The following is a 115,343-nucleotide window of genomic DNA, read 5'->3' on the forward strand; positions in this document are numbered from 1 at the left end:
TCAGCTCCTGGGATATGGCTCGGACCCAGTTTGGGCTAAAGCAGGGCCAGGAAATATTCATGGCAGGTTGCCACTTGGGGGCGGAAATCGGTCAGGCAAAGGCTTTTGCTCAGGGATGGGCGAACCTGAATAAGTCGTCCGTATATGCTCCCAACGGATTCGTTCGCTATCCAAAAAACTACAAGCCTGGAGATGATATGACGCTCCGTGTCAGTATGGGTGAGAACGGAACCGGAGGTGCAGGTGTATGGCAGAGGTTCTCGCCTGGAGGGACGGGGCCGACGGGCCCCGCCATTCGTTCGATTACGATCAAAGCTGATGGTTCAATATCCTATCAGTTTGCTGAGCCTGAATTGGGGTCCAGAATTCGTAGAATGGAACCGGTGAAGGTTAAGCAATGAAAATTCTTTCGAATTCCGTTGTTTTGTCTTTGCTGCTTGTTGGCTGCGGCAACGGGGAGCCTCAGGAAGAGCGGCTTTCCCGAAATGAGAAACATGATGAAGCGCCAAGTTTGGCCCTTTCCGAGGAAGAATTGGAACGTCAGATTTCGATGGCTGAAAACGGGAATGCAGAGGCCCGTCTAAAGCTCGAATGGCACTACTCGACGCGTGGCGACATGGAGCGGTATCGCTACTGGCTTGAGGAGGGGGTCGCACGAATGGACGTTAGTTCAATGCAGCGATTGGCACTGTTCCTCTCCCTTGAGCAAGGCGGGGGGGACTGTAAGCGCGCAATGCAAATCCTCGAGGAAGGCTTGCGTCTTGATCCGCCGGAGACTACGCGCGAACTGATGGAGATGGATCTTCAGAGATTGCGGCATGAACGGGTCGGGGTTCCACCTTGCGGGGTGGGGCTCTCCAATTAGAGGCAGCAGTTGCGCGAATGCCGATAATAATTCGTTCGGATTCGATGATAGGAACGGGTGGTGCGGAGCGCATTCTGGTTTGAACACGAGGTTATTGGTTGGGCAGGTCTCGATGAAGATCATAATTTCTCTATCTGCTGCCTTACCGATGCTGCTTCTTGCCTCCTGTGTGCAGGACCGCGGTTGTCTTCTTCGGGAGGCCAACCAGGACCACGACAGCTCCTCATCTCAGAAGATCCATGCTGATATGGATGAACTCATACATTCGCGCCCTGTGGATGGGGAGCGGGAAGTGAATGCAGAGTTAGTGGTATCGCAGCTCGAACTCTCTCGGGAGGGGCGGAGAAATAGAAGGATTTTCTATGTATTGACTGATGGTAGCGGGAAACTCTTGACTGCGGGGACTTGTGGTATTGACGAACGCCAGTGTGCCTCGAACATTGTGAAGCGAATGCTCGGGTTCTGTGAAAGGATGTAGATTGCGGGTGCGCCAAGTTTTGGGAGGTATTTCAGTGAGAAATTCCCAAGTGCTTGATCGCTTTGGGTGGCTGGCCGGTATTGTTGTGGCGGCGCTTTGTTTTTTAGGAATTGCCGCCTGTGGCGGAAGAGATGAACGTTTGGATGTGGTCATGAATCATGATTCGGGAAACGCAGCGGCTAATCAATACGAATTGGCGCTCGAGTCAGTTTTCAATTCTTTCGAAAATGTGCCAGAAGCACAAATATGCAGGGTGCATTTAATTGATGTCAGGAGATCATTTGATCAGGATGGAAGCGAAAGGTTAAGGGTATATTTCGTCTTGGTCGATCGTTATGGTGTCGTCAAGTCGGCTGACACCTGTGGGCTTCCTTTGAATGAGTGTGTGACGATTATTGCCGAGAGGTCGAGGGTGGGCTGTCGGAAGGAAAAAGGGCTGGCTTTCCACTGATTCGGGCGGCACTCGCGGTGTTGGTGCGCATGGCCTGTATATAGTGCTGGGCGCTGCCGATGAAGTGGTCATGTACACTTGCACCGATGCGTTGGCTTCACCGGCGGTGATTACCGCTGTCAATGGAAATGTCATCGAGCGTACGGTGTATGAGCTTTCTGGTGAGGTGGTTCGGATGGTCATGGCTGAAGGGGTGATGGGCGAATGGCTATCCCAAGTAGAATGGGAGCACGTTGTCGTCAAACAGTGGCTGACGCGCTATTGATAGAATCACCACCGCAAACGCGGGTGGACACGCGGCCCACGGTGTTCCTTCCTGGGTTTCTCGACAAGTGGCGGGAGTGCTGTGAAATCTACAAGTTCATCTCGATGCCGACGACCAGCGATGGTTCTTCAAGGGTTTGCGCGCACTTCAGTGCTATGTCTTGTATCTGTCGCTGGTTGTTCGCTACATGAAATAGGAAGCGGTCGGCTGGATGACAACTGTCTTTTGGTGGTGGCCGACTATGTAAAGTCGTCGCGGGGGTGGGGTGGGGATGTCTACGACATTGCTCCTGAGGGGACGGTGGCAGGGCTGCGAGGATATGCAGTAATGCATCGCTCGGACGACGGAAAACTGCCGTCCGGGGAGTTGAAATCATTTCATGTCGATTTGGATCCCGAGTGCAAGGCTATTGTTGATGAGCTTGGCTATCAATGATTCCGCGCACTTTTCGGCTGGCAGGAGGAGCTTGGGTTTATGGGTGTGGAGCGAAGAAGGTGAGCGGTATCCCATGGCGCTGGATGGCGACGCAGAGGTGTGGGCGTGAATGTTGATTTCCGGTTTTTCATGGTTATTTTTTTTATTTTCTACGGGGCTGGTTGCAGGCATCAAGAAGGCGGGGGCGAACCGTCTGGAAAGAGCTGTGGGGTCGAGGGCAGCTCCACTTGCCGAGTCAGCTTCCGGGAACTAGCTGCTACGCCCCGGCTATTCGATGGAAAGTTGGTGCGGATGGAGGGCTATCTCGGGGTGAGCCGGGAGCTCTTTGTACTGAGTTCAAGCAAAGAGTTGTTTGAGGCCGGAGTGACTGAGGAGACTCAAGTTCGAATTAGAGGTCCAGTAGATATGCAACAAGGCGTATTTGACGAATACGCGTATTCATGGGTTTCGATAATTGGGGTGTTCAGGACAAGAGAAGCTGACAATTCGACAGGTGATCTGCTGCTTGGCGAAATTCACGCCCCCCTTGAAGTTCGCTCCCTACGAATCCCTGGTCCCGTGCCACGTGCGAAATTTGGAGATGTGCTCGTCAATCTTGAAGATCTGAAGTGAGTGATAGGTTGTGGAAATGACGTCATGTGCTTTCATTTCTGCCTTCTATGGCAGGAAAGCGGGATGATTCAAAGGCGCGCCTAACATGTGATCACATGGTCCCCGTCTTAGGGGTGACACTTGCCAGGAAGGGGCTTCGGAACATTCTCGATCGCTGGTAGAGTCGCAGATGTCACATTACGCCATGGCACTCCTGGGCAGCTCAGTTCTCCTCGTTGCGCGATTGCGTCTGTGTCATTGCGAGCTGATCGATCACGTCGATAGGCTTTGGGGGGTTGCGCCTTGGTTGAAGAATATGAGGTATCGCATTGAGCGCTATCGATGAAAAGAATCTCGTTTTAGCCTGTCTGTGGAGGCTGTTGGAATCCGAGCCTGCTTCCGAGGAACAGGTGTCTGGCTGGTACCAGAGGGCGCAATTTATCAAGAACGTGATTCGGTCAAGTTCGTATGAAATCGGGGTTCCTCACGTGATATGGCACTATCTTGATGATGCCGATATCCGTATTCGCGATCCCCGCTATGCCGAAGCACAAGTGTTGGCCGTTAGGCGGAGTATTGATGAGTGGGCTTGAGTGCACTCAGAGAAGCCATGAGCATTACATGTTGCTGGCCAGATTTCATTGCGGCATCCCTCTCGGATGCTAACCCTCCGGATCTCCCTCTCCTCCGGGAGGACTGGGCAGGGATGGCGTTTGATCGCAACCTGTATGAGGATTTTGCTCCGAACGATGTTTGGGCGGCGTGGCTGAGCGCACTTTCGGAGCACTTTGCAGATATCGCAATGTGCGCGGTTCGATGTTCAGAGTGCTCCGACGGTGGAAGCTCTGTGGAAATTGAGCGAGGGCTGGATAGCCTGCGCTTCTACTGGCTGGAAGATGGGAACTTCATGCGTGATCATTTCTTGTTTTCGCGTGATGGTCGCTGGGTCGTAAAGCTGGATCAGGACGTGACGCTATTTGCGGGAGATGTCACTTTCCTTGCGGATGTTGTCGCGCGACTTGGTGGTGTAGAGCATGTCGAGAAGATGATGCGACGGGACCTGATTGGTACAGCTGAGGACGTAGTTGGCCTCGGTGGGTACGTCAAGGGTCTTCTTGCGCCCTTGAACGCATCGACTCCTCAGCCCGGCTCGGCGCTGAACGAACCGGAACCAAGATTAAAGAGGTGATTAAGGTTGGACTTAAGGAGGAGTAGGTTGCATGTTTGGTGATGATTCCCTGCTTTTTATGAAATATGTGAAAGGGCGGAGCAACGCTGTATACCCGTGGTCGTTGTCAATTGTGGATTGCTATTTTATATGGCTCGCATTTTGCAAGGTCTCTGGCAGTGACCGGCCGCTGCTGTCGAGGATATCTGCGGACGGCGAGCAGATTGAGGATGTTCTCATTGCTGATGCCTACGATATTTACGAGATTGATAGTCGCGCTGAAGGTTTCGAAGTTGTGCTGCGCCACCATTCGTCCGGCTCACTGTGCTATTGGGATATTCATGAGCGTTTTGTTGTAGCTGTTGGTGGTCGTGATTTTCTTGAGGTGGCAAGCCCCTATCCTGGGGACATAGAAAAACATCGCTATGTTGAGGAGATGATGCATAGAGAGGCGTTCGGAATTGATGAGCCGCCTGAAGTGATTTATGCGGCCATCTCCAATCCGTTCTCTTGAAGGAGTGGCTAGCGTCGTTGTTCAGCACTTCAGTTGATCAACTCGCTGTGATAGTTAGGCTCGCCGGGTGAGAGACTAAACACCCGTGGGAGGGTGAACCCTGTCGGGCATCGTGAGAATCTCTGTCGCGCTTCCCGAGCTGATCAGTGCTCGCGAACGGTGCCAGCTTCTCGCTTCAGCTGAGCAGGGTCTAAGTGTGGCGGCTGAGTCATCGAGCGCCGTCGCGTTGTTGATGGCTTTGGAACACTGGCCGGGGCGGCACATCAGTTCGGGAGGTGCAGATTCTTCTCCATGTTCGGAGGCTGCAAGAAATGGCGAACTGCAAGTTGGATGCTGAGCACTCAGCCGCGTGGAGTGGTCGAATCCACTCATGCCTGGCTGCTGTGGTTCTTTCGCTGGGGTTGCAAGGTTGTGATTGGTTGTCGGATCCGGTGATTGTTGGAATGTTGGAAGGGAGGTGATTTATGACGTCAGCTTGGAGGTTGGCGGTGGTGGTAGGCGTAGGATCAATTCCTGTCGGTGAAAGCAGGGTTGTGAAGCCTGAGGTCGCTACTGATTCCTCACTTCTTTTAACTTACTACGAGAGCAGTGTCCGAGTGGTCTGCCATGGGGATGTGTATTTTACGAATAATCTCCACGTCAAGGTTGAGGCGGATGTGGGTGGAGGGGTTTGCCGTATTGCAGAAATTGCGGAATGATTTGATCTGCGGAGCGTGTTTGACGATTTTTATAGCGCGGTGCCAGGGTGAAGAACGATGAAAAGCCTTGTTGAGAGCTTCCCCATTTGGGCTTCCATCATCCTAGGTGCCATGTGGATAAACGCATTTGCGACTCACAGGATGTTGCTGAAAATCGAGCGTGAACGGCCGGAAGTACTTGCTGCAGTCGGAATCATCAAGGTTGATTGGTGGCTTAGGTGCTTGCGCGGTATTGCAGTGCTTGCCCTTACTTCCAAAGGGCAGGCGCTCCATCAGGGGGAGCGGTGGGTGTTGAGGGGCGTCGTGATGATGTACGTCTTCTTGATTGCCTCCGGGGTATCCATGCTTGTTGGCATGTAGGAGACGGTGCCTCAAGGCCGTTGATGGTGGATGGATCGGCATTACGGTGAGATTGCCCGTTCCTGGTGTCACTCGGTGCTTCCCGGTCACGCCTCTGCTTGCTTGCGTCCAGTGCGCAATAAAAAACGCCGCAGTTCCCTGCGGCGTTCTCGTACTTCCCTGATTCTGGCGAATCCTCAGCCCAGCAGCTTCCGCACCTTGGTCAGTGCGGTCATGAACCGCTCGATCTCGGCATGCGTGTTATAGAACGCCAGCGAGGCGCGGCAGGTAGCCGCGACGCCGAAGTACTGCAGCAGCGGGTGTGCGCAGTGCTGGCCCGAGCGCACGGCCACGCCTTCCAGATCCAGAAGGGTGGCCAGATCGTGCGCATGCGCACCATCGATCAGGAACGAGACTACGGCGGCCTTCTCCGGCGCTTCGCCGATGATGCGCAGGCCGTCAACGCGGCGCAGCTCTTCGGTGAAGTGCGCCAGCAGTTCGGCTTCGCGGGCTTCCACGTTCTCCTGGCCAAGCTGCTGCAGGTAGTCGGCAGCCACACCCAGGCCGATGAAACCGGCGATGTTCGGGGTGCCGGCTTCGAACTTGTGCGGGGCATCGTTGAACACGGTGCCGTCGAAGCTGACTTCCTTGATCATCTCGCCGCCACCGAGGAACGGCGGCATCGCATCCAGATGCTCGCGGCGCGCCCACAAGGCGCCGGTGCCGGTCGGGCCGCACATCTTGTGGCCGGTGATCGCATAGAAATCGCAACCGATCGCGGCCACGTCGACCTTGCGATGCGGCACGGCCTGCGAGCCATCGACCACGGTGATGATGCCGCGCTTGCGCGCTTCGCGGCAGATCTCGCGCACCGGGTTGACCGTGCCCAGCACGTTGGAGACGTGGGTGACGGCCAGCAGCTTGACCTCCGGGGTCATCGCCGCGCGCAGCGCATCCAGATCGAGTGCGCCGTCAGGCGTGATCTCGGCTACGCGGATGGTGGCGCCGGTACGCTGCGCGACCAGCTGCCACGGCACGATGTTGGCGTGGTGCTCCATGCGCGTGATCAGGATCACGTCGCCGGCCTTCAGTCGAGGCAGCGCCCACGAGTAGGCCACCAGGTTGATGGCGAAGGTGGTGCCGCTGCACAGCACCAGGTCGCTGGGGCGCACGTTGAGGAAGCGCGCCAGCGTGTTGCGTGCGCCTTCGTAGGCGTCGGTGGCTTCGCTGCCCAGTGCATGCACCGCGCGGCTGACGTTGGCGTTGTAGCGGCGGTAGAACTCGTCCACCGCGCCGATCACCTGCACCGGCTTCTGGCCGGTGTTGGCATTGTCGAAATAGACCAGCGGCTTGCCATGCACTTCACGCATCAGCAGCGGGAAGTCGAGGCGGACGCGGTCCCAGTCGGGGGCGCCGGTGCGTTCTTCGATCGGTCGCGGCGTGGACAGGTTCATGCCACACCTGCCTCGGCCAGCGCCTTGTCCAGGCGGCGTGCCAGCTGCGCACGCAGTGCGTCCGGCAGGATCTTCAACGGCTCGTGGCAGAACGCGGCGCTCAGCAGTGCCTGCGCCTGTGCCTGCGGCAGGCCGCGCGAGCGCAGGTAGAACAGCGCGTTGGCATCGAGCTGGCCGACAGTCGCACCGTGCGCGGCCTTCACTTCATCGGCGTCGATCACCAGCGTTGGCTGGGTGTCGATCTCGGCATCGGCCGACAGCAGCAGGTTCTTGTTGGACAGGTTCGCGTCGGTGCCATCGGCGCCTTCGCGGATCTGGATGCCACCATGGAACACCACGCGGCTGCGGTTGGCGGCGACGCCGCGCCACAGCAGTTCGCAGCTGGTATCGCGCGCGATGTGGTCGATGCCCAGGCGGGTTTCGACGTGGCGGCGGCCATTGCCAAGCAGCACGCCGTTGGCGGTCAGCTGGGCATTGTCGCCTTCGAGGCGCACGTTCAGTTCATGGCGGCTGAGCGCGGCGCCCAGTTCCAGGTCCACGCGGTGGTACTGCGCGTCGCGGGCCAGCACGGCGTCGGTGCGCAGGAAGCTGGTCTGGCGCGCGCTGCCGGCCTGCACGCGGGCGTGCTTGAGCACGGCATCGCGAGCGACGTGGGCATGCAGCACGGTGTTGTCCAGGTGGGCGGAGTCACCCACGCTGAAGCGGTGCTCGACCACGCCCAGGCTGGCGCCGGCACGCAGTTCGATCAGGTGGCGGTGATGCCAGGCCAGGTCGGTGTCGCCGGCGACGCTGGCGAACACCAGCTGCAGCGGCGTTTCGACCTGCACGCCTTCATCCACGCGCAGCACCACGCCTTCATCGGCCAGCGCGGCATTCAGGCGGGCGAAGATCTCCTCGCTGCGCTCGTAGCGGCGGCCAAGGAAACGCACGGCGTCTTCGCCAGCGGCCAGTGCGGCCGACAGTGGCTGTAGCTGCACGCCGGCCGGCAGGGCCTGCACGTCGCTCAGCGCGGCATCCAGACGGCCGTTGACGAACACCAGGCGCGGCGCCGGGATGTCGTCCAGCAGGGCGGCGTCCAGCGCCGGGCCCTGCAGCGGTGCGGCAGCGAATGCACGGCGCTCCAGCTGGCGCAGCGAGGTGTACTTCCAGGCTTCGTTGCGGGCGGCCGGCAGGCCGTCACGCAGGGCCGCATCCAGCACTTCGCGGCGCGCATCGCTGCCGCAGAAGGCCTGGGCCATCGAATCAAGCAGGGCGCTCATCAGACCGCCGCCTCGGGCACGACCCGGTCCTTCAGGAAATCATAGCCGTGCGCTTCCAGTTCCAGTGCCAGCTCCGGGCCGCCACTTTTGACGATGCGGCCATCGGCCAGCACGTGCACCACGTCCGGCTTGATGTAGTCCAGCAGGCGCTGGTAGTGGGTGATGACCAGGAACGAGCGATCAGCAGCGCGCAGTGCGTTGACACCATCGGCCACGCTCTTCAGTGCATCGATGTCCAGGCCCGAGTCGGTTTCGTCCAGGATCGCCAGCTTCGGTTCCAGCACGGCCAGCTGGAAGATCTCGTTGCGCTTCTTCTCGCCACCGGAGAAGCCTTCGTTGACGCCACGGTGCAGCAGTTCGTCCTTCAGGTGCAGCACGGCCAGCTTCTGGCGCACCAGCTTGAGGAACTGCATGGAATCGAGTTCTTCCTCGCCGCGTGCCTTGCGCTGGGCGTTCAGTGCCGCGCGCAGGAAGTAGGTGTTGTTCACGCCCGGGATTTCCACCGGGTACTGGAACGCCAGGAACAGGCCGGCGGCGGCGCGTGCTTCCGGGTCCTGGTCGAGCAGGTCGACGCCGTCGAACTGCACGCTGCCTTCGGTCACTTCGTAGCCGTCGCGGCCGGCCAGGACATTGCCCAGGGTGGACTTGCCGGCGCCGTTCGGGCCCATGATGGCGTGCACCTGGCCCGGCTGGACGTCCAGCGACAGGCCCTTGAGGATTTCCTTGTCGCCGATGCGGGCGTGGAGGTTTTCGATCTTCAGCATGGTGGGGGTTTCCGTGGGGCGGGCCGCGGCCCGCCGGTAAAGAGAATGCGTTTGCGAGGGGCAGGGGCGGGCGGTCAGCCCACCGAACCTTCCAGCGAGACTTCCAGCAGCTTCTTGGCTTCCACCGCGAACTCCATCGGCAGTTCGCGGAACACCTGCTTGCAGAAGCCGTCGACGATCATCGACACCGCGTCTTCCTGACTGATGCCACGGGCGCGGCAGTAGAACAGCTGGTCGTCGGAGATCTTGGAGGTGGTGGCCTCGTGCTCGACGGTGGCGCCCGGGTTCTTCACCTCGATGTAGGGGAAGGTGTGCGCGCCGCACTGCTTGCCGATCAGCAGCGAATCGCACTGGGTGTAGTTGCGCGCGCCATCGGCATTGCGGTCCACACGCACCAGGCCGCGGTAGGTGTTCTGGCCGCGGCCGGCGCTGATGCCCTTGCTGACGATCTTGCTCTTGGTGCGCTTGCCAACGTGGATCATCTTGGTGCCGGTGTCGGCCTGCTGGCGGTGATGGGTCAGCGCCACGGAGTGGAACTCACCGACCGAGTCGTCGCCCAGCAGCACGCAGGACGGGTACTTCCAGGTGATCGCCGAACCGGTCTCGACCTGGGTCCAGGTGACCTTGCTGCGCGCGCCACGGCATTCGGCACGCTTGGTGACGAAGTTGTAGATGCCGCCGACGCCGTTCTCGTCGCCCGGGTACCAGTTCTGCACGGTGGAGTACTTGATCTCCGCGTCTTCCAGCGCGACCAGCTCGACCACTGCGGCGTGCAGCTGGTTCTCGTCGCGCATCGGCGCGGTGCAGCCTTCCAGGTAGGACACGTAGGCCTTGTCCTCGCACACGATCAGGGTACGCTCGAACTGGCCGGTGTGGCCGGCGTTGATGCGGAAGTAGGTGCTCAGCTCCATCGGGCAGCGCACGCCCTTGGGAATGAACACGAAGCTGCCATCGGAGAACACCGCCGAGTTGAGCGCGGCGAAGTAGTTGTCACCCACCGGCACCACGGTGCCCAGGTACTGGCGCACCAGCTCCGGGTGTTCCTTGATGGCCTCGGACATCGAGCAGAAGATGATGCCCTTCTCGGCCAGTTCCTTGCGGAAGGTGGTACCGACGGACACCGAGTCGAACACCGCATCCACCGCCACGCCGGCCAGCTTGGCGCGCTCGTGCAGCGGCACGCCCAGCTTGTCGTAGGTGTCCAGAAGCTCCTTGGGCACGTCATCCAGCGAGGCGTACTTCGGGCCCTTCGGCGCGGAGTAGTAGCTGAGCGCCTGCAGGTCGATCGGGGCGATCTCCAGCTTGGCCCAGTCCGGCATCGGCATGGTCAGGAAGTGGCGGTAGGCGTCCAGGCGCCACTGCGTCATCCACTCCGGCTCTTCCTTCTTGGCCGACAGGGCACGGATGGTGTCCTCGTCCAGGCCCGGCGGCAGGGAGTCCGATTCGATCTCGGTGATGAAGCCGGCCGAATACTTGCGGCCGAGCTGCTCGTGGATCTCGCGGTTGGGGGTGTCGTCGTGGGCGACGTTTTCGATGGTTTCGGTGGCCATGGGGGGCTGCCTACGGATCAGGAGACGACGTCGACAGCGATGGTGCGGCGCTGTTCGTCATCGGCAAGGGGGAGAGGGGGCAGGATCTGGGCGAGGGTGACATCGCGCAGGGCCTCGGAGACCACGTCGTTGATCAGCCGCCAGCTGCTGCGCGCGCCGCACTTGGGCGCCATGCCGCACTGGTGGTGGTCGTGGCTGCATTCGGTCAGGGCCAGCGGCCCTTCCATCGCTTCGACCACTTCGAACAGCGAGATCTCGATGGCCGGGCGGGTCAGCCGGTAGCCGCCACGCACGCCACGCAGGCCTTCCACCAGGCCGGCCTGGGCCAGCGGCTTGAGTACCTTGCTGACGGTGGGCGGCTCCAGACCGGTGAATTCGGCCAGCTCGGTGGCACTGAGCACCTCGCCCGGACGGGCGGCGAGCACGGTCAGTACGACGGTGGCGTAATCGGTGAGTTTGGTGACGCGCAACATGGGGATGCGAGTGGTTCTTAAAGCGGACTGAAATTGTACGCTTTTCTTCGCCGCCATCCAACCCGGGCATTCAGCCGGCGCTGGGGCCGGGACGGGAGAACACACCGGGGCCGTTGCCAGGGCGCAATGCTGCGCCAACGGGGTGATTTTCGCAATCACCCGGAATGGGCGAGAATCAACGTTCCTTTCGCTGCAGACTTCCCTTGCCGATGCCCAAGAAGATCCAAGCCCGCAAGTCCGCCATCCACGGCAACGGTGTGTTTTCCGTGGCCCCGATCAAGCAGGGCGAGCGCGTGATCCAGTACAAGGGCCTGCTGCGCAGCCACGGCGACGTTGATGCCGATGACAGCGGCGACGTTGAAAGTGGCCATACCTTCCTGTTCACCCTCAATGACGACTGGGTGATCGATGCCAACTACAAGGGCAACGACGCGCGCTGGATCAACCACAGCTGCGACCCGAACTGCGAGGCAGTGATCGAGGAAGACGAGGACGGCGACAGCCGTGGCGACAAGGTGTTCATCGAGGCGCTGCGCGATATCAAGGCCGGTGAGGAACTGACCTACAACTACGGCATCACCCTGGCCGAGCGTCATACCGCCAAGCTGAAGAAGATCTGGGAGTGCCGCTGCGGCTCGCCCAAGTGCACCGGCACCATGCTGCAGCCCAAGCGCTGACCGGTACCGGGGACTGCCGGCCACTGGCCGGCACTACCCGGGGGCTCTCCACCTGCCGTGCACGGCAGGGTCACCGCCGTGCAAGGGCCGTTCTTCCATTCTGTCGGCTCCCCCAACCGGAGTGCACCCATGGCAGAGCGATTGAAGGGCAAGCAGATTGCCATCCTGGCCACCCACGGCTTCGAACAGTCCGAATTGACCGAACCCAAGCGGCTGCTGGAAGCCGAGGGCGCGCGCGTCAGCGTGGTGTCGCCCGCAAAGGAGGCGACGATCAAGGGCTGGAAGGAGAAGAACTGGGGCGACGCCGTCGCGGTGGACATTCCGCTGGATGAAGCGGATCCGGCACGCTTCGATGCCTTGGTCCTGCCCGGAGGCGTCATCAATCCGGACACGCTGCGTACCGACGAGGTTGTACTCGGCTTCATCCGGGCAGTGGATGAAGCCGGCAAGCCTGTGGCGGCCATCTGCCACGGCCCGTGGTTGCTGATCAACAGCGGCCTTGCTGAGGGGCGCGACGTGACGTCCTGGCCGTCCCTGCAGCAGGATCTGGTCAACGCAGGTGCGAAATGGCGCGATACCGCGGTTGTGATCGATGGAAACCTGATCACCAGCCGCAAGCCGGACGACATTCCCGCCTTCAGTGAGGCGGTGGCCAAGGCACTTGCCGCCTGATGCGCTACGGGTAGTGCCGGCCAGCGGCCGGCACTACCTCATTTACCCAGCACGCCTGCCGGCACCAGGTTGCCCAGGTTCTGGTTGAAGGTGACCACCAGCTTGCCGTTCTTCACCTGTGCCGACTGCACCTGCAGTGCGCCGAGCAGGCCGGCCACGGCCGGGTCCAGCTTGTAGATCGGTTCGCGCTGGGCGTAGTCGCTCAGCCAGGCATTGAGCAGGCCGCGGGTGCGCGAATCGAGGCGACCGCCCTGGTTGGCCGGGGTGAAGTCATCCACGCTCGGCTGCTGCAGGTGGAAGCCCTGGGTCTGCGCGTCGTAGCGCAGGCCGCTGCTGAGCTTCACCGTTCCCAGCTTGGACGGGTTGCCACCGGCGGTGGCCAGTGCGACGTCCATGCCCAGGTTCAAGCGTTCGCCGGCCGGAAGGCTCAGCTGCGGATGGCTCATGGTCAGGGCGATCAGGCCCCCCAGGGCGTCCTGGGTGCGCGGGAAGCTGCCATCGAGGTACTGCTGCACGTCGCTGGCACCGACCGACAGTTCGCGGCCGGAAATGGAAGGGGCGGCCTGGGCGCCGATCGCAGCAGCGATCAGCACGGTGGAGGCCGCGAGGCGGGTCATCAGGGAACGCAGGCGCATGGCGGTGACCGGTGAATGCGGAATGGATGGACCAAAGAGTAGCCTTGCCGGCTGAATCGCGCGTGCATGCCGCTGCAACGGTTCAGTCCAGCGATGGCCGCAGTTGCGCCGACTGGATCTGCCAGGCGCGGCCATCGCTGCTGGGCTGCACGCGGTACCAGCCGCCGAAGCGGAAAGTGCCCTCAGCGGTCACCGCGCGGATCTGCACCGGAACCTCCAGCAGCTGCGGTGGCTGGTGACCGTCGCGCGCGACCGGCAGTTCGCTGGTCAGGCGCAGGCTGCGCACGTCCGTGAGCTGGCGCAATGCGGCATCGTCGGCGCGTCGTGCATCGCTGGGCGGGAAGGTCCATGCGGCGTCGATGGCCTTGCGATCGCGATTGAGCAGGGCCATGACATAGGCATTGAGCATTCCCGCCGGCAGCTCGGCCTCGGCCGCGACGGCGGCAAACAGGGGATCGACATCGATGGCCTGCACGGCCGCTGCATCGCCTTCTGCGGCGGCCTGTGGCTTCGCGCGGGCAGCCGCCTCGGTCGTGGCCGGCGGAGCGGCATCCGCAGGATGAGGTTGCGATGGCGGCCGGGAACAGGCCAGCAGCACCAGCGGTGCGATCAGTATCAGGAACCTGCGCATGTCTGCCTCCTCCCCGAGGCGAACGGAAGGAGGCAGTGTATCGGCTGTGCCGCGATCAGCGGGAGGAGGGCAGCTGTTCCAGTGCATCCAGCGCCGGCAGCACCTGCGCGGCGATGGCGGCCAGGGCATGGCCTTCGGTTTCGGCGTGGCGCTGCACGATGTCGCGCAGCAGCTGGGTGGCGATCACCAGGGTCGCGCGCTCGTCGCCGCTGATGCCTGCGGTGCGCGGCGCCGCTTCCAGCAGGCGCATCAGGTCGCGGCTGGCGCGATGTTCCAGTTCGATGGTGCAGCGCCCGGTGCACTGCAACCCGTCCTTTTCGATGGGGGTCACCGAGATCCGGTAGCGGGTGGAGGGGCTGGCCATGAGGGGACGCTCGCCGTAGCTGTGGAGGATGTGCCCACCTTAGGCAAGGCCGTGCCCGGCGGCGATGGCCGGGGCTGCACGCAGTGTTCCACCCGGTACGTTCCGGGGCCGCAACGCACCACGCCCAGCCAATGGCGACGGGCCTGTACGCGCATTCCCGGGGATGCGGCAACGCTGTGTTGCGGGCTGTGGTTGGTACAAAAAAAACGGGACGGCCAGAGCCGTCCCGTCGGAATCCGCGTTGGGGCGCGCGCTTACAGCGCGGCGTCCTTCAGCTTCTTCAGCGGACGCACCTTCAGCTTGGTGGTGGCCGGCTTGGCAGCGAACCACTGCTCTTCCTTGGTGAACGGGTTGATGCCCTTGCGCTTCGGCTTGGCCGGCACATTGACGGTGGTGATCTTCAGCAGGCCCGGCAGGGTGAACGAGCCAGCGCCCTTCTTGTGCACCGAGGAGGCGACGGCGCTTTCCAGCGAGGCCAGCACAGCGCGGACGTCCTTGGCGATGACGCCGGAGGCTTCAGCGATGTGTGCAACCAGGCCGGACTTGGTCAGCACTTCCTTGATCGGCTTCGGAGCGGCCGGCTTGGCGGCTGCCTTCGTCGCGACTTTCTTCACTGCCTTCTTCGGGGCAGCCTTCTTAGCGGTCTTTGCCATGGTTTCCTGTTCCGTGAACGGTTGGTTGTTTGGTCGGCGCCGAACCCCGTCGGCAAGCGCAATGTAGGGCAACTCTCGGGCGCCGCCAATAGCCCGAAGCGCGGAAAGTGCATGTTTTTTCATATCCAGGCCGATTCAGTACATGGCCGGCAGTGGGGGATGGGGGTGTGGCAGCGCACGCCATGGCCGGCGCCCGCCCATCGTCGGAATGCGCGAAACCACTGAAAACAAGAGGGAAATGCGTTTCCGGTTGGCGAGGAAGTGTCCACGCGCCGGGTTCGGAAGACGACCTCCAGCGTGCGGCGGAGCGACGCAGGGCTAACGCCTCCCGTGCGAGGGTGACCGTTCATCACCGTCACGCAGGAGCAGCACATGGGAATCTCGCGACACGCCACCGCGCACTGGGAAGGCGATCTGAAGTCGGGCAAGGGGCAGTTGAGCACGCCGCAGAGTGGCCTGCTGGACAAGACCCGCTACGGCTTCAACAGCCGTTTCGGCGACGAAAAGGGCACCAATCCGGAAGAGCTGATCGCTGCCGCGCACGCCGGTTGTTTCACCATGGCGCTGTCGGCCAAGCTCGGCGAAGCCGGCTTTACCCCGACCTCGCTGGATACCGAGGCCAAGGTCGATCTGTCGCTGGAAGGCGGCCCGCAGCTGTCGCAGATCCGGCTGAAGGTGAAGGCGGTGGTGCCGGGTATCGACGCGACGCAGTTCCGTGCGATTGCCGATGACGCCAAGCAGAACTGCCCGGTGTCCAAGGCACTGAGCGCCGTGCCGATCAGCCTGGAAGCCGAGCTGGGCTGAGCCGGCGCATCTGTAGAGCCGAGCCCATGCTCGGCTTCTGCAGCTCCCGTGATCTGGCCGAAGAGCAGCCGAGCATGGGCTCGGCTCTACAGTGTCCCTTTACCAATCGATGGTGCCGGTGATGACGGTCTGCACCTGGCCGCCCGACCAGACCTCGCCGTCCTCGTCGACCAGCAGCGTCAGGCGCGCATCGTGGCCGACTTCGCGGCCCTGGCTGACTTCGAACGGTGCACGGCCACGCGGCAGGGCGCCGCGCAGGTCCAGCCACGCGGCCAGCACCGCATTGGCCGCACCCGAGGCGGCGTCCTCGAAGCGGCGTCCATTGCCGACGAAGGCACGTACGGCCAGGTCGAAACCCTCGCTGCCATCGCTGAAGGCATAGGCGAACACGCCCATGCTGTCGGTGGATTCAGCCAGTGCGGCTACCGCATCCCAGTCCGGCTGCAGCGCGCGCAATGCGGCCTCGTCGGCCACCTGCACGACCCACCAGCTACGCCCGCCCTGCATGCGTGCCGGCGGCAGCGAGCCCAATGGCCAGTCCTTCAGTGCGGCCTGCAGGCGCGGATCGGTGGCCTCGGCAGTTTCGGCCAGCTGCGCGCGCGGGGTACGGATGGCGATGCGCTGCTGCGTACCCTCACCGCTGACGCGCAGCGGCAGGGCGCCGGCAATGCCGTCCTGCACCAGCACGCCATCGATCGGTGTGGCCAGGCCCGCCTGCAGCACTGCATGCGCGGTCCCGACGCTGGGGTGGCCGGCGAACGGAACCTCCTTCTGCGGGCTGAACATGCGCAATCGATAGCTGGCGCCCGGCACCTGCGGCGGGAACACGAAGGTGGTTTCGGGCAGGCGCGTCCAGCGTGCGATGGCCTGCATGCTGGCATCGTCCAGGCCCTCGGCATCGAGTACCACGGCCAGCGGATTGCCAGCGCCGGCGCGCGGGGAGAACACATCCAGCTGCAGGAAACGGCGGGTGGTCATAGGGGGCAAACTCCGTAAAACGAGAGGGGATACGGTTGCGCCGGGCCATGCCCGGCGACCGTGCGCGGCGCTACCAATGGATGCTGCCGTCGATCACGCACTGCACCTGGCCGCCGATCCACACCGTGCCCTGCGCGTCGACCTGCACCTGCACGCGGCCATCGCGGCCCACTTCTCGGCCCTGGCTGGCCACGTAGCGGCCCTCGCGGCCGGGCAGGGCATCGCGCTGCCGCAGCCAGGCGCCGATCAGCGCATTGGCGCTGCCGGTCACCGGGTCCTCGGGCACGCTGGGCGCATCAGCAGGGCAGAACGCGCGCACCACGCGGCTGTGGTCGCTGCCGATCTCGTCGGCGAACACCGCCACGCCAGTGGCATCGGTGGTGAGACTCCAGGCGGCCAGCGCGGCCATGTCCGGCACCAGTCCGCGCACGGCGGCGGCGTCGCGCAGCGGCAGCAGCCACCAGCGTGCACCGTTGTCCCACAGTTCGGGCACGTGCCCGTTGGCCGCCAGCGCCAGCAGCGTCTCCGGCGCGGCGTCCACCCTCGTGTCCAGTTGCCGTGCCGGTGGGCTGGCCAGCTGGATCTGCAGTGCCTCGGCCGGACCGCTCACCCGTACCGGCAGCAACCCCGCCGCGCATTGCTGCAGCAGGGCGCCGTCGCGCGGTTGCGCCAAGCCACAGCTCACCGCGGCCCAGGCGGCGCCGACGCTGGGGTGGCCGGCGAAGGCCAGCTCGCGGGTCGGGGTGAAGATGCGGATGTGGTAGCCGGCACCCGGCGCGCTGGGGCGCAGGAAGAACACCGTCTCGGACAGATTCAGCCAGGCGGCCAGGGCCTGCATCTGGCGGCTGGAGAGCCCGTCGGCGTCCAGGATGGCGCCCAGTGGGTTGCCGGTGCCGGGGCGGGGGGCGAAGACATCGAGCTGCAGGTAACGGAGGACGGCCATCTACGGGGATATTGCGCTTAGAATCAAAGGTTCCGCCCCCGAGGGCGGCTTCCCCACATTCTACATAGCCAATCCATGTCAGCTTCCCCCCTTGTCGATCGTTGGATCGTACTGAAGTTCGGCGGCACCTCGGTGTCGCGTCGTCATCGCTGGGACACGATCGGGAAGCTGGCGAAAAAACGTGCGGAAGAGACCGGCTCGCGCGTGCTGGTCGTGGTGTCGGCGCTGTCCGGGGTCACCAACGAACTGACCGCGATCGCCGATGGCGCGCCGGACAGCCGTGATCGCGTGGCCGCGCTGGTCGAGCGCCACGAGGGCTTCCTGGTTGAACTGGGCCTGGGCCGCGAAGTACTGGCCGAGCGCCTGGCGGCGCTGCAGGGCCTGCTCGACGACGCGCGTGCGGCCACCCGTCCACTGGACTGGCAGGCCGACGTGCTGGGCCAGGGCGAGCTGTTGTCCTCCACCTTGGGCGCGGCCTACCTGCACGCCTCGGGCCTGGACATGGGCTGGATGGATGCCCGCCAGTGGCTGGATGCGATGCCGCCGCAGCCGAACCAGAGCGACTGGTCGCAGCGCCTGTCGGTGAACTGCCAATGGCGTGCCGATGCGGACTGGATGCAGCGCTTCCGCGCGCAGCCGACCCGCCTGCTGATCACCCAGGGCTTCATCTCGCGGCATGCCGATGGCGGCACCGCCATCCTCGGCCGTGGTGGCTCGGATACCTCGGCGGCGTACTTCGGTGCGCTGCTCGGCGCCAGCCGCGTGGAGATCTGGACCGACGTGCCGGGCATGTTCAGCGCCAATCCGAAGGACGTGCCGGACGCGCGCCTGCTGACCCGCCTGGACTATTACGAAGCACAGGAAATCGCCACCACTGGCGCCAAGGTGCTGCACCCGCGCTCGATCAAGCCGTGCCGCGATGCCGGCGTGCCGATGGCCATCCTCGACACCGAGCGCCCGGAACTGCCGGGCACCAGCATCGACGGCAGCGCCGCGCCGGTGCCGGGGGTAAAGGCGATCAGCCGCCGCAACGGCATCGTGCTGGTGTCGATGGAAGGCATCGGCATGTGGCAGCAGGTCGGCTTCCTGGCCGATGTGTTCAACCTGTTCAAGAAGCACGGGCTGTCGGTGGACCTGATCGGTTCGGCCGAAACCAACGTCACCGTGTCGCTGGACCCGTCCGAGAACCTGGTCAACACCGATGTGCTGGCCGCGCTGTCGGCCGACCTTTCGCAGATCTGCAAGGTGAAGGTGATCGTGCCGTGCGCCGCCATCACCCTGGTCGGCCGTGGCATGCGCTCGCTGCTGCACAAGCTGTCGGACGTGTGGGCCACCTTCGGCCGCGAGCGCGTGCACATGATCTCGCAGTCGTCCAACGACCTGAACCTGACCTTCGTCATCGACGAGGCCGATGCCGATGGCCTGCTGCCGATCCTGCACGCCGAGCTGATCGACAGTGGTGCGATGCCGGTGGAAGAGACCGAGGTGTTCGGCCCCCGCTGGCGCGAGATCGCCGGCACGGTGCGCCCGCGGGGTACGCCGTGGTGGCGTGGCCAGCGCGCGCACCTGCTGCAGCTGGCCGACGCCGGTACGCCGCGCTACGTCTACCACCTGCCAACGGTGCGCGCCCGTGCCCGCGCGCTGGCCGCGATCAAGCCGATCGACCAGCGCTACTACGCGATCAAGGCCAACAGCCACCCGGCCATCCTGCAGCTGCTGGAAGCCGAGGGCTTTGGCCTGGAGTGCGTGTCGCACGGCGAGCTGAAGCACGTGTTCCAGCACCTGCCGGAACTGTCGCCCAAGCGCGTGTTGTTCACTCCCAGCTTCTGCCCGCGCAGCGAGTATGAAGCCGCATTCGCGCTCGGCGTGACCGTCACCGTGGACAACGTGGAAGCGCTGCAGCGCTGGCCGGACCTGTTCCGTAACCGCGAGCTGTGGCTGCGCGTCGACCTGGGCCGTGGCGAAGGCCACCATGCCAAGGTGCGTACCGGCGGCAAGGATTCCAAGTTCGGCTTGCCGATCGCCCGCGTCGACGAATTCGTGCGCGCGGCCACCGACCTGGGCAGCCGCGTGGTCGGCCTGCACGCGCACCTTGGCAGCGGCGTGGAGACTGCCCAGCACTGGCGCCTGATGTGCGATGAGCTGGCCGGTTTTGCCCGTCGCATCGGCAGCGTGCAGACCATCGACATCGGCGGCGGCCTGCCGATTCCGTATTCCGCCGAGGACGAGCCATTCGACCTGGATGCGTGGGCCGAGGGCCTGGCCGAGGTCAAGGCGCTGCATCCGGCATTCCGCCTGGCGATCGAGCCGGGCCGCTACCTGGTGGCCGAATCGGGCGTGCTGCTGACCCACGCCACCCAGGTGGTGGAGAAGGACGGCGTGCGCCGTGTCGGCCTGGATGCCGGCATGAACGCGCTGATGCGCCCGGCGCTGTACGACGCCTGGCACGACATCGAGAACCTCAGCCGGCAGGGGGGGTATGCCGAAGCGGCGTTCGATGTGGTCGGGCCGATCTGTGAATCCAGCGATGTGTTCGGCAAGCGCCGCAAGCTGCCGGTGTCCACTGCGCCGGACGACGTGATGCTGATCGCCGATGCCGGTGCCTACGGCTATGTGATGGCCAACACCTACAACCAGCGGATGCTGCCGCGCGAAGACGTGATCGAATGACCACCGCGCGCGCCCTGCACCCGCCCACCGACACGCCCCGCGCCTTCGCGCGGGCCCGTGCCTGACCGGATACACCATGACTGCTTTCGACAAACACCAGGTTTCCCGCTTCCGCTTCGTCCGCTGCGACTTCGCAGCGGATACCGGCGTGGCCCGGCTGGTCTACGCCTTCGACGACGGCCCGGAGATGGTGGAAACCATCACCGTGCCCGGCGCCCCGTTCGTGCTGGACGAGGCGCGCACCGCCGCCGTGCAGCGTGCGCTGCAGCTGCTGCACCTGATCGCCGGCGTCAGCTACTACAAGGCCGGCGTACCGGATACGGTCAGCATCGACAGTTACAGCATCGATGCCGATACCGCCGCACTGGTGGAGACCATTTACCTCAATGGCCTGGGCGAATTCGCCTACCGCAACGGCCTGAACCTGCGCGGCCGCTTCCGGTTGCCGGTGCAGGGCGAGGCCGTGCAGGCGCCGGCGCTGGGCCTGCGGCCGCACGCGCTGGTGGCCATCGGCGGCGGCAAGGATTCGCTGGTCAGCATCGAAGCGCTGCGCCGTGCCGGCGTGGACGAGACGGTGACCTGGATCGGTGGCTCGCAGCTGATCCGTGCGTGCGCCGAGCGCACCGGCCTGCCGACATTGAACCTGGGCCGCACGCTGGCACCGGAACTGTTCGAGCTCAACCGCCAGGGCGCCTGGAACGGCCATATCCCGGTGACGGTGGTGAACTCGGCAATCATGGTGCTGGCCGCCCTGCTGCACGGCGTGGACCAGGTCGTGTTCTCCAACGAGCGTTCGGCCAGCTACGGCAGCCAGATTCCGGGCACCGGCGAAGTGAACCACCAGTGGTCCAAGGGCTGGGCCTGCGAGCAGGCGTTCGGCAGCCATGTGCGGAAGTACGTGGCGGCGGATCTGCAGTACTACTCGCTGCTGCGACCGATGTCCGAGCTGGCGGTGGCCCGCCAGTTCGCCAAGACTGATTTCTACGACGCGCACTTCTCCAGCTGCAACCGCAATTTCCACATCCTCGGCGAGCGCCCGGTGAACCGCTGGTGTGGCGTCTGCCCGAAGTGCCATTTCGTGTTCCTGGCGCTGGCCCCGTTCATGCCCAAGACGCGCCTGGTGCGCATCTTCGGCCGCAACCTGCTGGACGATGCCGAGCAGGCCGGTGGCTTCGATGCGCTGCTGGAATTCCAGGACCACAAGCCGTTCGAGTGCGTGGGTGAAGGCCGCGAATCGCGTGCGGCGATGGCGACGCTGGCGCAGCGCCCGGAGTGGAAGGAAGACGTGCTGGTGAAGCGCTTCTGCAACGAGATCCAGCCGCAGCTGGATGCCGCCGAACTGGAACTGACGCCGCTGCTGCAGCTGCAGGGCGAGCACCGCGTTCCGGCTGCGCTGTGGGAACGGGTCCGTGAAGATTTCGAAGCTTGAGGGAAAGCACGTTGCGCTGTGGGGCTGGGGCCGTGAGGGCCGCGCCGCGTTTGCGGTGCTGCGTGAGCGCCTGCCCACGCTGCCGCTGAGCCTGTTCTGCCCGGCGGCCGAAGTCGAGACCGCGCGTGCGGAAACGCAGGGCGCCCTGGACGTGCGTGGCGAGCCTTCCGTTGAAGCGCTGGCGGCGTTCGACGTGGTGATCAAATCGCCCGGCATCAGTCCCTATCAGCCGATCGCGCTGGCGGCGGCAGCGCAGGGCACCACCTTCATCGGCGGCACCGCGCTGTGGTTTGCCGAACACGCGGCCGACGACGGCATCGTGCACGACACCGTGTGCGTGACCGGTACCAAGGGCAAGAGCACCACCACCGCCTTGGTCGCGCACCTGCTGCGTGCCGCCGGCCATCGCACCGGCCTGGTCGGCAACATCGGCCTGCCGCTGCTGGAAGTGCTGGATCCGCAGCCGGCACCCGAGTATTGGGCGGTGGAACTGTCCAGTTACCAGACCGGTGAAGTGGCGCGCAGTGGCGCTCATCCGCAGGTGGCGGTGGTACTGAACCTGTTCCCCGAACACCTGGACTGGCACGGCAGCGAACAACGTTACATCGAAGACAAGCTGCGGCTGGTGACTGAAGCTGCGCCGCGCATCGCCGTGCTCAATGCCGCCGATCCGCATCTGGCCGCGCTGTCGTTGCCCGACAGTGAGGTGGTCTGGTTCAACCAGCCGCAGGGGTGGCACATGCGCGCTGACATCGTGCATCGCGGCGAACAGGCGGTGTTCGATACCCGCAACACGCCGCTGCCGGGCCGCCACAACCGCGGCAACCTGTGCGCGGTGCTGGCTGCACTGGAAGCGCTGGGCCTGGACGCGGTGGCGCTGGCACCGGCGGTGCAGGATTTCCGCCCGCTGCCGAACCGCCTGCAGCGGATTGGCGTGGCCGATGGCCTGACCTACGTCAACGATTCGATCAGCACCACGCCGCATGCCAGCCTGGCCGCGCTGGAATGCTTCGCCGGGCAGCGCATCGCGCTGCTGGTGGGCGGGCATGACCGCGGCCTGGACTGGACCGATTTCATGCAGCACATGGCGCACGACGTGCCGCCGGTGGAGATTGTGACCATGGGCAGCAACGGCCCGCGCATCCACGCGATGCTGCAGCCGCTGGCCGATGCCGGTCGCTTCGGCCTGCACGCCGCCGGCGACCTGCCCGAGGCGATGGCGCTTGCACGCGCGGCGCTGGGTGCGCAGGGCGGGGTGGTGCTGCTGTCGCCGGGCGCGCCCAGTTTTGGTGCCTACCGCGATTACGTGGCGCGTGGTCGCCATTTCGCCGAACTGGCCGGATTCGACCCGGACAGCATCAGCGCGATTCCGGGGTTGGGCATCGCCTGAGGGTAGTTCCGGCCGCTGGCCGGCAACCCAGCGGGGAATTCATCCACCCATGGCGTGGATCTACTGGTCTTCGTCGATGAACGCGTAATCGCCATCGATCAGCTGCTGCAGGTACGCATCGAAGCTCGGTGCGATCACCGCGTAGCTGTCCGGATCGTGCAGGTAGCGCACCACCTGGCCGACGGTGCCGCCCGGTGCCGGATCGAAATCCAGATACAGCATCGAGGTGCCACCGTTGTTCATGCAGTGCGAGAAACACAGCCGGCGGCTCATCGGCAGATCCGCATCGATGCCCTCGCCGAGAATCTCCGGTTCGTCATCCAGCCACTCTTCGTAGATGGAACGGATGCTGTCGTCCCACCGCTGCTGGTCCTCGAAGATCTGCGCGACCGATCGCAGGTAGTACGGATAGCCGCCGTCCTCGACATCCGAGCCGAGCATCAGCACGCAGACCTTGCCCGCGGGGTACTCCCGGTAGTGGGTGCCATCCACGCGCGACAGCAGCTCCACCAGGCTGCCCGGCACCTGCGGCCACTGCACACGCAGGCGCTGCAGGTCTTCGGCGCTGGCGCCCTGGACATGTGCCCACTGCGGGGCATCCTCGGCAGGCAAACGCGGGATCAGGCCAGACAGAAAGCGATCAACAAGATTCATGCGAAAAAAGGCGACGGAGGGGATTAAGTCGTATCCAACCACACCTGCGTCACGCCGCCAATGCAGAATGCGACGCGGGAGGGGCGATTACGGCTTAATCCCCTCCGTCCCCTTTTTCTTGCGGAGCAGGCGCATGAATCGTTGGCGATGCGGTGTGGCGATGATCCTGGGGCTGGCGGCGATGCCGGCGTGGGCGGCGATGAAGACGCAGCCGGTGGAATGGAAACACCAGGGCACGACCTTCAGTGGCGTGCTGGTCTATGACGACGGCGAGCATGACAAGCGCCCTGGCCTGGTGATGGTGCCGAACTGGAAGGGCGTGAACGAATCGGCCATCGAGAAGGCCAAGCAGCTGGCCGGTGACGACTACGTGGTGCTGGTGGCCGATGTCTACGGCAAGGGTGTGCGGCCGAAGACCGATGCCGAGGCCGGGCCGGTGGCGACCAAGCTGCGCAACGACCGGCCGTTGCTGCGTGCCCGCGCGCTGGAGGCGGTGAACGTGCTCAAGGCGCAGGCCGGCAACGTGCCGCTGGATGCCAGCCGGATCGGCGCGGTGGGCTTCTGTTTTGGCGGCACCACGGTGCTGGAGCTGGCCCGGGCCGGTGCGCCGCTGGCCGGTGTGGTGAGCCTCCACGGTGGATTGGGCTCGCCGTTGCCGGCGCAGGCCGGTGGCAGCCATCCGTCGGTGCTGGTGCTCAATGGCGCCGACGACAAGAGCGTGACCGCCGAGGACATCGCCGGTTTCCAGAAGGAAATGAACGCGGCCAAGGTCGATTGGGAGTTCACCAACTACAGTGGTGCGGTGCACTGCTTTGCCGAGCGCGATGCCAACAGTCCGCCGGGCTGCCAGTACAACGAACGGGCGGCCAAACGCGCATGGAAGGCGCTGGATGAGTTCTTCGAGGAGCGGTTCCGGTAAACAAAGGCGTGCCGACCAAGGTTGGCACCCACCGATGTTCCAGTGCCGACCAAGGTTGGCACCCACCGATGTTCCAGTGCCGACCAATGGTCGGCATCCACCCACAGCCACGGTAGGTGCCGACCGTTGGTCGGCACACCTCAACCGATCAATGCGAGCGCTGCACCGCGTAGCGGGCCAGGCCGCGCAGGGCGGCGACCGCGTCGTTGTCGCCCAGGCCATCGAGCGCGCGCTCGGCGGCTTCGGCGTATTCCTCCGCACGCGCGCGGCTGTACTCCAGGCCGCCGGTGGCGCGGATCGCGGCCAGCACTTCCGGCATCGCCGAGGCATCGCCGTCCTGCACGATGGTGCGCAGGCGCTCACGGGTGGCGTCGTCGGAATGGGCCATCGCGTGGATCAGCGGCAGCGTCGCCTTGCCTTCGGCCAGATCATCGCCCAGGTTCTTGCCCAGCTCGTCGGCGTTGGCCGAGTAGTCCAGCACGTCGTCGGCGATCTGGAACGCGTAGCCCAGGTGCATGCCGTAGTCGAACAGGGCCTGTTGCTTGGCTTCGTCCACGCCACTGGCCAGCGCGCCCAGGCGGGTGCCGGCGGCGAACAGCACCGCGGTCTTGCGCTCGATCACGCGGAGGTACGCGGCTTCGTCGGTATCGGGGTTGTGCACGTGCAGCAGCTGCAACACCTCACCCTCAGCGATGCGGTTGGTGGCATCGGCCAGGATCTGCATCACCGACATGCGCTCCAGTTCGACCATCAGCTGGAAGCTGCGCGAGTACAGGAAGTCGCCGACCAGCACGCTCGGTGCATTGCCCCAGAGCGCGTTGGCGGTGCTGCGGCCACGGCGCAGGCTGGATTCGTCCACCACGTCGTCGTGCAGCAGGGTGGAGGTGTGGATGAACTCGATGATTGCCGCCAGCTGGTGGTGATCCGGGCCGGCCTGGCCGACCGCATGGCCGGCCAGCATGACCAGCATCGGGCGCAGGCGCTTGCCGCCGGCGGAAATGATGTGATCGGCGATCTGGTTGATCAGCACGACGTCCGAGGACAGCCGGCGCCGGATCAGGGCGTCGACGGCGGCCATGTCGGCCGCAGCAAGCGACTGGATCTGGGGCAGGCCCAGGGCGGGACGGGTGTCTTCGGTGATGGTCATGCGATCAGGCTTTCAGGCTCGCCGTTGATTATAGGCGTTGCCCGTGAACTCCGGGCGCAAACCGGACTGGCACGCCGCTGCGGCGCGGTCACGCCAGCGGCCAGCGTGAATACGTATGCAGGCTGCGCCATGCCCCGGAGGCCACCGCTAAGCTTGCCGGAACAGGATTTCGGCCCGCTTCCGGTGGGCCCTGCATGCCCGGAGGGGGGCTGTCGATGTCGCACTATCCATGGTGGCGCGGAGCCGTCATCTACCAGATCTACCCGCGCAGCTACCTCGATGCCAACGGCGACGGGGTGGGTGACCTGCCGGGCATCATCGAGCGGCTGGACCACATCGCCGCGCTGGGCGTGGACGCGATCTGGATTTCGCCGTTCTTCAAGTCCCCCATGGCCGACTTCGGCTACGACATCGCCGACTACCGCGACGTCGACCCGCTGTTCGGCAGCCTGGACGACTTCGACCGGCTGCTGGCCAAGGCCCACGGCCTGGGCCTGAAGGTGATGATCGACCAGGTGCTGAGCCATACCTCGATCGAGCACGCCTGGTTCCGCGAGAGCCGCCAGGACCGCAGCAATCCGAAGGCGGACTGGTACGTGTGGGCCGACCCGCGCGAGGACGGCACCCCGCCCAACAACTGGCTGTCGCTGTTCGGCGGCGGCGCCTGGCAGTGGGAGCCGCGCCGTGAGCAGTACTACCTGCACAACTTCCTGGTCGACCAGCCGGACCTGAACTTCCACCACCCGGACGTGCAGCAGGCCACCCTGGACAACGTGCGCTTCTGGCTGGACCGCGGCGTGGACGGCTTCCGCCTGGACGCCATCAATTTCTGCTTCCACGACGCGCAGCTGCGCGACAACCCGCCAAAGCCCGCCGACAAGCGCGTGGGCCGCGGCTTCAGCCCGGACAACCCGTACGCGTACCAGTACCACTACTACAACAACACCCAGCCGGAGAACCTGCCCTTCCTGGAGCGCCTGCGCGCGCTGCTGGACGAGTACCCGGGCGCGGTGAGCCTGGGCGAGATCTCCTCGGAGGACTCGCTGGCCACCACCGCCGAGTACACCCGGGACGGCCGCCTGCACATGGGCTACAGCTTCGAGCTGCTGGTGGACGACTACAGCGCGGCCTACATCCGCGACACGGTCTCCCGCCTGGAAGCAGCGATGACCGAAGGCTGGCCATGCTGGGCGGTTTCGAATCACGACGTGGAGCGGGCGGTCAGCCGTTGGGGCGGGCACCCGGCCGACCCGCGGCTGGCGCGGATGCTGGTGGCGCTGCTGTGCTCGCTGCGCGGCTCGGTGTGCCTGTACCAGGGCGAGGAGCTGGGCCTGGCCGAGGCCGAGGTGCCGTTCGAGGCCCTGCAGGACCCCTACGGCATCACCTTCTGGCCGAACTTCAAGGGCCGTGATGGCTGCCGCACGCCGATGCCGTGGACCGATGCGCCGCTGGCCGGTTTCACTTCCGGCCAGCCGTGGCTGCCGATCCCGGCCGAGCACCGCGCCGCGGCCGTGGCGGTGCAGGAGCGCGACCCGGACTCGGTCCTGGCCGCGTTCCGGGGGTTCCTGGCCTGGCGGCATAGCCAGCCGGCGCTCCTGCATGGCAGCATCCGGTTCATCGAAAGCGCCGAGCCAGTGCTGCTGTTCGAGCGTATGCTTGCAGATGAAACCCTCCTGCTGGCCTTCAACCTGTCGGCCGAGGCGGTGAGCCATCCGCTGCCGCCGGGCAACTGGCAGCAGGTGACGGTACCGGGCCCGGATGCGGGCACGGTGCAGGGCAATGAACTCCAGCTGCCGCCGCGCGCGGTGTATTGCGCCCGACGCAGCTGACCGTTTTCTCCGGTGGCGGTACTTGCGGGGACGGGGCCGAAGCGCCCCGTCCCTTTTTTGTGGGTGGGCCTGGCCGACCAACGGCCGGCATCCGCGCAGAAGAAAACCCGCTGCCTGCGCAGCGGGTTTCCGGTCCTGCTCCCCATGTGTTGCCGGCCAGCGGCCGGCACTACCCGGTCGTGATCAGAACTTGTAGTTCACGCCCAGCATGTAGGTGCGGCCCCACTCGATGTACTCCAGCGGGCGGTCCTTGCTGCCGGCATAGGTGCGGTACGGTTCGTTGGTCAGGTTGCTGCCCTGCAGCAGCAGGGTCAGCCCGCGCAGGCTGCTGCTGTCGCTGAAGGTGTAGCTGACCTGTGCATCGGTCACGTTCTCGCCTACCACGTAACGCAGCGTGCGGTTGCCGTTGAAGTTGCCGATCTCACCAATGAAGTCCGAGCGGCGGCGCTGGCTCACGCGTGCTTCAAAGCCACTGCGCTCGTAGTAGGCGGTGAAGTTGTAGACACGCTTGGACAAGCCGGGAAGGCTGATCGGGTCACTGCCCACGCTGGAGGCGCTTTCCGGATCCAGGATGGTGATGTCGCTCTTGTTGAAGGTCGCGCTGGCCTGCACGCCGAAGCCACGCAGGCTGTCGGTCAGCATCTCCAGCGGGAACGACCCGGTCAGTTCCAGCCCCTTCAACGTGCCGCCCTTGCCGTTCTGCGGCGTGGAGAAGGTGCCGGTGGTCAGCACCGGTGCGGTCATGCCCGGTGGCGGCACGTAGTTGCCCAGCAGGCCGCTGAAGTCGTAGTTGTCCACCGACTGCGTGTAGACGTAGCTTTTCAGGTCCTTGTAGAAGATCGCCGCTGCGACGTAGGCCTTCTCGCCGAAGTACTTCTCATAGGACAGATCCAGCGCGGTCGCGCGCCACGGATCCAGCAGCGGATTGCCGCCGCTGCCACCGGGGCGACCGTTGTTGGTATCCACACCGAATTCCAGGCCGGCACGCATCTGGTCCACGCGCGGGCGCGCGACCTGCTTGGCGGCGGCGAAGCGCAGCGTCTGCTGGTGCGGGAACATGAACACCAGGTTCAAGCTCGGCAGCCAATCCTTGTAGGTCTTGCCGGCAGAGAAGGGCTGGATGTTGCTGCCCACCGGCTGCGAGCTGTCCCAGTAGCGCGAATCCGAGCTCTGGTCGGTGTGCTGCATCTGCACGCCGATATTGCCGCGCACGCCGACCACGCCGATGTCGGTGTTGATGTTCAGGCGTGCCCACGCGGTGGTGATCTTCTCCTCGACCGTCCACGACTTGGGAATCAGGTAGTCCAGGTTGTCGACCGGGTTGAAGGTCATGTAGCGGCCCACTGCTGCCGGCACGTTCCACGACGGGATGTAGCCGATGCCGGCGAAGCCGAGGTTGACCGGGCGGTACTGCAGGTCCGGGGCGATGGTGGATTCGCCTTGGGCGCCGAGCAGGATGTTGCCTTCGGCCTGGGCCTTCTGCTTGCGACGGTCGGCATAGTTCACGCCCACGTCCACATCCGAGAACCAGCTGGACATGGCTTCGGGAACCGGCAGCGTCGCCGCCAGCTTTGCGCCCTTCAAACGGTCTTCGACCTCCGGCACCTTGCCGTAGCCGGAACCATAGATCGTATTGGTCAGGAACAGGCTGTCCGGATTGGAATAGTCACGCCCCGGCGTGATCTGCGAGAAGCTGTTGTTGTTCACCACCAGGCCGATCGTGTCGAACTGCGGGCGCGGCACCAGCTGCAGGTTGTTTTCCAGGTTGATCTCGCGGCGGGTCGCCTTCGAGTAGTTCAGGTCGGCGACCAGCTTCACGCCGCCGACGTTGAACTCGTTGTTCCAGCCGAACGCGTCGATCTTGTCCTTGCGCTTGTTGTACATGCCGCGGACCAGCGGGTACGCATTGCTGATCGTGCCACCGGTGAAGCTGCCATCGGCATTGCGGCCGACATTGCTGAACACCGGCAGGATCGCGTTGGGATTGTTGCTGTCCTCGCCATTGCCACTGAGGCTCAGCTCGAACTGGTTGGCGGTGTCGATCTGCTCGGCTTCGGTGTGGAATGCGTCGAAGGTGCTGGTCCAGCTGTTGCTCGGGCGGAACTGGATCGTCGCCATCACGCCGTCGCGCTTGTTGTTGCCGGTACGGCGCAGTGCCTTGATGCCATCGGTGAAGTAGGTGCCTGGCGCGATTCCGCGACGCTCGCCCTTGTCGGTGTGCTCGGTGGTCCAGGGCTCGTAGAGGCCGACCTGGTTCTCCTGGATCGGCATGTCGCTGTGCGCGTAACCGATGGCGATGCCCAGGGTGTTGTCGAAGAACTGGTCGATGTAGCTGGCACTGAAACGATTGCCGTACGGATCGATGTTGGCGGCGCGGCCCAGGGAGCTCTTCTGGTAGCGGCCGCTGACCGCGATCACGCGCTCGCCGAAGCTGAGCGGGCGTGCGGTCTGCATGTCGATGGTGCCCGACAGGCCCTGGCCGACCAGGGCCGCGTCCGGGGTCTTGTAGACGGTCACGCCGTTGACCAACTCGGACGGGTACTGGTCGAACTCGACACCGCGGTTGTCGCCGGTGCTGACCACTTCACGGCCATTGAGCAGGGTGGTGGCGAAGTCGGGTGACAGGCCGCGCACGCTGATCACCTGCGCACGGCCGGCAACGCGCTGGGCGGCCAGGCCGGGCAGGCGCGAAATGGACTCGGCGATGCTGACGTCGGGCAGCTTGCCGATGTCTTCGGCGGAAATCGCCTCGACCACCGAGGTGGCGTCCTGCTTGATTGCGATCGCGTTTTCGATGCCGCGGCGGATGCCGGTGACCTGCACCGTATCCAGGTTGGTGGCGGCGGTGGCGGCCGGCGTGGTGGTGCTCTGCGTGGACTGTGCCGACGCCAGCGTCGGCGCCAGGACAACGGCCAGCGCGATGCTCAGCGCGCTGCGCTTGTGGTTCAACATTTTCCCCTCCCAGGCAATGTTGCAGATCGATTCGTGAACGTCCCGGAGTGACCGTGGACGTGCGACGCGGTGGCCGCTGTCGTCGCCGCTATGGTAGGCAGCGCGTTCTTCGCGGGAATCACCCTGCATACGTATTCAATGCCGTTTGCAGGGGTGTAATCGCTTTCAGGTGCATCGTTCTGTAGAGCCGAGCCCATGCTCGGCTGCGTTCCGGTGCTGCGCACCGCCGCCCGAGCGTGGTCTCGGGCGCTACAGCGGCGCGCAGGCAGGAAGACGTTCAACGGATAGGCGTGAAGCGAATGGCCTGCCCACCGCCCGGTGCCAGTACCAGCGTCACTGCATCGGCACTGGTCACCTCGCGGGTTTCGCGTGCGAACGCGAACGGGTTGCTGCGGAAATCAGCGCCCTCGCCATCGCGGTAGATCTCGGCGCGATAGCGCACGCCGGGTTCCAGGAAGCCCAGCGACACCGGCAGCACGCGGCCGTGTTCATCGGTGATGCTGCCGAGGAACCAGTCGCGGCTGTTGCGGTCGCGGCGCACGATCGTCACGTAGTCGCCCACCTCGCCATCGAGCACGCGGCTCTGCTCCCAGTCCACCGCCACGTCTTCGATGAAGCGGAACGCCTCGCGATGCTGCAGGTAGTGCTCGGGCAGGTCGGCGGCCATCTGGATCGGGCTGTACAGCACCACGTACAGGGCCAGCTGGCGCGCCAGCGTGCTGGGAATGGCCTGGCCGTGGCGGCCCTTCAGGCTGAGGATGCCGGGGGTGTAATCCATCGGCCCGGCCAGCATCCGGGTGAACACCAGGTTGACCTCGTGCTCCGGCGGGTTCGGCGGCTGGCCCCAGGCGTTGTACTCCATGCCGCGTGCGCCTTCGCGCGAGATCCAATTGGGGTAGGTGCGGCGCAGGCCGGTGTCCTTGATCGGCTCATGCGGGTTCACCGACAGGTGCCGGCGCGCGGCCTCCTGCACCACCTTCAGGTGATGGCGGGCCATGAACTGCCCGTCGTGCCACTCGCGCCAGAGCGAGCCGCCAGCCGGATTTCGCCGGTCGACCTGGCCATCGTCGCAGACGTAGCCGGTCTTGAACTGGTCCACCCCCAGCCGTGCGTACAGGTCCAGCGCGGCGCCCAACTGATCCTGGTAGTGCTCGATGGCACAGCCGGTTTCGTGGTGGCCGATCAGGTGCACGCCCTTTTTCAGGCCATACGCCGACAGCGCTTCGATATCGAAATCGGGCGTGGCGCGGGTGAAATCAAAGTTGTAGCCATTACCCACCCACATGCCGTCCCAGCCCGGATTCCAGCCTTCCACCAGCACGCCGCGGAAGCCGTGCGCAGCAGCGAAGTCGATCACCTTCTTCGTCTTGGCGGTGGTGGCCGCATGCTTCGGCCCGGTCGCCCAGCTCTCGTTGTCCAGGTGCATCGACCACCACACCCCGAGGTACTTGGCGGGCTTCACCCAGCTCACGTCGCCCAGCGCATTGGGTTCGTTGAGGTTGAGGATCAGGTCCGATTCGATCAGGCCACCCGCGCGGTCAGCAACCTGCAGCGTGCGCCAGGGTGTGGCGAAGGGGAGGGCACGGCGCACCTTCCAGCCTTCGGCCGAGGGCGAGAGCTGCGCGCGCAGGCGCTGGCCCTCGGTGCGGCGCAGCCACATGCCGGCGTAGTCCACCAGCGCAGCCTCGTGGATCGCCACGTGCAGGCCATCGCGGCTGCGCAGGGTCATCGGCGTATGCACCTGCGGCACTTCGCGCAGCGGGGTACGCTGGTACAGGTACTCGTAATGGATCGGTTCGCCGGCGGGAATCCACCAGGCGGTCGATTCGGGCGCGATGGCGAACTCGGTCAGCTCGTCATCGATGATCGCCTCGCGCAGGTTCGGTTGCTCAGGGAACACATAGCGGAAGCCGAGGCCGTCGTCGTAGACGCGGAACACCACATCCAGCCGTCGCTTGCTGCCGGTGGTTTCGGCCAGCTGCACGGTCAGCTCGTTGAAGTGGTTGCGGGTGAGCCGGCGCTCGCCCCACGGCTGCTCCCAACTGTCGTCGACGCTGCGCCGCTGCTGGCCGAGCAGGGCGAAATCGCGGTCCAGGCGGCCATCGCGCAGGGCGAAGCCGAGCTTCGAATCCTCCACCACGGGCTCGCCGAAACGCTCGACGCGGTAGCGGGCGGTCCCGCCGTCCAGCACCAGGCTGACCTTCAGCACCTTGCCGGGTGATTCGACGCTGGCGACCTGTGGCGCGGCCTGTGCCAGCGTGGCCACTCCCAACAGGGCCAGGCCGAACAGGTGCGCGAACAGCGCGCGTACAACCGTGTGTGGCATCGGCATTTCCCCTCCCAAGGCGCCGTTGGCAGACCCGGACCATAAGCCAGCGCAGCAGGCGCGCTACCGCGTGGCGCCATGAATACGTATGCAGCTGGACGCAGCCGACAGCCCCGCGTCTACCATGGGGCCAAGGCACCTTGAGGGAGGGGCCGCGCCCGCCCGCCGGCAACGACGGTGCGGACCTACAACGCGTGCAGAGAGGGAGGGAGGCCGACGGGCGCAAGCCGGTCCGCCGCTTCGATGCTGAAGATCATTTGCCTGACCGCTGCCCTGGGGGCAGCGCTGGGATCGACCGCGCAGGCGGCCGACCTGCAATTCGACGGCCGCCATGCGCGTGCCGAAGCCGCTGCCAACGGCAGCTTCGTACTGCATGCGCCGAAAGGTGAGGTGCGTATCGCGCCCATGCCGATGCGCAGCCAGACCGGTAGCGTGATGTTCGACGCGTTGTTCGCGCTGGCCCAGCAGGAGATGGACCAGGACCGTGTGGACGCGATTCGCGATCCCGCGTTCGACGAAGGCCGGCCGGTGCCGTGCGAGTGCTTCCAGACCGGCGCGCGCTGGCCCTATGTGTGGACCCGCGATGTCAGCTTCGCCGCCGATCTGGCGTTGGCGCGGCTGGACCCGCAGCGCACCCGGCAGTCGCTGCAGTTCAAGCTGTCGGCGGCGCGCGACGGGCACACGCCCGGCCTGTTCGTGGCGCAGGACACCGGGTCCGGCGGCAGCTGGCCGATCAGCAGCGACCGCGTGGTGTGGTTCCTGGCCGCGCGCCACCTGCTGGATGATCCGGCGTTTGCCGATCAGGTCTGGCAGGCGCTGCAGGGCACGCTGGCACAGGACCGCGCGATGGTGTTCGACGCGCAGGTGGGCCTGTACCGCGGCGAGACCTCGTTCCTGGACTGGCGCGAGCAGACCTATCCGGACTGGACCCGCGAGGACGTGCGCTTCATCGGTGATTCCTACGCGCTGTCCACCAACGTGCTGCACTACCAGGCGCTGCGCCTGGCCGAACGCCTGGCCGGCAAGCGCGGCGATGCCCGCGCGGACGAGTACAAGGCGTGGGCCGATGCGTTGGCGCAGCAGGTCGATGCGCGCTTCTGGCGGGAGGACATGGGCCAGTACATGAGCTACATCGGCGAAGCGGCGCACCCGGTGCCGTACGCCAAGGTCGATCTGCTGGGCCTGTCGCTGGGTATCCTGGCCGACGTGCTGCCGACCGGGCGTGCGCGCCGTGCGCTGGCGGCGTACCCGATCGGGCCGGCCGGCAGTCCGGTGGTCTGGCCGCAGGAAGGGCAGCAGCCGATCTATCACAACCGCGCCATCTGGCCGTTCGTCAGCGCCTATTCGCTGCGCGCGGCGCGCCAGCTGGATGATGTCCCGCGCATTGCCGCCGAGATCCGTTCGCTGATGCGCGGCGCCGCGCTGGCCGGTTCCAACATGGAAAACTACGAGCTTGTCAGCCAGGCCGTGCATGTGGACGAAGGCGCGCTGAGCGGGCCGGTGGTCAATTCCGAGCGCCAGCTGTGGTCGGTGGCCGGCTATCTGGCCATGGTCACCGAAGGCGTGTTCGGCGTGCAGGACGATGGCCGCGTGCAGCCCAAGCTGCCGGCCGTGCTGGTGCCAGAACTGTTCGGCACGCATCCCCGTATCACGTTGGAAGCCAACGGCAAGCGCTATGTGCTGGAGCGCCCGCAGAACGTGGGCGATGGCCTGCTGGTGGCCGGCAGAACCACCACGCGTGGCAGCACCACGACGGTGCAGCTGGTCGCCGCCCCGGCAGCAACCGGTTTCGCTGCCACGACTGCGGATGCCAACGCGCGTGCGCCGGCAACACCGGCGGCGCCGCAGGCCCTGCGCAAGGGCGCGGGCTGGAACGTTGCGGTGGCAGCCGATCAGGTGCTGTGGAAGGACGGCAAGGCGGTCACCGACAGCAACGGCGTGGCGCGCATCAGCGACGATGGCCTGCAGCATTGCCTCAGCCTGACCCGGCGCGAAGGCACGTTGGAATCGCTGCACAGCCCGATGCTCTGCGTCGGTCCGCAGCAGGTGCTGAAGGGCGAGGATCGCTGGCAGTTCACCTCGGCCAAGGCCGGGCAGGTGCGCCTGCGCCTGCAGTACCGCAACCCGAACGGGCCGATCAACACCGGCGTCACGGCTGCGGTCAAGCAGCTGGCACTGCAGTGCCCGGGCCAGCCATTGCAGCGGCATACGGTTGCGATGCCGCACAGCGTGGCCGTGCAGGACTCGACCTCGGCAACGTTCGCTGTGCCCAAGGGGCCGTGCACGGTCGCGCTTGAAGAAGGCTTCAACATGAGCGCGCTGCAGCATTTCGCGCACTACACCGGCGGAAAGGGCGGGCGCGACGGCGTGCTCAACCAGGCGCAGGTGCAAGCGTTGAAGGTGACGCAGGTGGCGGCGGAAGAGGACGCACGATGAATCGTCCCGCCAAGCCACAACTGTCGTTCTGGCAGATCTGGAACATGTGTTTCGGCTTCCTCGGCATCCAGTTCGGATTCGCCCTGCAGAACGCCAACGCCAGCCGCATCTTCGAGACGCTGGGCGCGGACATCGACGCGGTACCTGGATTGTGGATCGCCGCGCCGCTGACCGGCCTGCTGGTGCAGCCGGTGATCGGTTACCTGTCCGACCGCACCTGGACCCGCTGGGGGCGCCGTCGTCCATACTTCATGATCGGTGCGGTGCTGACCACGCTGGCCCTGCTGGTCATGCCGAATTCGCCGACGCTGTGGATCGCCGCCGGTACGCTGTGGGTGCTGGATGCCTCGATCAACGTATCGATGGAGCCGTTCCGCGCCTTCGTCGGCGACCAGCTGGCGCCACGCCAGCGCCCCACCGGCTATGCCATGCAGAGCTTCTTCATCGGCGTGGGCGCCATCGTCGCCAGCTTCCTGCCGTTCATCCTGGCCCACTTCGGCGTCGCCAATACGGCCGCCGCAGGTGAAGTGCCGGACACCGTGCGCTATGCGTTCTACTTCGGCGCGGTGGTGCTGCTGGCGGCGATCACCTGGACGGTGGTCAGCACCCGCGAATATTCACCGGCGGAGCTGGCCGGGTTCGATGATGCCGAGCCGCCGGCACATCACGCAGCGGCGACGATCAGCGGTCCGGCGCCCTGGGCGCAGGTGGCCGTATGGCTGGGGCTGGGCGTGCTGCTGGCGCTGCTGATCGCGTGGCGGCAGGGCGACCGGATGCTTTACGTGCTGGCCGGCCTGTGTGCCGGCTACGGCCTGCTGCTGGCCGTGGCCCGCGCGCTGCCTGGCACGCATATGCTGGCCGCCATCGTGGGCGACCTGCGGGCGATGCCGGTCACGATGCGGCGGCTGGCCTGGGTGCAGTTCTTCTCGTGGTTCGCGCTGTTCGCAATGTGGATCTACACCACTGCGGCGGTGGCCGGTGTCCACTTCGGTTCGGACGACCCGAAGACGGCGGCCTACAACGAAGGCGCCAACTGGGTGGGCGTACTGTTTGGCGCCTATAACGGTTTCGCCGCGTTGGCGGCGGTGCTGATTCCACTCATGGTGCGTGCGATCGGCCTGCGCTGGAGCCACCTGCTCAACCTGTGGCTGGGCGGTGCCGGGCTGGTCTCGCTGATGTTCATCCGCGACCCGCACTGGCTGCTGCTGTCGATGGTCGGCGTCGGCTTCGCCTGGGCGTCCATTCTTTCGCTGCCTTATGCACTGCTGTCCGACAGCGTGCCGGCGTCGAAGATGGGTGTGTACATGGGCATCTTCAATTTCTTCATCGTGATCCCGCAGCTGGTCGCGGCCAGCGCGCTCGGCTTCGCCCTGCGTACGTTGCTGGGTGGCCAGCCGATGCATGTACTGGTGCTGGGCGGCTGCAGCCTGTTCGTCGCCGGTCTGTGCGTGCTGTGGGTTCCGTCCCGTCCGGAGGTGGTGTGATGCGTGCTGCGTTGGCTGTTGCTGTTTCCCTGGTGCTGGCCGGCCACGCGGCGGCCGCGCCGCGCCCGGACTATGTGGGCACCACCGAGCCGTTCGCCAGCGATGCGGTGTACTTCGTGGTCACCGACCGCTTCGTCAACGGTGACCCGTCCAACGACCATCGTGACCAGGGTGGCAAGCACCGCACCTTCGATATTCCGGTGCCGTGCCCGGACAAGGTGGACGGCAATATCGGCTACCTCGGCGGTGACTTCCGTGGCGTGCTCGACAATGCGCAGTACATCCGCAACCTGGGTTTCGGCGCGGTGTGGATCACGCCGATCGTGGATAACCCCGACGAAGCTTTCACCGGCAGCAAGCCGATCAGCTGCACCAGCACGCTGACCGACCGCGGCAAGACCGGCTACCACGGGTACTGGGGCATCAACTTCTACAAACTCGATGAGCACCTGCCCAGCAGGGACCTGGACTTCGCCGGACTGACCAAGGGCCTGCACGGTGCTGGCTTGAAGGTCGTACTGGATATCGTGGGCAACCACGGCTCGCCGGCCTGGACCATGCCGACGCGGCAGCCGCAGTTCGGCCAGATCTTCGACAAGGACGGAACGCTGATTGCCGACCACCAGAACCTGCCGCCGCAGAAGCTGGATCCGAAGCACAACCCGCTGCACGCGTTCTACAACAACATCGGTCCGGTCGACGGCAAGGACGGTTCGATCTTCGACGGCAATCTGGCCGAGCTGTCCGACTTCAACCAGGACAATCCGGCGGTGATGGACTACCTGGTCGGCGCCTACCTGCAGTGGGCCGCGCAGGGCGTGGACGCGTTGCGCATCGACACCATCGGCTGGCTGCCGCACCCGTGGTGGCATGAATTCGTCAAGCGCATCCGCGCCGAGCATCCGGGCATGTTCATGTTTGGCGAAGCCTTCGACTACAACGCGGCGACCATTGCCGAGCACACCTGGCCGGCCAACGCCAATGTCAGCGTGCTCGATTTCCCGCTGCGCGGTGCACTGGAACAGACCTTCGGCACCGCCGGCAAGGGCTTTGAAACGCTGGCCGAGCCGCTGCACCTGAGCGGTGGTCCGTACGCCAACCCGTACGAGCTGATGAGCTTCTACGACAACCACGACATGCCGCGGCTGCAGGCCAACGACAGCGGCTTCATCGATGCGCACAACTGGCTGTTCACCGCGCGCGGCATTCCGGTGGTCTATTACGGCTCGGAGATCGGTTTCATGCGTGGCCGCGCCGAGCATGCCGGCAACCGCGCCTACTTCGGCCAGCCACGTGTGGATGCTGCGCCGAAGAGCCCCATCTACGCGCCGCTGCAGCGCATCGCCAAGCTGCGTGAAGCCACCCCGGCGCTGCAGCGCGGCCTGCAGGTGAACGAGCGCCTGCAGGGTGATGAGGCGGTGTTCTTCCGTGTGCTGCAGCAGGGCGAGGTGGCGCAGACCGCGCTGGTGCTGCTGAACAAGGGCGACCGCGCCAGGACGTTCACCGTGGCGCGTTACGTCCAGGCTGGCCGCTGGCGTGATGCGCTGGACGGCGGTTCGTTGCAGGTGGATGCCTCCCTGGAGGCCGAAGTACCCGCGCATGGCGTGAAGGTGTACGTGCTGGATGCCGCCGTGCAGCAGCCTGCGCTGCAGGCCGAGCTGGACAAGGCGATGGCCGACCAGCAGGCTCGGGACCAGCGTCTGGGACGGTGAGGGCGCCGCCGGGCATGGCCCGGCGCTACCGCTCTGGTGGGTGCCAACCTCGGTTGGCACGCTCTTCGAGCAGTCGAGCAGGCTCGACCCTACAATAGGCCCCCCTCACGCCCTGCCGTACCGCCATGACCGACCTCGCCCCGCATACCCCGATCGAAACCCTGCTGAAGGCGGCGATGGACGGGGCGGTGCCGATCCGCGCCTTCATGGAGGCCTTCGTCGCTTCCGAGGTAGTGCTGCTGACCGGCAGCCTGGTCACGCCCGACGGCAGCGGCTTCGACCCGCTGCTGTTCGACAAGCAGGGCATCCTGCACGTGGCCGTGTTCACCGATCCATCGCGGGTGGGCATCTACAGCCAGCAGGCCCAACACCAGATCCGCTGGTTGATGCTGGACGTTCTGCGCCGCGTGCCGGGGGGCTACGGCGTGGTGATCAACCCAGGCACTCCGCTGGGCTTCGAGATCTCGCCCAGCGGCGTCGGCGAGATCCTGAAGGACTTCGCCCAAGGCTGATTGTCCTGTAGAGCCGAGCCCATGCTCGGCTGCCGTTCGCGCAATGCCGGATCAGTCGAGCACGGCCCGACCCTACAGAACGCTTCCCTTCGGGTGCCGTACGTGATCCCCTTTGGTTGACACCAGGATCGAGGCTCTGCCATGGAATTGAGGGAACTACCTGCCGGCTCACCAGCACGATCACGCCATTCCCGCTCCGCACTGATCTTCCTGATCTCAGCGATCGTTGCCGCGCTGGTGTCCATGCCCCTGCTGCGCGCGGTAGGCATGGTGCTGTGGCCGGTGTTCGTCATTGCCTGGCTGATCAACCTGGGCGCGGCCTGGCATCTGGCCCAGTGGGCGCGCCAGCAGGGCCGTTCGGCGTGGGCGTTCGGGTTGCCGGCAGCGTTCGGCACCGTCGCCTCGATCGTGGTCTATGTGCTGCTGGCATTGTTGGGGCCGAAGGCCGCGGTGCACTGAGTTTTCGCGGCTGCCGTGGACAATGTGCCGAGCATGGCTCGGCACTACAGCAGGGCCAAGCCAAACAGAAAGGCCGAGCCAAGCCCGCACGTGTTGCGTGGAGCGCCGGCGCACAGGCCGGCGCCACGTTGCCTCACATCGTCACCTTGCGCCGGTTGTCGTCGCTCACCCGGTCGATCAGCTTGTTATACGGATCGAAGCCCGCTTCATCCGGCTTTTCATCCACGGTCACCGTGATCTTCGGATCGGCGCTGGTGATGTGATGACGCTGCAGGTACAGCACTATCTGGTCGCGTTCCTTGCCTGAAGGCCCGTTGGCGAACACGCCGATCTCGATCCAGTCATCCATCTTCCCGTCGCTTTCCTGGCCCTTGCCGTCGGCATATTGCTTGGCAGCATGCAGGTCCAGGGTCACGTCGTAGCGGCCGTCATCGCGCTGGCGGGCGCTGGCGACCATCACCCGGTTGTCGTAGAAACTGATCTTCTCGAACAGGTCGGTAACCAGCGGCTGGCGGTCGGCCGGGGTCTCGGCGCGGATGTAGGCCAGCAATTCGCGCGAGGTGGTGTAGGGCGGTTGCTGGTAACCCTTGTCCTGCAGGAAACGCTTCAATGCCCGGTTAAGCGCCTGCTCGCCGATCTCCTCGCGCAGCCGGTAGAACACCAGCGAACCCTTCTGGTAGTGGATGTACTGCTGGTTCTCCACACGTTCCAGCGGCTGTTCCTCGATGGCCTCGCCACCACGCCCGGACAGGTAGCCGTCCAGTTCGCGCTTGAGGAACTGGCGCATGTGCTGGCGGCCGTACTCCTGCTCCATCACCATCAGTGCCGAATACTGCGACAGCGATTCGGACAGCACCGTCGCGCCCTGCACGTTGGCACCGATTACCTGGTGCGCCCACCACTGGTGTGCGATCTCGTGCGCGGTCACATAGAACACGTAGTCCACCTTGTCCGGGTCACGCAGGTCGGCGATGAAACCGATGGCCTCGGAGTAGGGGATGGTGTTGGCGAACGACTGCGCGAAGCGCGCATAGCCCGGGAACTCGATGATGCGTACCTGGCGGTGCTGGTACGGGGTGAAGTTCGCTTCGTAGTAGGCCAGCGACTTCTGCACCGCCTCGATCATCCGGTCCACGTTGTAGCCGTGCGCCGGGTCGAAGTAGACCTCGATCGGGATGTCCTTGTACTTTGCCTTGCGCACCTCCCAGCGCGCCGACAGATAGGCGTAGAAGTTCAGCATCGGCCGGTCCATGGCATAGCTGAAGCAGCGCCGGCCATTGACCGTGCTCTCATGCTGCAGATAGCCAGGGGCCAGCGCCACCTGGTCTGGTGCCGTGCAGATCGTGGTGCGGAAGTCGAGCCAGTCGGCGTCGTTGGAGATGTACGTGTTGGCACGCGCGGCTTCGTCTTCCAGCTTGGGCATGCGCCGCGGCTCACCCAGGTCGCGCTTGCGGCGTTCGTTGCGATCGCTGATCTCCGCGCCCTCGTTGTAGCCGAACGACGGCAGTACGCGGCTGTTGAAGAATGTGCCGTTGCCCACGATGTTGCTCGGTGCCTGGCCGGCGGTGATGCCATTGGGTTTCTGCACCACCCGGAAATGGACACGGCGGCTTTCGCCCGGTTGCAGAGGCTTGTCCAGCCGGTAGATGCGATACCCCAGGTCCTTGTCATGGAAGGCCATCGTCTGTCCGCCAAGATCGGCGGCTACCAGCTGTTTGTCATCACCCATCGAGACATGCAGTTCCGGAATCGGCTGCGCGTGGAGATTGCGGATCGTCCAATTCGCATCGATCACCATCGACTGCGATTCCGGGAACAGGTCCACGCGGTTGTCCACGGCGACAATGCGTGGTTGCGGCAGGTTGCGGTACTTCGACAGCTCGCGCTCGTAGCGGGCCTGCAGGTCCAGCTGCTGGTCGGGCGAGACGAACTCGTTGCGGATGTTGGTGCTCCAGTACAGCCAGCCGCCCACGGCGACAAAGGCCAGGGCGGCCACTGCGGCGAAGGCACCGGTCGGGCCACGCAGGCGGCGGCCGGCCAGGGCCAGGCGCTGGCGCAGGCCCTGGCTGACACCCCGTACCCAGAAGGCCGACGCCAGGCACATCAAGGTCAGCAGGAACAGGGCCCAGTAGCCCTGGAATGCCAGCTGCCCGGTCAGGAAGTGGCCGTAGCCGTTCATGTCCGAATAGGGTGCGTTGGGCCAGCTGCCGAAGTTGTACAGGTTCTGCGTGTAGTCGAGCATGCCCAGCACACCCTGACCGATCATCACCACGATCAGCAATGCGTAACCGACGAACTTGTTGTTGGTGAGCACCTGCAGCACCAGCGCCAGGCCCCCCATGAGGATGTAGACCACCGAATCCAGCGCCAGGCTGCGCAGGTACAGCAGCGGCTCCAGATGCGTGTAGCCCTTGGCCAGCTGCACGCCCATCGCCGCCAGCGCGCCGGCGGCCTGGAAACAGACGATCACGGCCAGCAGTGCGGTGAACTTGGCCAGCAGCGGCACCCAGTTCGGCACCGGCATGGCATCGGTCACTTCATTGATGCGCGCGCTGCGTTCCTTCCAGACCAGCTCACCGGCGAAGAACAGCACGATGATCACCAGCAGCCAGCTGAAGGCCCCCTGCAGGCCCATGATCATCTGCGAGGTGACCGGCCAGATCGAGGTGCCGTACAGGGTCTGCCGGAACAGCGCGCTGGGCAGGAAGTTGGCCAGGCCCAGTACCAGCAGCACGATGAACGGCACGCTGCGCAGGACGCCACGCGTATCGAAGCGGACCTGGCGCAGGAACTGCTGCCACGCGGTGGTGGCGGTGAACGCCGGTACCACGCGCGGCAGTGTCGCGCGGCTGGGGCGGATGCCGGTGGCATCGGCAACCGGTTGCGCCTGCCTGCGGCCCCAGCGCCGACGGCCACTGCCGCTGCGCTCGGTGCGGAACAGCGCGAAGGTAGCGGCGAACAGCGCCGCCGCCACAGCCAGCCACAGGACACGGTTGGCCAGCAGATAACCGGCCAGCTCGGGAATCCCGTTGTTGCGCTCGGCGGTGGACCAGTAGCGGATCGTGCGGCCCAGTGCGCGCATGCCCAGCGGTTCGCTCAGCACCGCGATCCACGTGTTGTCGATGTCGCGCAGCAAGGCCGCGCTTGCGCCATACAGCACCAGGTAGGCCACCAGGCCGATGTAGACCCACAGGATCGAGCGGGTCAGCGCCGCCAGCAGCGACAGCAGCGCGGTGGTGAACAACAGGTTGGGAATGACGATGACTGCGAACGTCCACGCATAGCCCTGCCAGCTGATCGGGCCCATGCGTTCGGGATCGACCCACGGCATGAATGGTGCCAGCCATAGGCCGAACGCGATCAGCACGTAGACCAGCAGGCCTGCCGCCAGGGCGGCGGCGATGCGCCCGGCCAGATAGTCGCGGCGTTTCACCGGGCTGGCGAAGATCAGCTCGGCGGTGCCCAGTTCGAAGTCACGCAACAGCGCGTTGCTGACGAACAGCGCGGTGACCAGCATGCCGAGCAGGGTGAAGATGCCCAGCATCTGTGCGATCACGGTGGGCGCGTTGCTGTGCACGTTGCCGGCGCCACCGCCAATCTGCACCGCGTCGCTGGACGCGGCGGCGAAGGCAAGCAGGGCGAACAGCCCGGCCAGCAGCCACAGCAGCGGGGAGCGCAGCTGCTCGCGCAGCTCGAAGCGGAAGAAGTTGAAGATCATGGCGTGCTCCGCTCAGGCTGCCGCGCGGGCACGGGCCTGCAGGCGCAGGCGCTGGAAGTACACGTCCTCGAGGTCGGGAGCCACGGCCGCGAAGCCGTCGCCGGGGTCGTTGGCGCTGTGCACGTGGATCACCGGGCGGCCACCGACCAGGCGGGTGGACAGCACCACGTAGCGTGCTTCATGGTCGGCCAGTTCCGACGGATCGACCTGCTTGCGCCAGACCTGGTGCTGCAACGCGTCGATGGCCTCGGTAGGCCGGCCGGTCAGCAGCACCTGGCCCTTGTTCATGATCGCCATCGTCGGGCACAGATCGGTCACGTCCTCGACGATATGGGTGGACAGGATGACTGCCACGTTCTCGCCGATGGCCGCCAGCAGGTTGAGGAAGCGGTTGCGTTCCTCCGGATCGAGGCCGGCAGTGGGCTCGTCGACGATCACCAGCCGCGGGTCACCCAGCAGCGCCTGGGCGATACCGAAGCGCTGGCGCATGCCGCCGGAGTAGGTGCCGAGCTTGCGCTTGCGCGCGTCCCACAGGTTCACCTGCTGCAGCAGTCCATCGACCACCTCGCGGCGCTGCGCGCGTTGGGTCAGGCCCTTGAGCACCGCGAAATGTTCCAGCAGGTCCAGCGCGCTGACTTTCGGGTACACGCCGAAATCCTGCGGCAGGTAGCCCAGCCGGCGGCGCACCGCGTCCTTGTCGCGCAGTACGTCGATCGGCGCCTCGCCTGGAATGGTGAGGGTGGCCGTGCCGCTGTCGGCTTCCTGCAGGGTGGACAGCGTGCGCATCAGCGACGACTTGCCGGCGCCGTTCGGACCGAGCAGGCCGAACATGCCGCGCGGGATGTCCAGGGTGACGTTGTTGAGGGCATGCACGCCGTTGGCGTAAGTCTTGGACAGCGAATCGATCTTCAGCATGCGACGTACACCTTTCCATGGGCGATGTCTGCGCGTTATCCGCGCATCGGCTTCCGTGCGCATCCGCCGTTGGTCATGGGGGGAGAATTCCGCCGTCGCACGTTGAGGCGTGGCGGGAGGTCTGGTGGCGCTTACCGGCGCAGCGACGATTCCCGCACCACCAGCTTCACCGGGATGCTCTGGCTCTCCACCGGTTGCCGGCCGATCAGCGTCAGCAGGCGCTCTACCAGCAGCTGGCCGGCCTGCTTGGTGTCCTGCTGCACCGTGGTCAGCGCCGGGGATACCGAGGCCGCCAGCGGGATGTCGTCGAAACCGGTCACCGCCACGTCCTGCGGCACCCGTAGCCCGGCCTCGCGCAGGGCGCGCATCGCACCGATGGCGATCAGGTCGCTGGCGGCGCAGATCGCATCGATCGGTTCGCCGCGCGCCAGCAGCGCCTGGCAGGCCTCCTGGCCGGAAGCCTCGGTGGTGATCGCATCGTGCTGCAGCGCCGGTTCGGCGGCCAGGCCGTGGTCCTGCAGGGCCGCGACATGGCCGCGGTAGCGCTCCTGGAATTCGGGGTAATGGCTGGAGGCATGGCCGAGGAAGGCGATGCGGCGGCAGCCTTGCTGCAGCAGGTGGGTGGTGATGTCATGCCCGCCCTGGAAGTTGTCGCTGCCGATCGACACGCCGGGCTGGCCGGGCAGGGCGGCGCCCCAGCGCACGAAGTGCGTGCCCTGTTCGACCAGCCGCTGCAGGCGGTCGCGCGATTCGTGGTAGTCGCCGTAGCCGAGCAGGATGATGCCGTCGGCCTTGTTGCTGTCCTCGTAATCGGCCTGCCAGTCGGTGGACAGTTGCTGGAACGAGACCAGCAGGTCCTGCCCGTGCAGCGCGCAGGCGCGGGTGATCGAGCCCAGCATCGAATGGAAGAACGGGTTGATCAGCGAATCGTCGTTGGTCGGGTCCTCGAAGAACAGCAGGGCCAGGGTGCCGGCGTTGCGCAGGCGCAGGCTGGAGGCGTTCTTGTCGACCTTGTAGTTCAGCTCGCGGGCGATGCGCAGGATGCGCTCGCGGGTCTCGGCATTGACCATCGGGCTGCCCCGCAGGGCCCGCGACACGGTGGGCTGGGAGACCCCGGCCAGGTGGGCGATGTCCAGGGAGGTGGCTTTGCCTTTGATCGTCATGGGAACGGATAGGGAACGTGCAGCGATCATGATGCCATGAGGCTGGCCCTCCGCTTGCAGGTGCGCTCCTGTCTGGATGAACGGGATTGATGTTAAAAAATGTGACCAATTTGTCACTTTGACCTGATTTGCACAAAAGCGCATTCAGCAGATGGACAGCTGCCATGGCATGGCCCTAGAGTCCGCGCACCAGGGGACAACAAGGCAGTTGACGTGGGCAGTAACGGATCAGGGATCGATCTGCAGGAGTCGCTGTGCTTGGACGATGGAGGCGCGCTGGCGTGCTTCGTCGCCCTGTTGGGGTTTCTGGATCGGCCTGCCGACCCCGACCAGCTCCGGCACCAGCTGGGCCACCCCGAGGGCCGTATCGATACACAGGATCTGTTGCGGCTGGCCAAGCGGATGGACGTCAAAGCACGCGTGGTACAGGCTCGGGTTACCGCGCTGCGCGACCATCCGCTGCCCGCCATCGCCTGCCTGGCCGACGGGCGCTACACGCTCGTACTCAAGGCCGACGCCGAGAACGTGTTGTGCTTCGACGCTGCGGCCGACGGGTGCCCGGTCACGCTGTCGCTTGGCGAGTTCTCGCAGGAGTTCGATGGCCGCCTGTTGCTGATGACCACGCGTGAAAGCGTGGCTGGCGCCGCGAGGCGCTTCGATGTCGGTTGGTTCATTCCTGCCTTGGTGAAGTATCGCCGCCTGCTGCGTGACGTGCTGGTAGCCTCGTTCTTCCTGCAGTTGATGGCACTCATCACGCCGCTGTTCTTCCAGGTGGTGATCGACAAGGTACTGGTGCACAAAGGCATCACCACGCTGGAAGTGCTTGCCCTCGGCCTGCTGGTGGTTTCGGTGTTCGAAGTGCTGATGGGCGGGCTGCGTACCTACCTGTTCTCGCACACCACCAGCCGCGTTGATGCCGAACTTGGCTCGAAGCTCTTCTCCCACCTCACGCATCTGCCATTGGCCTATTTCCAGGCGCGCCGGGTGGGTGATTCGGTGGCGCGCGTACGCGAACTGGAGACCATCCGCGAGTTCCTCACCTCCTCAGCGCAGACGGTGGTGCTGGATCTGTTCTTTGCCATCGTGTTCCTGGCCGTGATGTGGCTGTACAGCCCCGCATTGCTGCTGATCGTGCTGATCACGCTGCCGCTGTACGCGGTGGTGGTCATGGTGGTCGGGCCGATGCTGCGGCGTCGGCTGGATGAGAAGTTCGTGCGCGGCGCCGAAAACCAGTCGTTCCTGGTCGAAGCAGTGACCGGTGTGGAGACCATCAAGGCGCTGGCGGTCGAGCCGCAGGCGCAGAACCGCTGGGACAAGCAGCTGGCGGGCTACATCCAGGCCAGCTTCCGCGCCAGCATGCTGGCCAACTGGGGCTCGCAGGCGGTGCAGCTGATCCACAAGCTGGCCACGGTGGCGCTGCTGTTCTTCGGCGCGCGGCTGGTGATCGACGGCAAGCTGACCGTGGGCGAACTGGTGGCGTTCAACATGCTTGCCGGGCAGGTTGCCGGGCCGGTGCTGCGCCTGGCGCAGCTGGCCCAGGACTTCCAGCAGGCGCGCATCGCCGTGGAGCGGCTGGGCGACATCCTCAACTCGCCTACCGAACCGGCCAGCTCACCCTCGCGTGCCAGCCTGCCGGCAGTGGATGGCCGCATCGCGCTGGAGCATGTGTCGTTCCGCTATCGCCCCGAAGGCCAGGAAGTGTTGTCGTCAGTCAGTCTGGAGATTGCTCCGGGTGAGATCCTCGGCGTGGTCGGTCCCTCGGGGTCTGGCAAGTCGACCCTGACCAAGCTGATCCAGCGCCTGCACACCCCGGAGCGTGGCCGTGTGCTGGTGGATGGTGTCGATCTGTCCATGGTGGACCCGGCGTGGCTGCGGCGGCAGGTGGGTGTGGTACTGCAGGAAAACCTGCTGTTCAACCGCAGCGTGCGCGAGAACATCGCCATGGCAGACCCGGCGATGCCGATGAGCCGAGTGGTGGAAGTGGCCAAGCTGGCCGGCGCACACGATTTCATCCTGGAGCTGCCCGAGGCCTACGACACACGCATCGACGAGCGTGGTGGCAATCTCTCCGGCGGCCAACGGCAGCGCCTGGCGATCGCGCGTGCATTGGCGATCGATCCGAAGATCCTGATCTTCGACGAGGCGACCTCGGCGCTGGATGCGGAGAGCGAGGAAGTCATCCAGGACAACCTCAAGCGGATGTCCGCCGGCCGCACCGTGATCATCATCGCGCATCGTCTGTCGGCGGTACGCCAGGCCAACCGCATCGTGACCCTCGAACGTGGCCGCATCACCGAGACCGGCACGCACGAGGATCTGCTGCGCGCGGGAGGCCGTTACTCACTGCTCTACACCAAACAGATGGGCCTGCCCGCCGTGGCCGCCCCGTTGAACTGACCACCGCGCGCCCAGCCAAGGACAGCACGCATGTTGAAAGGACTGAGGCATCATTTGGGCATCCTGCGCGAGAGCCTGCGCGCGGAGCGTGCGCAGCAGGACCCACGCAGTTCGGCCGCGCCGGACTTCCTGCCGGCGGCGCTGGAGATCCTGGAAAAGCCCCCGAACCCGATCGGCCGTACCGTTCTCTGGCTGCTGATCGCCTTTCTGGCCATTGCATTGATCTGGTCGTGCCTTGGCCGCCTGGACATGGTCGCCGTGGCCGAAGGCAAGGTGATTCCGCGTGGCAATGTGAAGGTGATCCAGGCTGCGGACCAGGGCGTGGTCCGTGCAATCCATGTGGTCGAAGGGCAGTCAGTGAAGGCCGGCACACCGCTGCTCGAACTGGATCCGACGGTCAGCCATGCCGAAGTCGAGCAGGCGCGCCAGGCGTTGCTGACCGCGCAGATCGATGTGGCACGGGCGCAGGCCGTGGTTGACCACGTTGCCGGCCGGGCCGGTCGCTTCATCGCACCGGAGGGGGCACCTGACAGTATTGTTGCCGTCCAGCAGGCACTCGTCGCCGCCAAGCAGCGCGAGTTCGATTCCACCGTGGGCGGCTTGCAGCAGGAGCGCAGCCAGCGCGATGGCGAGCACGGCATGATCCTGGCCGAGATCGCCAAGCTGGAAGAGCAGCTGCCGCTGGCTACCGACCAGTTGAACAAGCTGGAGGAGCTGAGCCGCGACAACTACGTGCCGCGACTGCAGGTGGCCGAAGTGAAAGAGCGTGTTGTCGGCATGCGCCAGGACCTGGCTATTCGCCGTGAAGAGCAGCGCAAAGCGACCGCCGCGCAACTGGCGGCCAGCCAGCAGATGAGCAAGAGCCGCAGCGAGTTCGCACGTGAAGCACTGGATGCGCTGACTGAGGCGGAAGCGGCGCGCGCACTGCGTGGCGAAGAATTGAAGAAGGCCCATGACAAGGCTGGGCACACGGTATTGCGCGCACCCGTGAATGGCGTCGTGCAGCAACTACAGGTGCACACCATCGGTGGTGTGGTGAAGCCGGCCGATGCGCTGATGGTGCTGGTGCCGCATGACGGCGAGCTGGTGGTCGATGCGATGCTACCCAATCGCGATGCCGGCTTCGTCCGGGAAGGGCAGCCGGTGGAGGTGAAGCTGGAGGCCTATCCGTTCACCCGCTACGGCGTGGTGGATGGCGTGGTCGAGACTGTGGGCCGCGATGCGGTACAGACCGAGAAGGAAGGGTTGCGCTATCCGGCCCGCGTGCGCCTGCTGCAGCCCTGGATCGAAGTGGATGGCCGGCGTCGCGCGCTGGCGCCGGGCCTTGCCGCAACGGCGGAAATCAAGACCGGTGATCGCCGCATCATTGAATACCTGCTGTCGCCGCTGTCCAGGCGCGTGCAGGAAGCGGGGAGGGAGCGATGAACCTGGTCAAAGGCTTGAGGCAGATGTTCACTCGGGAAGCGGGCGGCTTCCTGCTTGGAATGATCCTGATCGTGCCTGCCAATGCCATGGCCGCCGAGATCACCAAGCGCAAGCCGGCACCCTCTGGAGATATCAGTGCCGACCTTCTCTCCCAGCGGATTGTCAGCCTGCTGTCCGAGCAGCGGGCAGTACCCGGATTCAAGGGGATCTCGAGCTCGAGCTGGAATCGTCTTTCCGCTCGCCCCATGGCGCCCTCGCCTTACCGCACTGGTGTGTTGCGGATAGACGCCAAGGTTCGCGAAGGCTGGAACTACTGGATTGAATCCAGAGAGCGCCCCAATGGCGGGAACGTCGTTGCGTTCTACGTAGTGGGGGAGCAAGGCCGCCGGGTACCAGGGTACTGCACCTTCTCTTTCGCGGAGTTTGCCGATCGGCTGAGAAGAAACGGCTTTGATCACACGCGTCCCCAGGTGCCGCCAGGCTCTCCTCGCATACATTTTTTTTCTCGACCACATCTGCCCGTGGTCGTGATCACTTACGTCCCCACTGGATCCGTCAGCGGCGAATCCTGTGTGGAGAGCATCCAGGTCGAACCATCGGAGCAGGGAAATGGCTGAATTCAATTCGCAGTTGAAGTCGATTCTCGATATTCTCAGGGCGCGAGGTGGCGAATCGCTGCGCGCCGCGAATCTGATTCAGAGAGCACTGGAGGGCTCCCCGCAGCTCATCCTGCAGTTCAATCGCGCGGCGCTTCAAGGGAAGCTGAAGGCGATTGAACTTCTTCCGGAGAGTGCCAGCGAGGGCGGGCATCTCGACGACGGGGTCATGCGGCTGTCAAGGAACGCGCTTTCCAGAGGCGTTGGCACGGCAGTGATGGACAACCTGAGATCCACGCTAGGTCATGAGATCGGGCATGGCTTGTTCAGTGGTGCTGTCGATGCTGCTTCCGGGAATTTCTCGAATGTAGTGATCAATCTGTCGCAGTTCCGTGATTCGGATCGCAACTACACCATAGCGATCAAGAACTATGTGCTTGCAGCACGTGCCAACGAGGCCGTCGCAACAATCAACGGGTGGAATGCCGTCCGCAATGAAATGGTTGCCAGCAATGGGGGCAAGCCAATTGATCGCCAGGCGCTGTTGGAACGCATGTACTTTGTGCGCCCGGACTGCGTAACAAGGTTGCCCAGCGGGCTTTACGAAACTGCCCCCGGGATCGTGCTTGATCAGAATCTCGTTCTGCAACAGACAGCGGCCAACATCGAAGCGGTGGCCGTATGCTACTTCGATGATCCACGTTCAAAGCTCGGCCCGAACGCCAATCTGAGCTATCACGAGTACTACACGCTCGGAGCGATCAACAGGATTCTGTATTACGAATCCGAGTATCGCCGCATCTTGGGGGCCGGAAAGCCCAATGCGCTGACCATCGATTTTGCAGCACTCGGAGTGGACAGAGCAAAGCTGGAGGCATCGGGCTTCTATTTCACCGGGAACAGTGAAACCCTGGGAATCTCGGATGGTCCGAACAACTGGACGACCATCACGCGCAAGGGCTCAGCGACACCCGGCTGGAACTCCCCGTATGCATTGAGTTGGCTGTTCAATGCCGACGATGGGCTCTTGCAGAAGATTGCCTTGGCGGGTGGGCTCGGCGGAGCCATCGGCGGCGCCGTTTCTTCGGCACTGCGTATCAAGGATCCTGCATGGCGGGTGCTGAGTTCCACCATCCTGACAACCGTCGGTGAGAATCTGGCAGAGGCCATCCAAGCCGGCGGTGTGTCTGTAACGCTTCCGTCGGGAGTGGTCCAGAACGTCCTTGACGACCTTCCGGAAGAGTTCCAGGCCAACCTGCGCAGTGCAGGTGTGGGTGCGATCTCCTCCTACCTGGCCGCAGAGCTGATCAGCTCGCTTGGTATTGAAGGAACGCTTGGCGAACTGGGGCAAACCGTCGCGTCGGCGGCGATCGCGCAGATCATCCAGAACGCGGCAGCGATTTCCAATGGCGCGAACATCAGCCTGTTCAATGGCATCAAATCCGCCCAGCTGTTCAATGCGGTGGGGGCTTATGTCGGCGCGCGCATCGGTGCCAGCCTGGTAGAGTTCGATACCATCGGTGGCCAGATCGGTGCGCAGGTGGGATCGGCCATTGGTGCTTATGTCGGTGCATCTGCGGCGACGACATGGGCTGCAGCGGGCAGTAAAGTGGGTGGGGCGGCATACGGCGCGATCGGTGCGGCAGTCGGCGCATTGGTCGGCTACATCCTGGGAGGACTGATCGGCTCGTTCTTCTCAAGTGGAAAGCCGCGGTCGTGGGCCACGGTCAGCTGGGAAGAGACATCGGAGAGTTTCGTCATCAGCGGAGTGCGGTCACGCTCCGGTGGCTCCAAGGCCGGTGCGAAGATCCTCGCCAGTGCCGTGGCGGAGAATCTCAATGCTGTGCTGAAATTGTCCGGAAGCCGGGTAGCCTCTGGTAGCTCTGTCGATGGGGGCACCTTTGGCGCGTATGGAAAGGAGTATCGATACTGGTCGGCGGCTCCCGTCGCGTTCTCCAGCGCGGAAGAGCTGATCGGATACGGATCGGCACTGGCACTGACCAATCTTGCCGGGAAGATGATCGGCGGCGACATCCATATCAAGCGCGCCCTCGTGCAACACCTGGGGATGCTGCCGTCTTCGCGTGAGTTCAACGTGACGTCTCTGGTCGGGGATCTTGCGATGGCGGCCGACTACGGGCGCTATCTGATGGACCCCTTCCAGATCAACGCGCTCATTGCCGGCGCTCCGGAAAGCGGACTGGCAGCACAATGGGCTATCACATTTGCGCGTGCCACAGAACTTGGGTTGAACAAGCGTGCATCGACTGACTGGGTAGGCGGATTTGCGGCATGGATGGATCAGTTGCCCGATGGGGAGCTGAATGGCGTAGGCCTGAATGCGGCGAACGTCGTTGCATCGCTTGACAGTTCGAGTGGACGGAAGTTCCTGTTCATGGGATGGAGCGGCGAGGAGCTCCTCTCTATTGGCGACACCATCGTCACCGCAGACAAGGATCGCATCCTCGGTGGCACCGGCAACGATAGCATCATCGTCAATGGTGCAACGCTGTCCAGCACCACTGGCCTGCTGATCAACGGCAAGGCCGCCCCGGCCACCCATCGCATCGGCATCGCTGCGGTCATCGATGCCGGTGCCGGCGACGATCTGGTCCGTGGCGGGGATCTCGGCAACGATCTGCTCGGCGGCAGTGGGAACGACACCCTTGTGGGTGGCCTGCTCGATGACTGGCTGTTTGGCGGTGACGGCAACGATGTGCTGTTCGCCGGCAATGTCACCAATGTGAACTTCGCCATCGGTGATGCCAGCGCACAGGCGTTGGCGATCGCTGCGCGTGGTGGCAATGGCAACTACCTCGACGGCGGTGCCGGCGACGATCGCCTGTATGGCGGCACCGGTTCGGACTGGCTGGAAGGCGGCGCTGGCAACGACCTGCTGGCGGGTGGCGAGGGTGGCGACATCATCGCCGGTGGCGCCGGCGATGATCGGGGGGGCAATGGCGAAGCGCGCCTGTTCGGTGGGGGCGGCGCGGACCAGTACCTGTTCCGGCTCGGTGACGGCCGCGATGTGGTCTACGACGAAGAGGGGGCGGGGGCCATCCGCGGCAGCGGCGACAGCTTGAATGACCGCCTCGCGAAGATCGCCAATGGACAGCTGGCGCGCAACTGGGCTGGTGGCGGCGATTACGAGGTCAACGGCTCGGTGAAGGGGGGGGAGGACGCGATCGTGTTCGGCACCGGCCTGTCGCTGCAGAACATCCAGATGCGTCGCTCCTCGGCCAGCGGTGCCGGCAACGACCTGATCATTGCCCTGGTCAGCTATGACGCCGCCGGCAACGCGATCCTCACCGGCGACGAGCTGACCATCAAGGACTGGTTCGAATCTTCGCATCGCGTGGAGTGGCTGCGGTTTGCCGATGGCGAGGACATCCGCATCGGCGATATGACCTCGTACATCATCGGCACCGGTGGCTCGGATGTGATCCTGGGTACCTACGGTGCGGACTTCCTGTATGGCGGGGCTGGCAACGACGAGATCCGCGGCCTGGCCGGCAATGACTTCGGCAATGGTGGCTCGGGCGACGATTTCGTTGCTGGCGATGGCGACCAGGACTGGGTGATGGGCGGCTCCGGCAACGATCAGGTGCTGGGCGGCGCGGGCAACGACACGGTGTTTGGCGATGATGGCAATGACCGTGTGTATGGTGGTACGGGTTCGGACCTCGTGGTCGGCGGCCGTGGCAACGACGAAGTGGTGGGCGGTGAAGGCGATGACGTCTTCCGCTACCAGCGCGGCGATGGCGACGACATTGTCATGGACGACTATGTCGACAACTGGGATCTGGTCTGGGAGAAGGGCGCCTACGTCAACGGCTATGTGCGTAATGCCGATGGCACCGTCAGCAAGGACGGCGTGGTCTATTTCGACGGTTCCACCTGGATCAGCCACAACGACTGGAACGACGAGGCGCAGGTGCTGCGCCGGCACAAGGGCGCGCTCAATGGCCTGATAGCGCGCAACGCGGGTGTTGATTCGCTGGAATTTGGCGTTGGCATCGATATCCAGGATGTGATGTTGCAGCGCGATGGCAATGACCTGCGCCTGGTGATCGGTCGCGATGGTGAGAAGGAGCGCCTCTCGGCGTCCAGTGACCGGATCACTATCAGGGACTGGTACGCACTCGGCGGATCGATCGAGAACATGGTGTTTGCCGCGACCGGCCGCCATGCGCTCACCGACATGACCCTGCTTGGGGGTGGCGATGGCAACGACACGATCGTCGGTACGGCTGGCAAGGACTGGTTGACCGGCAACGGTGGCGATGACGTTATCGACGGCGGTGCGGGCAACGACCTGCTGATGGGCAATGAGGGCGACGATACGCTGCGTGGCAGTGCGGGTGACGACATCCTGTACGGCGGCCAGGGTGACGATCTGTTGCACGGCGGTGCCGGCGCGGACACCCTGTTCGGTGGCGGTGGCGTGGACATCGCCTCTTACGCGGGAAGTGCGGCGGTGCGCGTTTACCTGGAAGGCACGTTCGCCAATACCGGCGACGCCAAGGGCGATGCCTACAGCAGCATCGAAGGCATCGAGGGCGGCGCCGGCGCCGACCGCCTCGGCGGCAGCATAGGCGCAGATGTGCTGCGTGGTGGCGGTGGCGCGGATGCGTTGTACGGCGGTGAGGGCGACGATGCCTATGAGTACAACATCGGCGACGGTAGTGATGTCATCTATGAAGGCGCATTCTATCTTGATGAGGTGATGTCCAGCTCAGGGACGTTGGGATCAGCCTACACGGCGTCTTGGGAGTATCTGGGCATTGGCGAGACAACGGTGGGCAACAAGCATCAGTATCGGTTGACGGTCAAGGAGATCGGATCCGGCACTGTTGTCTACCAGAGCGTGGACAAGGTGGACTTCCTGTTTGACGCCCCAGTGGCGAACGCGCCAGCCTCCACCACGTGGCCATCGGCGCAGGGGCAGTTCCGTTCGTCGACCTGGCGAAACGGGCCAAATGGGCAACAGATCGTACGCGAAGTGTTCCAGGCCATCGACGGGGGCCAGGATACGCTGGTACTGGGAGCAGGGCTCAGCCTCTCCAATCTTCGGTTGGCGCTGAGCGGGACGACGCTCCAGGTGGATGTCTTCGCCGCACAGAACGGTACGATCAAGCTCGCCAATCACACGAATGCCCAACGTCGCGTCGAGTTCATGCAGTTGAAGGACGGACTGGTGCTGGATCTGCGCCAGTTCCGCCAGCTTTCCCAAGGCGGTAGCGCGAGTGACGATGTATTGTTCGGGTCCGATGGCGCGGACACGCTTACGGGTCTTGCAGGTCACGACGTGCTGGCGGGTGGAGATGGCAATGACACGCTGCGGGGCGGCGACGGCGACGACACGCTGGAGGGCGGTGCCGGTGCCGATATCCTCGACGGTGGCAGCGACCGCATCAGCCTCGGCCAGGCGGCGGTGGCGGGTGAAGCCTATGGCGATACGGTCCGCTATGTGACGTCCACCGCGTCGCTGGTGCTGGATTTGGCCGCGGGCACGCTGTCGGGCGGGCATGCCGATGGCGATACCCTGGTCGCAGTCAACGGCGTCAGCACGCTGGAGAACGTGGTGGGCAGCGACGGCTTCGCCGATACCATCAGTGGTGATTCGCGGGCCAATCGCCTGATCGGGCTGGGCGGCAACGACTGGCTGGATGGGCGTGGGGGCGATGACGTGCTCATCGGTGGTGATGGCAACGACACCCTGATGGGCGGCGACGGCAACGATGCGTTGTCCGGCGATGCCGGCGATGACCGACTTGAAGGTGGCGCGGGCAACGATGTGTTGGCCGGTGGCGCGGGTGCTGACGACCTTTACGGTGGGCTGGGCGACGACCAGATCAGCGGCGATGTAGGCAACGACAAGGCCTGGGGCGGCGAAGGCAATGACACCCTGGGGGGGCAGGATGGAGACGACCAGCTCTACGGCGAAGCCGGCAACGATACTCTGGTGGGTGGCGCGGGCGACGACCTGCTGGACGGCGGGACCGGCAACGACACCCTGGCCGGTGAGGCCGGTAACGACCTGCTGCGGGGCGGTGATGGCAATGACACCTACCTGTTCGATCGGGAGGGCGGCAACGACCGGATCGAAGACGCACTGGGCGTCAATCGCATCGTGCTGCAGAACGTGGCCAACCACGAGGTCTGGCTGCAGAAGGTGGGCAACGATCTGCTGGTCAGCGTGATCGGAGGCAGCACCCGGATCACCATCGCGGGCTACTACACCGGCTCCAGTCGGATCACCGAGATCGCGACCGGTGCGGGCTCGCTTTTCCTCGCCCACGCCGAGCCACTGCTCGCGGCAATGGCGGCAGAGTCGGCGTCCGTGCCGGCCGGGATGTCCTCCAGCTTGCAGGGCCTGCTCGGCACCTACTGGCAGAACTCGAACAAGCCGGCACCACTGGTCGAGACGCAGTACCTGGCCACCGATGAGGACGTGCCGCTCAGTGGCAGCGTCAATGCCGTCGACCATGATGGGAACATCACCGGGTACACGGTGATCACCGCACCCGGTATGGGGGCCGTCACGCTCAATGCGGCCACCGGCGCCTGGGTCTACACGCCGGCTGCGGACCGCCACGGCAATGACCGTTTCGTGGTCCGGGTGACCGATGCGGACGGCAATACCGCCGACCAGATCGTCGATCTGGTGGTGCGCTCGGTCAACGACGCGCCCAGCGACATCCTCGCACCCGGCCCGCTGGCCGTGGACGAGAACGCCGCCAACAACCTGTCGCTGGGCCGCTTCGGTCATATCGATCGCGACGGCGCGGAAGATACGGCCACCTTCACCCTGATCAATGATGGCGGCGGGCGCTTCAAGCTCACGGCCGATGGCACGCTCAGCGTTCGTGACGGCACCAAGCTGGACTATGAGACCGCCACCGCGCACACCATCCGGGTACGCGTGACCGACAGTGCCGGCGCGTGGTTCGAGAAGGACTTCAAGATCGACGTCCGCAATGTCAACGAGGCACCGTTCACGCCGACGCGGCCACCGAACACCGCACCCGTACTGGCCGGTGAAAAGACGGGCGCCGGTACGGTGGTAGGCACCTTCGTGATCGGGGACCCCGACAAGACCACGCCGACCCTGCAACTTGTATCCAACCCGGGCGGTCTGCTGGAGGTGGTGGGTAACCAGGTACGCGTGCGTGCGGGCGTTGCAATCGACTTCGAGGCGCTGGCCGCCGCCCAAGGCGCGACCTTGGTCGATCTGGATGGCGACGGCATCAAGGAGGTGCTGCTGACCGCCAGCGTGAGGGCGTACGACGGCAGCCTGGCATCTGCTTCGACGCTCAGCTTCACCTATGCCATCGAAGACGAGAACGAAGCGCCGACGGCAGTGATGTTCGCGGCCACCACCACCAGCTTCAGCGAAACCGATCGCGTTCCCACCGGTACCGCGCTGCCGGCGATCCTGCTCGGCACGCTGTCGGCCACCGACCCAGACACCACGGCCGGCAGTGATTTCGCCACGATGGTGTACAGCGTGTCCGACAGCCGCTTCGAGATCATCAACGGCAACCAGCTACGCCTGAAGGCGGGTGCGATCGTTGACTATGAGGCGGGCAGCAACGTCACCGTGACGGTCACCGCGACCGATCGCGGCGGCGCCGGGTTGAGCGTCAGCAAGCAGCTGGTCTTCACCGTGGTCAACCGCGATGACTACCTGTACGGCACTGCCGCTGGCGAAACGCTGGTCGGCCAGGCCAACCGGGATGTGATCCAGGGGCTCGGTGGCAATGACATCATCAACGGCGGCGGTGGCAACGACGACCTGTACGGTGGCGATGGCGATGACAATCTGCGCGGTGAGGCTGGCGACGACAAACTGTGGGGCGAGCTGGGTCGCGACACGCTGTACGGTGGCGCAGGCGTCGACGAACTGCGTGGCGGTGATGGCGATGACAACCTGTATGGCGAAGACGGTGATGATCGTCTGTACGGCGACGCCGGCAATGACATCCTCGATGGCGGTGCCGGCAATGACCTGCTGGAAGGGGGCATCGGCAATGACACGCTGCGCGGTGGCGTCGGCAACGACATCCTGCGCGGTGGTGATGGCGACGATATCCTCGATGGCGGTGCCGGTGCCGACACCCTGTCCGGGGGCGTCGGTGTCGATACGCTGACCTACGCCTCGGCGACGGCGGGCATCGTGCTGAACCTGGCTACCGGAGCACATGGTGGCGCGGCCGCTGGCGATGTGCTGGAAGATGCGTTCGAGCGGGTGATCGGCAGTGGGTTCGACGACGTCATCACTGGTGGCGCGGGGGATGATTACATCGAGGGTGGCGCAGGCAACGACAAGCTCTATGGCGGTGCTGGCAACGACACGCTGTATGGCGGTGATGGTGACGACCTGCTCGATGCGCAGGCCGGCAATGACACCCTGTATGGTGGCGCCGGTAACGACATCCTGATTGGTGGCGATGATAGCGACGTCTACTTGATCGACCGCAACTCCGGTGCCGACGAAATCCGCAACTACGACTCCAGTGGCGACGATATCGACGTCATCGGCTATCGCGACATCAGCCGCAATGACCTGTGGTTCAGCCGTACCGGCGATGACCTGGTGATCTCGGTGATCGGCACCAGCGTGGTGACCACGATCAAGGGCTGGTACACGACCACCAATGCCAATGATCGCGCCAACTACAAGATTGATTTCTTCCTGGCCGGCGAGCACGCCAGCAGCACGATCAATGCAGAGGCACTGGTCGCGCTGATGGCCGGTCGCACCAAGCCGGCCACGGTGGCGGCCTATCAGGCATTGCATGCCGACGGCACGTTCGAGAACCAGTGGCGGCACTACTGGGATGGCAACGGCCTGCCGTCGATCAGCATCGTGCCGGATCAGTCGATCAACGAGGATGGGCAGGTCGCCCTGCAGTTCACCGTCGGTGATGACCTGACCCCGGCATCCGGGGTCACCGTACGTGCCGTGGCGGTGGATGCCACTGACCTCACGACGGTGGTGGCCTGGATGAATACTCCGAGCATCACTGCGGGGGCCAACGGCGAGCGTACGGTGACGCTGGTGCCGAAGGGCAACGCCAGCGGACGCGTTGCGATCAAGCTGATCGCAACCGATGCCGGTGGGCTGGTGACCGAGCGCGTGTTCTTCATGAATGTGGCGCCGGTAGTGGACGCGCCGGTGATTACCCGTGCCGTGCAGGTCGGCAAGACGCTTGATGGCGGAACGCTGACGCTGGACGTGCAGGCTGCCCTCACCGACACCGACGGGTCGGAAACGCTGGAGATCCGAATCTCGAACCTGCCGACCGGGCTGACCCTGAACAAGGGCACGAACCTGGGCAACGGCGTGTGGTCGCTGACGCCGGCGCAGCTGGCCGGTCTGGCGCTGGTCGGTCCGGCCACGTGGTCGGCCGACCTGACCGGCACTGCGGCGCTGACGGTGACCGCCATCGCCAAGGAGACCGCGACGGGCAAGACCAGCAGCAAGACGCAGACCCTGTCGGTCACCATCAATGCGCGTCCGACCGACATCACCGTGGACCGTGCGCTGAGCACAGTCGAGTCGACCTCGGATGCACCGGTGGCCAATGGCACCGTGCTGGGCAACTTCGCACGGGTGGATGCGGACAATGACAGCTTCACCTTCAGCCTGACCAACAACGCAGGCGGGCGCTTTGCGATTTCCGCGGCCGGCGTGCTGACGGTGGCCAATGCCAGCCTGCTCGACTACGAGGCCAACACCTCGCACCAGATCGTGGTGCGGGTGACCGACTCGGGAGGGTTGACCCGCGACAAGACGTTCACCGTGGCGGTGACCAACGTTGATGAGGCGCCGGCTACGCCGACCGTCTCCAGCCAACCGGTGGCAATCGCCGCCGAGAATGCGGCGCTGGGCGGCGTTGTGATCGCCAACCTTGCCTCCAGTGGCGGCAATGGCAGCTACAGCTATGTGCTGGAGGGCGACGCGCGCGGCTGGTTCACCCTGGTCGGCAACCAGCTGAAGTTCCGTGATGGCCTGGCCCTGGATTTCGAAGCGCTGAAGGCTGCTGGAATGGCCGTGAGTGACGCTGATGGCGATGGCCGCCAGGAGGTGGTGTACTCGGTGTCGGTGAAGGCTGTGTCGGGTGGGTTGACCTCGGCGGGGGCGCGCACCATCACCGTGCGCCTTGAAGACGTCAACGATACGCCGCATGGCATCACCGTTGATCGCACGCTGAGCATCGCGGAAAACACTGCCAACGGCGCCGAGGTCGGTAAGTTCAGTGGCCAGGACCAGGACGTGACCGACGGCCTGACCTTCACCCTGGTCAACAATGCTGGCGGCCGCTTTGCCATCACCGCGGCTGGTGTACTGAGCGTCGCCAATGGTGGGCTACTGGACTACGAGGCCGCCACTTCGCATGCAATCACGGTGAGGGTGACCGACACCCACGGCGCGACCCGCGACCAGGTGTTCCAAGTGGGCGTGTCCAACGTCAACGAAGCGCCACGAACGCCTGACGTCGTGCAGCACGTGGCGCTCACCTCCGAGAACACCGGCGTGTCCGGGCAGGTGGTGGCCACGCTGTCCTCGTCTGATCCGGACGGGACCGCGCCCTCGTACCAGATCATCAACGATCCGTTTGCCTGGTTCGCCATTTCCGGCAACCAGCTCAAGTACAACGTCAGCAGCTTCGATTTCGAAGCGGTTGCACCGTACCTGCAGCTGATCGACGGCGACGGCGATGGCCAGCTGGAGGCGTACTACAACGTCACCGTTCGTGCGACGGATGGAGCGCTGGTGTCGGGCAATCGCGAGATCACGGTACGCATCGAAGACGTCAACGAGGCACCGACGACCTGGGGCCAGAGCCTGACGCTGGCCGAATCGGCGCCGGGGGCGGGGCAGACCGTGTTCCAGTTCACCAACTGGTCCGACCCGGACAGCCAGTGGTACAACCGCGACCACCGGTTTGCCATCACCGGTGGTGCCAGCAACCTGTTCGGCATCAACGCCACCACGGGTCAGATCGCGCTGCACGGGCAGCTGGATTATGAGACCGCGCAGAGCCACCAGATCCAGGTGACGGTCACCGATCGTGGTGGCCTTTCCAGCAGCACCTGGGTGACGATCAATGTGCAGAACGTCAATGAGCGGCCGACGGTCGTCCAGACGCAGGACAGCAACTACGTGTACGTGCTCTGGGGAAGTGACCAGGAGGACATCTTCAGCCGTCTGGTGATCACCAGCGCGGTGGAACTGGTGAGTACTACTGGCCAGTACTGGGACACCTATACCAACGAGACATCGTTCTTTGACTATGGGACCACGGCGAAGGCCATTTCCGGTGATGGTTTCCTGAACGGTTACTACTACAACGGCACGCTTGCCACGCGGATCGTGAATCGTGGAAACCGGCGTCAGGTGAACGACGGAAACTGGGGCGATCCGCGCGGAAGCGGCGCGGGCTACTACCAGGAGACCTACTACGACACCTACTATGAAATCGTCATCCAGAGCGTGGACAGCGCTGGCCTCTGGAGTGATCCGCTGAAGTTTGTCGTCAACGAGTTCGGCGCTCGCCTCGGCCCTGTGGTTCTCGATCTGGACGGCGACGGCGTGGAGACCGTGGGCTGGGCACAGAGCGCCACGCGCTTTGACATGGACGGTGATGGCGTGCGTGATCTGACCGGTTGGGTCGGGCCGCACGACGGTCTACTGGTGCTCGACCGCAATCGCAACGGCACGATCGATTCCGGCGCCGAGATCTCGTTCACGGCCGATCTTGCAGGCGCCCATTCCGACCTTGAGGGACTGGCCGCCTACGACAGCAACGGCGACCGCCGCCTGGATGCCAATGACGCCCGCTTCAGGGAGTTCCAGGTCTGGCGCGATGCCAACCGCGATGGCATCAGCCAGGCGGGTGAGCTGCTGACGTTGCAGCAGGCCGGCGTGGCGTCGATCAACCTTGATGCGCGCCGTACCGGGCAGATGCCGGGTACGTCGGTGGACAACACCACCTATGCCAACGGTCAGTACATCCGTATCGATGGCACCCAGGCGGCCCTGTCGGACATGTTCTTCGCTTTCGGCGAGCGCAATCAGGAGGGCGACGATGACGGCCTGAACCTGAATGCTGGCTCCGGAAAGGGCGGGCGTGACCTGGGTAGCGGTGATGCCGCCTCCGGACGCGTCAACCGCCGTGGCGGGGATCCACGCTTCACGCCTGCAACTGACCTGCCGCAGGCCCCGGTGGCACAAGCCGTGACGGAACTGGGGGATCATTTCGGTGGCGTTGAGCCCACCGCCGCCGAGCGGATGCAGCAATCGGCTCGGTCGGAACAGCGTGCCCCCATCGATGAAAGCATTCCGTCCGGCCCGACAACACAGCGCTCCGCCTTGCATGACAATCTGGCGCTGGCACAGAAGAAGCGGTTCCAGATGATCGAAGCGATGTCCACGTTCGACGCTCAGCCCTATGCCCAGGGCATCAGCACGGCGGCGCGCGATCCGGCCGCCATGGAACTGTTGACCGCCATTCCCGACTATAGGATTTCCCGTTCATGATCACGTCCACGACCGCCACCGCCGCCTCCGACGGGGCGCCGCGCACCGTTGCCGAGGCCCTCGGCCAGATCGTCTGGCTGCTTTCACAGTCGCCGCTGCACCGTGAGATGCAGTTGAAGGACCTCGAATGGTCATTCATGCCGCCGCTGCTGAAGGAGCAGTTCCGGGTGTTCCGTTTCGGCACACTACCGCCGCTGCCGGGCATGCAGGAAGCCGGTGCGGCCTTCGCCGGGGTGACCCAGCAGGCACTGGAACAGTTGCCGCTTGGCGTTGCAATCTGGGCCAGTCTTTCAGAGGAGGCCGAGCGCAAGCTGGAAGTCGGCGAGCGGCTGGAACTGGACGACTGGAACAGCGGCGATCGCCTGTGGCTGATCGAGTTCATCACCCCCTTCGCCCAGCCCGGCAACGGCCTGGCCGAGGCCATGCTGGGCGATCTGCTGACCGGGCCGTTCGCGGGGCGCAGCCTGTCCATGCACCGGACCGATCCGGCCACCGGCCGGCGTGACAAGGTGACCCTGGGCGGCGTGCCGTCGCAGGCGGCCTGATCCGGTAAGGGTAAACGCCCGCCCCGGCCGCCATGCTGGCGGTCGGGGGAGTAGAGGCAAGCCCGGTGGGCCGGGGCGCGATGATAGAATGCCGGGTTTCTGGCAGTGCCCACCATGGGCGGCCGGGTATCGGCAACTCCGGCTGTGTGCTATGACAGGCACCAGCCCCCGGACAATGGAATCACTTACCTATGGCGCGCGGCATCAACAAAGTCATCCTGGTCGGCAACCTCGGCAACGACCCGGACGTGAAGTACACCCAGAGCGGCATGGCGATCACCCGCATCAGCCTGGCCACCACCAGCGTCCGCAAGGACAAGGATGGCAACCAGCAGGAACGTACCGAATGGCACCGCGTGGTGTTCTTTGGCAAGCTCGGCGAGATCGCCGGCGAGTACCTGCGCAAGGGCAGCTCGGTCTACGTCGAAGGCAGCCTGCGCTACGACAAGTACACCGGCCAGGACGGCGTTGAGAAGTACTCCACCGACATCGTTGCAGATGAAATGCAGATGCTGGGCGGCCGCGGTGAAGGCGGCGGCGGTGGCGGTGGTGGCAACTACGGCGGCGATCGCCCGCAGCGTCAGCAGGCGCCGCGCCAGGAGTACGGTGGCGGTGGCCAGCGTGGCGGCCAGGGCGGTGGCTATGGCAACCAGGGCGGCAACCAGGGCGGCGGTTACGGCAACCAGGGTGGCAACCAGCGCCCGCAGCCGCAGCAGGCTCCGCCGATGGACGACTTCGCTGACGACGATATTCCGTTCTAAGCGCACCTTCGGTGCATCCCGACAAGGGCTCCTGGCATGCCTGCCTGGGGCCCTTGTCGTTTTTGAGGCCCTGCCGGGATCCTGTTGTCCGACGGCCGCCGATGCAGACGTTCCTCGATGTTGTCACCGATTGCCGAACACGCCCTGGTCCAGCAGGCAATCAATGAACGCCCCCAGCAGGGCGGGGCGATGCCGCCTGTTCGGGTAGTAGAGAAAAAGCCCGGGGCGCGAGACCGACCAATCCGCCAGTACCCGCACCAGCAATCCCTGGGCCAGCAGTTCCCCCACGCGATCCTGCTCGAAGTGATAGGCGATTCCAAGGCCGGCCAGTGCCGCCGCAATCCCGACGTCAGCGTGATTGGTGACGACAGGACCGTCCACGGCGACCTCCAGGTGGCGACCTCGCTTCTTGAACTCCCATCGGTACTGCCTGCCGTCACTCTGCAGCCGCCAGTTGATGCAGGCATGGTCCTGCAGTTCCGTTGGAGATCGCGGCGTTCCACGGCGTGCGACGTAATCCGGTGACGCCACGGCGACCATGTTCAGGTCGGGAGTGAGGCGGATGGCCACCATGTCCTTCTCGAGCTGCCCGCCCACGCGGATGCCTGCATCAAACCGCCCACTGACGATGTCGCTGAGCGCGTCGTCGACCACGATGTCGACAACGACATCAGGGTAGGCCTGGTGGAAGCGGGCAAGCCGCGGGGCAATCAGTGTTCTCGCGGCGATGCCCAGCGTATTGATGCGCAGCGTCCCATTCACCCGCCCGGTCGCCTCGCGGGTTTCAGCGACCGCTACGGCCAACTCCTCGAACAGCGGCGCTATGCGCGCGTACAGTCGCCCGCCACTTGCTGATGGCGCGACGCTTCGGGTCGTGCGATTGAGCAGGCGGGTGCCGAGGCGGCCTTCCAGTTGGCGGATGGTCTGGCTCAGCGCCGAGGGCGATACCCCCAGATGTTCCGCAGCCCGCGCGAAGCTCTGGCGTTCCACCACCGCCACGAAAGCCTTCAGTTCAGTGAACTCGGATCCGCGCATTAGGTAGACTTTTCGACATAACCCATTCGGATTATAGGGCATTCACTTAACTGGCCTGCGTGCACATCCTGAGCGCCTCACCACTGCAGGAGCCCAGCAATGAATGCACTGACCCTCCCAGAGCCCATTGCCGCGTACTTCGCGGCCGAGCATGACCCCGAAGCCCTCGGGCGTTGCTTCACCACCCAGGCGATCCTCAAGGACGACGGGCACACGCTCACCGGCGTCAACGCGATCAAGGCCTTCCTGGCCGAGGCATCGGCCAAGTACCGTGCTACCAGCGTGCCATGCGCCATCGCGCGGCAGGAACACTGTCACGTTGTCCGCGCCACTGTCAGCGGCAATTTTCCAGGCAGCCCGATCCTGCTGACCTACCGTTTCGAACTGCAACGAGGCCTGATTGCAGCGCTGGAGATCACTGCATGAGCTTCGATCTTCAACTCGGTGGCCTGCGGGCCGTGGTAACCGGCGGCACGTTGGGTGTGGGGGCTGCGGTGGTCAGGACCCTGGCCGAGGCCGGGGCCCGGGTGATGACGTCTGCGCGCAGCTTGCCGGCACGGCCGGTCGAAGGGGTCGCGTACGTGGCAGCCGATCTGTCGACGGCCGAGGGCACCCGCATCTTCGCCCAGGCCGTTCTGCAGGCGTGGGACGGTGCCGACATCCTGATCAATGTGCTTGGGGGATCAAAGACACCAGGCGGCGGCTTCGCGGCGATCAGTGATGCGCATTGGTTTGCCGAGCTGAACCTCAATCTGATGCCGGCGGTTCGTCTGGATCGCGCCTTGCTGCCGGCCATGCTCGCGCAGCGCGCTGGCGTGATCATCCATGTCAGTTCGATCCAGCGCATGCTGCCTCTGCCGGAGTCCACCACCGCGTACGCCGCGGCCAAAGCGGCACTTACGACGTACAGCAAGTCGCTTTCAAGAGAGGTCACCGCCAAGGGCGTGCGCGTGCTGAGCGTTGCGCCGGGCTGGATCGAGACAGAGGCTTCCCGGGAATTTGCAGAACGGATCGCGGCAGAAGCAGGAACCGATTATGAAGGGGGCAAGAGGCTGGTCATGGACTGGCTTGGGGGGATCCCGGTGGGGCGCCCCGCGGCACCGCAGGAGGTGGCCGATCTGATCACGTTCCTGGCGTCTCCCCGGTCTGCCTCGATTTCCGGAACGGAGTATCGGATCGACGGCGGCACGGTCTCGACCCTGTAGCCAACAGGCGTCGTCCCGCTGCCACCGCCCAGAAAGAAAGCCCCGCTCATGCGGGGCTTTCCTTTGTCCGCGATTCCTGCGGAGTTGTGCCCCGCAGCATCAGCTTTCGTGCACCGCGACTTGCAAACAGACAATTTCCTCCCCTATGGTGCAATCGATTGCATTGCAGTGAATCGTTGCGTTTGATACCGGTTGGGAGGCCGGCAGGTGGATGTCCGTCCATTCGATCAGACCGGCCCCGCCGACGGGGCTCACGCGGCGCGATGCGCTGCGCATCGCAGTTGCCGGCAGCATTGGCCTGGGGGCCGCGACAATCGCGGGCACGCTGCCCGCATCCGCCGCCACCGCGCCGCTCAAAGGCAACCTGAAGCACTCCGTCGCCCGCTGGACCTTCCCGCAGCTGTCCGTCACCCAGCTCTGCGCGACGGTGAAGGACATCGGCTTCGCCGCGATCGACCTGGTCGGCCCGGAAGACTGGCCGACGTTGAAGGCCCATGGTGTGTACAGCTCGATGTGCAACGGCGCGGAGCTGGGCCTGACCAAGGGCTTTGCCGGGCGCCAGTTCCATGACCAGTTGGTGGAGCGCTACACGCGGCACATCGATCTGGTCGCCGATGCCGGCTATCGAAACCTCATCTGCTTTTCCGGCAACCGCAACCGCATGGACCCCGCCGAAGGCATGGCCAATGCCGAAGCTGGCCTCAAGCGCATCCTCGGGCATGCCGAGAAGCGCGGCGTGGTGCTGGTGATGGAGCTGCTCAACTCCAGGGTCGATCACCACGACTACCTGTGTGACCACTCTGCCTGGGGCGTGGAGCTGTGCCAGCGGCTCGGCTCGGACAACTTCGGCCTGCTCTACGACATCTACCACATGCAGATCATGGAAGGCGACATCATCGCCACCATTGGAAAACACCACGCCTGCTTCAAGCATTACCACACCGCAGGCGTGCCAGGCCGGAACGAGATCGGAGACCAGCAGGAGCTCCACTATCCGGCCATCTGTCGCGCGATCCGCGACACCGGTTTCAAGGGGTATCTGGCGCAGGAGTTCACGCCTGCAGCGCCCGATCCCGTTGCCTCATTGCGCGAGGCGATCCGCCTCTGCGACGTCTGAAACGATATCCACCCAGGTGAGAAACCCATGGCAGATAATCACTACGACGCCATTGTTGTTGGCTCGGGAATCAGTGGCGGTTGGGCGGCGAAGGAGCTGACCGAAAAGGGCCTGAAGGTCCTGATGCTGGAACGTGGCCGTAACATCGAGCACGTCAAGGACTACGTCAACGCGATGAAGGAGGCGTGGGACTTCCCGCACCGCAATCGGCCAACGCAGGCGATGAAGGCCGACTTCCCGGTGCTGATGCGCGATTACGGCCTGGCCGAAAATCTGGAAGGAATGTGGGCCAACGAACAGGACTCGCCCTACATCGAGACCAAACGTTTCGACTGGTTCCGTGGCTACCACGTCGGCGGCCGCTCGCTGCTGTGGGGGCGGCAGAGTTATCGCTTCTCCGATCTGGATTTCGAGGCGAACCTCAAGGATGGGATCGCTGCTGACTGGCCGATCCGCTACGCCGACATCGCGCCGTGGTACGACCATGTGGAGAAGTTCGCCGGCATCGCCGGCACGCGCGAAGGACTGGACGTGCTGCCGGACGGTGAGTTCCTGCCGCCGGTTCCCTTGAACATCGTCGAGAAGGATGTGGCCGCGCGTATCAAGAAGGCCTTCGGCGGAACGCGCCATATGATCCACTCGCGCACTGCAAACATCACCCAGCCGATGCCCGAGCAGGGGCGCGTCAACTGCCAGTACCGCAACAAGTGCATCCTGGGCTGTCCCTTCGGTGCCTACTTCTCGACCCAGGCGGCGACGCTGCCAGCGGCGATGAAGACCGGCAACCTGACCTTGCGTCCGTTCTCGATCGTCAAGGAAGTGCTCTATGACAAGGATCGCAAGCGTGCGCGTGGCGTGGAGGTCATCGACGCCGAAACCGGCCAGACCTACCAGTACACCGCCAAGGTGATCTTCCTCAATGCGTCGTCGTTCAACTCGACGTGGCTGCTGATGAATTCGGCGACCGATGTATGGGACGGCGGGCTGGGCTCTTCGTCCGGTGAGTTGGGGCACAACGTGATGGATCATCATTTCGGTGCGGGTGCCTCGGGCCGGGTCGAGGGCTACGAAGACAAGTACTACTTCGGCCGCCGTCCCTGCGGTTTCTACATTCCGCGCTTCCGCAACGTCGCAGCCGACAAGCGTGGCTACCTGCGCGGGTTCGGCTACCAGGGCGGTGCCAGCCGAAACGGCTGGTCGCGCGAGATCGCCGAGCTGAACATCGGCGCCGACCTGAAGGAAGCGCTGACCGTGCCGGGTGACTGGCGCATCGGCATGACCGGGTTCGGTGAAATGCTGCCGCACCACGACAATACAATCCGCCTGGACCACGACCGCAAGGACAAGTGGGGGCTGCCGGTGCTGGCGATGGACGTTGCCATGCGTGCCAACGAACTGGCGATGCGCAAGGACATGGCCGCCGATGCTGCCGAGATGCTGGAGGCGGCCGGCGTCAAGGACGTGAAGATGCACGACAACGACTATGCCCCGGGCAAGGGCATCCACGAGATGGGGACCGCGCGCATGGGACGTGATCGCAAGAGCTCGGTGCTGAACCAGCACAACCAGGTCTGGGATGCTCCCAACGTCTATGTGACCGACGGTGCCTGCATGACCTCCAGCGCCTGCGTGAATCCCTCGCTGACCTACATGGCGCTGACCGTGCGCGCGGCCGACCACGCGGTACGCGAACTGAAAGCGGGGAACCTCTGATGGATCGTCGCGAACTGCTGAAGATGATCGTCGCCGCCACCGGCGCGGCCATGGTTGGATTGCCTGCGCTTGTGCAGGGGCAGGCACCGGCGGGCGCCACGAAGATCCATTTCTCCGATGCCGATGTCGGCACGCTGGACGAGATCGCCGAGACCATCCTGCCGCGGACCCGGACACCTGGCGCGAAGGACGCCGGTGCCGGGTTGTTCATGGCGACATTCGTCAGCGATTGCTACACCGCCCGGCAGCAGGCGGCGTTTCGCGCCGGCCTGGCCGACATCGACAAACGCGCAGGTGGCCGCTTCGTATCGCTCACACCGGAAGCCCGCACCGGGTTGCTGCGAACGCTGGACGCTGAAGCGAAGGCACGCCCTGCCGACGTGACCGAGACCGGCACACCAGAAGAGGGCGAGGCGATGCCGCACTACTTCACGATGCTCAAGCAGTTGGCCATCTTCGGCTTCTTCACCTCCAAGGTCGGCGCGACAGGGGTGCTGCAGTACGTCGCGGTGCCGGGTCGTTACGACGGCGACCTTGCCTATGTTCCCGGCACGCCGGCGTGGGGAACCAGCTGATGGACGATATTCTGATGATCCGCTCTCTGTTGATGGCCACCGGCCTGCTGGCCGCAGTACCTGCCTACGCGCAGAACGGTGCCGACGCTGCGCGTGACCCGAAGAAGACCGAGGTGTGGACGCCGGTGCCTGCAGTCGTGGAAACGCCCGCGGGCAAAGCGCCGTCCGACGCCATCGTGCTGTTCGATGGCAAGGACGCCTCGGCGTGGGAGGCAGAGCAGGGCGGGCGCGTGCCCTGGACCGTCGCCGATGGCGCGATGACCGTGGTGCCGGGCAGCAAAGGCATCCGCACCCGACAGCGCTTCTGCGATGTCCAGCTGCATGTCGAATGGCGTACCCCCACCGAGACGAAGGGCTTCGACGGCCAGAACCGCGGCAACAGCGGTATCTTCCTGCAGGAACTGTATGAACTGCAGGTGCTCGACAGTTACAACAACCCGACGTATGCCAACGGCCAGGCGGGTTCGATCTACAAGCAGGCCATGCCACGGGTGAACGCCTCGCGTGCACCGGGCCAGTGGCAGATTTACGACATCATCTGGAAGGCGCCGCGGTTCTCGCAGGGCGGCGGCCTGACGTCGCCCGCGCGCATCACCGTGCTGCATAACGGCGTGCTGGTCCAGGACGACACCGTGCTGGCAGGCAAGACCGAGTACATCGGTGCGCCTTCGTACGCGCCCCATGCGTGCGCGCCGCTCTATCTGCAGGAGCATGACGCCAAGGTCAGCTACCGCAACATCTGGGTGCGCGAACTGTAGCGCCCACCCGCTATTTCGCCAGGTAGCTGGCGATGTCATCGATTTCCTGTTGCGACAGTTGCGGGAAGGGCGGCATCAATCCGCCGCCCTTCCTGATCTTGTCCTTGATCTGCGCGGGCTGCAGTCGTTTGCTGATGTCGGTGAGCGCGGGAAACGCGCCCGGCATGCCAGCGCGATCGGCACCGTGGCAGGCCGTGCAGTTTGCGCTGTAGAGCTTCGCACCGGCCGCAGGATCGTCCTTGCACCAGGCCGTGGTCGCAAGCATCGCGCCGCACAGGACCGCGGTCAGGGTGAAGCTCAATTTCAGGCGAGTGTTCAAGCGAGGCTCCTTCGCATCAGCGCGGTGCGCGAGCAGGTTGGTCGATGGCCAGGTGTTCACGCAGGTAGTCCGCGCCGGTCTGGATGACCTTGGCCGGGTTGCGCGGCTGGTCGTGCTCGATGATGTACCAGTGCACGCCCGCGGCGGCCGCGGCTGGCAGGATCGCGTTCCAGTCCAGTACGCCCTGGCCGACGGCGGCGAATCCGCCTTCGTCTTCAGCCTGGCCCTTGGGTGCATTGTCCTTGGCGTGCACCGCGAACACGCGATCACGGAATTTTCCCAGCATCACGGCCGGGTCCAGGCCCGCACGTGCGACCCAGGCCAGGTCCAGCTCGGTCTGCAGGTCGGGGCCGGCCGCTGCGAACAGCAGCTCCAGTCCGGTGCTGCCATCGAAGTCGACCAGCTCGAAGTCGTGGTTGTGATAGGCCAGGCGCATGCCCTTGGCTCGTACCTGTTTCGCGATCCTGCCCAGCTCCTGGCCCAGTGCGGTCCAGCCCGCGGCGTCTGTCGGCCGATCCTTCGCATCCAGGTACGGCACCACCAGCGTGGTGTTGCCGATCGACCGGTTGAACGTCACCACGCCGTCCAGATCATTGCGCAGCTCGGCCAGCGGCACATGCGACGAAACCGCCTTGATCGAATACCGGTCCAGCAGCCGCTTGAGCTCCGCAGCGCTGGCGTTCTGCGTGCCGACCGTCTCCACTGCGTGCACACCGGCGTCGTGGACGATCTTCAGCTGCTGGTCGAGCGACCCGGCGTTGCGCAGGGTATACATCTGCACCGCGATCGGTTTCTGCGTGCTGGCGGCTTCGTCCGCGAAAGCGGGCAGGGTGGCGAACAGCAGGATGAGACTTGCACTTCTACGGAAAAGAGCTTTCATCAACAGATCCTCCCGGGATTCAACCGATGGTGGTCCAGGCACGCGACCTGGCCGATGCAATGACACGGTCAACGATCTGCGCCGAGCGCAGGCCGTCCTCGAAGGTCGGCAGGCCCTGCGGCCGCTCGCCTTCAATGGCGCGATAGGTGTCGGCGACAAACGCCTCGAAACACTGGGCGTAGCCCTGTGCATGCCCGGCCGGCAGCACGGAAAGGCGGCGCTGATCGTCACTGCCGGCACCGGGGCCGCGTACGAAGATCTTCTCGCGCTGGTCGGGCAGGCCGATCCACAGTCGTTCGGCATCCTCCTGGTTGAAGGCCACACTGGCCTTGGCGCCATCGATCTCGAACCAGAGGCGGTTGTGGCGTCCGGCCGAGACCTGGCTGACCGTCAATGACGCCAGCGTGCCGGCGCCGGTCCTGAACATCGCCGCAGCCACGTCTTCGCTGGTGACGGCCTGCATCGTGCTGGCGGCCGTTGGCGTGCTGAAGCTCTGCCCGCTGACGGCGCCGCGCTCGGCGATTACCGTGGAGAACGCCGCGCTGACCTCGGCGAAACGCTCGCCGCTGATCCATTCCACCAGGTCGCACCAGTGCGAACCAATGTCGGCGAACACGCGAGAAGTGCCCCCCAACGCAGGGTCCACGCGCCAGTTGTTGCTGGCCGGGTCCAGCAGCCAGTCCTGCAGGTAGCTGCCGTGGATCAGGTGCAACGGCCCCAGATCGCCCTGGGCGATGCGTGCGCGCGCCTCGCGGACCACGGGGTGGTAGCGGTAGACGAAGGGTACCGTGGCCACAAGGCCGCGCGAGGCCGCCAGCGCAGCCAACGCCTGTGCATCTTCCAGCGAGGTGGCCAGCGGCTTCTCGCAGATCACGTGCTTGCCGGCTTCCAGCGCAGCCTGGGCCATCGCGCGGTGCAGGTGATTGGGCGTGCAGACGTGCACGACCTGCACCTGCGGGTCGGTGATCACCTCCTCGATATCCCGATAGGCACGCGCGACATTCCAGGACTGCGCTGCCTCATGTGAACGCTGCGGTGACGAGGCGGCCACGCCGCGTACCTCGGCACCCGCCAGCAGTGCCGCACGACGATGCACTGCGCCGATCATGCCGGCGCCGACGATGGCGATTCCAAGCTTGGGCATCGACTGGGATCCTCAGGGCGTGGAGGGCGCGGCCGTGGCCGCCGGCCGGTCGCGGAACAGCAGCAGGAAGGCGACCAGCACCACCAGTGCAACGCCTGCCGGGAACAGCCAGATCTGCTGCCAGTCGGGGCCGGCCGCAGTGGTGAAGTGCTCCACCACCGCGCCGGACAGGAAGGTGCCGATCAGCATGCCCACGCCGTAGGTGGCCAGGGTGATGAACCCCTGCGCGCTGCTGCGCGCGGCGGGACCGGCATGTGCATCGGTGTAGATCTGGCCGGTGACGAAGAAGAAGTCGTAGCAGATGCCGTGCAGCACGATGCCGATCACCAGCAGGGAGAAACCGCCGCCCGCATCGCCGAAGGCAAACATGGCGTAGCGCACCACCCACGCGGCCATGCCCACCGCCAGCATCGTCTTCACCCCCAGCCGGACGAACAGGAACGGCATGGCCAGCATCAGCAGCACTTCGGAGACCTGGCCCAGCGACTGCAGGCCCGCGGCGCCGCGCACGCCCAGGTCGTTGAGGTACGGGTTGGTGAAGTTGTAATAGAACGACAGCGGGATACAGATGGCGATGGATGCCAGGAAGAACACCAGATAGGCGCGCGACTTCAGCAGCCGCAGCGAATCCAGGCCGAGGATCTGCCCGAGGCCGGCATCGCGCTGCTGCGCCAGCGGCGGCGTGTGCGGCAGGGTGAAGGCATACAGGCCCAGCAGCAGTGATGCCAGCGCCGCCATCCGGAACGTCAGTTCAAGCCGATGCGCCTGTTCCCAGCCCAGCCAGCCGATCAGCACACCGGCCACGATCCAGCCGACGCTGCCGGCCACGCGCACCAGCGGGAACTGCTTCTCCGGCGACTGCATGTGCCGCATCGCCACGCTGTTGGCCAGTGCCAGCGTCGGCATGAACAGCAGCATGTAGCCCATCACGCAGGCGGAGAACGTGCTGAAGCTGTCTGCTGTGGAGGCCAGCCACAGCAGCACCGCACCGGCCAGGTGCAGCACCGCCAGGATGCGCTGCGCGGCGAAGTAGCGATCCGCGATCAGGCCGACCAGGAACGGCGCGACGATGGCGCCGATGGACTGGCTGAGGAACGCCGTCGCCACCTGGCTGGCGCTGGCCTGCAGCGGGCCCTGCACCAGATAGGTACCCAGGGTGACGAACCACGCCCCCCAGATGAAGAACTGTAGAAACATCATCGCGCCCAAGCGCGACATGGCGTGCGTCATGGCTTGCCCTCCCGGGGCGGTGTCGGCTCAGATTCCCAGCATGCGGTGCAGTGATCCGGCGTCCGTGCCGCTGTCGGCAAAGTCGTCGAAGGCGCGCTCGGTCACGCGGATGATGTGGTCGCGGATGAAGGCGGCGCCCTCGCGTGCGCCGTCTTCCGGGTGCTTCAGGCAGCACTCCCATTCCAGTACCGCCCATCCGGGGAAGTCGTACTGGGCGAACTTGGAGAAGATCGCCTTGAAGTCGATCTGGCCGTCGCCGAGTGAACGGAACCGGCCCGGGCGATCGATCCAGTCCTGGTAGCCGCCATACACGCCACTGCAGGCGCTGGCGCGGTACTCCGCGTCCTTGACGTGGAAGATGCCGATGCGCGCGTGGTAGCGATCGATGAACCCCAGATAGTCCATCTGCTGCAGCAGCAGGTGGCTGGGGTCGTACAGGATCTTCGCGCGCGGGTGGTGATCAACCACGTCGAGGAAGCGCTCGAAGGTCGCACCGTCGTGCAGGTCCTCCCCCGGGTGGATCTCGAAGCACAGGTCCACGCCGCAGGCGTCATACGCATCGAGGATGGGGCGCCAGCGGCGGCCGAGTTCGGCGAAGGCTTCTTCCACCAGGCCGGGCGGGCGCTGCGGCCAGGGATAGAAGTAGGGCCAGGCCAGTGCGCCGGAGAAGGTGGCGTGTGCGGTCAGTCCCAGCCGCTGGCTGGCCTTGGCTGCCAGCAGCAGCTGCTCCACTGCCCAGGCCTGGCGCGCGGACGGGTCGCCGCGCTTTTCCGGCGGTGCGAATCCGTCGAACAGGCTGTCATAGGCGGGATGGACGGCGACCAGCTGCCCCTGCAGGTGGGTGGACAGTTCGGTGATCTGTACGCCATGCCCGGCCAGCATGCCGGCAAGGTCGTCGCAGTACGCCTGGCTGCGTGCGGCCTCGGCCAGGTCGAACAGGTGGGGCGCGCTGGTCGGCACTTGTACGCCAGAATAGCCCAGGCCTGCGGCCCAGCCGGCCAGCGTGTCCAGCCGATCAAAAGGAGCTGTGTCGCCGATGAACTGCGCCAGGAACAGCGCTGGACCCTTGAGCGTCTTCAACGTGATTCGCCCTCGATGCAATCGATTGCATTATCCTAGCAGGGGCTCACGCAGGACCTGTTGTGCAGTGCACAGCGGGCAGGAGATTTAACGCCATGGCCACCATCTACGACATCGCAAAGCACGTCGGCGTCTCCGCAGGCACAGTGTCGCGGGCGCTTTCGCGGCCGGACAAAGTCCTGCCGACGACCCGCGCGCGTATCGAGCAAGCTGCCGCCGCGCTGGGCTATGTGCCCAACACGGTGGCCCGCACGCTCAAGACCCAGCGCAGCGGCAAGATCCTGGTCACCGTCCCGGACATCGCCAATCCGTTCTTCGCCCAGATCCTGCAGGGTGCGGAGGACGCCGCGCAGGCCGTTGGCTATGCGGTGCTGCTGGGCGATACCCAGCATCAACCGGATCGCGAGGAGCGCTATGCGCAGATGCTCCGGCGCAACGAGGCCGACGGCATGATCGTGCTGGGCCATCGGCTGCCACCGACGGCGCGCGAGATTGTCCAGCAGAGGGGGGCTGCTGCGCCGGTGGTCAACGGCTGCGAGTTCGATCCTTCGCTGGGCATCCCCAGCGTCCACATCGACAATGCCGCCGCCGCGCGCGCGGTGATGGAACACCTGTATGGGCTGGGACACGAACGCATTGCGGTGGTCGGTGGCCCCCCCGACAATCCGCTGCACCAGCAACGGCTGGAAGGGGTGCGGGCAGCCGGCAAGGCGCGTGGACGCCTGCGCCAGCTGAGCATCGTGCCGGGTGACTTTTCGGTGGAGTCCGGCCATGCCGCCGCGATGGCGATGTTGGCCGCCGCGCCGGTACCGACTGCGGTCTTCTGTTTCAGCGACCAGATGGCGCTGGGCACCCTGGCGGCCTGTCGGGAGCTGGGCCTCCGAGTGCCGGAGGATCTGTCCATCGTCGGCTTTGACGACCTGGCCTCCTCGCGCTACCTCACGCCGCCACTGACGACGATCAGACAGCCGATGCGGGAGATTGGTGAGCGCGCGGTCAACCTGCTGCTTGCCATCATCGAACACGTGGATGTGCCGCTGCAGCAGACGCTGGATTTCAGCCTGATGCTGCGGGGTTCGACGGCTGCACCCAGGGCCGGGTGAGGGCAGGGCAGAGCTCGCTGCCTCATGAGTGTCGCCAGATGGCTTCTGCAACCTTGATCCCGAATTGACGCAAAGCTGTCAGACTCACCGCAGGCAGCCCGGCAAGGGCCTTGGTGGCAGCTGCGATCGCTCAAGGGGGTCGGCAATGCCGTTCTTGACGGACTCGACCGAGGTCTCGGTCGAAGGCATCGGCGCGGCACGGCGCATCGGCTGGATGCGTTTCGTGGGCAACGGGTTGGGGGCGATCCCCATTGCTTCGATCATGCTCGAACGCCAGGACGGTGCGCTGGCGTGGCTCCTGCTGCTGCTCAATGCGCTGGCCTGGCCGGCGCTCGCGCTGGTGCTGACCCATCGCTCGCGGCAGCCCGCGGTGGTCCAGTTCCGCTGCATGGTGATCGATTCCTTCTTTGGCGGTGGCTGGATCGCCTTCATGGGGCTCAGCGCGGTGCCCAGTGCGTTGTTCGCCGCGCTGCTGGTCGCCGACAAGATCGCCGCCGGCGGGGTGAAGCTGGCGGTACGGGCCACACTGGCACTGGTAGTGGGGTTCGCGCTCACCTGGTGGGGGCTAGGGTTTCCCTATCAGCCGGTGTCATCGCAGCGCACGATCGTGCTCAGTGTGCCGTTCCTGTTCGTCTACGGCATCGGCCTCAGCATCCTCAGCTGGCAGCTGGCGCGGCGGGTGAAATCGCAGAACCGCCAGTTGAAGCGGCTGAGCCGGATGGACCCGCTGGTGGAGCTGGCCAACCGCAGCTTCCTGATCATCCGCGCGCAGCAGGCACTGGACAAGGCGCAGGGGCAGGGTGGTTTCGCCTGCCTGCTGATGCTTGATGTGGATGACTTCAAGCGCATCAATGACTCGCATGGTCATCGTGCCGGGGACGAAGTGCTGCGCCATATCGCCTCCACCTTGCGCGCCTTCGCCCGGCCCGGCGATACCCCTGCGCGGCTGGGAGGCGACGAGTTCGTCGTGCTGCTGCAGGACTGTGCGCCCATCGATGCGATGCATGTGGCAGAGCGGGTTCGTCTGCAACTTCTGGAAGCAGCACGGCAGGCAACGCCGGGCATCGAGTTCAGCGTCAGCATCGGCATTGCTGCCACGCCGCGGGGCGGCAGCGTCGAGGACTGGCTGGCATTGGCCGACCGCGCGCTCTACCACGCCAAGCGCCAGGGCAAGAACAACGCCAGCTATGGCGAATGAGTCGGCGCGGGCTGCAGCAGTGCTGTCGCAGCACGAGGCCTGATGCCCGTTCATCCTGCACCCGGAATCGTCGTCGCCAATCCTCTACCATGGGCCACCCCGCCCGGACGCGCCGCCCATGCAAGACGCCCTCGTTGCCCAGCCCAAGCCCCCCGTTCCGAGGATCGCGGCCTGGCTGATGATGCTGCTGGGCATGTGGCTGGCGTTGAAGCTGGGCCTGGTGGTGACCCTGCTGTCGGGGCTGCTGGTGTTCCAGCTGACCCACGTGCTGGCGTCGACCGTGGAAGGCAGGCTGCCGCCGGGAAGGGCGCGGGCAATCGCGGTGATCGTGCTGTCGGCGATCATCATCAGCGGACTGGTGCTGGCCGGCATTGGCGTGGCGTCGTTCTTCCGCAACGAGACCGGCGGGCCGGACGCGCTGCTGGCGCGGCTGATGGACATCCTCAATTCTTCGCGCCACCAGGTACCGGCGCTGCTGCAGCCGTATATCCCCGAAGACATGCCGGCGCTGCGTGCGGCGCTGAATGACTGGGCCGCCGAACACCAGCGCCAGCTGGGCGTGGCCGGCACGTCGGTGGTGCAGGTGGGCGTGCGCGTACTGATCGGCATGGTGCTGGGGGCGATGATCGCGCTGTATGACGAACTTCCGCTGCCGAAAATGGGGCCGCTGGCGCAGGAACTGATCGGGCGCACCAGCCGCCTGGCCACCGCGTTCCGCCAGGTGGTGTTCGCGCAGGTGAAGATCTCGCTGCTCAACACCGTGTTCACCGCCATCTTCCTGCTGGGCGTGCTGCCGCTGTTCGGCGTGCATCTGCCGCTGTCCAAGACGCTGGTACTGATCACCTTCATCGCCGGCCTGCTGCCAGTGGTGGGCAACATCATCTCCAACACGATCATCACCATCGTCGCGCTGTCAGTCTCGTTCTACGTGGCCGTGGCCGCGCTGCTGTACCTGATCGTGATCCACAAACTGGAATACTTCCTCAACGCGCGCATCGTCGGCGGTGAAATCCATGCCCGCGCATGGGAGCTGCTGCTGGCCATGCTGGTGATGGAAGCGGCGTTCGGCCTGCCCGGGCTGGTGGCGGCACCGGTGTTCTACGCTTACGTGAAACGCGAACTGGTCGACCAGCGCTGGATCTGACCCGGCGTGACCTGTCGCATCTGACCGGCTGGACGGGGGGCGCCGGCGTTGTCGGCGCGTTCGCGCGCGCTGCGCTATATCCACCCCGGCGGATCGTACGGCGCTGGCTTGGCGCCGCCGGAGCCGCTCGCTACAGTGAGCCGCACTTCAGGGGAATTCTGCATGGCCGGCAAGGCATCGCCCATCAGGTTGCGGACCTGGGTCTGGATCCTGGCTGGGCTGTTCGTGGTGTGCACGCTGCCGTTGATGGCCATCGCCCTGGTCCAGGGCACGCTGCGCTACACCGGCGCCGAAGACAACCTGACCAGCCTGCGCCAGCTGCGGCAGACCTTCGATCTCGCCAACCTGGCTTCGGCCGAGCGCGGTCCGGCCAACAGCCTGCTGGGGGCTGACCCGGCCGACGCCGCCGAACAGGCGCGGCTGGCCGCGCAGCTGGCGGCCGCGCGCAAGCGGGTCGACACCGCCATGCTGCAGCTGGAGACCGTGTTCAAGAACGACCCGGGCGTGCTGGATGAGCGTGGCCTGCTGGCCGACGCGCAACGTCGCCTGCAGTCGGCGCGGGCTGCGGTGGACCGGGTGGTGGCGCAACCGCACGATGCGCGCCGGGTGGAGGCGGTGGAGCGTGCGATCAGTGGCATGTTCGCCGTGGTTGATCGCCTGCACCTGCTGACCTCGGCACAGATCAACGTGCTGGTCAGCGCCGACCGTGAAGCGGCGATTCCGGCGATGCAGGGCCAGGTGCTGATCGATCTTCGCGAACATGGCGGCCGCCTGGCCTCGAACGTGATGGCGCCGGTCGCGGTACCGGGGGCATGGCGCGAGGAGCAGGTACGCGCTGCACTGCAGACCGAGGGCCGCCTGCTGGAGCTGTGGCGGTTGGCGGGTAGCCATGAGTCGGTGTTCCGCAGCGACCCGGAACTGTCATGGCACTGGGACATGGCACGACGGCAGTTCTTCGGCGAATCGCTGCCGATGATCGAGCAGTTGATCGAGGATGGCCGCCGTGGTGTACCACCGCCGTGGACCGCTGCCGAGTTCACCACGCGCTACGTGCCTACCCTGCAGTCGCTGGAAGCCCTGCGTGATGGCTACCTGAGCGTGTCCATCGCCCGCTACGAACGCACCCGCAACCGCGAGGCCATGCGCCTGGCTGTGCTGGTGGCGACCGCGCTGGGCACGCTGGTGGTGCTGGGCGTGGCCCTGCGCATCGCCCACCTGCAGATCCTGCAGCCACTGCTGCAGGCGCAGAAGCAGGTGATCCAGCTCGCCACGGATGCACCTGGCCCGGAGCAGCATGTCACCCATCCGCTGGCCGAGATGCAGCGCCTGTTCGACGCCATCGAAGTACTGCGTGAGAAATCGCGCGAGCGCTCGGCACTGACCAGCGAGCTGCGCCAGCTCGCCGGCACCGACGAGCTGACCGGACTGTTGAACCGGCGCGCACTGGATGAGGTGGTGCAGCAGAGACACGCCGGAGGCGATGCAAGCGCCGTGGTGATCCTGCTGGATGTGGATCGCTTCAAGGCGATCAACGATGGCCATGGCCATGAAGCCGGCGACGAAGTGCTGGTGCAGGTGGCGCAGTTGCTGCAGCACCACCTGCGCCGCAGCGACAGCATCGCCCGCTATGGTGGTGAGGAGTTCCTGGTGCTGCTGGCCGACGGTGATCTGGCCGGTGGCCGCCAGCTGGCCGAGTCATTGCGATTGGCCCTGCAGCAGATGGACATCACGCTGGCCGGCGGCACCGTGCTGCGGGTGACCGCCAGCTTCGGCGTGGCCGAGGGCGGCACCGACGCGCTGGGCTGGCGCACCCTGCTGCGTGCCGCCGATGCGGCCATGTACCGGGCCAAGGCGCAGGGGCGCGATCGGGTACGGGTGGCGGGGGGCGGTCGCATCACGCGCTGATGGCACGCGTCAGCCAATGCGTGCATGCACCCGTCGCAGCGTCTGCAGGATCGCCCGGCGCGCGATGGGGCGTGCAGCTGCTGCAAACGCAGGTGGGGTGGTGAGCAGCGCGTCACGCACGCGCCACGCGCCCTATCTCGTTTTCTGTGAAGAAGCCGACATTGACCTTCCACGCTTCGGTCACCACTCTGCGCAGACGCTGGGATTCCACTTGATGAAGGACGACACCATGACCCAGCTCACACTGCCCGAACTGGCCAAGAAGATGGCCGACATCGATTTCACCATGCTGCAGACCCGCGCCGGCGGAGAAATTGCCGGTCGTCCGATGAGCAACAACGGTGACGTGGACTACGACGGTGACAGCTGGTTCTTCACCACAGAAGACACCGACATGGTGCACGAGATTGAGGCTGACCCCGCCGTTGCGCTGGGTTTTTCCGGCAGCAGGTCACTGCTGGGCAAGCCGCCGTTGTTCGTGCACGTGCAGGGAAGGGCGGCGCTGGTGCGCGATCGCGCTGTGATGCGCGAGCACTGGGTGAAGGATCTTGAGCGCTGGTTCGAGCAGGGCGTGGATACACCGGGGCTGGTACTGATTCACGTGCGCGCCAGCCGCATCCACTATTGGGATGGCGAGGACCAGGGCGAAATGGCAGTCTGACCCGGCAGCGGGAGGCTGGTGGCCATCGCGGCCATTGCGCGGCGCGCCAGGCCTTTGCCATCCTCCCTGCTGTTTTCCGTAGCGTGGAATCCCGATGCGTCCTGCGTTCTTCTGGCTGGCTTTGGCCCTGCTGCCCACCCTGGCGGTGGCGCAACCCGCGCGTACGCCCAAGGCCAAGGCCCCGGCGCAGGATCCCTTCAGCGAGCTGTTCGACACCGCCTGCATGCAGCACATCGGTGCCCCGGCGCGGTTGCAGTCGCTGATGGAATCCAATGGGCTGTCGCCGCTGCAGCCCGCCGAAGCCGCCACGCTGTTGCAGGGGCAATCGGGCGTGGCGTGGATGGTGCCTCTGGCCAGTGGCCGCTATGCGGTGAGCTGGGCTGACGATGGCACGTGTACGGTCTACGCCGAAAAGGCCGACGCAGCGGTCGTGCAGAAGGGATTCGCCCGGTTGGTGCAGGCCGCACCCAAGCCGTTGCAGGTGCGATCGCTGCCAGGGCGTGGGCCACTGTCGGCCGATCAGGTGGCCATCCAGTACGGCTGGACCACGCCGGGGCAGGGCAAGCTGCAGGTGCGCTTCCGCCTGGTCACGCGGCAGGCGGCCGATGCAGGCGTGCAGGCGATGGCCTCGGCGGCCCCGGGCGAAGCGATGCTGGCGCAGGGCGCGCCTGGGCCCTGACAGGGGCCACGCGCGCGATTCAGCCTTTCACGTGGCGTGTGGTATATCGTTTATCGATAAATCCACTCCGGGGCGGCGAGGCCACCCCAATGCCGGAGGCCGCTTGACCGCTCGTCCCGCCCGCGCCAGTCCCGCGCGAGGCCTGTTCACCCTGGCCCAGGCCGCCGTACAGGCCGTCCGGGCGATGTGCTGGCTGGGCATCCTGGCCGCACTGCTGGCCGTGCCGCTGGTCGCCCATGACCGCCGCTGGCTACTCGACAGCGTCCATGATGCCGGTGCTGTTGCCGCGCACGGCAACGACCTGTTCCTGCACTTCTGCCTCGGCCTGGGCGCGATCGTCGCGCTGCTGGTGCTGTGCCTGCTGTTCCTGCGCCATCTGCTGCGGCTGCTGAAGTCGGCGGCGCGCGAGCGGCCGTTCACCCACGCCAACGCGCAGCGCCTGCAACGCATGGCGTGGTTGATGCTGGCGATGGAGCTGCTGTCGATCCTGATCGGCGCTTACGCGGCCTGGATGGGGCCCGACTTCACCTGGATGGAGGTGGGCGGCGGCATGTCGATCACCGGCCTGGTGGCGGTGCTGATGCTGTTCGTGCTGGCGCGCGTGTTCGCCGTGGGCGCAGCGATGCGCGATGACCTCGATGGTGTCATCTGATGGCGATTGTCATCACCCTGGACCGCATGCTGCAGGAACGGGGCATGACCCTGTCCGAGCTGGCTGGGCGCATCGACATCACCCTGGCCAACCTGTCGATCCTGAAAACCGGCAAGGCGCGTGCCATCCGCTTTTCCACCCTGGATGCGATCTGCCGTGAGCTGCAGTGCACGCCCGGTGATCTGCTCGGGCATGACCCGACGCAGGCGCAGGACGCTGACTGAGTGCTTTCCCTTTTTCCCTACCTACTGACGAAACGGACCTGAAATGGAATGGTTGGCTGACCCCTCGATATGGATGGGCCTTGCAACCCTGGTCGTGCTGGAGATCGTTCTCGGCATCGACAACCTGGTGTTCATCGCGATCCTTGCCGACAAGCTTCCGCCGCACCAGCGTGACCGCGCGCGGGTGATCGGCCTGGCGCTGGCCCTGCTGATGCGGCTGGTGCTGCTGGCCGCGCTGGCCTGGATCATGAAGCTGACCGAGCCGCTGTTGACGCTGTTCGACCACAGTTTCTCCGGACGCGACCTGATCCTGCTGGGTGGCGGCCTGTTCCTGCTGTTCAAGGGCACCATGGAACTGCATGAGCGGCTGGAAGGCCGCCAGCACGAGGACAATGGCAAGAAGGTCTACGCCAGCTTCGCGATGGTCGTGGCACAGATCGTGGTACTCGACGCGGTGTTCTCGCTGGACTCGGTGATCACTGCGGTCGGCATGGTCGACAACCTGGGCGTGATGTACGCCGCGGTGACCATCGCGATGGCATTGATGCTGGTGGCCAGCAAGCCGCTGACCCGCTTCGTCAACAAGCATCCCACGGTGGTGGTGCTGTGCCTGGGCTTCCTGCTGATGATCGGTTTCAGCCTGGTGGCCGAGGGCCTGGGCTACAAGATCCCGAAGGGCTACCTGTACGCAGCCATCGCCTTCTCGATCCTGGTCGAGGCATTCAACCAGTGGGTACGTTTCAACCGCGAGCGCAACGAGCGCCGCCAGCCGTTCCGCCAACGTACTGCGGATGCGGTGCTGCGCATGCTGGGCGCGCGCCCGACCAATGGCCACGACGACGAAAGTGCTGACGAACACGTCGATGCCGAAGAGCGCCTGCAGCCGGCCGAGCACGAGATGATCCGCAGCGTGCTGGGGCTGGCGGATCGCCCGGTGTCGAGCGTGATGACTGTGCGCGCCGACGTGCAGTGGATCGACCTGGCGCGTGGACAGGACGACGTGGTGGCACGCCTGGTGGCATCGCCGCACACCCGCCTGCTGGTCGGCGACGGCGACCTGGACAGCCTGCGAGGCGTGGTGCAGAGCCGCGACCTGCTGGCCGACCTGCTGCAGGGCAAGCCGCTGCAGCTGGAAGGCAACCTGCGTGAGCCGCAGTACGTGCTGTCCAGCGCCAGTGCGCTGCAGGCGCTGGAACTGATCCGCCAGCACCCGGTGCCGCTGGCGGTGGCGGTGGACGAGTACGGCAGCGTGGAAGGCCTGGTGACCGCCAACGACCTGTTGGCGGCCATTGCCGGTGACCTGGTCGACACCCAGGACGAGCGCTATGGCGTGGTCGTGCAGGGGGAAGGCCAGTGGGAGGCCGACGGTGCGCTGACCCTGGACGATCTGCAACGCCTGGCGGGCGTATCGCTGCCGCGCAGTGCCGACTACATGACCATCTCCGGCCTGGTGCTGGAGCGCCTGGGACGCCTGCCGGACATCGGTGACGCAGTGGAGATCGCGGATGTACGCATCACCGTACTGGCGATGGAGAAGCGTCGCATTGCCCGCCTGCGCGTGCAGCGCCTCGACGGAATGGCCTGACCCACCTGTTGCTGTAGAGCCGAGCCCATGCTCGGCTGCATGTTGAGAAGCCAAGCACGGGCTCGGCTCTACACAACACGGCCGGCAACCGTCACCATGGCGGGCCCGCTTTCTGTCATGGATGGTTGCAGTGCTGAGTACGATCGGTTTGTTGATGGGCCTGTATGTGGCCTGGCGCCTGTTCTGGCCGCTGCGCATGCCCACCTGGCTGAAGGTCGTGCTGTCGCTGCTGCTGGTGGGCGTTGCCGTGCAGCTGCGCATCGTCGCCATGTTCTGGGGCACGATGGCCTCGCCCGAGATTCCAAAACTGGCCATCGCCACCCTGGCCACCGGCTCCACGGCGGTGTTGCTGTTGGCGTTGCTGATGCTGGCGCTGGACGTGAGCCTGCTCGCTTCCCGCCTGCTGCGCCGGCCACGCGCGGTAGCCGCATTGCGCACGCGGAGTCTGCGACCGGTGGCCGGCTTGCTGGCCCTGCTGGTCAGTGGTTATGGCATCAGCCAGGGCATGGCGGTGCCCCAGCCTCGGCAGATCGACGTGGCGATCAAGGATCTGCCGGCCGCGTTCGACGGCTATCGCGTGCTGCAGCTGACCGACATCCACGCCAGCCGCCTGCTGACCGGTGACTGGGTGCGCAGGGTGGTGGACCAGAGCAACGCACTGACGCCGGACCTGATCGTGATCACCGGCGACCTGATCGACGGCAGTGTCGAGGCCCGCCGTGACGACGCGCGTCCACTCGTGGACCTGCGGGCGCCGGACGGCGTCGTCGCCATCACCGGCAACCACGAGTATTACGCGCAGTACCAGGCGTGGATGCAGGCGTTTCGCGCGCTGCACATGCAGGTGCTGGAGAACAGCCACATGCAGGTGCGGCGTGGCGATGCGGCGCTGACCATCGCCGGTGTCACCGACCCGGTGGCGGCACGCTACGGCCTGCCGCTGCCGGATATGGACGCTGCATTGGCTGGCGCCGATCCCTCCGCGCCGGTGATCCTGCTCGATCATCGCCCACGCAATGCGCGTGAGGCCGCTGCGCGCGGTGTGAAGCTGCAGTTGTCCGGGCATACCCACGGCGGCCAGATCATCGGCATGGACCAGCTGGTGAAGCGGGCCAACGGTGGCTATGTCTCCGGGCGTTACGAGGTGGACGGGATGACACTGTACGTGAGCAATGGCGCTGGCCTGTGGGCCGGATTCCCCGCGCGCATCGGCGTGCCGTCGGAGATCACCCTGATCACCCTGCGCCGCGCCCCGTGACCTGAAGTGGGGTCAGATCCCTTTCCGCAGGGAATTCGCTGCCTTTCGTGCTGGGATCCCTCTGTAGAGCCGAGCCCAAGCTCGGCTGAACCAGAGGCAGCCGAGCATGGGCTCGGCTCTACAGGTAACCGCCTCCTCAAGAACTCCGCAGCGGCGGCCGCGCATGCGCATCGCGCCGCAGCGACTGCGCCCGCTTGGCGATCGCACGCACCACGACGGCGGTGAAGAGCAACGCGGAGGGCACCGCGTACCAGAAGTTGCCGGGCACGCGCTTGAAGTACGAATAGGTGAACACTGCGGCGATGATCCACATGCCGGTCACGTGCAGGCGACGCCACGCAGTGGGACCCATGCGGCGGGCGATGCCACGATGCGAGGTGATGGCCAGGGCGAGGATGGCTACATAGCCGATCGTGCCCGGCAGGTTGGCCAGGGCTGAGCGCGCCGGCCAGAACGCGGGGTTGAGGATGCCGAAGGCGGTGATCGCCACCGCATGCAGCAGGTGCGAGAACGCGAACGACAGGCCGACGATGCGACGCTCGCGCAGCAGGAAGCGGGTGAACGGGCCGGGCAGCAGGCTGGCGAACGAGGATGCGGTGAAGGCGACCAGGAACAGCAGGAACGATGTGCGTGCCGTCACCCGGATCGCCGCGCGGCTGCCCTCGACCACGTCGGGCTGCAGGGTGAACGCCGCCACTGCGAAGGCGATCAGGACCACGGCGATGGCCACGAACAGGCGCCAGCCGTGCAGGGAGGACGTATTGGAAACAGCCATGATCAAACCTCGAATCAGGAAATGGGTGGCACCGGCCTCTGGCCGGCCAAGGAATGGGGAGTGCCGGCCGCTGGCCGGCGCCTTCAACAGTCGTTCGGCACAACCAGCACGCCGGCCGCGCACAGGTCGCCCAGCAGCGGAATGCAGGCTGTGCGTAGTTCGTCGGCGGCCACGCCATGCAGATCGGCCAGTACCTGCAGCGCGTCTTCCGCACGGGCGCCGTCATCGCCGAACGCCGACAGCAGCGCATATGCCAGCGGTGAAAGTTCCTGCACCTGCAGGCTGAAGTCACCCAGGCGTCGCAGCAGCAGCAACGTCGGCATCGTGGTAGGCGCACCGTTCTGGCCGGCGTCCTCATGCACAGGCCACTGGTAGCCCAGCACCCGCACCAGTGGAGACAGCGCCAGCACGCTGCCTGCCTGTGGCGCATGCAACGGCTGCTGGCCGGTGTGCCGCGCTTCAATGTGCAGTGCCTGCTGCGTGCTTTCGTAATGCGCCAGTTCCGCCACCCAGCCCGGCAGCGCGAGGTCTGCCTGCACGCCCAGCCACGCGGCGAATTCGCCGGCGATCTGCGGGAACAACGGGGTATGGCAGGCATGCCGCGCGTAGTAGTGCTCCACGGTGTCGCGCCAGCAGGCATCACCCAGTTGCGCCTGCAGGCGCGGCAGGCTGCCTGCCAGCAGGCTGTCCAGGCTGTCGATGCAGAGGCGGCGGTAGACCGCCATCCGCCGTGCATCGATGCCCTCAGGCGCGGGCATCGATGGGTCGCGTACATGGTCGGCCCAGCGCTGCTGCAAGGTGGCCAGCGGCTCAGCCATGGGCCACCTCGGGCGGCAGCACATCGGCCTGCGCGTGGCGGATCTGCTCCACCTCGGCCAGCAGCTCGGCCAAAGGCGGGAAGTTGAAATCGCGCTCCAGCAGGGTGGGGCGCACGCCGACACGCGCATAGGCCTCCCCCAGCAGCGCCCAGACCACGCCCTTCACCGGCGCGCCGTGGGTGTCGATCTTGAAGCCATCGTCTTCGTCGAAGTGGCCGGCCACGTGCAGCGAGGCGACGCGATGCGCCGGCACGCGTGCCAGGAAATCGAAGGCGTCGTAGCCGTTGTTGCAGGCGTTGACGAAGACATTGTTGACGTCCAGCAGCAGGTCGCAGTCGGCCTCGGCCAGCACTGCAGTGATGAATTCGATCTCGCTCATGTCCGCGCCTGGCACGGCGTAGTAGGAGATGTTCTCCACGGCGATGCGCCGGCCCAGTGTGTTCTGCACCTGGCGGATGCGACCGGCAACGTGATGCACGGCCTCGGTGGTGAACGGCAGCGGCAGCAGGTCATAGACATGGCCGCCGGCGGCGCAGTAGCTCAGGTGTTCGCTGTACAGCTGCACCTGGTGCAGGTCGAGGAACGCGCGGGTCTGCGTCAGCAGGGTGCGGTCCAGCGGGTCCGGCCCTCCCAGCGACAGCGACAGGCCGTGGCAGGTCAGGCGATGGCGCTCACTCAGCTGGCGCAGCGCGGCGCCGTGGGCACCGCCAACTCCGATCCAGTTGTCCGGCGACACTTCGAGGAAGTCGATGGCATCGGCCGGCATCGCCAGCAGTTCATCGATCAGGCCACGGCGCAGGCCGAGACCGGCACTGGCGGAAGGCAGGGGCAAGCGCATGCGACGGTACTCCAGGGCAGTGGCGCCGCCGTGGCGGCGCCGGGGGGAACGATCAGTCGTTGACGCGGGAGAACAGGCCCTTCGGCATCGGTTTGCCGTTGGCGGTGTAGACACTGCGCAGGTAGTCGTGCGCCTCCTGTTCGCTGATGTAGCCGTCGTGGTCGGTGTCGATGCGGTCGAATTCAGCGGCGCGCTTGGCCGCCACGGCGTTGAACTCGGCACGCGAGACCCGGCCGTCGTGGTCACGGTCGGTGCGGGCAAACGAAGCGTCGCCGCACTTGCCTTCGCCACACTGGCCTTCGGCCACCTTGGCCTTGGCGGCAGGCTTGCCAGTGGCGGCCTTGTTGGCGCCGCACTTGCCTTCACCGCACTTGCCTTCGGCGGCGGCGCTCATGGCCACGGCACCGATGGCCAGTGGCTGGATCGCGGCCGCCTGGCCGGCCAGCAGCAGGCCACCGGCCAGGGCGATGCCGATGGCGCCGATGCGCGGCAGACGGGAAGCAGCGGTGTTCTTGGTCGAGACGGACATGGTGATGACTCCTTGGATGGGCACGCAGGGCGTGCGGGATGGACGCCGCTTGAAGGCGACGGAAACGAAGGGAAGAAGCGCGGGAAGCGGTGAAGCGGATCAGGCGTTGCGGCGACGGCGCAGTCGGTAACCCAGCAGCAGGGCGCCGCCGAGTAGTGCGCCACCGAAACCGATACCGGGCAGCAGCGCGGCGACCGGCAGCAGCAGGGCGATCAGGCTCACGCCCCAGCCGAGGCCGTCGTTGCCCGCCGCGGCGCGCTGCGGGCCGGCCAGCAGGCGGTCCAGGCTGAGTGCACCGCCGCCGTTGAGGATCAGCGGCAGCAGCATGGCCAGGAACAGCAGCGGCAGCTTGAAGTTGCCGTAGCCCTGGTCGGTGATTGCGTAGCCCTGCCACAGCTCACCCAGGCTGTTCCATTGGTCCGGCCAGTGCACGGCAGCGATGGCAACAAGGGTCAGCACCCAGAAGATGTAGGCCACCGAGCGCGTGGCCAGGCCCAGCAGCAGCATCACCGCGCCCACCAGTTCCAGCCAGGTGGCCAGCTGCCAGTTGAGTGACGCAGGCAGGGTGGAGAACGGGAAGGGGAAACGCCCTTCCAGGTCGGCGAACCAGTTCTGTCCGCCCAGCTTCTCGCGGCCCGATTCAAAGAACTCCCAGGCCAGCAGGGCGCGCAGCGCCAATGGCGAGAGCCAGCGGCCGACGGCGTCCAGGCGGGGTGTATACACGGAAGAAGCGGAGCTGATCATGGGAGTGTCCTGCGGGCCAGTGGTCGATGGAGGCCATTCCGAGCCACGCAGGTATCGGCAACGTGTGCTGTTGCCCGGGGTTTTGTCAGCGACTGTGGCTGTGTCAGGGGGTTCGTACAGTCAGATACAAAGACGCCGCGTCGGGCGTTCGCCGGGCCATGCCCAGCGGCCGAATGTATCCAACTGTAGAAATCCGCCGCCGCCCTACAGTCCGGTACAACTCTGCCTCGCAGCGAAACAGCGCCGATACACCCCCAGGCGGAAATGGCCACTCCCAACACCGGAGTGCCACCCATGATCCGCACCACCCTGCTCGCCGCTGCCCTCGCCCTTGCCGGCGTCGCGACGCCGGCATTCGCCGCCGAGGCCGATGCCGGCGCCGCGCCCACCGTCATCCTGGTCCACGGTGCCTTCGCCGATGGCTCCAGCTGGAACAAGGTCATCACCACCCTGCATGACTGGAAACTGCCTGCGGTGGCCGTGCAGAACCCGCTCACCTCGCTGGCCGACGATGTGGCCGCCACCCGTCGCGCGATTGCCGCCGCACCGGGCAAGGTCGTGCTGGTCGGCCACAGCTGGGGCGGCACGGTCATCACCGAAGCGGGCAACGATCCCAAGGTGCAGGCGCTGGTGTACGTGGCCGCATTCGCACCGGATGCCGGGCAGTCATCGGCACAGCAGGGCGAGGGCTATCCGGTCGGCCCGGGCCTGACGCGCCTGCAGGAGAAGGACGGCTACCTGACCCTGCCAGCCGACGCCATCGCCCAGGACTTCGCACCGGATGTGATGAAGAAGACCGCTGCACTGTTGTACAGCACGCAGGTGCCATTGAAGGCCAGCGCGCTGGGTGAGTCCGTCACTGTGGCCGCATGGCGCAGCAAGCCGAGCTGGTACGTGCTCAGCCGTGACGACCGCATGTTGTCGCCGCAACTGCAGGCGGCCACCGCAAAGCGCATTGGCGCGCAGCTGCAATTGATCGGCAGCAGCCATGTGTCGCTGCTCTCGCACCCGGCTCAGGTGGCTGACAGCATTCTGGAGGCCGCAGGCGTGAAGCCGGCCGAACTGCCGCTGGCCGAGCAGGGAGGCTGAACGATGGGCGCGCTGCGTGTGTATGTACTGCCGTTGCTGCTGGGCCTGCTGGGTGGGGCGGCGCTGCTGATGGCCTTGCCCAGCCCGGAGGCCGGTGCGCATCCGGCGCAGGCCGCTCCTGCTGCCGGGTTCGATGGCGGCGGGCCCTGGCACAACAGCCCACCGCTCGCGTTGAATCAACTGCGTGGGCAGGTGGTGCTGGTCGAGTTCTGGACCTACGCCTGCAGCAACTGCCTCAACGTGGCACCGCATGTGCACCAGTGGCATGCACGTTACGCGCGGCAGGGCCTGCAGGTGATCGGCGTGCATACTCCGGAGTTCGCCTACGAAGGCCTGCCCGGCAATGTGCGCAAGGCCATCGCGCGGCTGGATATCACCTGGCCGGTGGTGCAGGACAACCAGTACCGGATCTGGAACGCCTGGGGCAACCGCTTCTGGCCGGCGCTTTACCTGGTCGACCGGCAGGGCAGGGTGGTCTACCGCCACTACGGTGAAGGCGATTACGCACGTACCGAAAGCGAGATCCAGCGCCTGCTGGCCAGCCCCTGAGCCGCGCTACCATGGCCGCGCCGCGCGGCCTTGACCTCCGTCTTCATCGAGAACGCAATGAACCACGTACCGCACATCCTTGTCGTCGACGATGACAGCGAGATCCGCCAGATGCTGGCCGACTACCTGCAGCGCAACGGCCTGCGCGTCAGCCAGGCCGATGGCGGCCGTGCGATGCGCGCGCTGATGGACACCCACGCGGTGGACCTGGTGGTGCTGGACGTGATGATGCCCGGCGAGGACGGGTTGAGCCTGTGCCGCAACCTGCGTGCCGGCAAGCATCGCGCGGTGCCGGTGGTGCTGCTGACCGCCCGCGACGACGAAACCGACCGCATCATCGGCCTTGAAATGGGCGCCGATGACTACGTGACCAAGCCGTTCTCCTCACGCGAACTGCTGGCGCGCATCAATGCGGTGATCCGGCGCACGCAGATGCTGCCGCCGAACCTGCAGGTGAGTGAAGCCGGCCGCCAGTTGGCCTTCGGCGACTGGCGCTTGGATACCACTGCCCGCCATCTGCTGGATGCGCAGGACACCGCCTATCCGCTCAGCGGTGCGGAATTCCGACTGCTGCGCGTGTTTCTCGACCACGCCAACCGTGTGCTCAGCCGCGACCAGCTGCTCAGCCTTACCCAGGGCCGAGATGCAGAACTGTTCGATCGTTCCATCGATCTCCTGGTCAGCCGCGTGCGCCAGCGCCTGGGCGATGACGCGCGTGAGCCCACCTACATCAAGACCGTGCGCAGCGAAGGCTACGTGTTCAGCGTGCCGGTGCAGCTGCTGGGGCCGGAGGAATGAACGCCCGCGCGCGCCGCCTGCCGTGGCCGCGCACGCTGTCGGCGCGCCTGCTGCTGGTGCTGCTGGGCGGTTTGATCCTGGCCCATGCGCTGTCCTTCGGCCTGTTGTTCTACGAACGCTACCAGTCCACCCGCAGCATGATGCTGCGCAACCTGGACGAGGATGCAGCAGTGAGCGTGGCCCTGCTGGAACACCTGCCGGCCGACCAGCGCCAGGCCTGGGTGCCGCGGTTGGAGCGGCGCACGTACCGTTACCTGTTGCGCCCGGCACAGGCCGGCCCGGCGTTGGAAACCGATCGTGCGCGCCAGGTCACCGCCATCATCGATGACAGTCTGGAACACCGCTATCCGCTGCAGGCGCGGCAGGTGGCACGGCTGCCGGAACGTTTTGAAGTGGAGCTGCGCCTGCACGACGGTTCACCGTTGACCATCGAAGTCACACCGTCGGGCCTGCCGCTGGCGCGCTGGCTGCCGGCCGTGCTGCTGGTGCAGCTGGCCCTGCTGCTGGTATGCGCCTGGCTGGCGGTGCGGCTGGCATTGCGCCCGCTGCGGCAGCTCTCGCACGCCGTCGAGCAACTGCAGCCTGGCAAGGACGCACCGATGCTGCCCGAAGACGGCCCCGCCGAAGTGGGCACGGCCGCAGCCGCGCTCAATGCACTGCAGGCGCGGATCCGTGGCCATGTCAGCGAGCGGCTGCAGATTCTGGCGGCCATCTCGCACGATCTGCAGACGCCGATCACGCGCATGAAGCTGCGCGTGGAAACCCTGCCCGAAGATGCCACCCAGCAGCGCCTGCTGGATGACCTGGACCACCTGGGGCAACTGGTGCGCGAAGGCGTGGCCTACGCGCGCAGCAGCCACGTGGCCAGTGGCGCGCCACTGGCGATGGATCTTGGCGCGTTCCTGGCCAGCGTGGTGGGCGACTATGAAGACATGGGCAAGGCGGTCAGTGGTGGCGCACCCACAGGCCTGACCGTGCAGACCTGGCCGCAGCCGCTGCGGCGGGTGGTCGGCAACCTGGTCGACAACGCGTTGCGCTACGCCGGTAGTGCCGAGATCGAGGCGGGGCGCGATGCAGCAGGCCGGCCGTGGATCAGCGTGTCCGACCGCGGCCCCGGCATCCCGGAGGACCAGCTGCAGGCGGTGCTGGCACCGTTCCATCGGCTGGAAAGCTCACGCAACCGCGATACCGGCGGCACCGGGCTGGGTCTGGCCATCGCCGTGCAGCTGGCGCAGTCGCTGGGCGGCTCGCTGCGGCTGCACAACCGTGAGGGCGGTGGCCTGCGGGCCGAATTGCAGCTGCCGGGGTAACTGGCGGGGTCAATACATCCACGCACCTGCATGGCCTCGGGATCGGCGATCATCTAGCGGGTGTCGAAACCAGGAAACACGCAATGCAGGGAACGCAGCATTCAATCCAGCGTGCGCGCCACGTCGCGCTGCTGGTCGGTCTACTCGTGCTGGCCGCATGTCAGCGCACACCGGATGCGCTGACCGGGACACCCGCAGCGGGCACATCGCTTGCCGCCCCGGCCACGGCAACAGACCTCTCTCCGCTCCTCGATGCCTTGCCGACCTGCGCGCTGGACGGCTGGTACATCGATCATCAGACTGGGCGTCCGGCCCATCCCTGGCTGGCCGAGGACGCGTCGACACCCTGCAAGGTGGATGAGGAAAACGAGATCGCCACGTTCTGCGTGCGGGGGCAATGGAAAGGATTGCCGGTGGAGGAGGTGATCCTTCCGACGATGACGTTCGTTTCATTCCGTGGTGCGAAGATCGGCCTGCCGCTGGAGAGGGCACGCTCGATTGTCCGCCATCAGTTCGGGCAGGATTTCCCGGGTGGTGCGGCCTACGAGGCGGGACGCGAGCCGAAATTGATGGCCGATCCCGAGGATGCACAGCGCTCGTGGCTGCTGTGCAGCACGCCGGAACCGGGAGACGACCTGGGCGACCAGGCAGGCGTGAGCTATTCCGGCATGAACCTGCCCTACGACCACGACGGATGCAGCTATCGCTACAGCCCGATCGATTTCTGCGATGCGCAGCACGTGGCGCGCATCGAGGAAGCCCTCAGGAACGAAAAGCCCAACTTCAACCAGCACTACCTGCTGGTGCAGGTCGAAGATCGCCCCGGGTTCTTCCAGCGCTCGGTGGTGCTGGTCGACACCCGCACCGGACGCGCCACGCCATTGCCGATCGATGCCTTCACCGGGCCAGCGGAGAAGGGCGGAGACGCCAGCCGCTACGGAACCCTGGAAACGGGCGTGGACCAGCAGCAGTTCTGCCTGGATGGCGCGCTGCTGGTCTACCGTGTGTTCGAGGAAGGGCGGTTCTGCTTTGGCTTTGACGGTGAGCGCTTCACCGGGCACGAGACGCAGTACATGCAGCCGATGGATGGCCGATGACCGGCATTTCACCCGGGTCGTGACACCCTGCCAGGAACCTGCACCCACGGGAACGAGGCTGTTGAAGGCGAACACGCAATGACCGCGGCGCGGCAGCGCTCGATGTGGGTGGCCGGCCTGTCCACGGTGGTGGAGTGGTACGACTTCACCCTGTACCTGTACTTCGCCACGGTGTTGTCGCGGGTGTTCTTCGGTGGTGGCGAGCAGGCGCTGCTCGTCACGCTTGCCGGCTTCGCGGTGTCCTACCTGATGCGTCCACTGGGCGCGCTGTGCTTCGGCCACCTGGGCGACCGCCTGGGCCGGCGCTGGATGCTGCTGGCTTCGATGGCGTTGATGGCGGCGGCAATGCTGGCCACTGCGCTGCTGCCAACCGCGGCCACCGCAGGCACCACGGCGGGCGTGCTGCTGCTGGTACTGCGCTGCGTGATGGCGTTTTCGGTGGGCGGCGAATACACCGGCGTGGTGGCCTACCTGCTGGAAAGCGCACCCGTGCGGCGACGAGGCCTGGTGACCTCGCTGGCGTCGGCAGCCAGCGAAGTGGGGGCGCTGCTGGCGGTGGCGATTTCCGCGCTCACGGTCGCGCTGCTGCCCATCGCGCAGCTGGACAGCTGGGGCTGGCGCATTCCGTTCTTCTTCGGTGCCGCGCTGGCACTGGTGATCCTGGTTGCGCGGTCGGGCATGCGTGAATCGCCTGAGTTCGAGCGCCAGCAGCGCGAGGGCAGCATTCCCGCCACGCCGCTGCGGCATGTGCTCCGCAACCATCCCGCAGCAGTGGCGCGCACCTTCGCGATCTCGGCGCTGGGCTCGATCACCTACTACGTGGGCATCACCTACGTGCCGTCGTTCCTGCATGCGCAGGGTCATGACGAAGCCGATGCGCTGTGGCTGTCGACGATTGCGGCAGTGGCGGTGATCGCGATCACGCCACTGTGCGGCGCATTGTCCGACCGCGTCGGACGACGGCCGGTGCTGCTGGGCCTGACCGTGCTGGCAGCGCTGCTGCCGCTGTCCCTGTTCGCGTGGATGGCGCAGGCGACGGCGCTGGGCATCGCGCTGGCCGCCGTGCTGCTGGCCTGCGTGGCCGGTGGTGTCAGTGCGGTCGCGGCCCCGGCCACGGCCGAGCAGTTCCCGGGCGAAGGCCGGGTCAGCGGGTTGGCACTGGGTGTGACCATGGCCACCGCGGTGTTCGGCGGCGCGACGCCTTGGCTGGCGCAATGGTGGGTGGAACGCAGCGGCTGGGCGGCCGCACCGGGCGCGATGATCGCGCTGGTGGCAGTGCTGGTGCTTCCGGTGCTGTGGACCCTGCCCGAGACCGTCCCAGGCAGGGCCAGACGCTAGCCGATCAGACCTTCAGGGTCTGCTCGATGTCGGCCAGTACCGCGGCCGCATCCACGCCGATGGCGACGGACTGCAGCACGTGGCCATCCCACACGCTGGGGCCGAAGCCCATGCCTTCCGGCTTCGGAATGGTCATACCACGGGCAACGCCGTCGGTGGCCACGCGCACGCTGGCACGCTCGAACTGGAACAGCTCCGGACGGGTCAGGGCAATGCAGGCGCAGCAGTCGTGCACGACCATGCCCTTGTGGCCGGCCTGCAGGTAGAAGTCCACGTAGTCCTGCGACAGTGCACGGACCAGCTCGGCGTCGGCGCCGCCGAGTGCGGCCAGCTTATCCAGGCCATCACGGTCCATTTCCACGCGGGTGGTCACGTCCAGGCCGATCGCGGTGACCGGCCAATCGGTGGTGAACACCACGTCGGCCGCTTCGGCGTCACCCCAGATGTTGGCCTCGGCGGCCGGGGTGATGTTGCCGTTGACGTGGAAGGCGCCGCCCATCAGCACCACGCCGCGCACCAGGCCGGCGATGTCCGGTGCCTGCTGCAGGGCCAGGGCCAGGTTGGTCATGCGGCCCACGGCGACCAGGGTCACCTCGCCCGGATGGGCGCGGACCAGGTCGATGATCAGCTGGTGGGCGGGGCGCGCGTCGGCGGTCAGGTCCAGTTCGGCCGGCACCGGGTGGTTGCCCAGGCCGTTGTGGCCGTGGATGTGCACCGGCCAGGCTTCCGGGGTGGCTTCCGGCTGCAGCGGGCCACCGGCACCGCGCGCGACCGGGGCGGCAAAGCCCCAGGCCTGCTTCAGGTACAGCGCATTGTGCGTGGTCGACTCCACCGAGGCATTGCCGAAGGTGGTGGTGACGCCGATCAGGTCGATCTGGGCGTGCTTGTGCAGGTACAGCAGGGCCAGGGCGTCGTCGACGCCCGGGTCGGTATCGAAAATGACTTTCAGCATGTTGTTGTTCTTCTTCTTCCGTGTGGTGCGGGGGGCGCCGGCGGCCCGGAGACAGGCCGGCGCGCCCTACATTGTCCCATCTTCATGACAGGCAGGGCCAATGCCGGCGCGGCGGGCCATAATGCCCCCAGTCCAGGCACGGAGTCGCCGCATGCTGATCGTTGCCCTTCTGCTGGTCCTGCTGGTGCTGGGCCTGAACGTGGTGGCTACCGTGGTGATCGTCAAGCGTGATGGCCTGTCGGCGGGCGGCCGGACGGTGCAGTTGCTGCTGATCTGGCTGCTGCCGCTGGTGGGCGCAATCCTGTGCATGGCGGTGGCCACGGCCGATGGCTCGGGAAGCCGGGGGGACAACGGTCTCGGCGGTGCCTACGATTACTCGGGCGGGTATTCCGGCGACAACTACAGCCAGCACAACCACAGCAGCTCCGACTGTGGAAGCGACGGCGGCAGCAGTGACGGTGGTGGTGGCAGCTGCAGCGATTGAGGTCTCTGTAGAGTCGAGCCTTGCTCGACTGCACTTCGCTCCAACGCCGCGGTGCCTGGTCGAAAAGCAGTCGAGCATGGCTCGACTCTACAAAAGCGACGACGGCCCGCTCAGCCGCCGCCTTCGGTCGGCAGCGGCGCCGGCACATTCAACAACCCGCCTGCCGCGACATAGGCGGCCAGCGCCTGGCCCTGGCTGAGCAGGTGGCGCTCCATGGTGCGTTCGGCGGCGGCGGCATCGCGCCTGCGGAAACACTCCATCAGTTCGCGGTGCTCGGCCAGCGACTGCGCGGTACGGCCCGGAGTCAGCAGCTGGCGGCCACGGTGCATCTTCAGGATGCGGTGCAGGTCGTGGGTGATCCGGATCAGCCACGGGTTGCCGGCGTAATGTTGCACGGTCTCGTGAATGAGGTAGTTGTTGCGGTAGTACTCGGCGATGTTGCCTTCGGCCGCTGCCGTCTCCATTGCTGCATGCAGGTCTTCCAGTTGCTGCACACCGGCATCGTCGATGTGCTTCACCGCCTCGTGCGCGCAGCGGCCTTCCAGCATCGCCATCACCGGAAACAGCTGGTTGAGGTCTTCCAGCGTCAGTCGCGTGACCCTGCTGCCACGACCCGCATCGATCTGCACCAGGCCTTCAGCGGCCAGCAGCTTCAGGGCCTCGCGCAGCGGTGTGCGGCTGATGCCCAGTTCTTCGCACAGCGCGGGCTCGTCGATCCACTCGCCCGGCGGCAGGCGATAGTCATAGATGCGTTCGCGCACGTGTTCGGCCACCTCTTCGTACAGAGGTGCGCGCTTCTTCGGTGACCGCGGGGCAGGGGCAATAGCCATGCGCAGAGTGTAACGCCAGGTCGTGCCGACCAGTGGCCGGCACGACCGTTCGACGGTTACATCCAGCCGGGCACCACGAACACCAGCCAGGCCAGCAGCGGCCCCAGCGCGACCACCAGACCGCTGTACACCAGGAAGCGGCGGAACAGGGTCTCGCGCTCTTCCTTCGCGGCCGAGGCCACCACCAGTGCGCCATTGGTGGAGAACGGGCTGACATCGACGATGGTGGACGACACCGCCAGCGCGCAGATCACGCCGGCGGCGCTGAGGTGGCCCTGCATCAGAAACGGCACCGCCAGCGGAATCGTGGCGCCCAGTACCGCCGCCGAGGAAGCGAATGCGGAGACGATGCCGCCGACGTAGCAGACCAGCAGCGCGCCCAGCAGCGGAATGCCTATGTCGGACACGCCGTTGCCGATGAAGTCCACCGCGCCGGCATGTTCCAGCACGCCGATGTAGGTCACCACGCCGCAGATCAGCAGCACGGTGGACCAGCTGATGCCATCGACCGCACCCTTCTGGCTTTGTGGCGACAACAGCGCCAGCGCCACCGCCACGGTGATCGAGACCAGGCCGACGTTGAGGTTGTAGATCAACGCGGCCACGCCCAGGCCGAGCAGGCCGATCAGGGTGAACAACCGCTCGCGGGTCAGGCTCACCGCATCCAGTGCCGCCGGATCATTGCTGAGCGTGCCGCCGCCTGCTGCGACCAGCGCGCCATGGCCTTCGATCGCGAACTGGTGCGACGACGCCTGCGGGCCGCCGGCCATCGCCAGTTCGGCAGTGCCGATCATTCCTGCTGCGGTGATCGAGCCACGCCGCAGCAGGGCGACGCCACCGAAAGCGAAGAAGCAGATCGTGGCCATCATGAAGTTGAAGCCCAGGCTGGTCAGGAACACCGCCATCTCGGTCACTTCCAGCCCGGCCTTCTGCACCACGCCGTTGGTGATGCTGCCGTACACGCTGATGGGCGAGAAGCCGCCGGCCTGCGCACCGTGGATGACCAGCAGGCCCATCATCAGCGGGTTGATGTTGTATTGCTTGGCAAAGCGCAGCGCGACCGGCCCGATGATCGCCACCGCGGCCGGACCGAGCGCGCCGAAGGCGGTGAGGACCGCGGTGATGACGAACATCACCCACGGAATGGCCACGATATGGCCGCGTACCGCTTTCACCGCCCAGTGCACCAGCAGGTCGATGGTACCGTTCTTCTGCGCGATGGCGAACAGGTAGGTGATGCCAACCAGGGTCAGGAACAGATCGCCGGGAAAGCCGGCCAGGACCTCCTTGCCGCCCATGTCGACCCACAACCCACCGATGATGAAGGCCAGCGCGAAGGCGACGGCGCCCATGTTGATCGGTAGAGCGGTGGCGATGATGAACATGATCACCAGGCCGATGATCGTTGCGATTTGTGGACTCATGCGCCCTCCCAGACACGTGACTCACGTACAGCGCGGATGGAGACCCGCCATCCCGGGGTAAGGCGACGTACTGCGTGTTGCGTACTGCTCGAACCCGTTACTGCAGCCGCTCCAGCGCGTTGCGGACCCAGCCCGCCGCGCCGTCGAGGCTCTGGAATTCCTCCACCGCGCGCACCTCGCAGCACGGATAATCGGACGCGACCATGCGGGCCAAGGCATTGCCCGGGCCCAGCTGCAGGAACACCCGCGCACCGCGCTCGTAGGCCTGGCGCATCACCTGCGACCACTCAATGGTCTGCGCCAGTTGCAACGACAGCGTGTGGACCGCCGTTGCGCGATCCCGCACCGGACGCGCATCGATGCCGGCCAGCAGCGGCAGGCGTGGGCCCTGCAGCGCCGAGGCATCGAGTGCGGCGGCGAACGGTGCGACAGCAGAGCGGAGCAGCGGCGTATGCGCGGGCACATGCACCGGCAGCGGGCGGATCTCCGCACCCTGCGCGCGAGCGTCATCGGCCAGCGCCTGCAGAGCGGCCTGCGTGCCGCCGACGATGAAGTGATCGCGGCCGTTGGCGATGGCCACATGTGCGCCGTGTGCATCACACAGCGGCTGCAGGGTATGGCGCTCCAGCCCCAGCACGGCCTGCATGCCTGCATTGGCAGGGCTGGCGGCATCCATCAGCCGCGCGCGCTGCGCGGCCAGGCTCAGGCCGGTGCTCGCATCAACGCTGCCGGCAACCACATGCGCCGCCAGTTCACCGATGCTGTAGCCGGCCACCAGCACCGGCGCTGGCACTGCTTCGCGAAGTCCCTGCCAGTGCGCGAGGCTGGCTGCACACAGCAGGGGCTGTGCGAGCGCATTGCCGAAGCGCGATTCGTCAGCGGCCGCCGCGAACACATCGCGTCCAAGCACTGCGCTGGCAGCCTCAAGTACGTTGTGCGCGGCAGGCAGATCGCGCACGCGCTCGAACATCGCGGCGTGCTGCGCGCCTTGCCCGGGGCAGAGCAGGGCAAGGCTCATACGCCCTCCTGCTGCAGCAGGAACCAGCTGCAGGCAAGCAGATCAGCACTGCCACCAGGGCTCAGGCGGCGTGCGACGAAGCGCTCACCGATGCCGTGCAGGCGTGCCTGCCAGCCGGGTACGAAGGTACCGCCGTCCCGCAGAAAACGGCGCGCCTGCCGCTGGGCCCAGCGCAGGCCGTCGGCGCCGCCACGGTGCAGCAGGTTGAGGTCATCCACGCACGCGATCAGCTGCATCAGGGTCTGGCACATCGCGGCCTCGCGTGGCAGGCCGCTGGCCAGTGCGTGGCGCAGGGTAGGCAGTGCCACGTCGCGCAGCAGCGGGTAGCCGGTGGCCGCTTGTTCGCGCACACCTTGCACGCCGTGCCGCGCGCGCGCGCGCTGGCCAGGGCTGTTCGCATCCAGAGGTGCGCCGGCGAGCTCGGCAGCCCAACGGCGCACTTCCTGGCAGACCTGCTCACCCGTGGCGGCATGGCCCAGGTGGGAGCGACAGGCCGCGGCGGCCGCCACCAGCAGGCCGAGACTGAAGACCGCGCCACGGTGGGTATTGATGCCGGCGGTCGCGCGCAGCATCGCGGTTTCGGCGGCGATGCCACACCGGCGCAAGGCGTCGAAGTCCGCCCCGGCTGCACCGAGGTATGCCACGGCGGTGAAATAGTGGCGCAGCGCGAACAGGCTGCGCAGGAACGTGCCGGCGTCCATGTCGTGATGGCTGCCGGTGTCGAAGGGTGTGACCAGTCCGGGCTTGGGCGCCAGCGCCAGCTCCGCATGCAGGCTGGCGACGGCGAGGCGCCCCAGACGCGCGGTGTCCACGGCAGCTGCCGGCCTGACCGCCGGTTGCACGACGGCGTTCATGCGCTCACCCCGGCGGAGGCGAACAATGCCTCGCGTGGTTCCAGTGCGGCACCATCGAGGCGCTTGACCAGTACCTCGCGGCTGCGTCCGGCGTACTCGCGCCAGTTCACGGCGGCGTCGCCGCCCAGGCACAGCTCGCCATCGACCCGCCGGTCGTGTTCGGCTTCCCATGCCTGTAGCCGTGCAGCCAGGGCATCGGCCTGCGCGGTGGTGTCGATCGGCCACAGCAGATCGACGTCCGAGCGCGCGTGCACATAGCGCAGGCCAGTGAGGTGCTGCCACGCGAAGGCACCGATTACGCGCGCCCCAGCGATGTTCTGCAGCACTTCAAGGGGCCGCTGCCAGTCCTGTGGAACGTCGCCTTCCAGCACCGTCTGAAGTGTCGGCGGCGGCGCGGTGCGCAGCACATCGTGTGCTGGTACGCGCAGGGCCAGGCGCAGTTTGCCCTTGACGGGCGGTAGCGGCACGCCCAGACGCAGGCGGGGGTCCGCATCATCGGCGGCACGTCGCGCGACGATGGCCGGCCGGCCCTGCGCAAACCAATCGGCCAAGCGCGACTCATGCGCGGCAATGTCCGCCTGCCAGCCGGCGTGCGCTGACAGCCAGACCAGCGTATGGCGGGGCAGCCGCTCAGGCATCGCCCTGGCTCACGGCAGCAGCCACGCGTGCGGCCAGCATGCGCCCGCCACGTTCTGCTCCGCACACGGCGCGGCGGTCGCCATCGGCGGGCGTGCGCAGTGCCTGCAGCAGGTGGGCGGCCAGGTTCCCGTTCCAGATCGAGTCCACCGCACCCATCGCTACGTAGTTTTCCACGCCCGGTGCGAACACCGGTGAGGTCTGGCTGAGCGACTGCAGCTTCTCCAGTGGCTGCTTGGTCACCCGTGCCATCGCGCGCAGGTCCATCACCCGCACCTGTGCATCGGGCAGGGCGTGGATGTGGTTGGCCATCAGACCGAATGAGAGGAAGCCGCCACTGACGGATTCACCGTAGACCAGCGTGACCAGTTGCGCACCACGGCGGCGTGCCAGATCGAGCGTCTGCGCGAGATGCGCAAAGTAACCATTGATGCCAAGCAGTTCGTCGCGCCGCGCCAGGCGCTGGCCGGCGGTATCCACCAGCATCACGATCGGCCGCTGAGGATGTGCGCGGGTGCTGGCCAGCACCATCCCGGCCAGTGCCAGTGCGTGGTCCACGCCGACTTCGAGTTTGTCGGCGGTACCGATCACGGTCACCTCGCCGTCCTCGGTGGTAGCGCTGCCGGTCAGCACCGAATCGTTCACCGCAATCGCATGCCCCTGCGGGAACAGGGCATCGAGCAGGCTCTGCAGTTGCATGCTCATGGCAGGCTCCGGTCGGCGGTGGCGATAAGGAACTCATCGGTGTCGAGCAGTGGCAGGCGTTCGGGGTGGGGAATGCCCAGCCGCGCCCAGATCTCCAGGCCATCGCGGCAATCGCTCCAGGCCTGCACGCGCGCCTTCAATGCCACATGGCGTTCCTGCAGCGCGGCCAGTGCAGTCACTGGATCGATGCTGCGGGTATCGGGCTGCAGCGCATCGAATGCCGCATGCGCGAAGGCCTCGATGGCATCGGGTACCAGCACCTGTGCCTGGTCGATCAGGTAGCGGTGCTTGCCACCGGTCACGCGCCAGACCAGTGCGCGGTCGCGGGAATCGAACTCTTCCACGCCACGCACGGTCTCGATCACTTCCGGCCCGGACAGCGACAGGCGTCCTTCTTCGGACATGATGACCGTGCTGCAGCAGCGGGCCACGATGCCCATGCCGCCGAAGGCGCCGTTACCGCTGCCGATCAGCGCGATCACCGGCACGCCCGCTGCACGCGCGTCCAGGGTGGCGCGCATGATCTCGGAAATGGCGATGAGCCCTGCATTGGCTTCGTGCAGGCGCACGCCGCCGGTGTCGAGCAGGAGCAGCACACCGTCAGGGCGGGTCGCCGCCGCACGGCGCAGCAGCCCGGTCAACTTGGCGCCATGCACCTCGCCCACGCCGCCGCCCATGAATTCACCCTGCTGTGCGGCCAGCAGCACGCGTCTTCCCTGCAGCGTGGCTTCGCCGACGACGATGCCATCGTCGAAGGCAGCCGGCTGGTCGAGCTGGGCCAGGTGCGGGCTCATCACGCGCCGTGCGGGGCCGAGGAATTCGCGGAACGAACCGGCATCGACCAGGCCGGCGATGCGTTCGCGTGCATAGGCTTCGTAATAGCTGTGGCGTTGCACGTGGCTCATGGCGTGCCTCCGGCCAGCAGGGTTTCCACGGCCTGGTCCAGTCGCAGGCTGACCACCGCCGGAGTTGCACCCGCATCGTTGATCGAGATGCGTACATCGCGCAGCGGATGACGCTCTGCGAAGTCGCTGATCACCGCTTGCCACACGTTCCCGAAGCCCTGTGCGGCGGTGATGATGCGTACCGTCATCGCGCCGTCCTGCGCCGCCGGCTCCAGCAGGATTTCCAGGTTGCCCGAGGCCAGTACGCCGACCAGCACCGCATCGCGCGGAAACTGCACCGCAGTGTGTCCTTCGAATCGATAGTCGAGGGTTTCCATGCTCAGCCCTTTACCAGTTGCGGAAGCGCTTGGGCGGGTCGTACAGTCCGTCGGACCAACGCACCAGGTCCTTCACCGAACGCGCCGCCAGCAGGTCACGGCTGGCATCGCGCACAGAGATGCCCAGGTCATCGGGACGGCGGATCACGCCGCGGTCGCGCAGGTTTTCCACCATCGCGCGGTCGCGGCCGAGGCCGACGGCGGTGTAGCCGGCCACGCCGCGGATCGCCTGCTCGCGTTCTTCCGGCGTGCGGCACAGCAGCAGGTTGGCGATGCCTTCCTCGGTCAGCACGTGGCTGACGTCGTCACCATAGATCATCACCGGCGGCAGCGGCATGTCCGCGCGCTCGGCCAGTTCCCAGGCATCAAGACGTTCAACGAAGGCCGGCGCCATGTGCTCGCGGAAGGTCTCCACCATCTGCACCACCAGCTTGCGCCCGCGCGGCATCTCGCCCGGGCGCGCGGCCTGCTGGCCGGCCTTGATCCAGGCGTCGCTGGCATGGCGGCGACCACGTGCATCCGAGCCCATGTTCGGTGCACCGCCGAAGCCGGCGATGCGATCGCGGGTGGCGGTGGAGCTGTTGCCCTGCAGGTCTATCTGCAGTGTGGAACCGATGAACATGTCGCAGGCATACAGGCCGGCGGTCTGCGAGAACGCGCGGTTGGAACGCATCGAGCCATCGGCGCCGGTGAAGAACACATCGCCTCGCGCCGCGATGTATTTCTCCATGCCCAGTTCCGAACCGAATGAGTGCACCGACTTCACGAAGCCCGATTCAATGGCCGGAATCAGCGCCGGATGCGGGTTCAGTGCCCAGTGCTGGCAGATCTTTTCCTTCAGGCCGAGCGATTCGGCGTAGGTGGGGAGCAGCAGTTCGATGGCCGCCGTATCGAAGCCGATGCCATGGTTGAGGCGGTTGACGCCGTACTCGGCATAGATGCCCCTGATGGCCATCATCGCCATCAACACCTGGATCTCGGAGATCTGCGCCGGGTCGCGGGTGAACAGTGGTTCGATATGGTTCGGCTTCGGTGCCTGCACCACGAAGTTGACCCAGTCAGCGGGAATGTCGACGCGGGGGAGGGTGTCGACGATTTCGTTGACCTGGGCAATGACGATGCCGCCACCGAAGGCGGTGGCTTCGACGATCACCGGCGTGTCTTCGGTGTTCGGTCCGGTGTAGAGGTTGCCGTGGCGGTCTGCGGCCTGCGCGGCGACCAGGGCCACGCGCGGGGTCAGGTCGATGAAGTAGCGGCCGAACAGTTCCAGGTAGGTGTGGATGGCACCGATCTGGATGCGCCCTTCAGCCACCAGGTTGGCCAGCCGCACCGACTGCGGGCCGGAGAACGAGAAGTCCAGTTTCGAAGCGATACCACGCTCGAATACATCCAGGTGCGAGGGCAGGGACAGCACTGACTGCACCATGTGCAGGTCATGCACCCGTGCCGGGTCGAGGTCGGCCAGGGCCTGGGCGAGGAAGTCAGCCTGCTTCTGGTTGTTGCCCTCCAGGCAGACCTTGTCGCCTGGCTCCAGCAGTGCGTGCAGCAGCTCGCCCACATCGGTGGCGGCGACCTCGCGTCCCCGGGCCCACGGCGCGGCACGTTCCAGGCGGGCCTGGCGGCTGCGTTCCAACGTATCCCAGCTCGGGTTCATCGACCGGCTTCCGATTGGTGTCGGTGTAATTACGACATAATTATGAAAAGGGGTGCAACCTGCAGTGCAGCAAAAAGAAGGGCCCGCACGAAGGCGGGCCCATTCAGGTAGGCCACGACGGTGGGTCGTGGCGGAGGGCGTGCCGACCAACGGTCGGCACCCACCAGGCACCCACCGGTTCGCGGGTGGCTCAGAACTTCCAGCGCAGGCTGGCCGACACGAAGCGCGGTTCGCCGTAGTTGTTGTAGTCCAGATTCGCCCAGTAGGTCTTGTCCAGTGCGTTGCGCACGCTCAGCGTTGCGGTCCAGCTGTCGCTGATGCGGTAGTTGGCATTGAACTGCACCAGCATGTAGGCCGGCTGGTTCACCGTGACCGTGCCGCCCAGCGGGTAGGCGATGTTGTAGCCCTGCACCTTGCTCTGCCACTGCAGGCCGCCGCCAACGCTCAGGCGTTCCAGCGCGCCGCGCAGCTGCAGCTGGGTGTTGAGCTGCAACAGATCCTTCGGCGGATTGGCGTACAGCAGGTCGGTAGCCGCTCGGGTGACCTTGACGTGGGTGTAGCCGGCATTGACCGTCCAGCCCGGCAGGATCTCGCCGTTGACGTCCATCTCCCAGCCGCGCGCCTTGGTGCCGTTGACGCCGACGTAGGCGGAGGTGCCATCGCTGAGCGAACCTTCCGGCACGCCCATGTCGCGCACCGCGTAGTTGTCCTGCTTGGCCTCGAACACGGCGGCATTGGCGGTCAGGCGGCCATCCAGCCACTGGGTCTTGATGCCTGCTTCCAGGTTCGAACCCTGCACCGGTGCCAGCAGGTTCTCGTTGCGGTCCTTGAAGTTCTGCGGGTTGAAGATCTCGGTGTAGCTGGCATAGGCTGACACGTTCGGGGTGATGTCGTAGACCAGGCCCACGTAGGGAGTAACTTCATCGCTCACCTTGTACGCACCGCTGGTGCCGGTGTAGGCGCCTGCGGCGTTGTACGAGCGGCTGAGGGTTTCCCAGCGGCTCAGGCGCGCGCCTGCAATCAGCGACAGCGGATCGGCCAGGCGCAGACGGGTGGCCAGATAGACGCCACTCTGCGTGGTCTTGGCCACGCGGCGCGCGCCGGTGCGGCGGTAGGTCACCTCGGAGATGTCGCCGTTCCAGTTGTACACGTTGGGAATGTAGTAGCAGCGCTCGCCGCCGCAGCGTGCCCAGTCGTTCGGGAAGTTCAGTGCAAGCGTGTTGGTGGTGCCTTCCAGGTCCGACCACTGTGCGCCAACGGTGAGGTCGTGCTCGCGGCCGAACAGGTCGAAGCTGCCGGACAGGTAGGCATCGACATTGCGACGGGTGTCCTTGGAATCACCGGCGGCCGCGCGCAGGAAGATGCCCGAGCCGGTCACCGGGTCCGGGTTGCCGGTGCCGTACAGGCGCACGTTCTGCACGTTGCCACGGGTGTAGGCGGTGTTGATCTTCAGCAGCCAGTTGTCACCGAAGCGCTGTTCCAGGTTGGCGAACGCGGTGTTGCTCTCGCGCTTCCAGTAGCTCCACTTCGGCGACAGGTTGGTCGAACGCGGCAGGTGGGCGAAGTTGCCCTGGTTGTCGAAGAACGGCACGGTGCCCCAGGTTGAACCGGTGGGATTGTTGTCCTGGCTCTGGTAACCGAGGGTGATCGTGGTGCTGTCGGTGACGTCGCCTTCCAGCACCGCCATGCCGGCCATCTTGTTCTCGTCGTAACGGTCGTAATACAGGCCACGATCGGTATAGGCGGCGACCACGCGGCTGCGGAAACGGCCGTCATCGGTCAGCGGCGCGGTCACGTCCGCCTCCATGCGCCGATAGTCCCAGCTGCCGGCGCTGACCGCGAACGAGGCATCGAACTCCTTGCCCGGGCGCTTGCGCAGCAGGTTGACCGTGGCCGACGGCACGCCGGCGCCACTGAGCAGGCCGTTGGCGCCGCGGATCACTTCGATGCGGTCGTAGAAGGCGGTGTCGTATTCCTGGTTGGTCGAACCGCTGTAGGTGGGAATGCCATCGACCTGGAAGTCGGTGATGGCAAAGCCACGCGCGTAGTACAGCGGGCGCTGGGTGTCATAGAAGGACACGCTGACGCCGGTGACGTTGCGCATCACGTCGTTGATGCTGAACAGCGATTCGTCCTGCAGGCGCTTGAGGCTGATCGCCGTGGCCGACTGCGGGGTTTCCTGCAGCGTGATCGGCAGGCGGGTGGTGCTGGATGGCGGAGCGGACTGCTCGGCACGGACGCTGACCCGGTCCAGGGTCTTGGCATCGGCGGCGCCATCGGCGGCGGCGAACGCGCTGGGCGCGGCCAGCAGGGACAGCGACGAAAGCAGGGCAGCCGGCAGCAGCGCGCGGCGGGGCAGGCGGTTACGCAGGGTCAGGGACATGGTGGGCTCGAGGCTTGGAAGCGGGGAAGGGCGGCAGCAGTCGTCCAGTACCCGGGGCGGCGGCTTCGGGCACATCAGGTCCATCTGGGAGGGGGCGGTCACTGCGTAGGACGCAAATGTAAATAATTCTTAACAACATTACAATTCGCGTCATCGTGCATCGGCTTTCCGGCACCAGGCATCGCCTTCTGTAGAGCCGAGCCCATGCTCGGCTGCTTTTTTGCTGGAGCCGAGCATGGGCTCGGCTCTACAGCAGGGAGCCGCCCCAAAAACGAACGGCCACCCAAAGGTGGCCGTCCGTGTGCGTCGAAAGGAAACGGCGGGCTTACAGCGCCTGCAGTTCCTCGTTGGCGTTGCGCTTTTCCTTGACCGGAGCCGGAGCCGGAATTGCGGCCGGTGCAGGTGCTGCCGCGTTGGCATCCACCGGCACTTCCAGGTAGGGAAGGTGCAGGGTCTGGCTGGTCAGCGTGCGGATCTCGTTGACCAGCGCGGCACTGTCGTTGAGCTTGCGCCCGTACGACGGCACGATTTCGCGCAGGCGGGTTTCCCAGCCGGCCTTCATCTGGTCCGGGAAGGCCTTGGCCATCAGGTCCAGCATGATCGGCGGCGAGGTCGACGCACCCGGCGAGGCGCCGAGCAGGGCCGCGATGGTGTGGTCCTTGTCGGTCACGATCTCGGTACCGAACTGCAGCACCGGGCCCTTCAGCGGATCACGCTTGATGATCTGCACGCGCTGGCCGGCGGTGACCAGCTTCCAGTCACCCGGCTTGGCATTGGGGAAGTACTTGACCAGCTCGGCCTGGCGGTCGGCATCGTTCAGGCGTGCCTGGCCCATCAGGTACTGCACCAGGTCCAGGTTGTCCTTGCCCACTTCCAGCATCGGGCCGACGTTGTTGTGGGTGACCGAGGAATACAGGTCCCACCACGAGCCGTGCTTGAGGAACTTGGTGCTGTACAGCGCGAACGGCCCGAACAGCACCACCGGCTTGCCGTCCAGCTTGCGCGCATCCAGGTGCGGCACCGACATCGGCGGCGAACCGGTCTCGGCCATGCCGTAGGCCTTCACGCCATGGCGCGAGGTCACGTCCTGGCCCTGGAAGGCGAGGAACTGGCCACCGACCGGGAAGCCGGCGTAGTCCTTCGATTCCGGAATGCCGGACATCTGCAGCAGCTTGAGCGCGGCGCCACCGGCACCGATGAACACGAAGCGGGCGTGGGTGGTGGATTCGGTGCCGGCCTTGAGGTCCTTCACCGTCACGTTCCAGCTCTTGTCGGCGTTCTGCCGCAGCGCGCTCACTTCATGGTTCAGATGCAGGCTGAAGTTCGGGCTGCGCTGCAGGCCGGTGGTCAGCTGGCGGGTGATCACGCCGAAGTTGACGTCGGTGCCGAGCGGCATCCAGGTCGCGGCAACCTTCTGCTTCGGGTCACGGCCTTCCATCAGCAGCGGGGCCCACTGCTTGATCTGCGCCGGATCTTCCGAGTACTGCATGCCGTAGAACAGCGGATTCTTCACCAGGGCCTGCTGGCGCTTGTGCAGGTAGGCGATGTTGTCATCGCCCCAGACGAAGCTCATGTGCGGGGTCGGGTTGATGAAGTCGCTGGGCTGGCTCAGCCGGCCTTGCTTGACCTGGTGCGACCAGAACTGGCGCGAGACCTCGAACGATTCGGCGATGCCGACCGCGCGCTTGGTCTCGATGCTGCCGTCGGGCAGTTCCGGGGTGTAGTTCAGTTCGGCGAACGCCGAGTGGCCGGTGCCGGCGTTGTTCCAGCCATCGGAGCTTTCACCGGCGACGCCGTCGAGGCGTTCGTAGACCTGGATGTTCCAGTCCGGCTGCAGTTCCTGCAGGTAGGTGGCCAGGGTGATGCTCATGATGCCGGCGCCGACCAGCACAACGTCGACGGGCTTGTCGTTGCTGGCGGCGGGCACCGAGCGCTGGGTCAGCGGCCAGTACAGGAACAGCGCGGCGGCCAGCAACAGCAGCACGAGCAGGGCGAGCAGGGCCTTGCCAAATTTCTTCATGGGGGCGGGATCGTTGGCGGAGGGGAGGAGGTCAGGATGCGCATGAAGCAGGGAAAGGGCGTGAAGAAACAACGCCTTGCAACATCCTGGCGCGATTCTAACCGGTTCCGGTCCTTTTTTGATGCAACGCAGCATCCGGCCTTTCGCGGCCCCGTCACCCATAGCGCCAGGTCATGCCTGGCGACGCCTTCAATCAGACCAGCTCCAGAATCTCGTCTCCGGCGTCGTCGATCTCGCCGGTCGGGCGCCAGCCCAGGCGGCGGTAGAAGCCGTGCGAGCGCGATCGCGGGTCGGCCGAGCAGGCCAGGAACAGCCGCCGGTGGCCGGCATCGCGGGTCAGGCTCACCACGTCCTGCAGCAGTTGGCGGCCGATGCCGCGGCCTTCGTAGTCCGGCAGCAGGGCCAGCACCAGCACCTCGCCGCTGTCGCGGTCGGCGAAGCAGTAACCGGCCATGCGCTCGCCCTCCCAGGCGACGCGGCCGATCGAATCGCCTTGGGCGATGCCGGCCGCCCAGCTGTCCTCGGTGATGCCCAGTTCCGCCAGTTGGGCGGCACTGAAGGCGTTCTCGCGGGTGCGCCCGCGCAGGTCGATGCAGGCGGCGGCATCTTCGGGGCGCGCATCGCGGACGAATACAGGCATGCAGGGCATCCTTGCAGTGATCGGCCGATCAGTATCCGCATCACGCATGGACCCGGTGTGGAGGTTGCGTGGAGATTGGATGGAGCAAAAAGGGGACGGAGGGGATTAAGTCGTCTTTGCCCGATATGTCGTTTGGTTCTTGAACGACTTAATCCCCTCCGTCCCCTTTTCAGCGCTTGCGCCGGATCAGCGCGGAGGAGGCGTCCAGCACCGCGCGGGTCAGCAGGGCCATGGTCTGCACGTCGCCCTTCCAATGCTGCCAGTACAGCGGCACGTCTTCCCACGCGCGCTGGCGCACGTAGACCAGTCGCCCGGCGTCCAGATGCCGCTTGACCAAGGGCAGGGGGTTCATGGTCCAGCCCATGCCGCCCAGGTTGGCCTGCACGAAGGCGCGGGTGGACGGAATCCACCAGGTCGGCGCGGTGCTGGGCAGGTCGTCGCCCGCCATGCGCCGGGCGAAGCGCGACTGCATGTCGTCCTTGCGGTTGAATACCAGCACCGGGGCCTGCGCCAGCGCCTGCGCGGTTACGCCCTTGGCGAAATGGCGCTCGCGGAACTCGGGGGTACAGGTCGCCGCGTAGCGGATGCTGCCCAGCGCGTGGATCTGGCAGCCCTGCACCGGCTCATCCAGGGTGGTCACCGCGCCCAGCACCGTGCCCTGGCGCAGCAGTTCGACGGTGTGGTCCTGGTCTTCCACGCGCAGGTCCAGTGTGGTGCCGGTGCTCTGCGCAAACTGCGAGGCGGCCTGCGGGAACCAGGTCTCCAGGCTATCGTGGTTCACCGCCACCGGGATGCTTGCCTGGGGCAGGTCCTCGTCGGCCAGGCCCATACGGTGCAGGGCATCGTGTTCGAGCAGGGCGGTCTGCTCGGCCAGCTGCACCAGCACCTGGCCCTCGGCGGTGGCGGTGGCCGGAGTGCCGCGCTTGACCAGCAGGCGGCCGACCCGGTCCTCCAGCGCCTTGACCCGCTGCGAGATGGCCGAGGGCGTGACATTCAACGACTGTGCGGCGCGGTCGAAGCTGCCTTCGCGGATCACCGCGGCCAGGGCGCGCAGCTGGGCATGGTCGATACGCATCGAATTAAGTTCCGCTAATGTTGGTTTAGGAAGTTTAGCTCGTCTTTTTCATGTTGCGGCGCGACAATGGCGCCCGTTCCGGTGCTGTCCGCCTTCGCGAGGCACCGTCCCCCCAAGCAAGTAAAGGCAGTGAATCCCATGTTCTCGGTCATCTCCGCCAGCACCGGCCTCGGTGCCTGGTTCTCTGGTGCAGCTACCGGCATCGGCCTGTTCGCCGTGGTCGGGGCCCAGAGCGCCTTCATTCTGCGCCAGGGCATCCTGCGCAAGCACATCGTGCCGGTGGTTGCCACCTGTGCGGCCATCGATGCGATCTTCATCTTCGCCAGCGTGGCCGGCCTGCGCACGCTCACCTCGGCACTGCCGTGGCTGACCACCGCCGTGCTGTGGACGGGTGTCGCGTTCCTGGCCTGGTACGCAATGAAGTCGGCACGCCGTGCGATCGCCGGTGGCGGTGGCATGGGCGAGGCCGACAGTGACGACGGCAGCCGCCGCGCGGTGCTGATGGCCGCGGTCGGCTTCTCGCTGATCAACCCGCACTTCTGGCTGGACATGATGGTGATCGGTTCGATCGCCGAGAACTTCGGCAACGCCCGCATGGCCTTCGCCGCTGGCGTGGTCACCGCCAGCTGCCTGTGGTTGACCGCGCAGGGCCTGGGTGCACGCCTGCTGGCGCCGCTGTTCACCAAGCCCAGTACCTGGCGCGTGCTCGACGGCACCATTGCCGTGATCCTCAGCATCCTGGCCCTCACGTTGGCGGTGCGCGGGGTCCACTGACCCGGCGCACGCCCCCCGAACCCACGTCCTGACTCTCTCTCCAAGGTAGTGGTAACGACGGCACCGGCAACGGTGCCGTCGTTTTTTCTGCCGATGTGGCGCGGCAATCGGTCACGTGCCTAGAATCGTGCATCCGGACAGGGTGTCCGGTTTTCCATGGGGGAAGGATGCGCAGGATTGTGCTGGCTGTACTGTTGGGAGCGGTTGTGGGTGGGGCATCGGCCGCAGCGCTGGACCTGGATCGCTATCTGCGGCAGGAGTCGTTTACCGACATCAAGATTTCGCCGGGGGGCGAGTACATCGCCGCGACGGTTCCGCTGGAGGCGGGAACCGCCTTGGCGATCTATCGCATTGCCGACATGAAGATGGTCGGCAGCTTCCGCCCGCCCCGCAACGATCACGCCCACACCTTCGACTGGGTCAGCAACGAGCGGCTGCTGGTGGGCATGGCACAGAAGTTCGGCGTGCTGGACCGGCCGACGCCGACCGGCGAACTGTTCGGTATCAATGCCAACGGCAAGGGCGGCGAGCTGCTGGTGGGTTACCGGGTTGCCGACCAGAGCCTGGGCACCAACATCAAGGTCAAACCGGCAGGCCTGGTGGCCGCGTACCTCAGCGACGAACTCAAGGATGACGATCGCAACGCACTGGTGACGGTGATCCCGCTGGTCGGCAGTTCGCATGCCCAGGTCGAGCGCATGGATGTGATCACCGGTCGCCGCAACGCGGTGGCACGGGCTCCCATCCCCGATGCGGACTTCACGATCGATGAGCAGGGTGAGGTGCGTTTCGCGCGCGCTGTCGTTACCGATGGCACGCAGAAGCTCTACTACCGCACAGGCAGCAACAGCGACTGGATCCTGCTCAACGATGAATCCCTGAGCAAGCGCATCGAGCTGCCCCTCGGCTTCTCGGCCGACGGTCGCCTGGCGTACCTGCAGGTCGAGCAGGCAGACGGACCCGATGCCATTGTCAGCTGGGACCCCCAGAGCAATGAACGACGCACCGTGCTGCGCGATGAGAGCGCCGACCCGGCGCGCATCATCCGGCGCCCCGGCAGCCGCGTGCCGGTCGGGGCACTGTTCCTTGGCAGTGCGCCGCGAACGGCATTCTTCGATGACGCCTCGAACGAAGCCCGCCTTTACCGCAGCCTCGAAGCGGGCCTGGGCGGAGCGGCCTACATCACCTCCAGCACGCGCGATGGCAGGACGGTGCTGGTGGAAACCTGGTCAGGCAGCAATCCGGGCGATTTCTATCTCTATGACACGGTTGGCAAGAGTGCACGGCACCTGATAAGCCGCAGCGACTGGATCGACCCCGCGCTGGCGGCGGAGGTGCGTCCGATCAGCCTGAAGGCGCGCGATGGGCGTCCGCTGCATGGCTTCCTTACCGTCCCGCACGGCCGCGAGGCCCGTGCGCTGCCGATGGTGGTGGTGCCGCACGGAGGTCCGATCGGTGTTGCCGACGACGGCGCCTATGACGCCGAGGCGCAGATGCTGGCGGCGGCAGGTTACGCGGTATTGCAGGTGAATTTCCGCGGCTCTTCCGGTTATGGCCGGGCCCACATGCAGGCCGCGCGCAAGCAATGGGGACTGTCGATGCAGGATGACGTCACCGATGCCACGCGCTGGGCGATCGAACAGGGCGTGGCCGACAAGAACCGCATCTGCATCTACGGGGCCAGTTACGGTGCCTATGCGGCAATGATGGGGGCGGTGCGCGAACCGGGCCTCTACCAGTGCGCGGCAGGCTACGTCGGCATCTACGACCTGCCGTTGATGTACGCCCGTGGAGACATCCAGAGTGATGAGTCAGGCCTGGCCTATCTGCGCAACTGGCTGGGGTCGCCCAAGGATCTGGCAGAGCGTTCCCCGGTGAATCTGGCCGCGCAGGTGCGGGTGCCGGTATTCCTGGCCGCGGGGGGCCAGGACCAGCGTGCGCCGATCGTGCACAGTGAACGCATGGAAGCTGCGTTGAAGAAGGCCGGCTCGCCGGTGGAAACCCTGTTCGTCAAGAACGAAGGGCATGGTTTCTATTCTCCTGCCAATCAACGCACGTACTACAGCAGGTTGCTGGCCTTCCTCTCGCGCAGCCTGGGGGGACAGGTGGCCGCGCAGGCCGCCCCTGCGGAAAAGAGCAGCGCGCCCTGAACAAGCCGGGGGCGGCGGATGATCGATCCGCCGCCCCGGATTTTGCCTGCAGCGGGCTTACTTGACCCCGTGCATCATCTTCTTCAGCAGCGGCGCGGCAATGAAGGCGGCCAGCGCACAGCCCAGGCCGATCCACATCAGCAGCCAGAACAGGTGCGCATAGGCGCCGGCGGCGGCCACCATGTCCAGCGATTCGCCTTCTGGCACCTCGATCGCGGCCAGCTTGCCGAACAGCGCGGCCAGCGTTTCCGAGAAGGCGGTGGCCAGGAACCAGGTGCCCATCATCAGGCTCATCACCCGCGGCACGGCCAACTGGGTGACCGCCGACAGGCCGACCGGCGACAAGCACATCTCGCCACTGGCCAGCAGGAAGTAGGCCAGCACCAGCCACCACACACTGGCCATCTCGCCGGTAGCGCCGACCTGCTGTGCGGCCAGTGCCAGCGGCACGAACGACAGCGCGCCGATCACCAGACCCCAGGCCGATTTGACCGGCTTGCCCGGTTCCCAGCCGCGGCGGTCCATCCACGTCCACAGTGCGGCGAAGGCCGGTGCCAGCAGCACCAGGAACAGGCCGCCCAGGTAGGTCAGCGAGCCTGCGGTCTGCGGGATCACCAGGCAGTCGCGCACCAGCAGCACCAGCATCAGCACGACGATGGCGGCGAAGAACGTGCGCGGCGCAGCCGAACCCGGGCGCCGTTCGGACAGGCGTGCGCTGACCACGAAGCCCAGCGGTGCCAGCAGCAGCGAGATGATCGACCACGGCAGTGGCGTACCGCCGGTGATCACCAGCGAGGGCACGATGTCCTTGGTCAGCAGGCGGTCGGTGAAGGTCACCCACGAGCCGTAGGACTGCTCGTACATCGTGAAGAACACCAGCGCCATGAAGATCAGCACCATCAGCGCGATCATCTGCTGGCGCTGCACCGGTGTGCACTTGCTGCCGGTGAACCAGGCGAACCAGACCAGCACGCCGCCCAGCACCACCAGCATCAGCATCAGCGCCAGGCTGATTTCACCGCCCAGCGCGAATGCGCCATTGCCGGCGGCCCACATCAGCCACGCCACCGGCAGCACACCGAGCACCGCGCACAGATAGATGAGCCATTCGCGCGGCAGGCCCAGCACCTTCTGCTTCAGTGCCGCCGGTTGCGGCGGTTCGGCATGGCCCTGCAGGTACTTCTGGCCCCACAGGAACATCGCCAGGCCGGCCAGCATGCCGATACCGGCTGCACCGAAACCGTACTTCCAGCCGTAGGCCTCGCCGAGGAAGCCGCACACCAGCGAAGAGAACAGCGCACCGAGGTTGATACCGGCGTAGAACAGCGAGAAGCCCGAATCGCGGCGCGGGTCATCCTTGGCGTACAGCTTGCCGACGATGGTGGAGATGTTCGGCTTGAGGAAGCCGACGCCCATGATGATCAGTGCCAGCGACAGGTAGGTCACCGCCAGTGCCGAGGTGTCGCGCACCACTTCGCCGTTCACCCGGTACGCGGCGTGGCCTTCGAAGGCCATGCCAAGG

96 protein-coding genes (2 of these 96 cut by a window edge) are annotated in these 115,343 nt (G+C 65.7%); 52 read left to right on the forward strand and 44 right to left on the reverse strand.

What is annotated here, in order from left to right:
* The 8 genes from GOC52_RS04990 to GOC52_RS05025 all read left to right on the forward strand — a co-directional run.
* A protein-coding gene (locus GOC52_RS04990) for an RHS repeat-associated core domain-containing protein (RefSeq protein ID WP_238794422.1) crosses the window boundary here: on the forward strand, positions 1-401 show its final stretch. Its footprint begins 433 nt before the window's first position; only the last 401 of its 834 coding nucleotides appear in the window; the start codon falls outside the window, past its left edge; its stop codon occupies positions 399-401.
* Positions 398-865: a hypothetical protein gene (locus GOC52_RS04995; RefSeq protein ID WP_054171181.1), complete on the forward strand. Its 468-nt coding sequence runs from the start codon at positions 398-400 to the stop codon at positions 863-865. Before GOC52_RS04990 ends, GOC52_RS04995 begins: the two co-directional genes overlap by 4 nt.
* A 485-nt stretch (positions 866-1,350) precedes the next feature.
* Complete coding sequence (locus GOC52_RS05000; protein ID WP_191850777.1) at positions 1,351-1,794, forward strand: hypothetical protein; 444 nt, start codon at positions 1,351-1,353, stop codon at positions 1,792-1,794.
* 70 nt (positions 1,795-1,864) lie between these two features.
* Positions 1,865-2,059: a hypothetical protein gene (locus GOC52_RS05005; RefSeq protein WP_049413427.1), complete on the forward strand. Its 195-nt coding sequence runs from the start codon at positions 1,865-1,867 to the stop codon at positions 2,057-2,059.
* Positions 2,060-2,599: 540 nt separating this feature from the next.
* Positions 2,600-3,106 carry a hypothetical protein gene (locus tag GOC52_RS05010; RefSeq protein ID WP_191850779.1) on the forward strand — a complete coding sequence of 169 codons (507 nt, stop codon included), beginning with the start codon at positions 2,600-2,602 and terminating at the stop codon, positions 3,104-3,106.
* Positions 3,107-3,791: 685 nt separating this feature from the next.
* Positions 3,792-4,274, forward strand: a complete 483-nt coding sequence (locus GOC52_RS05015; RefSeq protein ID WP_019337099.1) for a hypothetical protein — start codon at positions 3,792-3,794, stop codon at positions 4,272-4,274.
* A 31-nt stretch (positions 4,275-4,305) separates the two neighbouring features.
* Positions 4,306-4,767 (forward strand): hypothetical protein, encoded by a 462-nt coding sequence (locus tag GOC52_RS05020; RefSeq protein WP_191850781.1) that lies wholly within the window; start codon positions 4,306-4,308, stop codon positions 4,765-4,767.
* Positions 4,768-5,522: 755 nt separating this feature from the next.
* Complete coding sequence (locus tag GOC52_RS05025) at positions 5,523-5,825, forward strand: hypothetical protein (RefSeq protein ID WP_191850783.1); 303 nt, start codon at positions 5,523-5,525, stop codon at positions 5,823-5,825.
* Positions 5,826-6,001: 176 nt separating this feature from the next.
* Here GOC52_RS05025 and GOC52_RS05030 read toward each other — a convergent pair whose 3' ends face one another.
* From GOC52_RS05030 to GOC52_RS05050, 5 genes are all read right to left on the reverse strand, one after another.
* Positions 6,002-7,258, reverse strand: coding sequence for a cysteine desulfurase (locus GOC52_RS05030; RefSeq protein WP_010483557.1), 1,257 nt, complete (start codon positions 7,256-7,258; stop codon positions 6,002-6,004).
* Positions 7,255-8,517, reverse strand: a complete 1,263-nt coding sequence (gene sufD, locus GOC52_RS05035) for a Fe-S cluster assembly protein SufD (protein ID WP_100447946.1) — start codon at positions 8,515-8,517, stop codon at positions 7,255-7,257. The genes GOC52_RS05030 and sufD overlap by 4 nt, the downstream gene beginning before the upstream one ends.
* Entirely contained in the window at positions 8,517-9,281 is a 765-nt protein-coding gene (gene sufC / locus GOC52_RS05040) for a Fe-S cluster assembly ATPase SufC (RefSeq protein WP_019659403.1), read from the reverse strand. The genes sufD and sufC overlap by 1 nt, the downstream gene beginning before the upstream one ends.
* A gap of 74 nt (positions 9,282-9,355) precedes the next feature.
* Complete coding sequence (sufB, locus tag GOC52_RS05045; protein ID WP_043396952.1) at positions 9,356-10,831, reverse strand: Fe-S cluster assembly protein SufB; 1,476 nt, start codon at positions 10,829-10,831, stop codon at positions 9,356-9,358.
* A gap of 17 nt (positions 10,832-10,848) precedes the next feature.
* Positions 10,849-11,304, reverse strand: a complete 456-nt coding sequence (locus tag GOC52_RS05050) for an SUF system Fe-S cluster assembly regulator (RefSeq protein WP_005408436.1) — start codon at positions 11,302-11,304, stop codon at positions 10,849-10,851.
* Positions 11,305-11,513: 209 nt separating this feature from the next.
* Between GOC52_RS05050 and GOC52_RS05055 the strand changes: the two genes are divergently transcribed.
* A complete protein-coding gene (locus tag GOC52_RS05055) occupies positions 11,514-11,981 on the forward strand; it encodes an SET domain-containing protein (protein WP_010483549.1) in 468 nt (155 codons plus the stop codon).
* Between the two features lie 129 nt (positions 11,982-12,110).
* On the forward strand, positions 12,111-12,653 hold the full coding sequence (locus tag GOC52_RS05060; protein WP_191850786.1) for a type 1 glutamine amidotransferase domain-containing protein: 543 nt from the start codon (positions 12,111-12,113) through the stop codon (positions 12,651-12,653).
* Positions 12,654-12,691: 38 nt separating this feature from the next.
* Here GOC52_RS05060 and GOC52_RS05065 read toward each other — a convergent pair whose 3' ends face one another.
* The 4 genes from GOC52_RS05065 to GOC52_RS05080 form a co-directional block, all read right to left on the reverse strand.
* Positions 12,692-13,288, reverse strand: a complete 597-nt coding sequence (locus tag GOC52_RS05065) for a DUF1439 domain-containing protein (RefSeq protein ID WP_049413438.1) — start codon at positions 13,286-13,288, stop codon at positions 12,692-12,694.
* 82 nt (positions 13,289-13,370) lie between these two features.
* Positions 13,371-13,919 (reverse strand): hypothetical protein, encoded by a 549-nt coding sequence (locus GOC52_RS05070; protein ID WP_049434503.1) that lies wholly within the window; start codon positions 13,917-13,919, stop codon positions 13,371-13,373.
* 55 nt (positions 13,920-13,974) lie between these two features.
* A complete protein-coding gene (locus GOC52_RS05075; protein ID WP_010483541.1) occupies positions 13,975-14,283 on the reverse strand; it encodes a DUF3861 family protein in 309 nt (102 codons plus the stop codon).
* Positions 14,284-14,537: 254 nt separating this feature from the next.
* Entirely contained in the window at positions 14,538-14,936 is a 399-nt protein-coding gene (locus GOC52_RS05080; RefSeq protein WP_010483539.1) for an HU family DNA-binding protein, read from the reverse strand.
* Between the two features lie 372 nt (positions 14,937-15,308).
* Here GOC52_RS05080 and GOC52_RS05085 point away from each other — a divergent pair, with 372 nt between their 5' ends.
* On the forward strand, positions 15,309-15,740 hold the full coding sequence (locus tag GOC52_RS05085) for an OsmC family protein (RefSeq protein WP_005408443.1): 432 nt from the start codon (positions 15,309-15,311) through the stop codon (positions 15,738-15,740).
* Between the two features lie 99 nt (positions 15,741-15,839).
* On the opposite strand, the gene GOC52_RS05090 is transcribed toward GOC52_RS05085, so the two are convergent.
* Together GOC52_RS05090 and GOC52_RS05095 are read right to left on the reverse strand one after the other, a co-directional pair.
* Complete coding sequence (locus tag GOC52_RS05090) at positions 15,840-16,718, reverse strand: PhzF family phenazine biosynthesis protein (protein WP_191850788.1); 879 nt, start codon at positions 16,716-16,718, stop codon at positions 15,840-15,842.
* A 70-nt stretch (positions 16,719-16,788) separates the two neighbouring features.
* A complete protein-coding gene (locus GOC52_RS05095) occupies positions 16,789-17,661 on the reverse strand; it encodes a PhzF family phenazine biosynthesis protein (protein WP_191850790.1) in 873 nt (290 codons plus the stop codon).
* Positions 17,662-17,736: 75 nt separating this feature from the next.
* On the opposite strand from GOC52_RS05095, the gene GOC52_RS05100 reads away from it, so the two are divergent.
* From GOC52_RS05100 to murD, 3 genes are all read left to right on the forward strand, one after another.
* Positions 17,737-20,331, forward strand: coding sequence for a bifunctional aspartate kinase/diaminopimelate decarboxylase (locus GOC52_RS05100; RefSeq protein ID WP_191850792.1), 2,595 nt, complete (start codon positions 17,737-17,739; stop codon positions 20,329-20,331).
* Positions 20,332-20,407: 76 nt separating this feature from the next.
* Positions 20,408-21,760, forward strand: a complete 1,353-nt coding sequence (gene murL / locus GOC52_RS05105) for a UDP-N-acetyl-alpha-D-muramoyl-L-alanyl-L-glutamate epimerase (RefSeq protein ID WP_191850795.1) — start codon at positions 20,408-20,410, stop codon at positions 21,758-21,760.
* Positions 21,741-23,150 carry a UDP-N-acetylmuramoyl-L-alanine--D-glutamate ligase gene (murD, locus tag GOC52_RS05110; protein WP_191850797.1) on the forward strand — a complete coding sequence of 470 codons (1,410 nt, stop codon included), beginning with the start codon at positions 21,741-21,743 and terminating at the stop codon, positions 23,148-23,150. Before murL ends, murD begins: the two co-directional genes overlap by 20 nt.
* A 60-nt stretch (positions 23,151-23,210) precedes the next feature.
* Here the strand turns inward: murD and GOC52_RS05115 are convergent, their stop codons facing one another.
* Positions 23,211-23,804: an SMI1/KNR4 family protein gene (locus GOC52_RS05115; RefSeq protein WP_019337089.1), complete on the reverse strand. Its 594-nt coding sequence runs from the start codon at positions 23,802-23,804 to the stop codon at positions 23,211-23,213.
* A 133-nt stretch (positions 23,805-23,937) separates the two neighbouring features.
* Here GOC52_RS05115 and GOC52_RS05120 point away from each other — a divergent pair, with 133 nt between their 5' ends.
* Positions 23,938-24,723: a dienelactone hydrolase family protein gene (locus tag GOC52_RS05120; protein WP_191850799.1), complete on the forward strand. Its 786-nt coding sequence runs from the start codon at positions 23,938-23,940 to the stop codon at positions 24,721-24,723.
* Positions 24,724-24,871: 148 nt separating this feature from the next.
* Here the strand turns inward: GOC52_RS05120 and GOC52_RS05125 are convergent, their stop codons facing one another.
* Positions 24,872-25,870 (reverse strand): polyprenyl synthetase family protein, encoded by a 999-nt coding sequence (locus tag GOC52_RS05125; RefSeq protein ID WP_010483521.1) that lies wholly within the window; start codon positions 25,868-25,870, stop codon positions 24,872-24,874.
* 215 nt (positions 25,871-26,085) lie between these two features.
* Here GOC52_RS05125 and GOC52_RS05130 point away from each other — a divergent pair, with 215 nt between their 5' ends.
* Positions 26,086-27,699 carry an alpha-glucosidase family protein gene (locus GOC52_RS05130; protein ID WP_010483519.1) on the forward strand — a complete coding sequence of 538 codons (1,614 nt, stop codon included), beginning with the start codon at positions 26,086-26,088 and terminating at the stop codon, positions 27,697-27,699.
* Positions 27,700-27,882: 183 nt separating this feature from the next.
* Here the strand turns inward: GOC52_RS05130 and GOC52_RS05135 are convergent, their stop codons facing one another.
* Positions 27,883-30,651, reverse strand: a complete 2,769-nt coding sequence (locus GOC52_RS05135; RefSeq protein WP_185744931.1) for a TonB-dependent receptor — start codon at positions 30,649-30,651, stop codon at positions 27,883-27,885.
* Positions 30,652-30,928: 277 nt separating this feature from the next.
* Entirely contained in the window at positions 30,929-32,983 is a 2,055-nt protein-coding gene (locus GOC52_RS05140) for a glycoside hydrolase family 97 protein (RefSeq protein ID WP_191850801.1), read from the reverse strand.
* A gap of 237 nt (positions 32,984-33,220) precedes the next feature.
* Between GOC52_RS05140 and GOC52_RS05145 the strand changes: the two genes are divergently transcribed.
* The 5 genes from GOC52_RS05145 to GOC52_RS05165 all read left to right on the forward strand — a co-directional run bounded on the left by GOC52_RS05145 (position 33,221) and on the right by GOC52_RS05165 (position 39,580).
* Positions 33,221-35,413, forward strand: coding sequence for a glucosidase family protein (locus GOC52_RS05145; protein WP_191850803.1), 2,193 nt, complete (start codon positions 33,221-33,223; stop codon positions 35,411-35,413).
* Positions 35,410-36,897, forward strand: a complete 1,488-nt coding sequence (locus GOC52_RS05150) for an MFS transporter (protein WP_191850805.1) — start codon at positions 35,410-35,412, stop codon at positions 36,895-36,897. The genes GOC52_RS05145 and GOC52_RS05150 overlap by 4 nt, the downstream gene beginning before the upstream one ends.
* Entirely contained in the window at positions 36,897-38,609 is a 1,713-nt protein-coding gene (locus GOC52_RS05155; RefSeq protein WP_191850807.1) for an alpha-amylase family glycosyl hydrolase, read from the forward strand. The genes GOC52_RS05150 and GOC52_RS05155 overlap by 1 nt, the downstream gene beginning before the upstream one ends.
* A gap of 125 nt (positions 38,610-38,734) precedes the next feature.
* Positions 38,735-39,121 (forward strand): SseB family protein, encoded by a 387-nt coding sequence (locus GOC52_RS05160; protein WP_191850810.1) that lies wholly within the window; start codon positions 38,735-38,737, stop codon positions 39,119-39,121.
* A gap of 141 nt (positions 39,122-39,262) precedes the next feature.
* Entirely contained in the window at positions 39,263-39,580 is a 318-nt protein-coding gene (locus GOC52_RS05165) for a hypothetical protein (RefSeq protein WP_010483505.1), read from the forward strand.
* A gap of 133 nt (positions 39,581-39,713) precedes the next feature.
* On the opposite strand, the gene GOC52_RS05170 is transcribed toward GOC52_RS05165, so the two are convergent.
* From GOC52_RS05170 to GOC52_RS05180, 3 genes are all read right to left on the reverse strand, one after another.
* A complete protein-coding gene (locus GOC52_RS05170; protein ID WP_191850812.1) occupies positions 39,714-43,298 on the reverse strand; it encodes an ABC transporter permease/M1 family aminopeptidase in 3,585 nt (1,194 codons plus the stop codon).
* 12 nt (positions 43,299-43,310) lie between these two features.
* The gene (locus tag GOC52_RS05175) at positions 43,311-44,213 is read right to left on the reverse strand and encodes an ABC transporter ATP-binding protein (protein WP_010483501.1); all 903 of its coding nucleotides are present in this window, start codon (positions 44,211-44,213) and stop codon (positions 43,311-43,313) included.
* Between the two features lie 131 nt (positions 44,214-44,344).
* A complete protein-coding gene (locus GOC52_RS05180; RefSeq protein WP_191850814.1) occupies positions 44,345-45,376 on the reverse strand; it encodes a LacI family DNA-binding transcriptional regulator in 1,032 nt (343 codons plus the stop codon).
* Between the two features lie 258 nt (positions 45,377-45,634).
* Between GOC52_RS05180 and GOC52_RS05185 the strand changes: the two genes are divergently transcribed.
* The 6 genes from GOC52_RS05185 (at position 45,635) to GOC52_RS05250 (ending at position 63,650) form a co-directional block, all read left to right on the forward strand.
* Complete coding sequence (locus GOC52_RS05185) at positions 45,635-47,773, forward strand: type I secretion system permease/ATPase (protein ID WP_235303972.1); 2,139 nt, start codon at positions 45,635-45,637, stop codon at positions 47,771-47,773.
* A 30-nt stretch (positions 47,774-47,803) separates the two neighbouring features.
* A complete protein-coding gene (locus GOC52_RS05190; protein ID WP_029550716.1) occupies positions 47,804-49,198 on the forward strand; it encodes an HlyD family type I secretion periplasmic adaptor subunit in 1,395 nt (464 codons plus the stop codon).
* On the forward strand, positions 49,195-49,815 hold the full coding sequence (locus tag GOC52_RS05195; RefSeq protein WP_049413466.1) for a hypothetical protein: 621 nt from the start codon (positions 49,195-49,197) through the stop codon (positions 49,813-49,815). The genes GOC52_RS05190 and GOC52_RS05195 overlap by 4 nt, the downstream gene beginning before the upstream one ends.
* On the forward strand, positions 49,808-62,344 hold the full coding sequence (locus GOC52_RS20820; RefSeq protein WP_274600462.1) for a cadherin domain-containing protein: 12,537 nt from the start codon (positions 49,808-49,810) through the stop codon (positions 62,342-62,344). The genes GOC52_RS05195 and GOC52_RS20820 overlap by 8 nt, the downstream gene beginning before the upstream one ends.
* On the forward strand, positions 62,341-62,889 hold the full coding sequence (locus GOC52_RS05245) for a toxin-activating lysine-acyltransferase (RefSeq protein WP_019337072.1): 549 nt from the start codon (positions 62,341-62,343) through the stop codon (positions 62,887-62,889). Before GOC52_RS20820 ends, GOC52_RS05245 begins: the two co-directional genes overlap by 4 nt.
* Before the next feature lie 191 nt (positions 62,890-63,080).
* Complete coding sequence (locus tag GOC52_RS05250) at positions 63,081-63,650, forward strand: single-stranded DNA-binding protein (protein WP_043396898.1); 570 nt, start codon at positions 63,081-63,083, stop codon at positions 63,648-63,650.
* 123 nt (positions 63,651-63,773) lie between these two features.
* Here GOC52_RS05250 and GOC52_RS05255 read toward each other — a convergent pair whose 3' ends face one another.
* The gene (locus GOC52_RS05255) at positions 63,774-64,727 is read right to left on the reverse strand and encodes a LysR family transcriptional regulator (RefSeq protein ID WP_224329103.1); all 954 of its coding nucleotides are present in this window, start codon (positions 64,725-64,727) and stop codon (positions 63,774-63,776) included.
* 57 nt (positions 64,728-64,784) lie between these two features.
* On the opposite strand from GOC52_RS05255, the gene GOC52_RS05260 reads away from it, so the two are divergent.
* The 6 genes from GOC52_RS05260 (at position 64,785) to GOC52_RS05285 (ending at position 70,053) form a co-directional block, all read left to right on the forward strand.
* The gene (locus GOC52_RS05260; RefSeq protein WP_019337070.1) at positions 64,785-65,111 is read left to right on the forward strand and encodes a nuclear transport factor 2 family protein; all 327 of its coding nucleotides are present in this window, start codon (positions 64,785-64,787) and stop codon (positions 65,109-65,111) included.
* Complete coding sequence (locus tag GOC52_RS05265) at positions 65,108-65,890, forward strand: SDR family oxidoreductase (protein ID WP_143994017.1); 783 nt, start codon at positions 65,108-65,110, stop codon at positions 65,888-65,890. The genes GOC52_RS05260 and GOC52_RS05265 overlap by 4 nt, the downstream gene beginning before the upstream one ends.
* A 211-nt stretch (positions 65,891-66,101) precedes the next feature.
* Positions 66,102-67,007: a hydroxypyruvate isomerase family protein gene (locus GOC52_RS05270; RefSeq protein ID WP_143994018.1), complete on the forward strand. Its 906-nt coding sequence runs from the start codon at positions 66,102-66,104 to the stop codon at positions 67,005-67,007.
* Positions 67,008-67,034: 27 nt separating this feature from the next.
* A complete protein-coding gene (locus tag GOC52_RS05275) occupies positions 67,035-68,720 on the forward strand; it encodes a GMC oxidoreductase (RefSeq protein WP_191850817.1) in 1,686 nt (561 codons plus the stop codon).
* Positions 68,720-69,295: a gluconate 2-dehydrogenase subunit 3 family protein gene (locus tag GOC52_RS05280; RefSeq protein ID WP_010483485.1), complete on the forward strand. Its 576-nt coding sequence runs from the start codon at positions 68,720-68,722 to the stop codon at positions 69,293-69,295. The genes GOC52_RS05275 and GOC52_RS05280 overlap by 1 nt, the downstream gene beginning before the upstream one ends.
* Positions 69,295-70,053, forward strand: a complete 759-nt coding sequence (locus GOC52_RS05285) for a 3-keto-disaccharide hydrolase (RefSeq protein WP_191850819.1) — start codon at positions 69,295-69,297, stop codon at positions 70,051-70,053. Before GOC52_RS05280 ends, GOC52_RS05285 begins: the two co-directional genes overlap by 1 nt.
* Before the next feature lie 10 nt (positions 70,054-70,063).
* On the opposite strand, the gene GOC52_RS05290 is transcribed toward GOC52_RS05285, so the two are convergent.
* The 5 genes from GOC52_RS05290 to GOC52_RS05310 all read right to left on the reverse strand — a co-directional run bounded on the left by GOC52_RS05290 (position 70,064) and on the right by GOC52_RS05310 (position 74,706).
* On the reverse strand, positions 70,064-70,318 hold the full coding sequence (locus GOC52_RS05290) for a c-type cytochrome (RefSeq protein ID WP_049480174.1): 255 nt from the start codon (positions 70,316-70,318) through the stop codon (positions 70,064-70,066).
* Between the two features lie 70 nt (positions 70,319-70,388).
* Positions 70,389-71,252 carry a sugar phosphate isomerase/epimerase family protein gene (locus GOC52_RS05295; protein WP_010483479.1) on the reverse strand — a complete coding sequence of 288 codons (864 nt, stop codon included), beginning with the start codon at positions 71,250-71,252 and terminating at the stop codon, positions 70,389-70,391.
* A 19-nt stretch (positions 71,253-71,271) separates the two neighbouring features.
* On the reverse strand, positions 71,272-72,396 hold the full coding sequence (locus GOC52_RS05300) for a Gfo/Idh/MocA family protein (RefSeq protein WP_054171206.1): 1,125 nt from the start codon (positions 72,394-72,396) through the stop codon (positions 71,272-71,274).
* A 12-nt stretch (positions 72,397-72,408) separates the two neighbouring features.
* Entirely contained in the window at positions 72,409-73,626 is a 1,218-nt protein-coding gene (locus tag GOC52_RS05305; protein ID WP_019337061.1) for an MFS transporter, read from the reverse strand.
* 27 nt (positions 73,627-73,653) lie between these two features.
* The gene (locus GOC52_RS05310) at positions 73,654-74,706 is read right to left on the reverse strand and encodes a sugar phosphate isomerase/epimerase family protein (protein ID WP_010483474.1); all 1,053 of its coding nucleotides are present in this window, start codon (positions 74,704-74,706) and stop codon (positions 73,654-73,656) included.
* Positions 74,707-74,801: 95 nt separating this feature from the next.
* Here GOC52_RS05310 and GOC52_RS05315 point away from each other — a divergent pair, with 95 nt between their 5' ends.
* From GOC52_RS05315 to GOC52_RS05360, 10 genes are all read left to right on the forward strand, one after another.
* Entirely contained in the window at positions 74,802-75,809 is a 1,008-nt protein-coding gene (locus GOC52_RS05315; protein ID WP_010483472.1) for a LacI family DNA-binding transcriptional regulator, read from the forward strand.
* A gap of 145 nt (positions 75,810-75,954) precedes the next feature.
* Positions 75,955-77,007: a sensor domain-containing diguanylate cyclase gene (locus GOC52_RS05320; RefSeq protein ID WP_191850828.1), complete on the forward strand. Its 1,053-nt coding sequence runs from the start codon at positions 75,955-75,957 to the stop codon at positions 77,005-77,007.
* Between the two features lie 118 nt (positions 77,008-77,125).
* On the forward strand, positions 77,126-78,151 hold the full coding sequence (locus tag GOC52_RS05325) for an AI-2E family transporter (RefSeq protein ID WP_049455581.1): 1,026 nt from the start codon (positions 77,126-77,128) through the stop codon (positions 78,149-78,151).
* A 162-nt stretch (positions 78,152-78,313) separates the two neighbouring features.
* Entirely contained in the window at positions 78,314-80,056 is a 1,743-nt protein-coding gene (locus tag GOC52_RS05330; RefSeq protein ID WP_191850831.1) for a GGDEF domain-containing protein, read from the forward strand.
* A gap of 229 nt (positions 80,057-80,285) precedes the next feature.
* Positions 80,286-80,717, forward strand: coding sequence for a pyridoxamine 5'-phosphate oxidase family protein (locus GOC52_RS05335; RefSeq protein WP_029379872.1), 432 nt, complete (start codon positions 80,286-80,288; stop codon positions 80,715-80,717).
* Between the two features lie 94 nt (positions 80,718-80,811).
* Entirely contained in the window at positions 80,812-81,396 is a 585-nt protein-coding gene (locus GOC52_RS05340; protein WP_191850833.1) for an NMCC_0638 family (lipo)protein, read from the forward strand.
* Between the two features lie 184 nt (positions 81,397-81,580).
* Complete coding sequence (locus GOC52_RS05345; RefSeq protein WP_010483460.1) at positions 81,581-82,048, forward strand: DUF2975 domain-containing protein; 468 nt, start codon at positions 81,581-81,583, stop codon at positions 82,046-82,048.
* Positions 82,048-82,272 (forward strand): helix-turn-helix domain-containing protein, encoded by a 225-nt coding sequence (locus GOC52_RS05350; RefSeq protein WP_010483459.1) that lies wholly within the window; start codon positions 82,048-82,050, stop codon positions 82,270-82,272. Before GOC52_RS05345 ends, GOC52_RS05350 begins: the two co-directional genes overlap by 1 nt.
* Positions 82,273-82,315: 43 nt before the next feature.
* Complete coding sequence (locus GOC52_RS05355; protein WP_019337054.1) at positions 82,316-83,857, forward strand: TerC family protein; 1,542 nt, start codon at positions 82,316-82,318, stop codon at positions 83,855-83,857.
* Between the two features lie 121 nt (positions 83,858-83,978).
* On the forward strand, positions 83,979-85,115 hold the full coding sequence (locus GOC52_RS05360) for a metallophosphoesterase (RefSeq protein ID WP_049480135.1): 1,137 nt from the start codon (positions 83,979-83,981) through the stop codon (positions 85,113-85,115).
* A gap of 136 nt (positions 85,116-85,251) precedes the next feature.
* Here the strand turns inward: GOC52_RS05360 and GOC52_RS05365 are convergent, their stop codons facing one another.
* From GOC52_RS05365 to GOC52_RS05385, 5 genes are all read right to left on the reverse strand, one after another.
* Positions 85,252-85,890, reverse strand: coding sequence for a ferric reductase-like transmembrane domain-containing protein (locus GOC52_RS05365; protein ID WP_191850841.1), 639 nt, complete (start codon positions 85,888-85,890; stop codon positions 85,252-85,254).
* A gap of 83 nt (positions 85,891-85,973) precedes the next feature.
* Entirely contained in the window at positions 85,974-86,708 is a 735-nt protein-coding gene (locus GOC52_RS05370; protein ID WP_049455587.1) for an HvfC family RiPP maturation protein, read from the reverse strand.
* A complete protein-coding gene (locus tag GOC52_RS05375; protein WP_191850843.1) occupies positions 86,701-87,546 on the reverse strand; it encodes an HvfB family MNIO-type RiPP peptide maturase in 846 nt (281 codons plus the stop codon). The genes GOC52_RS05370 and GOC52_RS05375 overlap by 8 nt, the downstream gene beginning before the upstream one ends.
* 52 nt (positions 87,547-87,598) lie before the next feature.
* On the reverse strand, positions 87,599-88,075 hold the full coding sequence (locus GOC52_RS05380; RefSeq protein WP_010483445.1) for an HvfA family oxazolone/thioamide-modified RiPP metallophore: 477 nt from the start codon (positions 88,073-88,075) through the stop codon (positions 87,599-87,601).
* A 99-nt stretch (positions 88,076-88,174) separates the two neighbouring features.
* Positions 88,175-88,819, reverse strand: a complete 645-nt coding sequence (locus tag GOC52_RS05385) for an HvfX family Cu-binding RiPP maturation protein (protein WP_010483443.1) — start codon at positions 88,817-88,819, stop codon at positions 88,175-88,177.
* 294 nt (positions 88,820-89,113) lie between these two features.
* On the opposite strand from GOC52_RS05385, the gene GOC52_RS05390 reads away from it, so the two are divergent.
* From GOC52_RS05390 to GOC52_RS05415, 6 genes are all read left to right on the forward strand, one after another.
* Complete coding sequence (locus GOC52_RS05390; RefSeq protein WP_191850845.1) at positions 89,114-89,908, forward strand: alpha/beta fold hydrolase; 795 nt, start codon at positions 89,114-89,116, stop codon at positions 89,906-89,908.
* Positions 89,909-89,911: 3 nt separating this feature from the next.
* Positions 89,912-90,457, forward strand: a complete 546-nt coding sequence (locus GOC52_RS05395; RefSeq protein WP_019336971.1) for a redoxin family protein — start codon at positions 89,912-89,914, stop codon at positions 90,455-90,457.
* Between the two features lie 57 nt (positions 90,458-90,514).
* Complete coding sequence (locus tag GOC52_RS05400) at positions 90,515-91,255, forward strand: response regulator (protein ID WP_010483437.1); 741 nt, start codon at positions 90,515-90,517, stop codon at positions 91,253-91,255.
* Entirely contained in the window at positions 91,252-92,565 is a 1,314-nt protein-coding gene (locus tag GOC52_RS05405) for an ATP-binding protein (RefSeq protein ID WP_191850847.1), read from the forward strand. Before GOC52_RS05400 ends, GOC52_RS05405 begins: the two co-directional genes overlap by 4 nt.
* Positions 92,566-92,648: 83 nt before the next feature.
* Positions 92,649-93,662, forward strand: a complete 1,014-nt coding sequence (locus GOC52_RS05410) for a hypothetical protein (RefSeq protein WP_191850849.1) — start codon at positions 92,649-92,651, stop codon at positions 93,660-93,662.
* 78 nt (positions 93,663-93,740) lie between these two features.
* Positions 93,741-95,000 carry an MFS transporter gene (locus GOC52_RS05415; RefSeq protein WP_019336973.1) on the forward strand — a complete coding sequence of 420 codons (1,260 nt, stop codon included), beginning with the start codon at positions 93,741-93,743 and terminating at the stop codon, positions 94,998-95,000.
* A 4-nt stretch (positions 95,001-95,004) separates the two neighbouring features.
* On the opposite strand, the gene GOC52_RS05420 is transcribed toward GOC52_RS05415, so the two are convergent.
* Complete coding sequence (locus GOC52_RS05420) at positions 95,005-95,952, reverse strand: nucleoside hydrolase (protein WP_191850851.1); 948 nt, start codon at positions 95,950-95,952, stop codon at positions 95,005-95,007.
* A gap of 151 nt (positions 95,953-96,103) precedes the next feature.
* On the opposite strand from GOC52_RS05420, the gene GOC52_RS05425 reads away from it, so the two are divergent.
* Entirely contained in the window at positions 96,104-96,436 is a 333-nt protein-coding gene (locus GOC52_RS05425) for a hypothetical protein (RefSeq protein ID WP_049413512.1), read from the forward strand.
* A 110-nt stretch (positions 96,437-96,546) separates the two neighbouring features.
* Here the strand turns inward: GOC52_RS05425 and GOC52_RS05430 are convergent, their stop codons facing one another.
* From GOC52_RS05430 to GOC52_RS05490, 13 genes are all read right to left on the reverse strand, one after another.
* Positions 96,547-97,266: a GntR family transcriptional regulator gene (locus GOC52_RS05430; RefSeq protein ID WP_019336976.1), complete on the reverse strand. Its 720-nt coding sequence runs from the start codon at positions 97,264-97,266 to the stop codon at positions 96,547-96,549.
* Between the two features lie 56 nt (positions 97,267-97,322).
* Positions 97,323-98,690 carry an SLC13 family permease gene (locus GOC52_RS05435; protein ID WP_191850853.1) on the reverse strand — a complete coding sequence of 456 codons (1,368 nt, stop codon included), beginning with the start codon at positions 98,688-98,690 and terminating at the stop codon, positions 97,323-97,325.
* A 97-nt stretch (positions 98,691-98,787) separates the two neighbouring features.
* A complete protein-coding gene (gene mdcH, locus GOC52_RS05440) occupies positions 98,788-99,708 on the reverse strand; it encodes a malonate decarboxylase subunit epsilon (RefSeq protein ID WP_191850855.1) in 921 nt (306 codons plus the stop codon).
* Complete coding sequence (mdcB, locus tag GOC52_RS05445; protein WP_010483419.1) at positions 99,705-100,562, reverse strand: triphosphoribosyl-dephospho-CoA synthase MdcB; 858 nt, start codon at positions 100,560-100,562, stop codon at positions 99,705-99,707. The genes mdcH and mdcB overlap by 4 nt, the downstream gene beginning before the upstream one ends.
* A complete protein-coding gene (gene mdcG / locus GOC52_RS05450; protein ID WP_191850857.1) occupies positions 100,559-101,200 on the reverse strand; it encodes a malonate decarboxylase holo-[acyl-carrier-protein] synthase in 642 nt (213 codons plus the stop codon). Before mdcG ends, mdcB begins: the two co-directional genes overlap by 4 nt.
* Positions 101,193-101,897 (reverse strand): biotin-independent malonate decarboxylase subunit gamma, encoded by a 705-nt coding sequence (mdcE, locus tag GOC52_RS05455; protein ID WP_191851420.1) that lies wholly within the window; start codon positions 101,895-101,897, stop codon positions 101,193-101,195. The genes mdcG and mdcE overlap by 8 nt, the downstream gene beginning before the upstream one ends.
* 2 nt (positions 101,898-101,899) lie before the next feature.
* Positions 101,900-102,808, reverse strand: coding sequence for a biotin-independent malonate decarboxylase subunit beta (locus GOC52_RS05460; protein ID WP_191850859.1), 909 nt, complete (start codon positions 102,806-102,808; stop codon positions 101,900-101,902).
* A complete protein-coding gene (gene mdcC / locus GOC52_RS05465) occupies positions 102,805-103,125 on the reverse strand; it encodes a malonate decarboxylase acyl carrier protein (protein WP_010483411.1) in 321 nt (106 codons plus the stop codon). The genes GOC52_RS05460 and mdcC overlap by 4 nt, the downstream gene beginning before the upstream one ends.
* Positions 103,126-103,135: 10 nt before the next feature.
* A complete protein-coding gene (mdcA, locus tag GOC52_RS05470) occupies positions 103,136-104,779 on the reverse strand; it encodes a malonate decarboxylase subunit alpha (protein ID WP_191850861.1) in 1,644 nt (547 codons plus the stop codon).
* A 190-nt stretch (positions 104,780-104,969) separates the two neighbouring features.
* Positions 104,970-107,162: a TonB-dependent siderophore receptor gene (locus tag GOC52_RS05475; protein ID WP_191850863.1), complete on the reverse strand. Its 2,193-nt coding sequence runs from the start codon at positions 107,160-107,162 to the stop codon at positions 104,970-104,972.
* A 325-nt stretch (positions 107,163-107,487) separates the two neighbouring features.
* The gene (mqo, locus tag GOC52_RS05480) at positions 107,488-109,182 is read right to left on the reverse strand and encodes a malate dehydrogenase (quinone) (protein ID WP_010483404.1); all 1,695 of its coding nucleotides are present in this window, start codon (positions 109,180-109,182) and stop codon (positions 107,488-107,490) included.
* 193 nt (positions 109,183-109,375) lie between these two features.
* Positions 109,376-109,822: a GNAT family N-acetyltransferase gene (locus GOC52_RS05485; RefSeq protein ID WP_019336987.1), complete on the reverse strand. Its 447-nt coding sequence runs from the start codon at positions 109,820-109,822 to the stop codon at positions 109,376-109,378.
* Between the two features lie 169 nt (positions 109,823-109,991).
* The gene (locus tag GOC52_RS05490; RefSeq protein ID WP_008267669.1) at positions 109,992-110,897 is read right to left on the reverse strand and encodes a LysR family transcriptional regulator ArgP; all 906 of its coding nucleotides are present in this window, start codon (positions 110,895-110,897) and stop codon (positions 109,992-109,994) included.
* Positions 110,898-111,035: 138 nt separating this feature from the next.
* Between GOC52_RS05490 and GOC52_RS05495 the strand changes: the two genes are divergently transcribed.
* Entirely contained in the window at positions 111,036-111,671 is a 636-nt protein-coding gene (locus GOC52_RS05495; RefSeq protein WP_005408523.1) for a LysE/ArgO family amino acid transporter, read from the forward strand.
* Between the two features lie 167 nt (positions 111,672-111,838).
* Positions 111,839-113,821: an alpha/beta hydrolase family protein gene (locus GOC52_RS05500; RefSeq protein ID WP_191850865.1), complete on the forward strand. Its 1,983-nt coding sequence runs from the start codon at positions 111,839-111,841 to the stop codon at positions 113,819-113,821.
* A gap of 57 nt (positions 113,822-113,878) precedes the next feature.
* On the opposite strand, the gene GOC52_RS05505 is transcribed toward GOC52_RS05500, so the two are convergent.
* Positions 113,879-115,343: the 3' portion of a peptide MFS transporter gene (locus GOC52_RS05505; RefSeq protein WP_019336990.1), read on the reverse strand. It continues 290 nt past the right edge of the window; only the last 1,465 of its 1,755 coding nucleotides appear in the window; the start codon falls outside the window, past its right edge — the gene reads right to left on this strand; it ends in the stop codon at positions 113,879-113,881.

This window comes from Stenotrophomonas sp. SXG-1 (genome assembly GCF_014083965.1).
Taxonomy (GTDB): Bacteria; Pseudomonadota; Gammaproteobacteria; order Xanthomonadales; family Xanthomonadaceae; genus Stenotrophomonas; species Stenotrophomonas geniculata.

Bases quoted from the DNA above. Each gene is read 5' to 3' on its own strand.
- GOC52_RS05005 (WP_049413427.1), top strand. From the start codon at position 1,865: ATGTACACTTGCACCGATGCGTTGGCTTCACCGGCGGTGATTACCGCT.
- GOC52_RS05325 (WP_049455581.1), top strand. From the start codon at position 77,126: ATGCAAGACGCCCTCGTTGCCCAGCCCAAGCCCCCCGTTCCGAGGATC.
- GOC52_RS05305 (WP_019337061.1), bottom strand. From the start codon at position 73,626: ATGACGCACGCCATGTCGCGCTTGGGCGCGATGATGTTTCTACAGTTC.
- GOC52_RS05030 (WP_010483557.1), bottom strand. From the start codon at position 7,258: ATGAACCTGTCCACGCCGCGACCGATCGAAGAACGCACCGGCGCCCCC.
- GOC52_RS05345 (WP_010483460.1), top strand. From the start codon at position 81,581: ATGTGCTGGCTGGGCATCCTGGCCGCACTGCTGGCCGTGCCGCTGGTC.
- GOC52_RS05145 (WP_191850803.1), top strand. From the start codon at position 33,221: ATGCTGAAGATCATTTGCCTGACCGCTGCCCTGGGGGCAGCGCTGGGA.
- GOC52_RS05370 (WP_049455587.1), bottom strand. From the start codon at position 86,708: ATGGCTGAGCCGCTGGCCACCTTGCAGCAGCGCTGGGCCGACCATGTA.
- GOC52_RS05350 (WP_010483459.1), top strand. From the start codon at position 82,048: ATGGCGATTGTCATCACCCTGGACCGCATGCTGCAGGAACGGGGCATG.
- GOC52_RS05415 (WP_019336973.1), top strand. From the start codon at position 93,741: ATGACCGCGGCGCGGCAGCGCTCGATGTGGGTGGCCGGCCTGTCCACG.
- GOC52_RS05175 (WP_010483501.1), bottom strand. From the start codon at position 44,213: ATGCTGAAGATCGATTCGCTGTCCAAGACTTACGCCAACGGCGTGCAT.
- GOC52_RS05140 (WP_191850801.1), bottom strand. From the start codon at position 32,983: ATGCCGATGCCACACACGGTTGTACGCGCGCTGTTCGCGCACCTGTTC.
- GOC52_RS05150 (WP_191850805.1), top strand. From the start codon at position 35,410: ATGAATCGTCCCGCCAAGCCACAACTGTCGTTCTGGCAGATCTGGAAC.
- GOC52_RS05250 (WP_043396898.1), top strand. From the start codon at position 63,081: ATGGCGCGCGGCATCAACAAAGTCATCCTGGTCGGCAACCTCGGCAAC.
- GOC52_RS05425 (WP_049413512.1), top strand. From the start codon at position 96,104: ATGCTGATCGTTGCCCTTCTGCTGGTCCTGCTGGTGCTGGGCCTGAAC.
- GOC52_RS05500 (WP_191850865.1), top strand. From the start codon at position 111,839: ATGCGCAGGATTGTGCTGGCTGTACTGTTGGGAGCGGTTGTGGGTGGG.
- mdcE (WP_191851420.1), bottom strand. From the start codon at position 101,897: ATGCAACTGCAGAGCCTGCTCGATGCCCTGTTCCCGCAGGGGCATGCG.
- GOC52_RS05340 (WP_191850833.1), top strand. From the start codon at position 80,812: ATGCGTCCTGCGTTCTTCTGGCTGGCTTTGGCCCTGCTGCCCACCCTG.
- GOC52_RS05475 (WP_191850863.1), bottom strand. From the start codon at position 107,162: ATGTCCCTGACCCTGCGTAACCGCCTGCCCCGCCGCGCGCTGCTGCCG.
- GOC52_RS05495 (WP_005408523.1), top strand. From the start codon at position 111,036: ATGTTCTCGGTCATCTCCGCCAGCACCGGCCTCGGTGCCTGGTTCTCT.
- GOC52_RS05410 (WP_191850849.1), top strand. From the start codon at position 92,649: ATGCAGGGAACGCAGCATTCAATCCAGCGTGCGCGCCACGTCGCGCTG.
- GOC52_RS05100 (WP_191850792.1), top strand. From the start codon at position 17,737: ATGTCAGCTTCCCCCCTTGTCGATCGTTGGATCGTACTGAAGTTCGGC.
- GOC52_RS05290 (WP_049480174.1), bottom strand. From the start codon at position 70,318: ATGCTTGCGACCACGGCCTGGTGCAAGGACGATCCTGCGGCCGGTGCG.
- GOC52_RS05170 (WP_191850812.1), bottom strand. From the start codon at position 43,298: ATGATCTTCAACTTCTTCCGCTTCGAGCTGCGCGAGCAGCTGCGCTCC.
- GOC52_RS05130 (WP_010483519.1), top strand. From the start codon at position 26,086: ATGTCGCACTATCCATGGTGGCGCGGAGCCGTCATCTACCAGATCTAC.
- GOC52_RS05120 (WP_191850799.1), top strand. From the start codon at position 23,938: ATGAATCGTTGGCGATGCGGTGTGGCGATGATCCTGGGGCTGGCGGCG.
- GOC52_RS05330 (WP_191850831.1), top strand. From the start codon at position 78,314: ATGGCCGGCAAGGCATCGCCCATCAGGTTGCGGACCTGGGTCTGGATC.
- GOC52_RS05405 (WP_191850847.1), top strand. From the start codon at position 91,252: ATGAACGCCCGCGCGCGCCGCCTGCCGTGGCCGCGCACGCTGTCGGCG.
- mdcB (WP_010483419.1), bottom strand. From the start codon at position 100,562: ATGAACGCCGTCGTGCAACCGGCGGTCAGGCCGGCAGCTGCCGTGGAC.
- GOC52_RS05430 (WP_019336976.1), bottom strand. From the start codon at position 97,266: ATGGCTATTGCCCCTGCCCCGCGGTCACCGAAGAAGCGCGCACCTCTG.
- GOC52_RS05025 (WP_191850783.1), top strand. From the start codon at position 5,523: ATGAAAAGCCTTGTTGAGAGCTTCCCCATTTGGGCTTCCATCATCCTA.
- GOC52_RS05335 (WP_029379872.1), top strand. From the start codon at position 80,286: ATGACCCAGCTCACACTGCCCGAACTGGCCAAGAAGATGGCCGACATC.
- GOC52_RS05320 (WP_191850828.1), top strand. From the start codon at position 75,955: ATGCCGTTCTTGACGGACTCGACCGAGGTCTCGGTCGAAGGCATCGGC.
- GOC52_RS05155 (WP_191850807.1), top strand. From the start codon at position 36,897: ATGCGTGCTGCGTTGGCTGTTGCTGTTTCCCTGGTGCTGGCCGGCCAC.
- GOC52_RS05180 (WP_191850814.1), bottom strand. From the start codon at position 45,376: ATGACGATCAAAGGCAAAGCCACCTCCCTGGACATCGCCCACCTGGCC.
- mdcC (WP_010483411.1), bottom strand. From the start codon at position 103,125: ATGGAAACCCTCGACTATCGATTCGAAGGACACACTGCGGTGCAGTTT.
- GOC52_RS05165 (WP_010483505.1), top strand. From the start codon at position 39,263: ATGGAATTGAGGGAACTACCTGCCGGCTCACCAGCACGATCACGCCAT.
- GOC52_RS05400 (WP_010483437.1), top strand. From the start codon at position 90,515: ATGAACCACGTACCGCACATCCTTGTCGTCGACGATGACAGCGAGATC.
- GOC52_RS05390 (WP_191850845.1), top strand. From the start codon at position 89,114: ATGATCCGCACCACCCTGCTCGCCGCTGCCCTCGCCCTTGCCGGCGTC.
- GOC52_RS05460 (WP_191850859.1), bottom strand. From the start codon at position 102,808: ATGAGCCACGTGCAACGCCACAGCTATTACGAAGCCTATGCACGCGAA.
- GOC52_RS05160 (WP_191850810.1), top strand. From the start codon at position 38,735: ATGACCGACCTCGCCCCGCATACCCCGATCGAAACCCTGCTGAAGGCG.
- GOC52_RS05080 (WP_010483539.1), bottom strand. From the start codon at position 14,936: ATGGCAAAGACCGCTAAGAAGGCTGCCCCGAAGAAGGCAGTGAAGAAA.
- GOC52_RS04995 (WP_054171181.1), top strand. From the start codon at position 398: ATGAAAATTCTTTCGAATTCCGTTGTTTTGTCTTTGCTGCTTGTTGGC.
- GOC52_RS05020 (WP_191850781.1), top strand. From the start codon at position 4,306: ATGTTTGGTGATGATTCCCTGCTTTTTATGAAATATGTGAAAGGGCGG.
- sufD (WP_100447946.1), bottom strand. From the start codon at position 8,517: ATGAGCGCCCTGCTTGATTCGATGGCCCAGGCCTTCTGCGGCAGCGAT.
- GOC52_RS05285 (WP_191850819.1), top strand. From the start codon at position 69,295: ATGGACGATATTCTGATGATCCGCTCTCTGTTGATGGCCACCGGCCTG.
- GOC52_RS05265 (WP_143994017.1), top strand. From the start codon at position 65,108: ATGAGCTTCGATCTTCAACTCGGTGGCCTGCGGGCCGTGGTAACCGGC.
- GOC52_RS05295 (WP_010483479.1), bottom strand. From the start codon at position 71,252: ATGAAAGCTCTTTTCCGTAGAAGTGCAAGTCTCATCCTGCTGTTCGCC.
- GOC52_RS05050 (WP_005408436.1), bottom strand. From the start codon at position 11,304: ATGTTGCGCGTCACCAAACTCACCGATTACGCCACCGTCGTACTGACC.
- GOC52_RS05060 (WP_191850786.1), top strand. From the start codon at position 12,111: ATGGCAGAGCGATTGAAGGGCAAGCAGATTGCCATCCTGGCCACCCAC.
- GOC52_RS05420 (WP_191850851.1), bottom strand. From the start codon at position 95,952: ATGCTGAAAGTCATTTTCGATACCGACCCGGGCGTCGACGACGCCCTG.
- GOC52_RS05090 (WP_191850788.1), bottom strand. From the start codon at position 16,718: ATGACCACCCGCCGTTTCCTGCAGCTGGATGTGTTCTCCCCGCGCGCC.
- GOC52_RS05195 (WP_049413466.1), top strand. From the start codon at position 49,195: ATGAACCTGGTCAAAGGCTTGAGGCAGATGTTCACTCGGGAAGCGGGC.
- GOC52_RS05300 (WP_054171206.1), bottom strand. From the start codon at position 72,396: ATGCCCAAGCTTGGAATCGCCATCGTCGGCGCCGGCATGATCGGCGCA.
- murL (WP_191850795.1), top strand. From the start codon at position 20,408: ATGACTGCTTTCGACAAACACCAGGTTTCCCGCTTCCGCTTCGTCCGC.
- GOC52_RS05395 (WP_019336971.1), top strand. From the start codon at position 89,912: ATGGGCGCGCTGCGTGTGTATGTACTGCCGTTGCTGCTGGGCCTGCTG.
- GOC52_RS05485 (WP_019336987.1), bottom strand. From the start codon at position 109,822: ATGCCTGTATTCGTCCGCGATGCGCGCCCCGAAGATGCCGCCGCCTGC.
- GOC52_RS05315 (WP_010483472.1), top strand. From the start codon at position 74,802: ATGGCCACCATCTACGACATCGCAAAGCACGTCGGCGTCTCCGCAGGC.
- mqo (WP_010483404.1), bottom strand. From the start codon at position 109,182: ATGAAGAAATTTGGCAAGGCCCTGCTCGCCCTGCTCGTGCTGCTGTTG.
- GOC52_RS05115 (WP_019337089.1), bottom strand. From the start codon at position 23,804: ATGAATCTTGTTGATCGCTTTCTGTCTGGCCTGATCCCGCGTTTGCCT.
- GOC52_RS05270 (WP_143994018.1), top strand. From the start codon at position 66,102: ATGTCCGTCCATTCGATCAGACCGGCCCCGCCGACGGGGCTCACGCGG.
- GOC52_RS05275 (WP_191850817.1), top strand. From the start codon at position 67,035: ATGGCAGATAATCACTACGACGCCATTGTTGTTGGCTCGGGAATCAGT.
- GOC52_RS05055 (WP_010483549.1), top strand. From the start codon at position 11,514: ATGCCCAAGAAGATCCAAGCCCGCAAGTCCGCCATCCACGGCAACGGT.
- GOC52_RS05380 (WP_010483445.1), bottom strand. From the start codon at position 88,075: ATGTCCGTCTCGACCAAGAACACCGCTGCTTCCCGTCTGCCGCGCATC.
- GOC52_RS05135 (WP_185744931.1), bottom strand. From the start codon at position 30,651: ATGTTGAACCACAAGCGCAGCGCGCTGAGCATCGCGCTGGCCGTTGTC.
- GOC52_RS05385 (WP_010483443.1), bottom strand. From the start codon at position 88,819: ATGATCAGCTCCGCTTCTTCCGTGTATACACCCCGCCTGGACGCCGTC.
- GOC52_RS05245 (WP_019337072.1), top strand. From the start codon at position 62,341: ATGATCACGTCCACGACCGCCACCGCCGCCTCCGACGGGGCGCCGCGC.
- GOC52_RS20820 (WP_274600462.1), top strand. From the start codon at position 49,808: ATGGCTGAATTCAATTCGCAGTTGAAGTCGATTCTCGATATTCTCAGG.
- GOC52_RS05260 (WP_019337070.1), top strand. From the start codon at position 64,785: ATGAATGCACTGACCCTCCCAGAGCCCATTGCCGCGTACTTCGCGGCC.
- mdcH (WP_191850855.1), bottom strand. From the start codon at position 99,708: ATGAGCCTTGCCCTGCTCTGCCCCGGGCAAGGCGCGCAGCACGCCGCG.
- GOC52_RS05435 (WP_191850853.1), bottom strand. From the start codon at position 98,690: ATGAGTCCACAAATCGCAACGATCATCGGCCTGGTGATCATGTTCATC.
- GOC52_RS05355 (WP_019337054.1), top strand. From the start codon at position 82,316: ATGGAATGGTTGGCTGACCCCTCGATATGGATGGGCCTTGCAACCCTG.
- GOC52_RS05490 (WP_008267669.1), bottom strand. From the start codon at position 110,897: ATGCGTATCGACCATGCCCAGCTGCGCGCCCTGGCCGCGGTGATCCGC.
- GOC52_RS05065 (WP_049413438.1), bottom strand. From the start codon at position 13,288: ATGCGCCTGCGTTCCCTGATGACCCGCCTCGCGGCCTCCACCGTGCTG.
- GOC52_RS05280 (WP_010483485.1), top strand. From the start codon at position 68,720: ATGGATCGTCGCGAACTGCTGAAGATGATCGTCGCCGCCACCGGCGCG.
- mdcG (WP_191850857.1), bottom strand. From the start codon at position 101,200: ATGCCTGAGCGGCTGCCCCGCCATACGCTGGTCTGGCTGTCAGCGCAC.
- sufB (WP_043396952.1), bottom strand. From the start codon at position 10,831: ATGGCCACCGAAACCATCGAAAACGTCGCCCACGACGACACCCCCAAC.
- GOC52_RS05365 (WP_191850841.1), bottom strand. From the start codon at position 85,890: ATGGCTGTTTCCAATACGTCCTCCCTGCACGGCTGGCGCCTGTTCGTG.
- GOC52_RS05070 (WP_049434503.1), bottom strand. From the start codon at position 13,919: ATGCGCAGGTTCCTGATACTGATCGCACCGCTGGTGCTGCTGGCCTGT.
- GOC52_RS05075 (WP_010483541.1), bottom strand. From the start codon at position 14,283: ATGGCCAGCCCCTCCACCCGCTACCGGATCTCGGTGACCCCCATCGAA.
- mdcA (WP_191850861.1), bottom strand. From the start codon at position 104,779: ATGAACCCGAGCTGGGATACGTTGGAACGCAGCCGCCAGGCCCGCCTG.
- GOC52_RS05255 (WP_224329103.1), bottom strand. From the start codon at position 64,727: ATGCCCTATAATCCGAATGGGTTATGTCGAAAAGTCTACCTAATGCGC.
- sufC (WP_019659403.1), bottom strand. From the start codon at position 9,281: ATGCTGAAGATCGAAAACCTCCACGCCCGCATCGGCGACAAGGAAATC.
- GOC52_RS05190 (WP_029550716.1), top strand. From the start codon at position 47,804: ATGTTGAAAGGACTGAGGCATCATTTGGGCATCCTGCGCGAGAGCCTG.
- GOC52_RS05125 (WP_010483521.1), bottom strand. From the start codon at position 25,870: ATGACCATCACCGAAGACACCCGTCCCGCCCTGGGCCTGCCCCAGATC.
- GOC52_RS05095 (WP_191850790.1), bottom strand. From the start codon at position 17,661: ATGGCCGTCCTCCGTTACCTGCAGCTCGATGTCTTCGCCCCCCGCCCC.
- GOC52_RS05360 (WP_049480135.1), top strand. From the start codon at position 83,979: ATGGTTGCAGTGCTGAGTACGATCGGTTTGTTGATGGGCCTGTATGTG.
- GOC52_RS05085 (WP_005408443.1), top strand. From the start codon at position 15,309: ATGGGAATCTCGCGACACGCCACCGCGCACTGGGAAGGCGATCTGAAG.
- GOC52_RS05375 (WP_191850843.1), bottom strand. From the start codon at position 87,546: ATGCGCTTGCCCCTGCCTTCCGCCAGTGCCGGTCTCGGCCTGCGCCGT.
- GOC52_RS05015 (WP_019337099.1), top strand. From the start codon at position 3,792: ATGGCGTTTGATCGCAACCTGTATGAGGATTTTGCTCCGAACGATGTT.